At 47.5% G+C, this 115343-nt stretch carries 113 protein-coding genes, 3 pseudogenes and 1 riboswitch (2 of these 117 running past the window's edge); of the genes and pseudogenes, 88 read left to right on the forward strand and 28 right to left on the reverse strand.

The window, feature by feature from the left end; translation table 11 throughout:
* Positions 1-1439, reverse strand: the 5' portion of a protein-coding gene (locus C7R92_RS27890; protein WP_244195851.1) for an ATP-binding protein. 190 nt of this gene lie to the left of the window's left edge; only the first 1439 of its 1629 coding nucleotides appear in the window; the start codon lies at positions 1437-1439; the stop codon falls past the left edge of the window.
* A gap of 265 nt (positions 1440-1704) precedes the next feature.
* Between C7R92_RS27890 and C7R92_RS27895 the strand changes: the two genes are divergently transcribed.
* From C7R92_RS27895 to C7R92_RS27920, 6 genes are all read left to right on the forward strand, one after another.
* A complete protein-coding gene (locus C7R92_RS27895) occupies positions 1705-1917 on the forward strand; it encodes a hypothetical protein (RefSeq protein ID WP_106836403.1) in 213 nt (70 codons plus the stop codon).
* Positions 1918-2461: 544 nt separating this feature from the next.
* Positions 2462-3448 (forward strand): cytochrome aa3 quinol oxidase subunit II, encoded by a 987-nt coding sequence (gene qoxA / locus C7R92_RS27900; protein ID WP_106836404.1) that lies wholly within the window; start codon positions 2462-2464, stop codon positions 3446-3448.
* A gap of 23 nt (positions 3449-3471) precedes the next feature.
* Positions 3472-5442 (forward strand): cbb3-type cytochrome c oxidase subunit I, encoded by a 1971-nt coding sequence (locus C7R92_RS27905; protein WP_106836405.1) that lies wholly within the window; start codon positions 3472-3474, stop codon positions 5440-5442.
* A 2-nt stretch (positions 5443-5444) separates the two neighbouring features.
* A complete protein-coding gene (gene cyoC, locus C7R92_RS27910) occupies positions 5445-6053 on the forward strand; it encodes a cytochrome o ubiquinol oxidase subunit III (RefSeq protein ID WP_069846385.1) in 609 nt (202 codons plus the stop codon).
* Between the two features lies 1 nt (position 6054).
* Positions 6055-6372: a cytochrome o ubiquinol oxidase subunit IV gene (gene cyoD / locus C7R92_RS27915; RefSeq protein WP_069846383.1), complete on the forward strand. Its 318-nt coding sequence runs from the start codon at positions 6055-6057 to the stop codon at positions 6370-6372.
* Between the two features lie 228 nt (positions 6373-6600).
* Positions 6601-7131 carry a GNAT family N-acetyltransferase gene (locus tag C7R92_RS27920; RefSeq protein ID WP_106836406.1) on the forward strand — a complete coding sequence of 177 codons (531 nt, stop codon included), beginning with the start codon at positions 6601-6603 and terminating at the stop codon, positions 7129-7131.
* Positions 7132-7192: 61 nt separating this feature from the next.
* Here C7R92_RS27920 and C7R92_RS27925 read toward each other — a convergent pair whose 3' ends face one another.
* Positions 7193-7723: a hypothetical protein gene (locus tag C7R92_RS27925; protein WP_106836407.1), complete on the reverse strand. Its 531-nt coding sequence runs from the start codon at positions 7721-7723 to the stop codon at positions 7193-7195.
* 50 nt (positions 7724-7773) lie between these two features.
* Positions 7774-8652, reverse strand: coding sequence for a YpjP family protein (locus C7R92_RS27930; protein ID WP_106836408.1), 879 nt, complete (start codon positions 8650-8652; stop codon positions 7774-7776).
* A 190-nt stretch (positions 8653-8842) separates the two neighbouring features.
* Here C7R92_RS27930 and C7R92_RS27935 point away from each other — a divergent pair, with 190 nt between their 5' ends.
* From C7R92_RS27935 to C7R92_RS27990, 12 genes are all read left to right on the forward strand, one after another.
* Positions 8843-9412 (forward strand): FAD-dependent oxidoreductase, encoded by a 570-nt coding sequence (locus C7R92_RS27935; RefSeq protein WP_007722324.1) that lies wholly within the window; start codon positions 8843-8845, stop codon positions 9410-9412.
* A 230-nt stretch (positions 9413-9642) separates the two neighbouring features.
* Complete coding sequence (locus C7R92_RS27940) at positions 9643-11412, forward strand: BlaR1 family beta-lactam sensor/signal transducer (RefSeq protein ID WP_106836409.1); 1770 nt, start codon at positions 9643-9645, stop codon at positions 11410-11412.
* A 42-nt stretch (positions 11413-11454) separates the two neighbouring features.
* On the forward strand, positions 11455-11853 hold the full coding sequence (gene blaI / locus C7R92_RS27945) for a penicillinase repressor BlaI (RefSeq protein ID WP_069846370.1): 399 nt from the start codon (positions 11455-11457) through the stop codon (positions 11851-11853).
* 239 nt (positions 11854-12092) lie between these two features.
* Positions 12093-13007, forward strand: a complete 915-nt coding sequence (gene blaBBI / locus C7R92_RS27950) for a BBI family class A beta-lactamase (protein ID WP_106836410.1) — start codon at positions 12093-12095, stop codon at positions 13005-13007.
* A gap of 27 nt (positions 13008-13034) precedes the next feature.
* On the forward strand, positions 13035-13718 hold the full coding sequence (locus C7R92_RS27955; RefSeq protein WP_106836411.1) for an FHA domain-containing protein: 684 nt from the start codon (positions 13035-13037) through the stop codon (positions 13716-13718).
* A 14-nt stretch (positions 13719-13732) separates the two neighbouring features.
* Positions 13733-14569 (forward strand): subclass B1 metallo-beta-lactamase, encoded by an 837-nt coding sequence (gene bla / locus C7R92_RS27960; RefSeq protein WP_106836412.1) that lies wholly within the window; start codon positions 13733-13735, stop codon positions 14567-14569.
* Positions 14570-14685: 116 nt separating this feature from the next.
* Complete coding sequence (locus C7R92_RS27965) at positions 14686-15339, forward strand: hypothetical protein (protein WP_069846359.1); 654 nt, start codon at positions 14686-14688, stop codon at positions 15337-15339.
* A gap of 111 nt (positions 15340-15450) precedes the next feature.
* A complete protein-coding gene (locus tag C7R92_RS27970; RefSeq protein WP_106836413.1) occupies positions 15451-16968 on the forward strand; it encodes an MDR family MFS transporter in 1518 nt (505 codons plus the stop codon).
* Positions 16969-16980: 12 nt separating this feature from the next.
* The gene (locus C7R92_RS27975; protein ID WP_106836414.1) at positions 16981-17508 is read left to right on the forward strand and encodes a PadR family transcriptional regulator; all 528 of its coding nucleotides are present in this window, start codon (positions 16981-16983) and stop codon (positions 17506-17508) included.
* A 96-nt stretch (positions 17509-17604) separates the two neighbouring features.
* The gene (locus C7R92_RS27980; RefSeq protein WP_017247427.1) at positions 17605-17895 is read left to right on the forward strand and encodes a DUF3817 domain-containing protein; all 291 of its coding nucleotides are present in this window, start codon (positions 17605-17607) and stop codon (positions 17893-17895) included.
* Positions 17896-17991: 96 nt separating this feature from the next.
* Positions 17992-18189, forward strand: coding sequence for a hypothetical protein (locus C7R92_RS27985; protein ID WP_238144675.1), 198 nt, complete (start codon positions 17992-17994; stop codon positions 18187-18189).
* A gap of 36 nt (positions 18190-18225) precedes the next feature.
* A complete protein-coding gene (locus C7R92_RS27990; protein WP_106836415.1) occupies positions 18226-19152 on the forward strand; it encodes an ADP-ribosylglycohydrolase family protein in 927 nt (308 codons plus the stop codon).
* Positions 19153-19218: 66 nt separating this feature from the next.
* Here the strand turns inward: C7R92_RS27990 and C7R92_RS27995 are convergent, their stop codons facing one another.
* Complete coding sequence (locus C7R92_RS27995; RefSeq protein WP_106836416.1) at positions 19219-19737, reverse strand: DUF3231 family protein; 519 nt, start codon at positions 19735-19737, stop codon at positions 19219-19221.
* Positions 19738-19876: 139 nt separating this feature from the next.
* Positions 19877-20233: a DUF2512 family protein gene (locus C7R92_RS28000; RefSeq protein ID WP_106836417.1), complete on the reverse strand. Its 357-nt coding sequence runs from the start codon at positions 20231-20233 to the stop codon at positions 19877-19879.
* 286 nt (positions 20234-20519) lie between these two features.
* Here C7R92_RS28000 and C7R92_RS28005 point away from each other — a divergent pair, with 286 nt between their 5' ends.
* On the forward strand, positions 20520-21038 hold the full coding sequence (locus tag C7R92_RS28005) for a DUF2179 domain-containing protein (protein WP_007715966.1): 519 nt from the start codon (positions 20520-20522) through the stop codon (positions 21036-21038).
* A gap of 78 nt (positions 21039-21116) precedes the next feature.
* On the opposite strand, the gene C7R92_RS28010 is transcribed toward C7R92_RS28005, so the two are convergent.
* Positions 21117-22103, reverse strand: coding sequence for a hypothetical protein (locus tag C7R92_RS28010; protein ID WP_106836418.1), 987 nt, complete (start codon positions 22101-22103; stop codon positions 21117-21119).
* The gene (locus C7R92_RS28015) at positions 22093-22671 is read right to left on the reverse strand and encodes a sigma-70 family RNA polymerase sigma factor (RefSeq protein ID WP_106836419.1); all 579 of its coding nucleotides are present in this window, start codon (positions 22669-22671) and stop codon (positions 22093-22095) included. The genes C7R92_RS28010 and C7R92_RS28015 overlap by 11 nt, the downstream gene beginning before the upstream one ends.
* A gap of 188 nt (positions 22672-22859) precedes the next feature.
* On the opposite strand from C7R92_RS28015, the gene C7R92_RS28020 reads away from it, so the two are divergent.
* From C7R92_RS28020 to C7R92_RS28045, 6 genes are all read left to right on the forward strand, one after another.
* Entirely contained in the window at positions 22860-23588 is a 729-nt protein-coding gene (locus tag C7R92_RS28020) for an amino acid ABC transporter ATP-binding protein (RefSeq protein ID WP_017247419.1), read from the forward strand.
* A gap of 33 nt (positions 23589-23621) precedes the next feature.
* Complete coding sequence (locus tag C7R92_RS28025; protein WP_106836420.1) at positions 23622-24473, forward strand: transporter substrate-binding domain-containing protein; 852 nt, start codon at positions 23622-23624, stop codon at positions 24471-24473.
* A gap of 96 nt (positions 24474-24569) precedes the next feature.
* Positions 24570-25223 carry an amino acid ABC transporter permease gene (locus tag C7R92_RS28030; protein WP_017247417.1) on the forward strand — a complete coding sequence of 218 codons (654 nt, stop codon included), beginning with the start codon at positions 24570-24572 and terminating at the stop codon, positions 25221-25223.
* Positions 25224-25238: 15 nt separating this feature from the next.
* On the forward strand, positions 25239-25889 hold the full coding sequence (locus C7R92_RS28035) for an amino acid ABC transporter permease (protein ID WP_106836421.1): 651 nt from the start codon (positions 25239-25241) through the stop codon (positions 25887-25889).
* 76 nt (positions 25890-25965) lie between these two features.
* A complete protein-coding gene (locus C7R92_RS28040; RefSeq protein WP_106836422.1) occupies positions 25966-27234 on the forward strand; it encodes a sensor histidine kinase in 1269 nt (422 codons plus the stop codon).
* A 3-nt stretch (positions 27235-27237) separates the two neighbouring features.
* Entirely contained in the window at positions 27238-28155 is a 918-nt protein-coding gene (locus C7R92_RS28045; protein WP_106836423.1) for a response regulator, read from the forward strand.
* A gap of 54 nt (positions 28156-28209) precedes the next feature.
* Here C7R92_RS28045 and C7R92_RS28050 read toward each other — a convergent pair whose 3' ends face one another.
* The 4 genes from C7R92_RS28050 to C7R92_RS28065 are packed head-to-tail and all read right to left on the reverse strand — an operon-like array spanning position 28210 to position 31634.
* Positions 28210-28935, reverse strand: coding sequence for an ABC transporter ATP-binding protein (locus tag C7R92_RS28050; protein WP_106836424.1), 726 nt, complete (start codon positions 28933-28935; stop codon positions 28210-28212).
* A 4-nt stretch (positions 28936-28939) separates the two neighbouring features.
* A complete protein-coding gene (locus tag C7R92_RS28055; protein WP_017247412.1) occupies positions 28940-29746 on the reverse strand; it encodes an ABC transporter permease in 807 nt (268 codons plus the stop codon).
* A 17-nt stretch (positions 29747-29763) separates the two neighbouring features.
* Positions 29764-30345 (reverse strand): nitrous oxide reductase accessory protein NosL, encoded by a 582-nt coding sequence (locus tag C7R92_RS28060; protein WP_106836425.1) that lies wholly within the window; start codon positions 30343-30345, stop codon positions 29764-29766.
* The gene (locus C7R92_RS28065) at positions 30342-31634 is read right to left on the reverse strand and encodes a right-handed parallel beta-helix repeat-containing protein (protein ID WP_106836501.1); all 1293 of its coding nucleotides are present in this window, start codon (positions 31632-31634) and stop codon (positions 30342-30344) included. The genes C7R92_RS28060 and C7R92_RS28065 overlap by 4 nt, the downstream gene beginning before the upstream one ends.
* A gap of 361 nt (positions 31635-31995) precedes the next feature.
* Between C7R92_RS28065 and C7R92_RS28070 the strand changes: the two genes are divergently transcribed.
* Both C7R92_RS28070 and C7R92_RS28075 read left to right on the forward strand, forming a co-directional pair.
* Positions 31996-32307, forward strand: coding sequence for a hypothetical protein (locus tag C7R92_RS28070; protein WP_017247409.1), 312 nt, complete (start codon positions 31996-31998; stop codon positions 32305-32307).
* A gap of 73 nt (positions 32308-32380) precedes the next feature.
* Positions 32381-33955 carry an FMN-binding glutamate synthase family protein gene (locus C7R92_RS28075; RefSeq protein ID WP_106836426.1) on the forward strand — a complete coding sequence of 525 codons (1575 nt, stop codon included), beginning with the start codon at positions 32381-32383 and terminating at the stop codon, positions 33953-33955.
* A 180-nt stretch (positions 33956-34135) separates the two neighbouring features.
* Here the strand turns inward: C7R92_RS28075 and C7R92_RS28080 are convergent, their stop codons facing one another.
* Together C7R92_RS28080 and C7R92_RS28085 are read right to left on the reverse strand one after the other, a co-directional pair.
* Positions 34136-34666, reverse strand: coding sequence for a peroxiredoxin (locus C7R92_RS28080; protein ID WP_017247407.1), 531 nt, complete (start codon positions 34664-34666; stop codon positions 34136-34138).
* Positions 34667-34741: 75 nt separating this feature from the next.
* Positions 34742-35626: a hypothetical protein gene (locus C7R92_RS28085; RefSeq protein ID WP_106836427.1), complete on the reverse strand. Its 885-nt coding sequence runs from the start codon at positions 35624-35626 to the stop codon at positions 34742-34744.
* 280 nt (positions 35627-35906) lie between these two features.
* On the opposite strand from C7R92_RS28085, the gene C7R92_RS28090 reads away from it, so the two are divergent.
* The 6 genes from C7R92_RS28090 (at position 35907) to C7R92_RS28115 (ending at position 42980) form a co-directional block, all read left to right on the forward strand.
* Complete coding sequence (locus tag C7R92_RS28090) at positions 35907-37997, forward strand: TerD family protein (protein WP_106836502.1); 2091 nt, start codon at positions 35907-35909, stop codon at positions 37995-37997.
* 213 nt (positions 37998-38210) lie between these two features.
* Positions 38211-39059 (forward strand): HesA/MoeB/ThiF family protein, encoded by an 849-nt coding sequence (locus C7R92_RS28095; RefSeq protein WP_106836428.1) that lies wholly within the window; start codon positions 38211-38213, stop codon positions 39057-39059.
* A gap of 30 nt (positions 39060-39089) precedes the next feature.
* Positions 39090-39950 carry a HesA/MoeB/ThiF family protein gene (locus tag C7R92_RS28100; protein ID WP_106836429.1) on the forward strand — a complete coding sequence of 287 codons (861 nt, stop codon included), beginning with the start codon at positions 39090-39092 and terminating at the stop codon, positions 39948-39950.
* Between the two features lie 8 nt (positions 39951-39958).
* On the forward strand, positions 39959-40408 hold the full coding sequence (locus C7R92_RS28105; RefSeq protein ID WP_017247402.1) for a DUF441 domain-containing protein: 450 nt from the start codon (positions 39959-39961) through the stop codon (positions 40406-40408).
* Between the two features lie 36 nt (positions 40409-40444).
* Positions 40445-41548, forward strand: a complete 1104-nt coding sequence (locus C7R92_RS28110; RefSeq protein WP_106836430.1) for an alpha/beta hydrolase — start codon at positions 40445-40447, stop codon at positions 41546-41548.
* Positions 41549-41561: 13 nt separating this feature from the next.
* Entirely contained in the window at positions 41562-42980 is a 1419-nt protein-coding gene (locus C7R92_RS28115) for a LeuA family protein (RefSeq protein ID WP_106836431.1), read from the forward strand.
* Positions 42981-43074: 94 nt separating this feature from the next.
* Here the strand turns inward: C7R92_RS28115 and C7R92_RS28120 are convergent, their stop codons facing one another.
* The gene (locus C7R92_RS28120) at positions 43075-43767 is read right to left on the reverse strand and encodes a M15 family metallopeptidase (protein ID WP_106836432.1); all 693 of its coding nucleotides are present in this window, start codon (positions 43765-43767) and stop codon (positions 43075-43077) included.
* Positions 43768-43950: 183 nt separating this feature from the next.
* Positions 43951-44166: riboswitch (cobalamin riboswitch) on the forward strand.
* A 163-nt stretch (positions 44167-44329) separates the two neighbouring features.
* Here C7R92_RS28120 and cobO point away from each other — a divergent pair.
* The 20 genes from cobO to C7R92_RS28220 are packed head-to-tail and all read left to right on the forward strand — an operon-like array spanning position 44330 to position 63382.
* Positions 44330-44878, forward strand: a complete 549-nt coding sequence (gene cobO / locus C7R92_RS28125) for a cob(I)yrinic acid a,c-diamide adenosyltransferase (protein ID WP_017247397.1) — start codon at positions 44330-44332, stop codon at positions 44876-44878.
* Complete coding sequence (cobD, locus tag C7R92_RS28130) at positions 44875-45990, forward strand: threonine-phosphate decarboxylase CobD (protein WP_106836433.1); 1116 nt, start codon at positions 44875-44877, stop codon at positions 45988-45990. The genes cobO and cobD overlap by 4 nt, the downstream gene beginning before the upstream one ends.
* A complete protein-coding gene (cobU, locus tag C7R92_RS28135) occupies positions 45987-46526 on the forward strand; it encodes a bifunctional adenosylcobinamide kinase/adenosylcobinamide-phosphate guanylyltransferase (protein ID WP_106836434.1) in 540 nt (179 codons plus the stop codon). Before cobD ends, cobU begins: the two co-directional genes overlap by 4 nt.
* Complete coding sequence (cobS, locus tag C7R92_RS28140) at positions 46523-47263, forward strand: adenosylcobinamide-GDP ribazoletransferase (protein WP_106836435.1); 741 nt, start codon at positions 46523-46525, stop codon at positions 47261-47263. Before cobU ends, cobS begins: the two co-directional genes overlap by 4 nt.
* A complete protein-coding gene (locus C7R92_RS28145; protein WP_106836436.1) occupies positions 47260-47892 on the forward strand; it encodes a histidine phosphatase family protein in 633 nt (210 codons plus the stop codon). Before cobS ends, C7R92_RS28145 begins: the two co-directional genes overlap by 4 nt.
* Positions 47889-48839: an adenosylcobinamide-phosphate synthase CbiB gene (gene cbiB / locus C7R92_RS28150; protein ID WP_106836437.1), complete on the forward strand. Its 951-nt coding sequence runs from the start codon at positions 47889-47891 to the stop codon at positions 48837-48839. The genes C7R92_RS28145 and cbiB overlap by 4 nt, the downstream gene beginning before the upstream one ends.
* Before the next feature lie 27 nt (positions 48840-48866).
* Positions 48867-50627, forward strand: a complete 1761-nt coding sequence (gene cobJ, locus C7R92_RS28155; RefSeq protein WP_069846304.1) for a precorrin-3B C(17)-methyltransferase — start codon at positions 48867-48869, stop codon at positions 50625-50627.
* Positions 50628-50664: 37 nt separating this feature from the next.
* The gene (locus tag C7R92_RS28160) at positions 50665-51609 is read left to right on the forward strand and encodes a sirohydrochlorin chelatase (RefSeq protein ID WP_106836438.1); all 945 of its coding nucleotides are present in this window, start codon (positions 50665-50667) and stop codon (positions 51607-51609) included.
* A gap of 12 nt (positions 51610-51621) precedes the next feature.
* The gene (gene cobK / locus C7R92_RS28165; RefSeq protein ID WP_017247389.1) at positions 51622-52395 is read left to right on the forward strand and encodes a precorrin-6A reductase; all 774 of its coding nucleotides are present in this window, start codon (positions 51622-51624) and stop codon (positions 52393-52395) included.
* A 2-nt stretch (positions 52396-52397) separates the two neighbouring features.
* Positions 52398-53048, forward strand: a complete 651-nt coding sequence (locus C7R92_RS28170; RefSeq protein WP_017247388.1) for a precorrin-8X methylmutase — start codon at positions 52398-52400, stop codon at positions 53046-53048.
* A gap of 4 nt (positions 53049-53052) precedes the next feature.
* Positions 53053-54189 (forward strand): cobalt-precorrin-5B (C(1))-methyltransferase, encoded by a 1137-nt coding sequence (locus tag C7R92_RS28175; RefSeq protein ID WP_017247387.1) that lies wholly within the window; start codon positions 53053-53055, stop codon positions 54187-54189.
* On the forward strand, positions 54152-55381 hold the full coding sequence (cbiE, locus tag C7R92_RS28180; protein WP_106836439.1) for a precorrin-6y C5,15-methyltransferase (decarboxylating) subunit CbiE: 1230 nt from the start codon (positions 54152-54154) through the stop codon (positions 55379-55381). Before C7R92_RS28175 ends, cbiE begins: the two co-directional genes overlap by 38 nt.
* On the forward strand, positions 55378-56088 hold the full coding sequence (gene cobI, locus C7R92_RS28185) for a precorrin-2 C(20)-methyltransferase (protein WP_017247385.1): 711 nt from the start codon (positions 55378-55380) through the stop codon (positions 56086-56088). Before cbiE ends, cobI begins: the two co-directional genes overlap by 4 nt.
* The gene (gene cobM / locus C7R92_RS28190) at positions 56088-56867 is read left to right on the forward strand and encodes a precorrin-4 C(11)-methyltransferase (RefSeq protein ID WP_106836440.1); all 780 of its coding nucleotides are present in this window, start codon (positions 56088-56090) and stop codon (positions 56865-56867) included. The genes cobI and cobM overlap by 1 nt, the downstream gene beginning before the upstream one ends.
* Positions 56867-58012 (forward strand): cobalt-precorrin 5A hydrolase, encoded by a 1146-nt coding sequence (locus C7R92_RS28195; RefSeq protein ID WP_106836441.1) that lies wholly within the window; start codon positions 56867-56869, stop codon positions 58010-58012. Before cobM ends, C7R92_RS28195 begins: the two co-directional genes overlap by 1 nt.
* The gene (locus C7R92_RS28200; RefSeq protein WP_106836442.1) at positions 58009-59385 is read left to right on the forward strand and encodes a cobyrinic acid a,c-diamide synthase CobB; all 1377 of its coding nucleotides are present in this window, start codon (positions 58009-58011) and stop codon (positions 59383-59385) included. The genes C7R92_RS28195 and C7R92_RS28200 overlap by 4 nt, the downstream gene beginning before the upstream one ends.
* Entirely contained in the window at positions 59378-60895 is a 1518-nt protein-coding gene (locus C7R92_RS28205) for a cobyric acid synthase (RefSeq protein ID WP_069846285.1), read from the forward strand. Before C7R92_RS28200 ends, C7R92_RS28205 begins: the two co-directional genes overlap by 8 nt.
* Positions 60895-61935 (forward strand): nicotinate-nucleotide--dimethylbenzimidazole phosphoribosyltransferase, encoded by a 1041-nt coding sequence (gene cobT / locus C7R92_RS28210; RefSeq protein ID WP_106836443.1) that lies wholly within the window; start codon positions 60895-60897, stop codon positions 61933-61935. Before C7R92_RS28205 ends, cobT begins: the two co-directional genes overlap by 1 nt.
* On the forward strand, positions 61932-62717 hold the full coding sequence (gene cobA / locus C7R92_RS28215; RefSeq protein WP_106836444.1) for a uroporphyrinogen-III C-methyltransferase: 786 nt from the start codon (positions 61932-61934) through the stop codon (positions 62715-62717). Before cobT ends, cobA begins: the two co-directional genes overlap by 4 nt.
* 23 nt (positions 62718-62740) lie before the next feature.
* Complete coding sequence (locus C7R92_RS28220) at positions 62741-63382, forward strand: precorrin-2 dehydrogenase/sirohydrochlorin ferrochelatase family protein (protein ID WP_106836445.1); 642 nt, start codon at positions 62741-62743, stop codon at positions 63380-63382.
* Positions 63383-63423: 41 nt separating this feature from the next.
* Here C7R92_RS28220 and C7R92_RS28225 read toward each other — a convergent pair whose 3' ends face one another.
* Positions 63424-64203: a GNAT family N-acetyltransferase gene (locus C7R92_RS28225; protein WP_106836446.1), complete on the reverse strand. Its 780-nt coding sequence runs from the start codon at positions 64201-64203 to the stop codon at positions 63424-63426.
* 90 nt (positions 64204-64293) lie between these two features.
* Here C7R92_RS28225 and C7R92_RS28230 point away from each other — a divergent pair, with 90 nt between their 5' ends.
* Positions 64294-64989 carry a hypothetical protein gene (locus tag C7R92_RS28230; protein WP_106836447.1) on the forward strand — a complete coding sequence of 232 codons (696 nt, stop codon included), beginning with the start codon at positions 64294-64296 and terminating at the stop codon, positions 64987-64989.
* Positions 64973-65533, forward strand: coding sequence for a peroxiredoxin family protein (locus C7R92_RS28235; RefSeq protein ID WP_106836448.1), 561 nt, complete (start codon positions 64973-64975; stop codon positions 65531-65533). The genes C7R92_RS28230 and C7R92_RS28235 overlap by 17 nt, the downstream gene beginning before the upstream one ends.
* 48 nt (positions 65534-65581) lie before the next feature.
* Here C7R92_RS28235 and C7R92_RS28240 read toward each other — a convergent pair whose 3' ends face one another.
* Together C7R92_RS28240 and C7R92_RS28245 are read right to left on the reverse strand one after the other, a co-directional pair.
* The gene (locus C7R92_RS28240; RefSeq protein ID WP_017247374.1) at positions 65582-66814 is read right to left on the reverse strand and encodes a cation:proton antiporter; all 1233 of its coding nucleotides are present in this window, start codon (positions 66812-66814) and stop codon (positions 65582-65584) included.
* 2 nt (positions 66815-66816) lie between these two features.
* Positions 66817-67314 (reverse strand): cation:proton antiporter regulatory subunit, encoded by a 498-nt coding sequence (locus C7R92_RS28245; protein WP_106836449.1) that lies wholly within the window; start codon positions 67312-67314, stop codon positions 66817-66819.
* Positions 67315-67639: 325 nt separating this feature from the next.
* On the opposite strand from C7R92_RS28245, the gene C7R92_RS28250 reads away from it, so the two are divergent.
* On the forward strand, positions 67640-67894 hold the full coding sequence (locus C7R92_RS28250; protein ID WP_017247372.1) for a hypothetical protein: 255 nt from the start codon (positions 67640-67642) through the stop codon (positions 67892-67894).
* Positions 67895-67943: 49 nt separating this feature from the next.
* On the opposite strand, the gene C7R92_RS28255 is transcribed toward C7R92_RS28250, so the two are convergent.
* Positions 67944-69236 carry a dicarboxylate/amino acid:cation symporter gene (locus C7R92_RS28255; RefSeq protein WP_106836450.1) on the reverse strand — a complete coding sequence of 431 codons (1293 nt, stop codon included), beginning with the start codon at positions 69234-69236 and terminating at the stop codon, positions 67944-67946.
* Positions 69237-69484: 248 nt separating this feature from the next.
* Between C7R92_RS28255 and C7R92_RS28260 the strand changes: the two genes are divergently transcribed.
* From C7R92_RS28260 to C7R92_RS28270, 3 genes are all read left to right on the forward strand, one after another.
* Positions 69485-70222: a copper amine oxidase N-terminal domain-containing protein gene (locus tag C7R92_RS28260; RefSeq protein ID WP_106836451.1), complete on the forward strand. Its 738-nt coding sequence runs from the start codon at positions 69485-69487 to the stop codon at positions 70220-70222.
* A gap of 212 nt (positions 70223-70434) precedes the next feature.
* Positions 70435-71121 carry a response regulator transcription factor gene (locus tag C7R92_RS28265; protein WP_017247369.1) on the forward strand — a complete coding sequence of 229 codons (687 nt, stop codon included), beginning with the start codon at positions 70435-70437 and terminating at the stop codon, positions 71119-71121.
* The gene (locus tag C7R92_RS28270; protein WP_106836452.1) at positions 71090-72544 is read left to right on the forward strand and encodes a HAMP domain-containing sensor histidine kinase; all 1455 of its coding nucleotides are present in this window, start codon (positions 71090-71092) and stop codon (positions 72542-72544) included. The genes C7R92_RS28265 and C7R92_RS28270 overlap by 32 nt, the downstream gene beginning before the upstream one ends.
* A gap of 5 nt (positions 72545-72549) precedes the next feature.
* On the opposite strand, the gene C7R92_RS28275 is transcribed toward C7R92_RS28270, so the two are convergent.
* Entirely contained in the window at positions 72550-73599 is a 1050-nt protein-coding gene (locus C7R92_RS28275) for a DctP family TRAP transporter solute-binding subunit (RefSeq protein WP_106836453.1), read from the reverse strand.
* Positions 73600-73696: 97 nt separating this feature from the next.
* Here C7R92_RS28275 and C7R92_RS28280 point away from each other — a divergent pair, with 97 nt between their 5' ends.
* The 7 genes from C7R92_RS28280 (at position 73697) to C7R92_RS28310 (ending at position 80916) form a co-directional block, all read left to right on the forward strand.
* A complete protein-coding gene (locus C7R92_RS28280; RefSeq protein ID WP_106836503.1) occupies positions 73697-75268 on the forward strand; it encodes an ATP-binding protein in 1572 nt (523 codons plus the stop codon).
* Positions 75255-76016 (forward strand): response regulator, encoded by a 762-nt coding sequence (locus C7R92_RS28285; protein ID WP_106836454.1) that lies wholly within the window; start codon positions 75255-75257, stop codon positions 76014-76016. The genes C7R92_RS28280 and C7R92_RS28285 overlap by 14 nt, the downstream gene beginning before the upstream one ends.
* Positions 76003-77370, forward strand: coding sequence for a sigma-54 interaction domain-containing protein (locus C7R92_RS28290; protein ID WP_106836455.1), 1368 nt, complete (start codon positions 76003-76005; stop codon positions 77368-77370). Before C7R92_RS28285 ends, C7R92_RS28290 begins: the two co-directional genes overlap by 14 nt.
* A gap of 49 nt (positions 77371-77419) precedes the next feature.
* Complete coding sequence (locus C7R92_RS28295; RefSeq protein ID WP_106836456.1) at positions 77420-78349, forward strand: S66 peptidase family protein; 930 nt, start codon at positions 77420-77422, stop codon at positions 78347-78349.
* Between the two features lie 210 nt (positions 78350-78559).
* Positions 78560-78931 carry a DUF4280 domain-containing protein gene (locus tag C7R92_RS28300; protein WP_106836457.1) on the forward strand — a complete coding sequence of 124 codons (372 nt, stop codon included), beginning with the start codon at positions 78560-78562 and terminating at the stop codon, positions 78929-78931.
* Positions 78932-78969: 38 nt separating this feature from the next.
* Positions 78970-79479 (forward strand): hypothetical protein, encoded by a 510-nt coding sequence (locus C7R92_RS28305; protein ID WP_244195853.1) that lies wholly within the window; start codon positions 78970-78972, stop codon positions 79477-79479.
* Positions 79480-79983: 504 nt separating this feature from the next.
* Positions 79984-80916, forward strand: a complete 933-nt coding sequence (locus C7R92_RS28310) for an ankyrin repeat domain-containing protein (RefSeq protein WP_106836458.1) — start codon at positions 79984-79986, stop codon at positions 80914-80916.
* A gap of 9 nt (positions 80917-80925) precedes the next feature.
* On the opposite strand, the pseudogene C7R92_RS28315 reads toward C7R92_RS28310, so the two are convergent.
* The 3 genes and pseudogenes from C7R92_RS28315 to C7R92_RS28320 all read right to left on the reverse strand — a co-directional run.
* A pseudogene (locus C7R92_RS28315) lies at positions 80926-81468 on the reverse strand (serine hydrolase domain-containing protein); the annotation flags it as partial.
* Positions 81469-81693: 225 nt separating this feature from the next.
* Complete coding sequence (locus C7R92_RS32470; protein ID WP_167403238.1) at positions 81694-81846, reverse strand: hypothetical protein; 153 nt, start codon at positions 81844-81846, stop codon at positions 81694-81696.
* A 74-nt stretch (positions 81847-81920) separates the two neighbouring features.
* Positions 81921-83921, reverse strand: a complete 2001-nt coding sequence (locus C7R92_RS28320; protein ID WP_106836459.1) for a serine hydrolase domain-containing protein — start codon at positions 83919-83921, stop codon at positions 81921-81923.
* 272 nt (positions 83922-84193) lie between these two features.
* Between C7R92_RS28320 and C7R92_RS28325 the strand changes: the two genes are divergently transcribed.
* From C7R92_RS28325 to C7R92_RS28360, 7 genes and pseudogenes are all read left to right on the forward strand, one after another.
* Positions 84194-84781 carry a sensor domain-containing protein gene (locus C7R92_RS28325; protein WP_106836460.1) on the forward strand — a complete coding sequence of 196 codons (588 nt, stop codon included), beginning with the start codon at positions 84194-84196 and terminating at the stop codon, positions 84779-84781.
* Positions 84782-84785: 4 nt separating this feature from the next.
* The gene (locus C7R92_RS28330) at positions 84786-86594 is read left to right on the forward strand and encodes a helix-turn-helix transcriptional regulator (RefSeq protein ID WP_106836461.1); all 1809 of its coding nucleotides are present in this window, start codon (positions 84786-84788) and stop codon (positions 86592-86594) included.
* A gap of 209 nt (positions 86595-86803) precedes the next feature.
* Positions 86804-89524: an S-layer homology domain-containing protein gene (locus C7R92_RS28335; RefSeq protein ID WP_106836462.1), complete on the forward strand. Its 2721-nt coding sequence runs from the start codon at positions 86804-86806 to the stop codon at positions 89522-89524.
* An 89-nt stretch (positions 89525-89613) separates the two neighbouring features.
* Positions 89614-89979, forward strand: a pseudogene (locus C7R92_RS28345) (Imm3 family immunity protein).
* A 137-nt stretch (positions 89980-90116) separates the two neighbouring features.
* Complete coding sequence (locus tag C7R92_RS28350) at positions 90117-90740, forward strand: hypothetical protein (RefSeq protein WP_106836465.1); 624 nt, start codon at positions 90117-90119, stop codon at positions 90738-90740.
* A gap of 434 nt (positions 90741-91174) precedes the next feature.
* Positions 91175-91756, forward strand: a complete 582-nt coding sequence (locus tag C7R92_RS28355) for a hypothetical protein (protein WP_106836466.1) — start codon at positions 91175-91177, stop codon at positions 91754-91756.
* 17 nt (positions 91757-91773) lie between these two features.
* The gene (locus tag C7R92_RS28360; protein ID WP_244195854.1) at positions 91774-92670 is read left to right on the forward strand and encodes a nucleotidyl transferase AbiEii/AbiGii toxin family protein; all 897 of its coding nucleotides are present in this window, start codon (positions 91774-91776) and stop codon (positions 92668-92670) included.
* A 185-nt stretch (positions 92671-92855) separates the two neighbouring features.
* Here C7R92_RS28360 and C7R92_RS28365 read toward each other — a convergent pair whose 3' ends face one another.
* Together C7R92_RS28365 and C7R92_RS28370 are read right to left on the reverse strand one after the other, a co-directional pair.
* Positions 92856-93287 carry a DUF1259 domain-containing protein gene (locus C7R92_RS28365; protein WP_106836468.1) on the reverse strand — a complete coding sequence of 144 codons (432 nt, stop codon included), beginning with the start codon at positions 93285-93287 and terminating at the stop codon, positions 92856-92858.
* Positions 93288-93316: 29 nt separating this feature from the next.
* A pseudogene (locus tag C7R92_RS28370) lies at positions 93317-93612 on the reverse strand (DUF1259 domain-containing protein); the annotation flags it as partial.
* A gap of 254 nt (positions 93613-93866) precedes the next feature.
* Here C7R92_RS28370 and C7R92_RS28375 point away from each other — a divergent pair.
* From C7R92_RS28375 to C7R92_RS28390, 4 genes are all read left to right on the forward strand, one after another.
* Complete coding sequence (locus C7R92_RS28375; protein WP_106836469.1) at positions 93867-94283, forward strand: hypothetical protein; 417 nt, start codon at positions 93867-93869, stop codon at positions 94281-94283.
* Between the two features lie 188 nt (positions 94284-94471).
* Entirely contained in the window at positions 94472-94924 is a 453-nt protein-coding gene (locus C7R92_RS28380; protein WP_017247348.1) for a Dps family protein, read from the forward strand.
* Positions 94925-95116: 192 nt separating this feature from the next.
* Complete coding sequence (gene coaA, locus C7R92_RS28385; RefSeq protein WP_244195855.1) at positions 95117-96055, forward strand: type I pantothenate kinase; 939 nt, start codon at positions 95117-95119, stop codon at positions 96053-96055.
* A gap of 24 nt (positions 96056-96079) precedes the next feature.
* Positions 96080-96532, forward strand: coding sequence for a 2-thiouracil desulfurase family protein (locus C7R92_RS28390; RefSeq protein ID WP_106836471.1), 453 nt, complete (start codon positions 96080-96082; stop codon positions 96530-96532).
* A 44-nt stretch (positions 96533-96576) separates the two neighbouring features.
* Here C7R92_RS28390 and C7R92_RS28395 read toward each other — a convergent pair whose 3' ends face one another.
* Together C7R92_RS28395 and C7R92_RS28400 are read right to left on the reverse strand one after the other, a co-directional pair.
* On the reverse strand, positions 96577-98100 hold the full coding sequence (locus C7R92_RS28395; protein ID WP_069846189.1) for a glycine betaine uptake BCCT transporter: 1524 nt from the start codon (positions 98098-98100) through the stop codon (positions 96577-96579).
* 94 nt (positions 98101-98194) lie between these two features.
* A complete protein-coding gene (locus tag C7R92_RS28400) occupies positions 98195-99067 on the reverse strand; it encodes a LysR family transcriptional regulator (protein ID WP_106836472.1) in 873 nt (290 codons plus the stop codon).
* Positions 99068-99235: 168 nt separating this feature from the next.
* On the opposite strand from C7R92_RS28400, the gene C7R92_RS28405 reads away from it, so the two are divergent.
* The 3 genes from C7R92_RS28405 to C7R92_RS28415 all read left to right on the forward strand — a co-directional run bounded on the left by C7R92_RS28405 (position 99236) and on the right by C7R92_RS28415 (position 101948).
* Positions 99236-100516, forward strand: a complete 1281-nt coding sequence (locus tag C7R92_RS28405) for an NCS2 family permease (RefSeq protein ID WP_412678979.1) — start codon at positions 99236-99238, stop codon at positions 100514-100516.
* 77 nt (positions 100517-100593) lie between these two features.
* The gene (locus tag C7R92_RS28410) at positions 100594-101502 is read left to right on the forward strand and encodes a competence protein CoiA (protein ID WP_106836474.1); all 909 of its coding nucleotides are present in this window, start codon (positions 100594-100596) and stop codon (positions 101500-101502) included.
* Between the two features lie 56 nt (positions 101503-101558).
* A complete protein-coding gene (locus C7R92_RS28415) occupies positions 101559-101948 on the forward strand; it encodes a VOC family protein (RefSeq protein WP_106836475.1) in 390 nt (129 codons plus the stop codon).
* A gap of 60 nt (positions 101949-102008) precedes the next feature.
* Here the strand turns inward: C7R92_RS28415 and C7R92_RS28420 are convergent, their stop codons facing one another.
* Positions 102009-103079, reverse strand: coding sequence for a hypothetical protein (locus C7R92_RS28420; protein WP_106836476.1), 1071 nt, complete (start codon positions 103077-103079; stop codon positions 102009-102011).
* 301 nt (positions 103080-103380) lie between these two features.
* Here C7R92_RS28420 and C7R92_RS28425 point away from each other — a divergent pair, with 301 nt between their 5' ends.
* From C7R92_RS28425 to C7R92_RS28460, 8 genes are all read left to right on the forward strand, one after another.
* The gene (locus tag C7R92_RS28425; protein WP_106836504.1) at positions 103381-103794 is read left to right on the forward strand and encodes a nuclear transport factor 2 family protein; all 414 of its coding nucleotides are present in this window, start codon (positions 103381-103383) and stop codon (positions 103792-103794) included.
* 37 nt (positions 103795-103831) lie between these two features.
* The gene (locus C7R92_RS28430) at positions 103832-104245 is read left to right on the forward strand and encodes a nuclear transport factor 2 family protein (protein ID WP_106836477.1); all 414 of its coding nucleotides are present in this window, start codon (positions 103832-103834) and stop codon (positions 104243-104245) included.
* A gap of 52 nt (positions 104246-104297) precedes the next feature.
* Complete coding sequence (locus tag C7R92_RS28435; protein ID WP_106836478.1) at positions 104298-105182, forward strand: alpha/beta fold hydrolase; 885 nt, start codon at positions 104298-104300, stop codon at positions 105180-105182.
* Positions 105183-105366: 184 nt separating this feature from the next.
* On the forward strand, positions 105367-106959 hold the full coding sequence (locus C7R92_RS28440; RefSeq protein WP_106836479.1) for an acetolactate synthase large subunit: 1593 nt from the start codon (positions 105367-105369) through the stop codon (positions 106957-106959).
* 101 nt (positions 106960-107060) lie between these two features.
* Positions 107061-107543 (forward strand): DinB family protein, encoded by a 483-nt coding sequence (locus tag C7R92_RS28445; RefSeq protein WP_106836480.1) that lies wholly within the window; start codon positions 107061-107063, stop codon positions 107541-107543.
* A gap of 16 nt (positions 107544-107559) precedes the next feature.
* Positions 107560-108156, forward strand: coding sequence for a TetR/AcrR family transcriptional regulator (locus C7R92_RS28450; RefSeq protein WP_106836481.1), 597 nt, complete (start codon positions 107560-107562; stop codon positions 108154-108156).
* Positions 108157-108499: 343 nt separating this feature from the next.
* Positions 108500-109180: a queuosine precursor transporter gene (locus C7R92_RS28455; protein WP_017247334.1), complete on the forward strand. Its 681-nt coding sequence runs from the start codon at positions 108500-108502 to the stop codon at positions 109178-109180.
* Between the two features lie 171 nt (positions 109181-109351).
* The gene (locus C7R92_RS28460) at positions 109352-114817 is read left to right on the forward strand and encodes a chitobiase/beta-hexosaminidase C-terminal domain-containing protein (protein WP_106836482.1); all 5466 of its coding nucleotides are present in this window, start codon (positions 109352-109354) and stop codon (positions 114815-114817) included.
* A 59-nt stretch (positions 114818-114876) separates the two neighbouring features.
* Here the strand turns inward: C7R92_RS28460 and trpS are convergent, their stop codons facing one another.
* A protein-coding gene (trpS, locus tag C7R92_RS28465) for a tryptophan--tRNA ligase (RefSeq protein ID WP_106836483.1) crosses the window boundary here: on the reverse strand, positions 114877-115343 show its final stretch. It continues 520 nt past the right edge of the window; only the last 467 of its 987 coding nucleotides appear in the window; the start codon falls outside the window, past its right edge; its stop codon occupies positions 114877-114879.

Raw genomic sequence — 115343 nt, forward strand, 5'->3', positions numbered from 1 at the left:
AAGATGCGGGGCTCCAATTCTTTTGATACCCCATGTCCATTGTCTTCGATGTCAAAAATAATATCGCCACCTAAATCAGTAAAGGATACGTGGACCATTGCGTCAGAGCCTTTGTATTCGAGGGCAGCTTCCATCGCGTTGTCGATCAAATTGCCGAGAATAGTGACCAATACCTTTGTATCCAAGCTGTCAGGTACATTTCCCAAATAGCTGTCCTGATCAATTTCGAGTAGTACCTTCAGCTCTTTGGAGCGATTGATTTTCCCTAGCAGACAAGCTGCGATGAAGGGCTCTTTGACTGAACTCATAATAAAGGCGAGAATATCTTGCCGTTCCTTTACTTCATCGGTGATGAGTTCGGTTGCTTTGTCGTACTCCTTTAGCTTGAGGAGACCGTAAATGGTGTTCAAACGATTTAAATATTCGTGATTTTGTGCACGCATATTGTCCGAAAAGGAACTGATTTTCGTAATTTCTTCGGTGAGTTGCTCGATCTCAGACTCTGGACGAAATGTGAAGACCACGCCTCTGATTTCATTATTGCTCAAAATAGGAGAGTAGTCGGTTATAAAAATTTCATGCCCCAGCAAAATTTTGTAGTTCATTTCTTGTGTATTTCGATTGACAGAATGAATGATGTCGCTTAATTGCGGGCTAGCGATCGATTTGCCTACGGTCAAATCTTCTTGGAGGAGGGAACGTGCGCGTTTATTCATCGAGACGACACGCCCTTGCATATCGACTGCTACCGTAGCATCGCGAATCGATTCAAGAATAGCTGCTTTTTCCGTAAACAAAAATGAGATTTCTTCTGGCTCCAGACCAAAGATCAATCGCTTGACTCGTCGGGCAATGATAATCGCGCCAATAATTCCGATAACCAGCAGCACCAGGGATAAGGCAACGACCCTTTCCTTGTATTCCGCGACCTTTTTCTCTACATCACTCATCACATAGCCGACAGAGGAGACACCGATTGTTTCCCCTTGCTTGTTGACGATCGGTGTTTTTGCTTTGATGGCTGGACCTGAAATGCCTGTCCCCCGATAAATGACCGAGCGATTTTCTAAGAATACGGGGTCATTGCTGGTTCCCATCGGTAATCCAATCTGCTTTGGGTCGTAGTGAGAGTACCGAATACCGTCCTTGTTTCCAATCACGACATAGCTGGCGCCCGTTTCCATCCGAATGGTTTCGGCTATCGGTTGAATGGTCTTGGAAGGGTCATCCGTTTCAAAAGCTGCAATAATGCGTTCGTCCATGGCAGATAGCTTGGCGACCGTCATGGCTTGCTGTCCAATATATCGATCCAAAATGTCATCTAATATGAAGGAAAATAAGGCAGTTCCTATTCCCATACTGATCAGGACAACGATGGAAATGAGCAGAACCATTTGAGTCAAGAGGCTGATGCGGGCTTTTTTGGGTGTATGAACCATGGGCAAACCACCTTCGATGACAGTTCAAGATGTTAGGAATGTTGAAACCGTTTTCTTTATTTATTATAACAATAACGCTTTCACATTTGTGACACAAAGTAAAAATGTAAAAATACGATAAACAATAGGTTTATGAAAAAAGTTTTGACAATTTTTTTATAAAAAATTGAACAAAATATGAACAACAAGTGAATATTATGTTACAATAAGAGTATCAAACAAAAACGGTCACGCAAAAAATCTATGATGATAGGGGTTTTGTGTTATGAATAACGATCGAAAAGCAGCGGATGTATTAAGATGGATGGCATGGACAGCACTATTTGCCGGTGCTATTATTATGGCTTTCACTGCAAGCGATTTCAGATCGCAGAACTTGCCGTTGATGGTGTCGATCGGATTTTTGATCGCTGGCATGAATATTTTCATTATGAGCACGGTGTTTCGCTTAATGACACTAAAAAGAACGGACGCCTAACAAGATAAAAATAGTCCCGTAGAGAACCTCTCCATTTCTTCATTATAAAGAGAGGTTTTTTATTTATATGGAATTTTACCGCCAGCCAAATGCGCTGGCGTTTTTTTGATTTTTTTATTAAAAGTGAAAAGAAAACTTGACATACAGGATTGGGTGAGATGACCAAAAATGGGTGTTGGACTTCATTAGAGGAGAATCCTAACAAGAATATGATCAACTCGTGACTGCTATGTGAACACTTTGTAACAGAAAAGCTACGAAATATTGAACGTCGTTAAAAACGGGTACAAAAGCTCGCCGACTCTGATAGTATGTATATGCGGTTAATAGTGAAGTTCACTTGTGTTAAAAAACCTCTATTGTAAGGAACTCTCGAAAAGTGTGAATGCACGTTAAAGAAAGAAGGTTTTCCAAAACCTCGTTCGAGACCTCTCCATAGAGAGTGACTGCACTATCGACATATGTGAGGCGAAGTTCACCTGAAAAGAACTGCGCTCTCAAAGTATTACATGCTCGTTGTTTGTGACTAGGAGGGATTAGGAGAATGAGCGGAGGAAAAATGCTGAGACATATCCAGTTTTGGATCTTGGCAGTGTTGGGCACCGTTCTGCTTACAGGCTGTGGTAGCGAATACCTCGTCTTGAATCCAAAAGGACCTGTAGCAGAAACGCAGTACAATCTCATTATTATTTCCACGATATTGGTCGCTGTCATTATCGTTCCGGTTCTTGCGCTTACCGCTTTCATTGTATACCGCTATCGGGATACACCGGGCAATAAAGCAAGTTATAAGCCGGAGTGGGCACACAGTACAACCCTAGAGGTAATTTGGTGGATTATTCCTATTATTATCGTTGCATTGCTGGGTTACTTTACTGTCCGTGATATTTATGTGTTAAAAGAGAACCCGAATAAAGAAGTTGCCCCTATGACCATTCAGGTTACGGCTTTGGACTGGAAATGGATGTTTACGTATCCAGAACAAAATATCGCAACTGTTAACCATTTGGAGATTCCAGCAGGTGTACCGATTCGCTTCCAGGTATCTGCTGATGCACCGATGAACTCTTTCTGGGTTCCAGAATTGGGTGGACAGATTTATGCGATGGCGGGAATGGCTACCGAGCTGTATTTGCAAGCAGATGAACCAGGTACATTCGCTGGATTTAGCTCCAACTTCTCTGGTGAAGGCTTCGCCAAAATGCAGTTCGATGTAGTGGCAAAACCAAAAGACGAGTTCGATAACTGGGTCAAAGAAGTAAAAGGTACGACTCCAGCTATGACGAAGGCAGATTATGAAGAACTCCGCAAGCCTGGCGTGACAGATAAGGTTACGTATTCTGCATTCCCAGAAGGTATGTTTGAAGAGATCGTTGCCAAATATGGCCATGGTCACGATATGGACTATGTGATGGAGAAACCCCCTGCGCCTGCAGGTGACAAGTCTTCTAATGAGACTTCAAAAAATACGCAGCAACAGACTGAATCGCACAACATGCCTGGAATGAATCATTCCAGTATGAACCACTAGGCGAGAGGGAGGAGGAATACCACGTGTGGGAGAACATTAAGGATTTTGCATCCACGTTCTTTGTAACAGGTGACCCGCTGATTTACGGTGCGGACGTATCGATTGTACTATCCATGGTTGCGATCGTATTCGTTCTGACTAAGTATAAAAAATGGGGTTGGCTATGGCGTGAGTGGTTGACTACGGTTGACCATAAGCGTATTGGTATTATGTATTTGATCGCATCGCTTCTGATGCTGTTCCGCGGTGGGGTTGACGCCCTGCTGATGCGTTTGCAACTGGCATTCCCGAACGTAGAGTTCCTGAACTCGGATCACTATAATGCCATCTTTACGACTCATGGTACGATCATGATTTTGTTCATGGCGATGCCGATGATGTTTGCCTTGTTCAACATGGTAGTACCGCTTCAGCTCGGTGCTCGAGATGTAGCGTATCCGTTCTTGAACGCACTCAGCTTCTGGCTGTTTATGCTCGGTGCGATGCTGTTCAACATTTCGTTCGTAATCGGGGGCTCCCCGGACGCTGGTTGGTTGTCTTACCCGCCACTGTCACAAAATGAATTCAGCCCTGGACCCGGTCAGAACTTCTATATTTGGGGGATTCAGATCTCCGGTATCGGTAGTTTGGCGACAGGGATTAACTTTATCGTAACGATTCTCAAAATGCGTGCACCTGGCATGAAGCTGTACAAAATGCCATTGTTTAGCTGGTCCGTATTGTCCAGCTGCATTATGATTATCTTCGCTTTCCCAATCTTGACTGTAACACTCGCATTGCTGTTCCTTGACCGTTTCGCAGGTGCCCATTTCTTCACGATGGACGGCGGCGGTAACCCGATGATGTACCTTAACCTCATTTGGATGTGGGGTCACCCAGAGGTATACATCGTAGTAGTACCAGCATTCGGTATTTTCTCTGAGATTGTAGCAACCTTTGCTCGTAAAACGATCTTTGGTTACAAATCCATGGTATGGGCAATGATGGTAATTGCGATTGCATCGTTCTTCACATGGGCGCACCACTTCTTCACAATGGGTACAAGTGCTAGTGTTATCGCGTTCTTTGCGATATCCACGATGATTATTGGTATCCCGACCGGGGTTAAGGTGTTTAACTGGCTGTTTACGATGTATCGCGGTAGGATATCCTTCCAACAGCCTATGCTGTGGACCATTGCGTTCATCCCGTGCTTCGTTATTGGTGGAGCGACAGGGGTAATGCTCGCGGTAGCCCCAGCAGACTATCAGTATCACAACAGTTACTTCTTGGTTGCCCACTTCCACCAAGTATTGATCGGTGGGGTAGTATTCGGTTACTTGGCTGGTATTTACTACTGGTGGCCAAAACTGTTCGGCTTCAAGCTCGACGAGAAGCTGGGCAAATGGGGCTTCTGGTTCTGGAATATTGGTTTCTACGTGTGCTTTATGCCGCAATACGCGCTCGGTTTCATGGGTATGACTCGCCGTTACTACACGTACGGTTGGGACCGTGGCTGGGCAGATATGAACCTCGTATCCACTGTTGGGGCATTCATGATGGGTATCGGTTTCATCTTCCAAGTATGGCAAATCGCTTACAGCATCAAGCATGGTGAGCGCGACACAACAGGCGACCCATGGAATGGTCGTACGCTGGAGTGGTCGATTCCATCACCAGCTCCGTTTTACAACTTTGCTGTTGTACCAGAGGTAAAAGAAGCCGATGATTGGTGGGCTACAAAACAAGCCAAAGCAAATGGCACCTATAAAGAACAACCGGCGAAACTTGAGCCGATTCATATGCCGAAGAACTCTGGAATTCCGTTTATCATGGCGAACTTCTGGTTCTTGGTAGGTTTTGGTTTCACGTTTGGTTGGGTTTGGATGGCCGTCATTGGATTCATTGGAGTATTCGCATGCATGTGGGCACGCTCCTTCCAATACGACACGGATTATTACGTACCGGTGGAGGAAGTGCGTCGCACTGAGGCTTCACTGGGGAGGGTGGTGTAACGATGGCGCAGCATCATGACCATGGTCACGGCCACGACCACGACCATCATGAAGAGCATGAACAATTAAAGGTTCTTGGTTTTTGGATTTTCGTTGTTACAGACTGCGTGCTGTTCGGTACATTGTTTGCAACATATGCGGTAATGATGAATAGCTTTGCTGGCGGACCAACTGGACAGGAATTGTTCCAGCTGCCAGGTGTTATTGCTTCAACCTTTATCTTGTTGACAAGTAGCTTTACCAGCGGTCTCGCTGTTCTGGCGATGAACAAAGGCAACGTTAAGCAGCTGATTGCTTGGCTGGCTGTAACTGGTCTTTTGGGATTGTCTTTCGTAGTGTTGGAAGTCACTGAGTTTATGCACTTGATGAGCGAAGGCGCAACCATGGCGACTAGCGGCTACTGGTCCGCTTTCTACACACTGGTTGGTACGCACGGATTGCACGTAACGCTTGGTCTGTTCTGGATGACTGCGTTGATCATGCAGCTGAAGCGTCGTGGAATCTCTGCGGTTACTCGCCGCAAAATTACCAACTTTAGCTTGTACTGGCACTTCCTTGACGTTGTGTGGATCTTCCTCTTCACAGTCGTCTACTTGATGGGGGTGATGTAAGGTGGCACAACATCAAAACCATGGCGGACATCATAGTCACGGATCGATGAAAGAGTACGTAATCGGTTTTATCCTGTCGATCGTGCTCACCATTATCCCACTCGTGCTGGTCATGAACTCGATTTTGAGTAAAACGGCGACCATGATCGCGATCTTGGTAATGGCGGTCTTGCAGTTCGTAATTCAGTTGGTCTTCTTCATGCACATCCGCGAAGGAGAAAAACCGCGCTACAACGTACAGACATTGATTCTTGGACTTGTGATTGTATTTACAATCGTTGCAGGTTCCCTCTGGATCATGTTGTTTAACAAATATTAATCAGTTAAGAGCGTGGCACAAGCGATTCGATGCTTGTGCCGCGTTTTTTTGTTTATGATTTGTAGCTGTCGTGGAGGGAAGAAGCGCATATCCAGTCTACGCTTCTTCCTACGCGGCTTTTAGTCAACCGATGGAAGTAATTCAAGAAGGTAGAAAATTGTTTAGCTGGTATCACTCTCTTCTTGCAGCTATAATAGAAAGAATTTTACGGCAAGGGGAGTGAAGGTGATGGCTGGGCAACTGTATGTAACGAAGCCTTGTGCAGAACTTCAAGCAGAGTATATTTCCTTTTACGAAGAGTGGAAAGAAAGTGGAGAGCCTATCGTACCGTGGGTGGTGGATCGGGAGCCCTATGATTTTCCTGCGTATCTGGAATTTCTGGAGAGTGAGAGCAGCGAGGAAAATCTTTCGGATGGCTATGTTCCCCATTCGACGTATTGGCTCATGAACGAGGAGCGGCGCATAGTGGGGGCGGTGAACATTCGGCATCGACTCAACGAGCGTTTACGAAAATACAGCGGGCACATCGGATACGGAATCCGGCCTTCCGAGAGACGCAAAGGATATGCGACGGAAATTTTAGCGCAAGCCCTAAACATCACGAACGAGCTGGGGATAAACGAAGTATTGGTGATTTGTGATTATGATAATGTAGGATCGGAAAAAACGATTCGGAAGAACGGGGGCGTCTTTGAGTCGGAATGTACAGACGAGGATGGATTGGTCATTCGCCGCTTCTGGATTACACGACCTTCGTAAAAGAAGAGGGCTATCTCATTGTCAGTTTACACGACGTTTGAGATAGCCCTTTCCCTATTTATTAATCTACCTCATATGCAATCAACTTGCGAACCCATTGCTCCATCTCGTCAAGAATATAGTCTGGGGGTGGAGTTTTGCCGTCCTTTTTTGGTAGGACGAGCCATTGTAATGGTTTGGGGACATGGCAGATCTTCCTAAGCAGTTCTCTTCCGTGATTGTCAATAATGATATCACGTAAAAAGATTAGCACTCTATTGTCTATCGCATGGATGAGCTTACCTTCATATTCTATATCAGAGATAGTAACGGAAGGGTGACCATGCCGCTCAATTCCGCCTAGTACTTCAACCCATACAAAATCATATGACTGGGAGAGTTCAGCTTCTAGGAGATCGGGATCTTTAACGAGTACCTGTTCTGTGGAAGAAAAGGGACGACTTAAAAAAATATCTGGGTCCATCTCCATATAGTCTAATACGACCTTACAAGATGCAGCTTGTTTGTTTTCATAGGTGTATAAAATCTCTTCAATTTTTTCGATATTTAATTTTTTTCCAATCACGAAGCCTATTTGCAGATCGATTGTCACTCACTCCTTCATGAAGAAGAGAAAATCGTGTTAACTCGATTTCCTGTCCATTAATCCTCTCCCCAATGTTCTGGGAATTGATTACTTTTCGTAATTTTAGTTTGGCCATGATGCCACTCGAAATTATCATCCTTTTTATGCCAATGGAAGTCAATGCTTCTACCTTTGTCCACTCTTTTCATATGAAATCTCAATAAGTGTTTATTTGTCCTCTTGTGAATAATATTGAAAACCTTTTCTCCTTGGTTAATGCCATTTAACTCATTTTTATCTTCTGGGCCGTCATAATCAATATCTCCATTATATTGTTCGTGCAAGGCTTCAACCTCCGCCCATATCTCAGGCTCTATTCTTTCTTCAAATTCGTCATAGGCCATTCTTTTTATTTTCTTCCCCATTTTTTTCTTAACCGCTTCTTTAAGAGCCAGTCTTAGGAGAATAGGTAATATAGTAGCTTGAACTTTATCTTCGCTTTTAATGCTTGAGTTACTTTGCAACAGCAGGACTTCTGTTATTTCGGGCAATACCGAATGATTTTCAGCTATTTGGTCTTTTACATCACGAATTAAATTGTTCAGCTCTTTTTCATCATCTTGACTGTTGGAAAAATACTCCTCCAAATCCCTTTTCACATCATCTTCAAGTGAAGTCTTTTCTAAGAATGCTTCTTGAAGATTCCTCTCGGATTTCATACCTTTTAGAACAAGGTCCAGGTTGTCGAAAGTATCGGTAAGTGATTTTTCAAGATCATCTTTGTCTACTGACATGACTTCACTTGAAAATTCGTATTGAAGCATTTCATTCACGGATGATTTGGTTAATACATCAGTCTCTGCAGCAAAACTAGATGTTAGAACAGTGCTGAATAGCATCATTGAGGCAAGAGAGGTTAAAAACAACTTTTTTCCTTTTTTGATAAAATCAATCATTTTAATCCTCCTATTTCAAATATTTACCAATTAATAAGATAATATAAATTTATGATTATATCAATTGCTTTTTGAATATTTTGTTCGAAGCTAAAAATCACTGGATAAACTAGTTAAAAGATATTGTCATATTTCTCATACTTAGTATATAATTATGTTGTGAAAGTTATTTTGGAAGGGAGAGATTTCTTTGTTTGATATCGTAATTATTGGAGCAGGCCCGGCAGGAGGAAGTGCAGCGTTGTTTGCTGCAAAAGCAGGTAAGAAGACGTTACTGATTGATAATGACAAAAGCATGACCAAGCGCGCGTGGATGGAAAATCACTACGGCATCATGGAAATCTCAGGCCCAGACCTCATTGAGATCGGTAAAAAGCAAGCAGCGAAATTCGGTGCGGAGCTGGTAGCCGACCAAGTAAGCAACATTACCAAAACAGAGCAAGGCTTACTCGTAGAGACAGCGGAAAAAGGCAGCTTCGAGGCTAAGCATGTGATTCTTGCAACGGGAGCGCTCGTGACTTTGGCAGAAGCGATTGGGGTAAAAACCAAAGAAGGTACAGAGCCACGGATTAAAACCGTTGTCGATGTCGATGCACAAGGAAAGACGAACATCGAAGGAATATGGGCAGCAGGTACGTGCGCGGGAGTAAGCGTACATACGATTATTACATCTGGTGATGGCGCCAAGGTTGCAATCAATGTCATCAGCGAACTGAATGGCGAGCGTTACGTCGATCACGATGTTTTGAAAACAAACTAAATCAGGTTCAAAAACACCTTCTTACCATTTTTGAAGAAGGTGTTTTCTTTTTTCTTCCAATCGACGATAGCTTGTATCGTGATCTCGTTTTTGACATAATGAAGCTAATTGTGCTAATCGACGTGAAGAATCCTGTCAGGTTGAAGAGCGTTCCTGTTGCTCTGGAAAATTGATACGGATTCTATTTTTATCTAGATTGCCCTATGTAAGAAGGGAGGGAGACAGGTAGCATGTTCGTCAATCATGTGGTGATTAGCTTGATCGTTTCTTCCTGTACGATCGCACTTATTTTCTTGATTCGAAAAGTATTTCGCTCACAGATGTCGGCTAGATGGCAGTACAATTTGTGGTTTCTCTTGCTGGTCGCTTTGACGCCAGTTTTTATCCCGAATTACTTTTTTGATTTTGGAAATGTTTTTGTTTCAGGGATGAATCAGCGCAATGAAGCTGGCAGCTCGCTGCTCGCTGCGAAAGCTCCTGTGTTTGAAAATGCGAATTGGGTACAGGATTTAACGTTGTCCGTAAATCGCTATACACCCGACTCCTTTCCTACGATTCTCGTCGGCATATGGGGAGTCGGCATGATCATTTGTGCTTCGATCACGTTATCAGCCTGGTTAAAAATCCAGCAGATCAAGCGGACAGCATCTGTGATCACCAATCAAGAAATCATTGAGTTGTTTGAACAATGCAAGAAGGATGTAAAAATAACGCGGAACATCGTGTTAGCAGAATCCAAGCACGTCAAATCTCCGATGACGTTTGGCGTTTTTACGACGTATGTTGTTCTGCCCAGTCATTTTGATGAATGGCTGTCGATCAATGAAATGAAGTATATCTTTTTGCATGAGCTCATGCACAAAAAAAACAATGATATCGTCATGAACTACGTGACTGTCGTGTATCAGCTTTTGTATTGGTTCCATCCATTGGTCTGGCTGGCTTTTCGGGAAATGAGAGTAGACCGTGAAATTGCTTGTGATGTAGCTGTATTGAACTTTTTAGACAAGCGAAATTATCCGGAATATGGTCATACCATCATTAAGTTTTTGGATAAAGAAAGTCGAGCCGGAAATGTCGTTTTGGCCAATCAGTTAAACGGTTCCAAGAAAGCAGTGAAAAAACGAATCGAGAAAATTGCATCCCATAATGCCGAATCAAAGCTGTTGCAGTTGAAAAGTACGTTCATTTTTTCCATGATGGGCATCTTGGTTGCCAGTCAGGTTCTTGTTGGTTCCGCTTTAGCTGACGATCGCAGTCGCTATCATTTTCAAGATGATCGAACGATTTACGAGGATTTAGACAACTATTTCCGTGGTTATGAAGGTAGTTTTGTCTTATATGATTGGAAAGCCGACCAGTATCGGATTTACAACAAGGCAGGAAGTACACAACGAATTTCACCGAACTCCACCTACAAGATTTTTCTCACCTTGTTTGGATTGGAGACCGATGTGATTTCGAGGGAAAGCTCCCTGTTAAAATGGGATGGAATCCGTTATCCGTATGAGCAGTGGAATCACGATCAAGATCTATTTACCGCGATGCGATACTCCACGAACTGGTACTTTAAAGAGTTGGATAAGAGCATTTCTCCGGATACATTGCAAGCTTTTCTGGAACAATTGAACTACGGAAATTACAATACATCTGGTGGAATCGGCGAATATTGGATAGAATCTTCCTTGAAGATTTCACCGGTGGAGCAGGTACAATTATTAAAAGCGTTCTATACGAACCAGTTTGGTTTTCAAGAAAACAATATCCAGACGGTGAAAGATTCCATCCGGTTATCGGAAAAGGCGGGTTCGATTCTTTCCGGGAAAACAGGTACGGGCGCCGTCAATCAAAAAGATGTGAACGGTTGGTTTGTTGGATATGTAGAGAACGAGGAAGGCACCTACTTCTTTGCTACAAATATACAAAGCGAAGATGACGCGAATGGATCTGCAGCAGCAGAAATCACCTTGTCTATTTTGAAAGCGAAAGGTCTTTTCTAGCCTTTGTTGTTTCAGTCATGAATATCGAAAGGGGGAGACTTCATGTCTACATCCATGCCAAGTATTTCAGAAGCGGAATGGCGAGTGATGAATGTGCTATGGGAAAGGTCACCGCTGACAGCCAACGAAATTATTTCCTCCTTGGAAGGTCAAACGGATTGGAACCCAAAAACAGTACGTACTCTTTTGAATCGTTTGGTTCAAAAAAATGCCGTTGGAGTCAATCAAAACCTAAGAGTCTATACGTTTTATCCGTTGTACTCACAAAATGAATGCCAGCACGCCGAGGCACAGTCCTTTCTGGAGCGGATTTACAGCGGAGCGCTAAAATCGATGCTGGTACAGTTCATCCAGAAGGAATCCTTATCGGACGAGGAGATTCAGGAGCTGCGTTCCATATTGGATGCGAAACAAACATCGACTGATCCTCCTAAAAAATAAAGCACGCCCTTTCAAGCTGACTTGGAGAAACCATTTACGGTTATCAGTTTTCTTGAAAGGGCGTCTTTTTTATTTTTTAGAAAGAATGGATGTAGCTCTGTTCCTTAGCAAGAAAAAGGAGATTGACACTAGTGGATTACGCGTGTAATATAATCGTGAAATCAGTTGATTACAAACGTAATACAGTATTACAAAAGTAATCTATCGTTGTTATCTTCCTAGAAAGAGGTACGTCATCCATGAAAATTCACCAATCTAAACGGATCGGATTCACAGTGAAAACGATTATTCTCACACTTCTTACGCTCACTGGTTGCTCTTCTCCAGAAGCACCTGTCGTTAAAACGGAAACGCCAGCATCTGCAATGGATCAAAAGTTCGCTGCGCTGGAAACCAAGTTTGATGCGAGGCTCGGCGTATATGCGATCGACACCGAAACCGATGTGGTAGTTGCTTATCGCGAAGATGAACGATTCGCTTTTGCCTCTACGTACAAGGCTTTAGCCGCAGGTGCAGTCTTGCATCAGAAACCGTTGGAAGAGCTCGACAAAGTCATCACCTACACGAAGGACGATCTCGTTACTTATTCACCCATCACAGAAAAACACGTAGCGACCGGGATGACTCTTCGTGAGGTTGCAGACGCCGCGGTTCGCTATAGTGACAACACGGCGGGAAATCTGTTGTTCAAAGAATTGGGTGGACCGAAAGGCTTTGAATCAGCCCTTAGACAGATTGGCGATAGTGTGACGACGTCCGAGCGTTATGAGACGGAATTGAATGAGGCTAAACCAGAAGATATTCGCGATACAAGCACACCGAAAGCACTTGCAACGAACCTGAGAGCCTATACGGTAGGGGATGTGCTGTCGTCGGACAAGCAGACGATTCTTATCGAGTGGCTGAAAGGCAACACGACGGGAGACAAGCTGATTCGGGCGGGCGTCCCTAAAGACTGGAAGGTCGGAGATAAGACGGGAGCCGCAAGCTACGGAACACGAAACGATATCGGTATCATATGGCCACCGAATAAAAAGCCCATTGTCATTGCAGTGCTGTCTAGCAGAGATAAGCAGGACGCCACTTATGATGATACGCTCATTGCTGAAGCTACCAAGGTTGCTGTTGAAGCACTGACGGCTGTAAAACCGTAATAGATCAACAAGTGAGGTGATCACCAGATGATAGACAACGGTGCATACTTACTCGTAAAAAAAGGGGACCCCACCCCATTTACCACACGCAAATATCTCACCAAGGATCGCTGTACAATCGGGCGGAGGGGAACTGGTTTTCAACTGGACATTACATTTTCCAGTCCGTACATTTCGAGAATGCATGCAGCCTTTCAAAGGCTCGGGAATGATTACAAGATTATCGATCTGGAAAGCAAGCATGGCACAGAGGTAAACGGGACTCCCCTTCATTATTCCTCTCATATTCTGCGCCACGGGGATCAAATAAGCTTGTCAAAAGGGGTAGCAGAGCTCGTCTTTTTACGAGAGGCCAATAGACTGGATGATACAGTGGAGCTCCCTTTCACGCAGTCAAAGAACACGTCGCTTTTGCCAGGATTGGAGTTTCATTTGGAGAGAAGAGAAGTTCGTCTCGATGGGGCTAGACTGCATTTGATCGGAAAAGATATGGATTTGCTGAAGCTTCTCTACCAAAAGGCGAACAGCGCCGTTAGTTTTGAAGAAATCATGCTGACAGTATGGCCAGAGCGAATGCTGCATGAGGGCAACGTCCCGGATGTCGGACGAGTGGAAGTCAATGCGCTCGTCTATCGATTAAGGAAAAAGCTTCGGCGCTACGGGCAGCAAATCACGACGATTCCGCGGTATGGATATCGCTTAGATGTTTGAAAGGTGAGATTCATTTGAAGATTCATAAAGGATGGATAGGGAAAGCTGTATGTAGTTTGTTCCTGACAGTCGCCGTTGCTCTGACACCGTTTTCTCATCAAACGATTGCCCAATCTGAAACAGCATCTCCCACTCAGATTACCAATCCAGGGAAAAGCATTGTGTTATCAAAATTAAATGACAAATTATGGTTACATACAACCTATAATGAATGGAATGGCACAACCTATGACCACAATGGCTTAATCGTTTCTACGTCCAATGGGATCGTCCTGATTGATACAGCATGGGGGGACACCCAAAAAACGGAAGAGCTATTACAGCTGATTAAGAAGCATTGGAAGAAAGACGTTGTGTTGGCGCTGATTACACATGCACATGATGACAGCATTTCAGGTATCCGTGCGTTACTCCATCAAAAAATAGATGTACGCAGTACACGTTTGACGGCAAAATTAGCCAAAGAATATGGATATCCTTCGCCCAATCCGACACTCGATGAAAAGCCCGTAATAAAGGTAGGCGACACGATCTTAGAAGCCTATTATCCTGGGGAAGGGCATTCGAGTGATAACATTACCGTTTGGCTTCCCCAATCCAAAATATTATTTGGTGGATGCTTCGTCAAAGCATTAGATGCCAAGGATCTCGGAAATCTTTCAGATGCCAATGTAGAACAATGGGATGACTCCGTTCAGAAGGTAATCGAAAAGTATCCACAGGTCGAAACCGTTGTACCTGGACATGGAAACACGGGAGGCAAAAATTTGCTTGATCACACCATTGAGCTAATCAAACAACATTCCCAGAAGCAAGCAGCTAAAACAAACTCCTTCTCAAGATCAACATGAGAAGGAGTTTGTTTATGTAAGGTGTTTTCTTTTTTCTTCCAATCGTCTAAACTTTTGATATAGGCCAGAAGTCATTGCTCTATTACCACAATGATTCAGTCATAGGAGTCCTCATTATGAAAAAAATCGTAGGTATTGCCTTGATGGTCGCTTTACTAGGCTTCAACGCCTATTTGTGGCCGACCCTGATTCACGCGGTAAAAACAGATGGACGAACCGATGTGAAAACAGCATCTGTCTCGCAAAAAGCAGGTACGGCAAAGCCCGCTATGGATTTGGCGAATCAAGGTCCGCGCGCCGAAAACGTTTCTGCCTATCCGGTTGAAAAGCCTGTGGCTGTGTCAGCACCTGTACCAGCACCAGCGCAGAAACAAAGCGAAGGAAAGCCAAAAACAAAAGCGGTAGCAGCTGCTAAAACGAACACACCGAAGAAGAAAACACAAAAGACGAAAACCGCAACAAAACCAGTCAAAAAACAGACGGCACGTCCTCCGGTAAATAAGGTGCCAACGTATCCGGCCTGGGATGATAACGGTCTCTATGTCGTAGACGATGGAGGACCAGGAAGCAATTGGGTGAGGCTGTCGGATGGTTCTTTACTGCGTAAGAGCGATGGGACACGGACATTTAACTTGCCCTATGATAAGAATCCATTCACTGGAGAGATTAAGCCGACAGTGGAACCGATGTCAGAAGCGGCGTATAAAATGTGGAAGGGCAATCAAGCCCAGCAGCCATCGCCATTCAGCCCGTCACCGTTCGGGCGATAATGAGTCGCGAAAAATTGCTCCGAGAAAAGGAGCAGTTTTTTTCGATAAGTAGTCAAATTTGAATATAATAATGTATAGTACTTTGATTTGACCACTCAGGAGGGTGAGGCAATGATTGCAAGGGAAAGTAAAGTGAATAGGGTGTTGGCGGGGCTTCTGCTTGGTCTCCTGATGGCTTCCATGGACAATACGATTGTCGCGACGGCGATGGCTACGATTGTCGGTGAGATGGGCGGCATGGATAAGTTTGTTTGGGTGACATCAGCGTACATGGTCGCTACGATGGCGGGGATGCCGATTTTCGGTAAACTCTCCGATATGTATGGGCGAAAACGTTTTTACGTATTTGGTCTCATTGTATTTTTGTTAGGGTCCATTTTATGCGGGACGGCAAACAGCATCGTTGAGTTGAGCATTTATCGGGCGATTCAAGGGATTGGCGGCGGAGCGCTGATGCCTATTGCCTTCACGATTATTTTTGACGTATTCCCGCCGGAGAAGCGTGGAAAGATGACGGGACTTTTCGGAGCTGTATTCGGTACGTCCAGCGTATTTGGACCTTTGCTGGGGGCGTATATTACCGAATATGTCAGCTGGCATTGGATCTTTTACATCAATGTACCGATTGGTGCTGTGTCCCTCTGGTTGATCTCGATGTATTACAAGGAGTCGCTGGAATATCGCAAGCAGAGCATTGACTGGTGGGGAGCGATTACGCTGGTCGGGGCTGTAGTGAGTCTGATGTTTGCACTGGAGCTGGGTGGCAATCAATACGCGTGGGATTCGATGCAGATTATTGGATTGTTCTGTTCCTTTTTCTTGTTGTTTGTGATTTTTCTATTTGTCGAGAAGCGGGCATCTGATCCGATTATTTCGTTCTCCATGTTCAAGAAGCGGTTATTTGCCACGACAAATGCGATTGCACTGTTGTATGGAGCTGCTTTCATTATCGCTACGGTGTATCTGCCGATTTTTATCCAAGGGGTATATGGCGGGTCAGCGACGAATGCCGGATTACTGTTGACACCGATGATGCTCGGTTCGGTTGCTGGAAGCCAGCTAGGCGGATTTTTGACAACGAAGACCAGCTTCCGCAATATTATGCTTCTGTCCGCAGTCTTTTTCATACCAGGTATTTTCCTTTTGAGTACACTGACGCCTGATATTCCTCGTTCAATCGTTACGCTTTATATGGTGATTGCAGGGTTTGGTGTGGGCTTTTCTTTCTCCACCTTGGGAATTTCAGCGATTCATGGCTTTGATATGCGTCAAAGAGGATCGGCCAGTTCGACGAACTCTTTTTCCCGTTCATTGGGGATGACATTGGGGATCACCGTGTTTGGTATCTTGCAACGCAACTCGTTTGAAAACGGCATGTTCTCTGCCTTCGGGGGACAAGAGATGACGAATGCCATTACGGATCCGCGAGCGATTTTGACACCAGAAGCACGCGAATCCATTCCGGGTCCTGTTTTGGATCAAATGATCGATATTCTCGCGTCATCGATTGCGAACACGTTTACGTGGGCGCTCGTTCCTGCTGTTCTTGCTCTCGTGTGCATTTTGCTAATGGGAAATGATCGGGCGCTGGCGAAATCGCCTTCCGAACCGAAACCGGAACGCGGGTAGAGGAGAATCGTCATGAGTCTAAAATTGCTTGTTCTGGGATTGCTGATGGAAGGGGAGAAGCATCCCTACGAGGTTCAGCAGCAGGTGAAGGCCAGGGGAATGGATTGTTACATGAAATACGCCAAAGGCTCCCTCTACTATGCCTTCGACCAACTGGAAAAGAGCGGGATGATTGAGGTCAAAGAAGTCATTCGTGAGACTAACCGCCCAGATAAGACGCTGTATGGGATCACGGAAAAAGGCGAAGAGCAATTTCAACAGCTTCTCTTGGAAGAACTGCAAAAACCGATGCAGCTGACCCATCCGATCTACGCGGCTCTTACTTTTGCTTCGTACGGTGATCCACAGAAAATGGATGAGGCCTTGGAAGTGAACATCCAGGAGGTAAGACGGTTAGCTGGATTATTGGAATCGATCCAGGAGGAAAAAAGAGAGAGGCTTAGCTGGGGAGCACGAACGATTCTGATCGGTGCCATTGAGCATTTGCACGCAGAGATGCGCTGGATGGAACGTATCCGGGAAGAAGCTTGGGGCCGTTGATTTTGAATATATTATGAACATTGGACTATTTTCATCATTATGATAGTTTTTCGTTTATAATAGTGGTAATTTCAATGGCAAGGATGGTACCCGCACATGATGAAATCTGCCCTCGGACGTTTCCGTCTCATCGGCCTGATCGAAGGTATCTCGTATTTGGTACTTCTCGGAATTGCTATGCCGCTTAAGTATTTTTGGGATTATCCAGCGGCAGTAAAAATTGCCGGCTCGCTTCATGGATTGTTTTTTGTCCTGTATATTTTGGCGTTGGCACATGTTACAATGACCAATAAGTGGTCCTTTTTGAAAGTGATCGGGGCATTTATTGCTTCATTACTGCCATTCGGCAACTTTGTTCTGGATGCACGCCTGAAAAAAGAGCAGTAAGTATACACATTACACATTATGTAAGGAACTAGAAGGCGGGTCATTGTACCCGTCTTTCGTACATATTCAAAAGAGAAAAAAATGGAGGGGATCTGTGTGGAGACCAGAATTTTAGCAGGAATTCTTTTGTGGGACGAAGAGGAACAGTACGTTCTTGAAACCGTGATGGAGGACCGTTTCAAGCTGGTTCTGCCGCAGATTATCACGCTTGCAAGCACAGAAGAAAAGGTAGCGACGGATGAATTGAACGAACAATACTTCGGTCAAAATGTCATTGCCAGATGCTTTGTTTGATATGAACAGATAATTCAGAAAAAGGTGTGGATAGGTGTGGAGCTGCGTGATCGCTATGCTGGAAGTTTGCTAGGGTTGGCCGTTGGAGATGCACTCGGCACAACTTTAGAATTTCGCAAACCGGGTACCTTCGAGCCGCTTACAGAAATGATCGGGGGAGGACCATTCGATTTAAAGGCGGGGGAATGGACGGATGATACGTCGATGGCCCTGTGCCTGGCTGAGAGCTTGATTACGAAAAATGGCTTCGATCCGGTTGATCAGATGAACCGATACATAGCTTGGTTTCGAGATGGGTATATGAGCTGCAAGGATCATTGCTTCGATATCGGGAATATCACCAAAGAAGCGCTGTGGCGTTTTGAGCAGACCAAAAATCCATTCAGCGGATCTGACCATCCGATGTCGGCAGGGAATGGCTCCATTATGAGGCTAGCACCAGTCGCACTCTATTATGCCAATCAACCGGAGCTCGCCATCGATTACTGCGCGCAAAGTTCTCGCACAACACACGCAACGGCAAAGGCAGTAGACGGCTGTCGTTTTTTCGGGGCATTGCTCCTGGGGGCTCTACAGGGTATTTCCAAAGAGGAGTTGCTTGCTGATTCGTTCTCTCCTGTAGCCGATCTATGGGAAAAGCAACCGCTTGATCCTGATATCGCCCGTGTCGCGAATGGCTCCTACAAAGAGAAAACTAAAAAAGAGATCAAAGGATCTGGATATGTCGTCGATTCGCTTGAAGCGGCGCTTTGGGCATTTCATTCCAGTCGTTCTTTTGAAGAAGGCCTGTTCCTAGCGGTAAACCTTGGTGATGATGCGGATACGACGGGAGCTGTCTACGGTCAATTGGCAGGTGCTTATTACGGAGTAGAAGGCTTGCCTCAACGGATGCTTGCGCTGTTGGCCAAGCGGGAGTTGATGGAGGAGTTCGCGCGGAAATTGTACGAGCACGCTAACCACTAACCGGCAAAATTGAAAATAGGTGAAAAACGATAAGCACTACCAATCAGGCAGTGCTTATCCTCAAGTTTAGGCATGGACAAGTTCTGGCGCTTGCATATGAAGTGGCGGCGGAACCAACCAGCCTTTTTCTTTTAAAATGCGGAGCAATCTGAGGCCAAATTGGGCTTTTGCAACATGGTACTGACCAAAAAGCATTCCGATATCTTCTCGAATGGATTGAGCCATTATTTGACTGCAAGTAAGCAATCCGGCTGCAATGTCCCTTGATACACCTGCTGCGATTTCAGGGTCACTGATACGAGCACCGGCAGGAATGCTCTCTAAATCAGCTACAGGGCGATCTGGCGGTGCAGGAGGTAATCCAATGCCATTTACTTTGAGTAATTCATCCAGTTGTTCCACTTCTTGTTTCATGCTTCGCGTAATGTCTTCGAGGAAGCTTTTCAGATCATGATCACCAGTATGGTTGAGCGCTGTTTGATAACCAGCAATCAATCCTTTTGTTGTTGCCAGATACATCCATACTCCAAAAACCTCGCCATAATGCATCGGTTCATTCTGAGGATTGCCTGATAAAATACCCATTAACGTCCTCCCAGTACTCAGTAGAGTTTTGATATCCATTCGGGTTCTCCTAACTTTGTGATGTAACCCAAAGATAAGGTTAGCAAAAGGGACGAGATATAACCCTTTTAGGAAATTACATATAAAGGGGAATGACGAGTTATTTTCCAGGTTCCTTATTAATACGATTGTTGTCGTAAATCCCCAAAAAGCGATGGTACACAAGTTCTGCTACACCTAAAAGGGCTACCGTAATCATTAACTCTCCAAAGCTTAGTGGCCAATCCATCCATCTGGCAACGAACCATAAATAAAAACCAGCGATTACTGCATCTGCAATTGTAGCCGTAATATTGTTGGTAGCACGTAATATTAATTGATCTCCAATCAGATAAGCGATGACAGTCAAGCCGAGTGCCGTTAAAATAGCGGAAGCCCAGGTTGCATTGGCAAACCACCATAAACAAATGGCAACAATCATACCGGTAACAGCTGCTTTCATTAAAAAGCGAGACATGTATTCACCCTCCTCTACTTACAGTCTGAAACAAAGAGATTTTCAGCCAGCGTTCCTATGGAAAAATAAGTGTTCTCGATGCTTACTGTTTTACAAAACAACAAGGTTTATGCGGATGCTGTTTGGCCTAATCAAACACCCTTATCATAGAAAGGGTGTTTGAATTTATAGGAAAAAATTCTTTGATAGCCGAATTTTACCGCTGTTATAAAAATACCTTCAATTATATGATTATCACGATTACAAAATCATCATAATACCCGGTCTGGGTGGGGGTAGGAGAGCAATGGGCTTGGCGTTTGTTTTGATCATCATCGGGATCAACATTTTGTACGTTTCGTTTTTTACGCTGCGACTACTGATGGTGATCAAGGGCTATCGGGTGTTGGCATCCCTATTAGCGATGGTGGAAGTATTCGTGTATTTGAAAGGGTTGGAGATTGTTCTGGACAACCTGGACAATCCGATCAATCTCGCAGCCTACTGTATCGGTTGGGGAATGGGTGTATTCATCGGCAGCAAGATCGAGGAGTATTTGGCCTTGGGCTATGTCACGCTGCAAGTAGTTGTGGATTCCGTTGACTTGGAGGTTCCTGTGAAGCTGCGTGAACACGGCTTTGGCGTTACTTCCTGGGTAGCAGAGGGACGCGACGGACATCGTCTCATGATGCAAGTGTTGACGAAGCGCAGCAACGAGAAAAAACTGTGGAATCTTATTCATGAGATTGCACCAAAAGCATTCGTAATCTCTTTTGAGCCGAAACATTTGAAGGGCGGCTTCTGGGTGAACCGCCTACGGGGATAATCCCTTGTGACGAAAACAAAAAAGCAGCCAGCCCTCTTTTGCAGATACAAAGCAAGAAAGGGCTGGCTTTTCGTATGGTTACTGCTGGCTTGCTTTAGCAGCCTGGAGCAGCATTTCTTTGGAAACTGTTGGCGAATCGGTAGCTACACGATACATAATCGGTTGCTCTCCATCTTGATCCAACCAAGACAGCTCTTGATACTGACCAGATTCACTAAACAAGAACTGATCGTTTTTTGTGTAATGCGCTTTTTTTCCGCTAACAGTTACTGCGTCGTATTTCGTTGTTTCTGGCGTGCTCAATTGTACATCTAGCTGTTCCTTCGGGAATTTCTCTACCGTGACAAAGATGCGTTCTTTTTGCTTGTTCTCATACAGGCTCGTATACGCTTCGATAGGTGAAGTCGCTTGTGGAACGACTTTCCATACGACACTTTTACCTGTTTCCTTGCTTTCTTCTTGAAGTTCATGCAGCCACTGCTGTCCTTCTTGACCCATCATGACACCGTAGGGGGTGCCTTGTTTGCCCTCAAGGAATGAAAAGCTGTCAGGAAGCTCGTGTGGCAAGGCATGTGAGAGAGAAGCTTCTTCACTGAGGACGGCAGTCCATGCTTTCCAATCTTTCACGATATCCGGCTTTTCTATGCCGATCGTGGGGTTTTGTTGAAAGAGAGGGTGCTTCTCTTTTTCCAGCGCTGCGAAATAGACGAGGGCGGTTTCGCCTGTTGCCAGTTTGTTCTCTACGTTTGCCAATCCCAGCCGTATTTCTTCAGGGGTTATTTGCGTCAATGTAAAATCCTTATGAGCTTGAACTTCCATACGGACAGAGCCTTCATCAATTTTGTACAACAAGCTGTGTGTCGCATAACCAAAACCAGTGAGCAGGGCGAACGCTGCTGCAACATGCACCAGCTTTGGACGAAAGCGCATCCCTTTGTGCAAACGCCACTTGCCAGCCAACTCCATTTTGGCTACTCGTTCGATTTTGCTGTCCAATGCAGGATCAATGTGTAGCTTCCCTGCTGCGTATTCATACTCATTTCTCACCTTTTTTTCAATGAACATGAAAAGATGCCTCCTCATGATTGATTCGATGCTCAAAATGCTCTCTCAATTTTTTCATCGCCAAGTGGTGTCTCGATTTTACCGTTCCGAGCGGGATTTGTAGAATCGCTGCAATTTCCTCCAAGGAACAGTTTTGATAGTAACGCAGTACGACGATTTCCTTGAGCTTGAAGGATAATTTCTCTACGGCGGGAATGACCTCCAGCTCATCACTGATTGCCCCCAGCTTATCCTCCATACCCGCGACAGGTGCTTCGTAGCCTTTTTCCTTAACCCGCTCCAACAGGCGGAATCTTCGCCAAATGCTTCGATTCCAGTTGCGAACCTGCCGCACAATCAATCCGTTGAACCATGGGATAAAGGGTTGCTCCACATCGTACCTGTCGATGCTTCGAATCAACTCTACGTACACTTCACTCATCATGTCGTCTACATCTTGTTTGTGCGGCGCCAGAAAATAGATCAGGTTGTAGGCGTACGTGCGAGTTGCTCGATAGACTTCTTGAAAAGCTTCTTCCTCTCCTCGGCGCATCCGGATGAGCCAAGGCTTTACGTTTTCCTCTTTCATAGGCCGGCCTCCATTCAGGTGTTACATGATATATTGGCTCCCATTCAACTGGTAGGTTCACTTTATTTTTTTATTGCTCGTTATTAGAAAATTATAAACAGAAAAACTTTTCTTTGTCTTTTTCAGTAGTTTTGGGTAGTTCGACATTAGTATACAAAATAAGACATAGAGCAAGGGGGGATTTAAGGTTGATCAGTTTTCATCAAGTAAATAAACACTACGGAAGTTTTCATGTCCTCAAAAACATCAACCTGCATATCAACCAGGGAGAAGTCGTCGTGGTCATTGGCCCGTCAGGATCGGGTAAAAGCACGATGGTTCGTTGCATCAACAGATTGGAAACGGTTACAAGCGGAGAACTGGTGGTAGACGGGGTGAAAGTGAACGATAAAAACACCGATATCAACAAGCTGCGTCGGGACATCGGTATGGTGTTCCAGCACTTCAATCTATACCCGCACAAGACCGTACTGCAAAACATTACGCTGGCACCAACTAAGGTTCTGGGCGTATCGCAGAAAGAAGCCGAAGAAACGGCTCTCTACTATTTGGAAAAGGTAGGGATTCCGGAAAAGGCGGAAATGTTCCCAACGCAACTATCTGGCGGTCAACAGCAACGCGTGGCGATCGCACGCGGACTGGCTTTGCGACCAAAAATCATGTTGTTTGACGAACCGACCTCTGCGCTTGATCCCGAGACGATCGGCGAAGTGCTCGACGTCATGAAGAAGCTGGCAAAGGAAGGCATGACGATGGTGGTCGTGACGCATGAAATGGGCTTTGCCCGCGAGGTGGCAGATCGCATCGTGTTTATGGATCAAGGCACGATTCTCGAAGATTCTACACCAGAAGAGTTTTTCGCAAGTCCGCGTGAAGAGCGTGCGCGTTTGTTCTTGAGTCGGATTTTGAATCACTAAATATATAAAACGATAGAGAAAAGGGGTATTCAGATGAAAGCAAACAAGCTTTGGAAAAAAGTAGCAGGTATGGGTCTCGTTCTGATGCTGAGTGCAACTGCGTTGGCAGGCTGTGGTGGAGGTAGTAAAACAGAAGGCGGCGCACAAGGCACACCAGCCGCAGCAGGTGCGGGAACATTGGCAAAAATCAAAGAAAGAGACAAATTAGTAGTCGGAGTTAAGTACGACCTGAACCTGTTTGGGTTGAAAGACCCGGCAACCGGAAATGTAGAAGGCTTCGATATCGATATTGTAAAAGCAATTGCGAAGAAAGTACTCGGGGACGAAAACAAAATCGAGTTGAAGGAAGTAACCTCCAAAACGCGTATCCCGATGCTGAAAAACGGAGAAATTGACGCGATCATCGCAACGATGACCATTACAGAAGACCGTAAAAAAGAAGTAGACTTCTCTGACGTGTACTTCCTGGCAGGTCAATCTTTCTTGGTGAAAAAGGACAGCTCCATCAACGGTCTGAAAGACATGCAAAAAGGCATGAAAATCGTGACCGCGAAAGGCTCTACTTCTGCGAAAAACATCAGAGCGAGTGCTCCTGATGTAGAAGTACTTGAATTTGAAAACTACGCGGAAGCCTTCACAGCACTCAAAGCTGGTCAAGGTGACGCGCTGACAACTGATAACGCTCTCCTGTACGGCATGGCGAAGCAAGATCCAAACTACCGTGTAACAGAAGAGACCTTCACGGAAGAGCCATACGGTATTGCAATCAGCAAAGGTGACGCTGAATTCGTGAAAACCGTGAACGATTTGCTAAAAGAAATGAAAGAAAACGGCGAATACGACAAGATTTATGAAAAATGGATCGGAACAAAACCTAAAAAATAATGCGGTTCGACTCCATAAAGAATGAGCGGTTTACTCTGCCGCTCATTCCCTTATATTCCTAACAGAATTTTGCACACAAGGGGGATCGCATAAGAGATGATCGATTTTTCTATCTTGTTTGATCACATGGATATGTATCTCGAAGGCTTTTGGAACACCTTGCAGGCGAGCCTGCTTGCTCTCGTCGGGAGCTTTGCACTGGGGACGCTCTTTGCGATCTTTCGGATTTCTCCGATTCGACCACTCAAGTGGATCGCTACGGTTTACGTCGAGTTTGTACGTAATATCCCGCTGATTCTCGTCGTTTTCCTCTTTTTTGTGGGCTTGCCGGCAATCGGTATCGTACTGGAGCCCTTTATTGCAGGTACGCTTGGCTTGACGGTGTATACGGCAGCATTTATCGCGGAGACGATCCGCGCAGGCATTTTGGCGATTCCAAAAGGACAGACAGAAGCCGCTCGTTCCTCGGGATTGACGTACGGACAAACGATGCGCTATATCATTTTGCCGCAAGCGATCAAGGTCGTGATCCCGCCGATGGGCAACCAGTTTATCAATCTCGTTAAAAACTCCTCGGTATTAGGTGTGATTGCAGGTCTTGACCTGATGTATTTTGGAGACCTGATCGCGGCTGATACGTTTGTTACCTTTGATGTGTACATTTTTGTAGCTGTTTTCTATTTGATTCTGACCCTTCCGTTGAGCGCGTTCGTCAGTTATTTGGAGCGACGCTTGGCTGGAAGCCGCTAAGAAGGAGGGGACATCATGGACTTTATCGGAGCCTATACGCCCAGTCATTTGACCTTCCTGCTCGAAGGCTTTTGGGTCACCTTGCAGGTCGCTTTCTTGTCTATTGTCTTCAGTTTTTCCATTGCGATTGTCGTAGGGGTTTTGCGTTACGCAAAAATTCCTGGAGTTTCACAAGTTCTCGGGACAATCGTAGAGCTGATTCGCAATTTGCCGCTCTTGTTGATTATTTTCTTTACGTATTTTGCTCTCCCGGAAGTGGGAATCAAGATGGACAAGTTTTGGGCCGCTGTTCTGGCGTTGGTTATTTTCGAAGCAGCAATGCTGTCGGAAATCGTGCGAAGCGGTTTAAATTCGGTCGAAAAAGGACAAATTGAAGCTGCACGTTCTTCTGGACTGAGTTATGTCCAGACACTGTGGCATGTTGTCCTGCCACAGGCTCTCAGAAGAATGGTCCCGCCGATTGTGAGCCAATTTATTTCGCTCTTGAAGGATACGTCGCTGGCCGTCGTAATCGCTTTGCCAGAGCTGATGAACCATGCGCAAATCATCAACGGACGCAATGTCAATTACGTCATCCCGACCTTCCTGATGGTGGCAGTGATGTACTTTGTGGTCAACTACGCGTTGTCAGTCGTCTCCAAGCGACTGGAAAACAAGCACGCTTAATCGTTCTATCTTTGCAGATCTCCGATTCTTAGTAAAATAAGAATAGGAGATCTTTTTCCGTAAGAAAGGAGCAGCTATGCGAGAACGCCTTTTGATCCTGTTTATTATCATGCTGGCAACTGCTTTTTTTGGAGAGATGAAGGTAAACCCCGTAGGCGGGTCATTTCGTTTTTCCTTGGGCATCGCTGCTTTCTTTTTCGGGTTGCTGTGGTTTTCGTCCGTACCTGTATTGTTGACGGGATTTTTTACAGGGACGTTTATCTTCGGATTTCGCGTCGGAATGGATGTCTTTTTTGCATACCGTCCGTACATGGAGAGTGTGGCTGCCCATCTTCCCTCAGCCTTTTACTATTTCACTTTTACCGTCCTGTTTTATTTGCTCCGAGCACGTAGCTATCGTGAGTTCCCCCTGTGGCTGGGGTTGATAGGTGCATCCATTGATTTCGTCTCCAATGTGGTAGAGATCCAGGTGCGACAGTATTTCACTGATTTTCCGCCGATCACTTGGCAGAGCTTTTTGATGCTTCTCTTCTTTGGAGTCTTGCGCAGCTTTTTTGCTGTCGGCTTGTACAACAGTTTTTCGATCAGGCAGTTGCGGGCAGTGGGAGAGGTGCGTCAGCAGGAGCTGGAGCGTCTGCGGATGATTAATACGGAGCTGTATGAAGAAGCCTTTTACTTGCGCAAATCGATGACGCATTTGGAAGAAATCACGCGCGAGAGCTACCAGCTCTACAGACGTCTGCTCACCTCGGATCATGCGGAATCCCCGACAGCTTTGGCGATTGCCGAGAATGTGCACGAGGTGAAAAAAGATTCGCAGCGGATGCTGGCGGGCATTTCCAAGCTGATTAATCAGGAGGGGCTAGCACCACAGCTGCCGATCAAAGAGCTGTGTGAGTTGGTTGCCCGCGCGAATCAGAAATACGCAGAGATGTTGGGAAAAGATATACGAATGGAGTGGAGTTGTAACATCAACCTGTCGACCAGCCAAATCTATGCACTGCTCTCCGTGCTAAACAACCTGGTAGCCAATGCGGTAGAAGCGATTCCCACGTCGGGACGGATTGAGCTGAATGCGAAGCTGATTCATCGTCATCTGGTGTTCAGTGTACTTGACAGCGGTCCGGGAATTCCGCTAGAAGAGCAGGAATGGGTGTTTCAGCCCGGGTATACGACCAAATACGATGAACAGGGAAATGCATCTACCGGAATTGGTCTGACGCATGCCCGTGGAATTGTCCAAAGCCTGCAAGGAAGCTTGCGTATTTTACCGGATCAGAAGCAAATGACGCACTTAGAAGTACAAATTCCGACCGACCAATTACTCGGAAAGGAGGGAGTGTAAGCCATGATACGTTTCTTTTTAATTGAAGATGATGCTGTAGTGCGCCGCATGCTCGAACGGATTATTCAAGACAGCGGGTTGGGCGAAATTGTAGGGCAAGCCAGCGACGGTAGTCACGTATCGATTGATCAACTGTATGGGGTCGATGTCATTTTGATCGACTTGCTAATGCCGGGGCTCGATGGCATCCAAACGATCAAAAAGTTGCAGGCAGATGGCTTCGCGGGCCGCTTCATCATGGTGTCACAGGTGGAAAACAAAGAAATGATCGGGGAGGCTTATTTGCAAGGGATTGATACCTTTATTCAAAAACCGATCAACCGCTTGGAAGTCATGGCTGTGCTGAAGCGGGTATCGGATTACTTGTCGCTGGAAGCATCTCTGCAAACTATCCGCAAATCATTGCAAATCCTGGATGTCAAAGCAAAAGAACCGCATACCAGCGGCTTGAAAAGCCAGTCTTCCGATCAGGAAAACCTGGCACAAAAAGCGAGAAAATTGCTGTTGCAGCTAGGGATCGCGAGTGAAGCCGGGGCTCCCGATCTACTATTGATCATGGAATGGCTCGTACAGGATGAGCGACAGGGAGACAAGCTGCACGAATTGCAGCTCAAGGAACTGTATACACAAATTCTGCTGAAGGTGCATGCCAGTCTGGATGAGCATGGGATTACTAAAGAGGTGCGTGCCATGGAGCAACGGATTCGCCGGATGGTCCTGCAAGCCTTTACGCATCTTTCCTCATTAGGGTTGACCGACTATGCCAACCCGACCTTTGAACACTTTGCACCACGACTGTTTGACTTTCAAGAAATTCGCCAGCGGATGCAAGAGCTGGAGGCGGGCGAAAAAACGACGAAGTGCCGGATTAGCGTGAAAAAGTTTTTATCTGTTTTTTATATGGAAGCAAAGACGCTATAAATAAAAAAACGCGGGAGCCGATCATAACGATCAAATCTCTCGCGTTTTTCTTATTTATGCCTTTGCCTGATGAACAAGCTCGGAAAAGGCACCATACAAACCAATTGCTCCATACTGCTGTTGGTACTCCTCTATCGACCCATCACGCACGATTTTTCCGTTCATCAGAAAAATCGCCCGATCTGCTACCGCATCTGCTACCTGCAACTGGTGAGTCGTAAAGAGAACGGATTGACCCGCGAGCTTTACTTCCCGCACGAGATCGACGAAGGCATCCATCCAATACGGATCGAGTCCATTGGTCGGTTCATCGAGGACGACGAGTGCAGGCTTTGCCAATATCGCTTGGGCAAACAAGAGGCGCTGCTGCATTCCTTTGGAGAACTGAGACACCCGTTTGTTTCTCACATCATGCAGTCCCACCATTTTCAGCAGTCGATCCGCCTCTTCTGGGGTACGATTGCGCAGGGAAGCGTAAAATTCGAGCGTTTCTTTCGCGGTAAGTCCGGCAGAAAACGTAAAGTGATCCGGCATATAACCGATTTCTTGAAGATACTCCACACGATTATCGTTCCAGTTCAACCCGTTTAGCTGAATGGTTCCCGAAGAAGGCGGGAGAATACCGACCAGCATCCGCAGGATCGTACTTTTCCCTGCACCGTTACCGCCGCATAAGGCGACGACCTGACCGGGTGCAATGTTCATACTGAATGGGTGGACGATTGTTTTCCCATTGATTTCCTTGGTAACCTGGTCGATGGTAAGTCCTGACATATTCATCTCATTACCTTCTTTCCCATACCCGGATGGCTATGAACAAGGTCGCACTGATCCAGAGTAGACTGAGTGCGACAAAGATGAGATCACCAAGCGGAGAATCAGCCCAGTACACCCATTTGTAGTATTCAGGTCCAAAGATCGAGCCACCGCCTAATCTGGCAACGGAAAAGATGCGTACAAACTCCGCTGGGTTGAGAAATGTTGCGAGCTGAAGCAGAGGCTTGATCCATGTATAAGGGACGAAGCTGAGCACCGAGATGAGTAGAGTAGGCCATGCCAGAATATAGAAGAACCAGATGCTGACCCCCATTGTCAAAGCCTGCCAACGGTTTTTACTGATGGCGCCAATCAGCATGGCAATTCCCAAAAATAACAGAATGAGACAGATGGAAAAGGCAAGCAAAAACAAGAGAGTCGAAAATGCAAAGCTTTTTCCTAACAGCATGCCAGCTACACCAGACAACCCATACCCGAAGCTGACGATCGCGACTAATACGAGTGCTTGTCCCAAGTATTTCCCCACCAAGAAGGAGAAGGTTGTCATGGCGTAGGTAGAGAGGAGCTGCCAGCTACCCTCTTCTTTTTCCGCCGTCAAAGAAAAAGAAGAGAGAAGCATCGTCATTAGTGGCAGCAAATACAAAATCAGATTCAGCATGGTACCTGTCGTATACGTATAACCCTTCATGTAGGACTGCGATTGGATGATCAAGAGTCCCAAACTAAACAGGGAGAACAGAGCCATAAACGAGTAGGACCATGGATTGCGAAAGCCTACCTTCACTTCTCGTTTGGCAATCAGATTGATGTGCAAAGACTCCACTCCCTCTGTTAGTTGTGTGTGGTTGGGGTAGTACTGTTGCTTCCGTGATCAGCTGGTTTGCTTTCGTGACCGCCATTATGTTGACCTTCGGAAGACTGACCGTCTTTGTTCATGTGCTTGCTCATGCCGTTTTCCCAGCTATGATTTTTCAATTCCTCTGCACTCATGACAATGCCTTTCTTTTGCTCTTGAACAAAGCTGTCTGCAGCAGACTTCTCTTTGAAGGAATAGATGCCATACGTCATTGGCGTTTTGAAATCTTTGTCGTAAGCGTAGGTAGCTTGCTCTGCTTTTGTCCATTCTGCTGTGTAGTAATCGCGGACAAATTGTACAGCCACGTTATCGGTTCCATTTTCTTTCGTCCAGTTGTGTAGGCAGCCGAGATCATCGAACTTCAGGGCTTTTCCATCTTTTAAGACGATTTCAGTAGCATTGTGATCGTTAGGGACATGCATTTTGCAAAGGTCGCATTTGTCTACGCCTTCCGCGATATCTACTGGTTTTGGCTCTTCGCTTCCGCAGCCGACCATAAGCAGGCTGATACCGATAATTGCTCCGACTGTTGTGCACCATTTTTTCATTTTGTTCATGATTTTTTCACTCCTATATAAATGATAGAACAGCTTCCTATTAACAAAATAAGTCCAAGAATGCCAGCACCCCAACCGCTCGTTTCCCCGGATTCAATGAGCATGGTGTCCGAGGGTTGCATTAAAGGAGATGCGTCCTTGATTGCTGAGCCGGCCCCACTTGTAAACAAGCCTTCCAGAAACACGAATCCCGGGGCTTGGAAAAACAACTGGTAGGCAGGAACCGCATCGGTCAAACCCAGATAAAAAGGATTCATCTCGTACGGCAAATCACTGCGGGAATCTCCGTTCACATCAAGTCCTTGCAAATTGTCCCAGTAGTTTTTATTTAAGTTGTTGTTCTGACTATCCTGAGCTTGTGCTTGGATGACGTTGGAGACAAATTGGTTATCGGTTAATACGTTTTCAGAAGAGGACAAAAACTGCATGCCGATAAAGTTGAGACTGAGTAAATTGTTTTTAACCGTAATTCCGGATGATTGCTCTAAATACAGTCCAACGCGGTTCCCCTCAATCGTGTTGTTTGCAACCAGCGTATCCTGTACGGTAATGAGAAGAATTCCTTGCGAACCGGGATTTTTTTGCTGTTTCAAAAATTGATTCCCGGTAACCGTCAATTTGCGAGACTCCATAAGCTGGGAGCCCGTCACATTTTCCATTCCAATGTTGTTGATGACCGTCGTATCAGAGGTGCCCATGAAGTGATAGCCGTACCGCGAATTCGTCACCAGATTTTGTTCCAGATGGTTTCGATCGCTATTTTCGACGTAAAAGCCATCCTCGACATTCGTCACCTGATTTTTAATGAAACGGTTATGATGCGATTCACGCACGTCAATTCCGTTTCCTCGTTTCGCTTTTTCCGTTTGCTTTGGTTTTACTTCAGGCTGTGCTCCGTGATTATGTCCAGTACTGGTCGTTGGACTGCCATCGCCTTTGATTTTTCCGATGACTTGAACGTTGTGCAGCGTGTTGTAGTCTGCTTGCCGTAATTGAATGCCGATCCCTTTCGTTTCAACGATGACATTCTCCAGAAAGTTTTGATCGCCACGGATGACAAGAGCGGCTACGTCACTGTTGATTCGCTTGTCCACGATATGGATTCCTTGCACACTCACATTGTCGCTTTCAATCGTGAGCGTTGCCTCCTCCTCGGTCGGGTTGATGATCTTCACTGGATCATTGGCCACCAATTGAATCGGCTTGGTAATGCGGATAGGACCTTTGTACAATCCATACGGGATGGTAACAGTATCGTTAGGACGTGCTTGATCAATCATCGCCTGCAAGGAGTCAGAATCTGCAGGCGTCGCCTTGGCTGTGATAGGCAGCTGTAGGGCAACGATACAAATGACGGAGACGAAAAGTAGCGGGAGAGATAATTTTCGATTGTTCCATCGCAATGACAGGGTGCATCCTCCCCTATTCCACTAGAGAGCTCTCTCGTTTATTGCCGGATAGTCGGCTGCTAGCTACATTTAGGATAACAGCCTCTTTTCATTTTCGTATGACTCAACCGGGCTATAAAACGTGTCAAAAAACGCAACGATTTTTAAAAAATGGAAGGTTGCGAGCGGCTTGCACCTGAGGTGGCATTGTGAAATCAAAGCGGTCATACTAAAGGGAAGAGGCGAAAAGGAGAGACGATAAATGGATACAAACATAGAGAAAGCACTGCGCACGACACTGGAATATTGGGATCGGATGAAAAAGAGCCACGAGGACGATGCGGAGGACGATGCGAATCAGTTTGAGGCTTCGTTTTACCGCATGATGGAGCAAATCCGCGAGTGGTACGATCAACTGGAGACGAAGCCTGATACGATAGAGGATGCACTGCTTCTGCCGGACATGGCAGAGGTTGCGGAGCAGTTACCTGTAGAAATCATGCTGAATTTTGAAACGGAGCTGGAATTAATCGTAGATGGGCAAATACGGGAGGATGATGAGAAATACGATTAAAAACAGAGAACTTGTTGCATCCTATCCTTGACATGATTTACTAGAATATTGTGTTTGGGGAGGGTAAGCACAAGTGGTACCTACTCTGTTGTGCGTCATTATCTTCATCATTCTTTTACCACCCATTGTATTTTTCGGTTACATGTATGCCTTGTCTAAACAGCCAAAGCACTCCATTATTCGGTCCCATCCATTTTTGGGGTGGATGCGTTATTTGCTGGAAAAGCTCGGGCCAGAGCTTCGCCAGTATTGGTTTGACGATGATACAGACGGTAGACCGTTTTCCAGAGCCGACTTCGTGGGCCTCATGTATGCGTCAAAATACCGGACGGACCTGATCTCGTTCGGAAGTAAACGTGATTATGAGAAGCCCGGCTTCTATTTGTCCAATGCGATGTTCCCGAAGCTGACGAGTGAACTGCGTATTGATAATGAAAAAGTCGTCCCCGGCAGAAAATACGAGATTACCCACGAAGGGCTGTTCACGAGAAGGGAAAAATTTATCGAGGAACAAGAGGTAAAGCCGTGGTTGCTACATGATGAGGACGTCATTGTCGTGGGAGAAAACAGAAGGCAGCCTTGGCGGCTGAAAGGGATGTTTGGTGCTTCGGCTACCTCCTTTGGAGCAGTGGGAGAGAACTATATCATGTCCACAGGGTATGGGGCACGTATGGCAGGCGGCTCTTGGATCAATACAGGAGAGGGTGGCGTCGCAGAAGTTCACCTCTCGACAGGCGCGGATATCATTTCGCAAATCGGGCCGGGGATGTTCGGCTTCCGTGATGACAAGGGCAAGTTTTCGATCGAAGAATTCAAGAACAAGGCTAACATTTCTAACATCAAGGCATTTGAGCTGAAGTTCCATCAAGGGGCCAAAATACGCGGAGGTCACCTCGAGGGCTCCAAGGTCACGGAAAAAGTCGCGGCAGCAAGGCTGGTACCAGTGGGACAAACGGTCAATTCACCGAACCGCTTCGAGTTTCTCACCAATCCTGAGGAAGCCTTGCGATTCATCGGCAGTTTGCAGGAGGCGGGGGGCAAGCCTGTCGGTGTGAAAATCGTCGTCGGCGATCCGAAGCGATTGGAGCCGTTTTTTGAGAAGATGGTGGAGCTGTCGATTTATCCGGATTTCATCACGGTAGATGGCTCTGAGGGCGGGTCGGGTGCGATGTATAAGGCAATGGCAGATGGCATGGGCTTGCCGCTTTTCGCCGCGCTCATCATTCTCGATGATACGATGAGGAAGTTCGGCGTACGGGACCGCATCAGAATTTTTGCTTCCGGCAAGCTCGTTACTCCTGACAAAGTAGCTATCGCTATGGCATTGGGAGCGGATTGCGTCAACTCCGCGCGCGGCTTCATGATTGCAACTGGCTGCATCATGGCGATGCAATGTCATACGGGTAAATGTCCCACAGGGGTCACTACGACGGATTCCAAGTACCAGGAGGCGTTGGTTCCGGCAGAAAAGCAGTGGCGTGTCATGAACTATATTTTGCAGTTGAGGGAAGGCTTGTTCTCGCTGGCAGCAGCATGTGGCTTGGAGAGTCCGACTGAGCTGAGAAGAGAGCATGTCGTGTTTACCAATGAAAGCGGGGAGACCATGCGTGTCGTTGACTTGTTTCCGTACCCGGTCGTGACCAGATAAGTATTTACAAAGAAGATAAATAATGGTAAGGTGAATCAATCAGGCTATAGTACACCTTCCTTCTAAACCAACTAGCGATTAGGGGTACTGCTTTCCTGATTTTTTTATGCCTATAATTAAAATGGAAAGGCCGTATGATCCTGTGTAAGCGATCATGTGGCCTTTGTTTATGTCTATCGACTAGGAGATCGTGTTTTGCCCCGGCTTCCAGTCCATTGGGCACAATCCGCCTGATTGCAGAGCTTCGATCACACGGAGCGTCTCATCTACGCTTCTGCCAACCTTGGAGTTGGAAATGACTGCGTATTGCAGGATACCTTCTGGATCGATGATGAAACTGCCGCGCAGCGGAGCTTTGGTTGCTTCGTCCAGCACACCGTATGCAATGGTCGCTTCTTTGCTGTAATCGGAAGCGAGCGGGAAGGAGAGCGGCCCGATGCCTTCACTCGATCTCATCCATGCTTTGTGTGTATGTATGCTGTCGCCGCTAATGCCAAGCACCTCGACATTTAAATCCGCGAACTCCTTGATCCGGCGGTTGAGGCTGAGGATTTCCGTCGGGCATACTTTCGAAAAGTCAAAAGGGTAAAAGAACAAAAGAAGCCATTTTCCACGATAATCTACCAAGCTCTTTGGCAGGGGAAATCCGTTGTCAAACGTTACGGTGTCCATCGTAAAATCAGGTGCAGGAAGTCCAATACGCGCTGTCATAGATCGATCTCCTCGTTTCTGATACCGTATGTCGGGTACTGGTATCAAAGTATCACGAAAGATCGAGACAATCAATTAGTTCTGAATATCAGAAGTATGGTGGAGGTTTTTTGCATTGTTCTTTTGTTGAAGGAAGAAAACGATTGGAAAGAAGGCAACCAAGAAACAACAGGCGGCGAGAATCGGAAATACGGATATTTCCAAAACAGCACGACCGAGATAGGTTTGCCAGCCGATTGCACCTAAACCGAGCAAGTAGGCGATACCTGCGAGATGGATGAAGCCAGTACGAGCAGTGGACACATGCTTTTTACGTTCAGCTAACCAAGCGACAAAAGGTACTGCTTGCAGAGCATGAAAGCCAATACCATGGAGCCAAATGATATTCCCTTGTTGCCCGACCACTCGACCATCATTGAATGAAATCCAGAGGCCTGCCGCAAACGATAGCATAACCGCAATCATTGCATAGCGGATGCCAACTGCCAGCTCTGGGTGTAGGGAATAAGCTTTTCTGCGGAAAAACTGAATGGCAATGAATACATAAAAGAGGACCAAGAGAAGAGCCACAAGAGTAAAAATGGAACCGACAGCGACGTCAAAGGATGTGCCATTTTTGACGAACCTCGGGTCTACGCCGCGGAAGTTTTGTACGGTTTCCGCTCCGTACGAATAGAAAGCAAGCAGGATATAAGACCAGCGAAAGAAAGCTCTACTTCGCGTGCCCAGGGCAGATAACGGAATGATGGCAGCTGTCGACAATAAAAATATTCCGAGTGCGGCATTAAAGGAAAACGCTTTCGAGACATCGCCATTAGGAGCGACGGGTCCTCCGTAAAGCATGACCCAGAGTGCGCATATGGCAGCCAGTAAGAAGCCAAGCAAGCCGCTATACACTAACCATTTCTCTCCTTGAAAGAAAGGGGGGGCTGTATGATTTTTCATAACAGATTGATTCATGAATCGAGTTCTCCCTCCTGTAAAGTTTTGGTACTCTGCTACTCACTTTACAGGGATGAAGAATAGGGAATAACAGGCAACGGATTGAAATCGAATTAGGTCCGGGGACGGATTTATTTCTCGTTCCTCCCGGAAAGCTTTACCATCTGGCAAAATTGAAGTAAGATGGTGAAAAATTACAAAAAGGAATAAAAAATCAGGCTATTGTACACCTTCCTTCTGAGCTAAAGGTTTGGTTCACCATTAGGGGTACTGCTTTCCTGATTTTTTCGTGATGCCAATGAAAAATCAAATCTACCTTCGCCGGAAAAATAAAATCATCGTACATCAGGGGCAGCAGCATGAACTGCCTACCTCTTATTTAGCTGCGGCTTTACGTAATATTGAGAGCTTGGGCTATACCTTTTCACTGGAATTGCTAGAAAGAATCCGGACGCTGTCGGAAGGAGAGTTTTTTGCGCTCTATTCGGACGTGGTAGCTGTGCTCAAGGTAAAGATCGGGGCATCCCGACAGTACAAGCCGATGTATCCGAATTTTCCTAAGCAAGTCATGGAGGCCAGCGAGGGTGAGCTGTTTGTAAATGCGATCATTCACTATTTGACGTTGGACCTTCCTGTGCACGAAGTGAAAAAACGTTTGCCTTTGCTGCGAGAATCTCGCCTGAAGTTGATACATCTGGGCACAGACGAAGAGCTACTACAGGTAGGAATGAACTTGCTCCGCTCCAATAGCTCGCTCTCTGCTACTGACAGGGAAGACTTGGAGGGCTTGATTCAGGCCTATGAAGGAATCGCAGAAGCTCTCCCAGCCGAGATTCCCCAAAAGGAAAACGTGGCGATTGCTGCTAGCCTGTTACTCAAATATGACAAGCTTCCTGCTACTTTTTTTGCCCACTATTGCAAGACAGCGACAGATGTACTACGTCTTGCAGTGGCGCTGTCTGACGGGGATGTGAGCTTGGCGGAGCCTGCGAAATTTCGCAAGTTTAAGCGCGGCGAAAGAAGACTGCTCCTCGGCCTGCTGGAAGCCAGCTCGAATATCGTAGAAGACATGAATCGTTACAAAAACAGATGGATTCGTCTCGGGGAAATCTTGCATCCGTTTGAATATAAGGATCGCTATCCGAAAGCGGCAGAAGCATTCGATATTTTGCGCAACAATCACAAGGTCGAGACGTTCAATAGCCAAGTAGAGCAGGCGTTGGTTCGTGCGGATGTGAATATGGCGATAAAGCTGCTCGAACAGCGTCCAGGGGAATTTGCCCGTCGTCTGGATCATTTGTTGCGTTTGACGGAGCAGGGGAGTTCAGTCCTTTCTGCCTTCGAGAAAATTGCGCACGGTGTATCGACTCCAGTTCTTTTGCAAGTCATGAATCACTTCGACAAACGGGATAGCTACGGGGAATGGCGGACCTTTTTTCCGAAAGGGCAAGTGGCGAAAGTACAGGCAATTGAAAACCGAGTGCCAGGACTGCAAGAGGACATTAGACAGAAGGCAGCGGATATTTGCCGGACATCGTTGTTGAACCGTTTTGCCCAATTGCCCTCGCTGGGTAACGTCTATATCGACCCGCGGCTACAGGAGCATCTCGTTCCGTTTTCGATGCGATCCGCCAGCAAAGCACTACGCACGATTGCACGCGGCTCCCGGTTATCGATCCCGGATGGAGGGACGATTCGCTTTTTCCTGTGGTGGAAGGAAGGGATCGTCAACGATGTTCCTACAGGCAGAGTCGATATCGATTTGTCTGCCGTGCTCTATAACGAGGCTTGGAAGTACATGGAGCATATTTCCTATACCAATCTGCGTTCCGACAAGTATCAAGCGTGCCATAGCGGGGATATTGTGGAGGCTCCCAAAGGCGCGTGCGAATTCATCGACATCGACATTGATTCTGTCATCCGCTATGGCGGTCGATATGTCGTCATGAACCTGTATTCGTTTACGAGTCAGCCTTATTGCGATTTGCCCGAATGCTTCGCAGGCTGGATGATTCGTTCGGCGCCACAGACAGGGGAGATTTTCGAGCCGCAGACGGTACAGGACAAGGTTGATCTCGCCGCCAATACGCGGATTTGTATCCCGGTCATTCTGGATCTCGTGGAGAGAAAAGTGATTTGGACGGATATCGCTCTGAATTCAGATCCGAGGTTTGCCAACAATGTGGAGTCCAATGCGGGAGGGGTGGAGCTGATGGGAAGAGCGCTCACCTCGTTGGTGAAGCCTACCCTGCATGAGTTGTTCATGCTTCATGCGCAGGCGAGGGGGACGCTGACTGATCAAGCAGAAGAGGCAGATACGGTATTTTCTTTGGAAGAGGGAATTACGCCGTTTGATACGGAGATCATCATGGCGGATTTCTTGCAGTAAGGTTAGGGGATGTAAGGCTTGGGTTCGGTATTGTACCGGACTCAAGCCTTTTCAGTTTGTCTATTCTAGCTAAAAATTTTTCTCCTTTGTTCATGAAAATTTCAAATAAAACCCAATTAATAGTCAGAACGAGCTATTTTTTTGCTAGTAACTGGAACTCTATAATGGCAAATGTAAATGGTCAATTGAAATTGGAAAGAGGAGGAAAAAGAAGTGGAAGCGGATTCGTTTTATTGGGAAATGGTCAAGAAAAATATTGGGGTGTATACCGCTGAGGAACAAAAACGCTTAAAGGAAGGAAAGATCATCATATTTGGACTCGGCGGGGTTGGGGGGATGGAAGCGATTCTTTGCGCCCGCATGGGGATCGGGCAGGTCACTGGAGTAGACCCGGATGAATTCGAAGTTTCTAACATCAATCGTCAAATGCTGGCAACGGTACATTCATTGGGTAAATCAAAAGCGGCGACGGCTGAAGAAGTTCTTCAGTCCATCAACCCATACATATCTGTTCGATGCGTCCAAGCAAATGTTGATGAAGACAATGTGCTTGAACTGATGAAAGGGCATGATCTGGTGATTGAAGCAGTGGACGATATACCCTCCCGCGTCATCATCCACCGGACCGCTCGTGAGCTGGGCATACCAAGCGTGGGCATGTCAGGGAGCCCCCCAACCCGCGGGTTTGTCTCTTCCTTTTTTCCAGACGGCATCTCGTACGAAACAGCATTGAACATTCCAGGAGCAGGGGAAAAGTTGACCAATGAAGCGTTACGCCAAGAGATTGCTGACATAAAAAAAGCCAGGGCCTGGCACTCTGTCAAAGAAGGAGCTCCAAAGGAATGGGCAGAGGATTTTTGTGAGGGAAAGGCTGGCTGGATTATTACACCAGTTCGTGCCCATCTCATAGCGCTTTTCAGCTTTCATGAAGCTGTGCAAATCTTGACGGGCAGAGAACCGTTGGCACGTGCACCCAAAGGAGTTCTCATTAATCTAGATACGGACACACCGGTAAAAGTGACAACTCCCCCTGATGGAACGTGGAACTATGCAACACTATAACGATTTTGAAAGAACAAAGGAGATGATCGCATGTCATTGATAGAAAATAGGGAATTATATAACAATAGTTTTACCCGCAATTTCGGAATCATTACGAGTGAGGAGCAAGCCAAACTGCGAAATGCTAGGGTAACGGTGGTAGGTGCAGGCGGCGTGGGAGGAATCACATTGATTCAACTCGCCCGGATGGGTGTAGGGAAGCTTCATGTCATCGATCAAGACTCGTTTGAAGAAAGTAATCTCAATCGCCAAATGCTCAGCTTTGTCAGCAAAATCAACTCTCCCAAGGCGGAAGTAGCGAAGGAAATACTTCACGATATCAATCCAGAGCTGGAAGTAAAGGTAACAAGGGAGTTTGTTACCGAAGAAAATGCACATGATCTGCTGGGTGATACAGATGTGATTGTAGATGCTACGGATAATCTGGTTGCACGGGTAATCATCCATAGAACAGCAGCCGATATGGGTATTCCCTCCATCTGGATTGCGGTAACACCACCTTTCCGCGGAGGAGTCATGTGCATGACACCCGACTCCTTGCCCTATGAGGTCGTCATGAGACACCCTTCCTATCAACAGCCTCTCACGCCAGAGATGCGTGAAAAAATTAATCAGATCAAAGACGAGCGTGCAAAGTATTCCGTATCGCAAGGCGCCTTGCCTGAATGGGCAGATGCCTATGTAAAGAGAGAGGCTCCATGGGCAGTGCTTGCTCCGGTAGCGAATATCGTCGGAGTATTGGCTAGCTTTGAGGCATTCAAACTAATCATTCAGAGACCAGACCTATTGCCAGCCGTTGCTCCCAATCTAGTCAAAGTCAATTTAGCTTCCGTCCAAATGGTACAGGTGGAAGCCCCGGCAGAGGGAAGCTGGGATAACACGCTACTATAAAGACTCCTATGTTGCATACCACCATTATCTTACTGGTAATCGCCCTCTTGTCATTAGTGGCAAAGGATCTGGTTCTCGTCTACGCTTCCCTCTTGCTGCTCGGATTATCTTTGCTAAAAGCAGTGCCTGTCATGGATGCAATCCAAAAACCAATTTTCCATGTGGGTCTGTTTTGTCTAATGGTATTCTTGTTGATTCCGATTGCCAAAGGAAAATATGATTTCATCTCCCTTGGCAAGGAAATGGTCAGTTGGAAAGCAACGATAGCCATTTTAGCAGGTTTTATCATCTCTTATGTCGGGGGAAAAGGCTTAAGTATTTTGCCAGATCAACCGGTTGTTTTCATAGGCGTAACACTTGGAACACTTTTGGCAGTGCTACTGACTAATGGGCTGCCTGCAGGCTTAATCATTGCAGCAGGATGCATTGCGTTGCTGTCAAGAATCTTCAATTTCTAGCACCCTCTAAATCTACTTTGAAAGAAGTGCCAAACTATGAATCTCAATCATCAAATGAAAAATCATTTTCTTATGCTAGTCCTATCTTTAGGGCTGCTTGTTCAAGGGTGTTCAATTCCTGATTCCCCCAATCAAAATAGTACAACACAAGCTCAATCTGTAGTGGAATCAACCAGTGAAATCGTAACGGAAGAACTGAAAGTGCCAAGCATCGATCAGGACGTCTCCTTATATGTGAGGCATATGAGTGCCAAAAACAAGGAAAAGTTCACCAATAATGAGGTTGTATTGTTTCTTGAACCGTTTAGCGTACCTACCGCCCAAGCATTTGATGTTCCGGGATACTCCTGGATGGAGGAATACGCAAAGCAGGGTTACGACACATGGGCGATGGACTTCCGAGGGTTTGGGCATTCTACCCGACCAGTTGAAATGGATCAACCACCTGTAAAGAATGCTCCTGTCGTCCGTGCCACTGAGGCGGTAAAAGATCTGGAGGCTGTCGTCCAGCACATAAAGAAAACGCGACAAGTAGATAAAATCAGTATCGTAGGATGGTCTTGGGGTGGAGTTGTTGCGGGGATGTACGCGACTGAACATTCCGATGATATTGAAAAACTCGTGCTTTATGGTGTTATGCATGGTTTTTCTTTGCCTTTGATGGCAACTCCATTTGAAGCAAAAGGGAAGCCAGGTGAAATCAATCCCCAATTACCAGCGTACCAGGTTGTCCAGTTTGACAAGGCCATGCACCATTGGCACATGATGCTAGATAAACGTGATCTGGTTTCTGGTGAGGCAATGAATGCTGTATCCAAGGTCTTCGTAAATTCTGATCCTAACAGCAGCAAGCAACCTGAACAATCCATCCGCCGTCCAATGGGACCTTTGGTAGATCTGTATTACATCTGGACGGACAGACCCATTTTTGATGCAGCGAAAATTACAACGCCAGTGTTGATCATTCGAGGAGATCTGGACTTTTTTGCCGATAAGTCCCTCTTCCATAAGCTAACCAATGCATCTGCAAAACAAGAAGTGGTTATCAAAGATGCAACACATTGGGTGTTGTATGAAAAAAATCGTGATCAACTCTTGCGCGAAACAGACGAATTCCTGAAAAAGGAAGTAAACCCGTAAGGATGTGCTGGAAATGAAGCCGTTTCAAATTTTGGATGCAACACTGCGAGAAGGAGAGCAGCAATCAGGCGTGCGCTTCACATGCGAAGACAAGATTCGCATCCTGCATCTCTTGGAAAGCTATCAGATAGACCTCATAGAAGTGGGCCATCCTGGAATTTCTGCCCTGGATGAAGAAATCTGCCGAAAAGTGGCTCAATCGGCAAGACGAGCGCAAATATTAATGCATGCGAGAGCTACTGTTGAAGAAGTACATGCAGTAAAGCGCGCCAAAGCAGACTGGGTGGGGATTTGGGCTTCCATTAATGATGTGTCTATCCAAACCAAATTCAGTCATCACCAGGAAAGCTATATACAAGAGAAAGTCCAACAAGCTGTTATCGAAGCAAAAAAGCTTGGCTTACAGGTTAGATTCACGATTGAAGACGCTTCACGGACAGAGTGGGAAAAGATATCCAGCTTAGGTCATGTTGCTTTGCAGGCAGGCGCAGATCGCATTAGTTTGGCAGATACTGTCGGGATATGGGAGCCTGATACATGCAAAAAAATTGTAACTCGTGCCATTGAGGAATTTGGATGCGAAATTGAAGTTCATCTGCATAATGATCTTGGTCTTGCTCAAGCGAATGCGTTGGCGGCTATTGATGCAGGCGCTTCTGTCATTGATGCGACAATTTTAGGAATCGGCGAAAGAGCTGGTATTACTGACTTGATCCAGCTTACTGTTGCGTTGCAAAAGCTTCGAAATGATCATCGTTATTCTTTGGATAGAATTCCCGAGCTTGTACAAGTGATACGTCTGACGACAGGGTATAGACCGGACGAACTGCGCCCAATCGCTGGGCAAAATGCCTTTACGCATACATCGGCTTACCATGTTCAAGCCGTAAAGAGGAATTCCAAAGCGTATGAGCCATTTCCTCCCGAAACAATTGGAAGAACACGGCTTCTCGAAGAAAAGCGTCCTCCAATAGGAAGCCCAAAGCTGCCTGTTTCTTTACAGGTAGGAAAGCCGTTTCCAAAAGGTGCTTCAGAGCTACAGTATCATCGTGATGGTCCAGGGATACGCTGGGTTATGATGGATTCGCGTGTTGATGAGCGAGCCTCATTCTATGTGATCCAAAGGATATTTGGATTATGCGATTTGTCCGGTATTCCTGAAAAACATGTAGACAGACATGCGCATCATTGTGACAGTGCCTTCCTCTTTTGGGGAGATGCATCTGATGGCACTGGTCTGGTGTGTCATGTTCAACTCGGTGAAGAAGAGAAGACTGTTGAGAGTCCTGCAGCTATTTTTATCCCAGCAGGCGTCGAGCATTCCTATCACTATGTGTCAGGGCACGGAACTTATACAAATATTGTATTGTCACCTGAATACAACAAAAGCCTTTTGGTTTCAGCAGCATCTTCTGAAATACCAGTGACCTAAGAGGTACAGGAATTTGTTGAGTTTGAAGAGTGGGCGGCCATCTGGGCATGAGTACGGTATCGACCGGGCTCATGCCTTGCTTGATTATTTGTGGTTACATCGACAAAACCCCGCCATAGATCGGCTCTTGCTGCGTTTTTTGTCCCCAAGTGCGCGTTCCGTATTCGAAATGCCACCATTCTTTCGGATAGTTGACGAATCCGGCAGCCGTCATCAAATGATAAAGCAGTCGGCGATTGTCTCGAATCTCGATGTCCTTTTGCTTAGACTGTGCCAACTCTTCATAATAGCGAGTGGAAGCCAGTTCACTGAAATCATCGAAGTCTGTCCCCATCTCCAGCCAGCCATCAGGCCCTGCGATAGTCAGATCCACTGCACCGCCGGATAGGTGAGGGGACGGTTTGGAGAGGTCTGTTGTTGGATAAGCGACGAATTTGCTCAATTCTTCCGTGAGGGCGGGTCCTTCCTGCCAGCCTTGTAATAGCAAGGCTTCGCGGAAACGATCATACAAGGATGCCTGTACCTCAAATGAGCGCCAGCCGTCCAACACGACGAGCTTGTAGCCAACAGGCAGTTGCGCGGCTGCCATGGCGAGCTTGCGTGCTGCCCCTTCTCGCAAAAAGGCTTCTGGCTGTGTTCCGGCATAGCCCTCGTGGTAGTAGGCTGGATAGACTGTGATTTGAGCTGAAAGGGAAGAGAGGGGAATCATCGGTTCGCCGCATTCCTTGATCGGCAGTGGGCTAGGCAGGACCATGTCTGGTATTTTTGGAATCGGAGGAAATAGCATGACTGCACACCACTTTCGATTGTTTTGCCAATAGGGTAACGAAAAACATCAGGCATGTAAACGGTCATTATCTTAAATTTTCTGCTAATAGTCACCAGCGACGAATCGGCAGCTTTTGCTTGAATCCTCGGTAGCTTTTGCTATTATTAAAGCAAGTGCTTGTCAACGGAACGAACGACATTTATATATGGAAGAGAAACAGGTCCTTGTTTTTGCGAAACCGATTCGCAGGAGCAAGGTTAAAAGGGAAGTTTGGTGAAAAGCCAACGCGGTCCCGCCACTGTAAGAGAGTAGCTGTTCTTCAAGGCATCATGCCATCCACTGCCCATCCGGGAGCGGGAAGGAGAAGAAAAGCGATAATCCTCGAGCCAGGAGACCTGCCTGTTTTTATGTTTACACTATTTCCTTCGGGTCAAAGGAAGAGGTGAGGATTGTTGCTTTTCAGCTATCCGCGCTTTGTTTTTCCTTACGTACTGGGGGAAACAGGGCGCTTTTTTTATGCTTCGGAAAGTATTTGGAGGAAACAGCGGAGTAAAATACGTCACTTTTTGAGGTGGTCATGATGGAGAAAAACGATAAGAAGCGAGGATTGACCCTCGTTTACACAGGAGACGGCAAAGGAAAAACGACAGCGGCAGTCGGGTTGGCTGTGCGGGCGACAGGGCGCGGGAAAAAGGTGCTGATGGTTCAATTCATCAAGTCGCCGGAGCGTACATACGGAGAAAAGATTATTTTCGATAAATTGGGCATTGAAATTGTGCAAATGGGCGTCGGCTTCACATGGACGAAAACACCGGAGGAGCATCGTCAGGCATTGAAAGAAGCTTGGGCGTTTGCGAGCGAAAAGCTTTCTTCCGGAGCGTACGATGTCGTCATTTTGGATGAGCTAAATAATGCATTGGCGATTGACCGCTTCCCGATTGATGATGTGTTGCCATTGTCCGATGTGTTGGAAGCGATTCAAAATAGGCCAAGTCATATTCACCTCGTGATTACGGGACGGGCAGCAAAGCAGGAGATTTTGGATATCGCAGATTTGGTGACAGAGATGAAGCCAATCAAGCATTACTACGATGAAGGGATTCCAGCTGTGCTAGGGGTAGAGTTTTGACAAGCGCAGGTGTAATAGAGACGTACGGTCATGGCGGAGACTTGCTGACCGCAGCGCAGCGCTTTGGTCGAGAGCCCGGGCAGTTTCTGGATTACAGTGCCAATATTAATCCGCTGGGGATGCCAGCAAGCGTTCGTGAGATGCTGCTGGCTTCGCTGGCTGCTGTAGCGCATTACCCAGACCCTGGACATCGTGTGTTTCGGCGTGCGCTGGCGAAGCGGCTGCAAGTGCCGGAGGAATGGTTGCTGCCTGCCAATGGTGCCGCGGAGGCGATGGCACTGGCCATTCTCGGTCTTTCGCCGGAAACGGTTGGTGTGGTATATCCTTGCTTTTCGGAATACGCGCAACTTTCCGAGCAGTATGGTGCCCGTGTCATTGGCTGCTTCGGGAAGGAAGCGAACGGGTACAAGCCCGATCCCATAGAGCTGCACACTCTTTTTACGCAGTCTGATCTCGTATTTGTCGGGTCACCAAACAATCCGACGGGAATCCTGTATCAACCGGATGAGCTTCGCCAAATGGCGGAATGGACGAGTAAGACCAACACGTGGCTCATCGTGGATGAGGCTTTCCTTGATTTTGTGGAGGAAGATCGGCAATATACATTGGCGACGCAGCTCGAGCGCTTTCCCCGTGTGATCTTGATGCGCTCGATGACGAAAATGTACGCGATCCCGGGATTGCGCCTGGGTTATGCGATTGCGCATCCGGATGTCATTGCGAGGATGCGCCAGAAGCAAGTGAGCTGGAGCGTGAATGCACTGGCCCTTTTAGCTGGAGAACTGTGCTTGCAGGAGCAGGCATATGAGGAACAGACGCGCAGGCTCATAAAAGCAGAACGTGCGTATTTGATCGATTGCATCAGCGATGAGTTGGGCTGGCAGGTATGGCCGGGGGAGGCAAACTTTTTGCTGCTGCGCTCGCCAGAAGGATTGCCAGCGGAACAATTGCAGGCACGGCTCGGCAAAAAAGGCGTTCTGATCCGCAACTGTGCGATGTATCCTGGTTTGACGGCACATGATGTAAGAATCGCAGTGCGTGGACGAGAGGAAAATGAAAGACTTCTGGCAGCGCTCCGCGAGGTCCATGCGGAAGGAAGTGAACAGCGATGAGCTTGGTGCTGGTAACAGGCGGTGTCCGTTCAGGAAAAAGCCGCTACGCGGAAGAGCTTGCGATGATGTTGGGCAGTCGAGTCCTGTACGTGGCGACAGGCAAGGCCTGGGATGATGAAATGAAGCAGAGAATCGAGCTGCATCAGGCACGTCGTCCGCTGGAATGGGGCTGTGTGGAGGTAGGAGAGCGATTAACCGATTACCACGCATTCAGTGAGCAGTATGATGTGGTTTTAATCGATTGTCTGTCCACCTGGGTGAGTAATCGATTGATGAGCGTAGATGAGTCTGAATGGAGAAGTCCTTCACACACGCAAGCCCTGCTGCAGGAGGCAGAGGCATGGCTGTCTCTCGTTCACAATTCCTCGCAAAAAGTTATTGCCGTCACAAGCGAGGTCGGATTGGGCGGTGTAGCCTTGAGTCGTTTGGGCAGATGGTTCGCGGATGTGCTGGGCGATGTCAACCAGAGAAGTGCGCGACAAGCGGACGCCGTCTACGCGGTTTTGTCTGGGATACCGTGGAGGATCAAAGGATGAATGCATTTTTACACGCGATCTCGTTTTTCACGCGTATCCCGGTTCCGTGGCTTCGTCCTTCAGAGGAGGCGTGGAGAAAAAGCGTCAACTGGTATCCCGCAGTTGGTTTGGTCATCGGTTTAGTGCTATGGGGTGTATATCAGGCAGGACTGGTGCTGTTTAGTCCATTGATCGCCGCTATTTTGACGCTGGTCGCATGGGTCTACGTGACCGGTGGTCTTCATATGGATGGGTGGATGGATCTCGCGGACGGTCTTGGCAGCAGCAGACCGAGAGAGCAAATCCTTACGATTATGAAGGATAGCCGCGTAGGAGCGATGGGCGTTCTTGCTGCGATTATGCTGTTGCTGATCAAGGCGGGTGCAGTCGCAGAGCTCGCACATCCGGGATGGGGCAGCTTTTTGATCGTAGCACCAGTAGCAGCGCGGACACATGTGCTTTTGGCGATTAAGCTCTGGCCGTATCTTTCGGCAGATAAAGGGATCGGAAAAGGCATCAGTGCTGGGCTTTCCGTTTCCTCTATCATTGTGAGCTACATCATCGTGTTTGCCGCAGGTTGGTATCTTGGGGGCTTGCAGGTCATCACAGCCATTTTCCTGTCACTGTTGTTCGCTCTATTGTTTTCATGCTCGGTTTCAAAAAAATTGGGTGGACTAAATGGAGACTGCTACGGGGCTGTTATCGAAAGCAGTGAAGCAGTCGTTCTCTTGGTGTTAGTCGGGAGCTGGTGGTTATGAAGCTAGTTTGGATACGTCACGGGGAGACAGACAGCAATCGTGAGCATCGATATTTGGGGCATAGTGACGTTCCTTTGAATGAACACGGGTATCTGCACGCGAGTGAGTTGGCAAAGGAATTACCTGTGCTGATCGGGCAACCTGCTGTGATCTATTCCAGTGATCTGCTCAGATGCATCCAGACTGCCGAACCGCTCGCAGCTGCTTGGGGGCTATCGGTTAATCCAGAGCCAGCATTGCGAGAGTTGTCTTTTGGTGAGTGGGAGCTGATGACCTACGATGAGCTGATGCAGTCGGACCCTGTGCGAGCTACAGGCTGGTACGACGATCCTTTTCGAAATCGACCTCCACAAGGGGAGAGTCTGGAAGAGCTTGGGATGCGCGTGGATGGTTGGCTACGGTTCTTGTTGGAGAGAGCGGGCAAGGAGGAGGCATCCGATACAGTCGTCATCGTCACACATGGCGGCGTGATCCGCTGGTTCCAGGCCGCGTGGCTCGAAAACAATCCTGACCGATATTGGCAGGTCGATGGCATTAAGCATGGGGAGGCTCTGGTAGCGGAATGCTTGGATGCGGAAGGACAGAGCTGGATGCGACAACCCCTGAAGAGTAAGAGAGGGACAACATGACAGAAGTATGGATTTTATGCGCGGCCTACTTGATTGATCGAGTCGTAGGAGACCCCCGGAGCCTGCTGCATCCAGTGATCATCATGGGCTGGTGGATTACACGATTGGAGCGGGTTATTCGTTCTCTCGTCAAAGAGGAGTCGCATTTGAAGCTGGCAGGAGTCCTGTTCCCGCTCGTGATCGTAGGCGGCAGCTACGCTGTTGTTTGGCTGCTTTTGTGGGGAGTCACGTTCATCCATCCGGTGCTTGCCTGGATCTTGGGTGCTTGGTTGATATCCACGACGATTGCAACAAAAGGCTTGGCTGATGCCGGGATGGAGATTGCCCGTCATCTTGTGGCTGGGGATATGGAAGCGGCGAGACGGTCCTTGTCCATGGTAGTTGGTCGGGATACAGAGCGGTTAGATGAACCGGAAGTATGTCGGGGAGCGGTAGAAACCGTGGCAGAAAACATCGTCGATGCGATCGTCTCTCCGCTGATTTTCGCAGCGATTGGGGGAGCGCCGTTGGCAATGGCGTATCGTGCCGCCAACACTCTCGACTCCATGGTTGGCTATAAAAACGAGAAGTATAGGAATCTCGGCTGGGCATCCGCCCGCTTTGACGATGTACTGAACTACATACCCGCCCGTTTGACAGCTTTATTGCTCGTTGCCGCAAGCTGGCTGCAGCGATTGGATTGGAAGCAGTGCTGGGCAATGATCAGAAGAGATGCACACTTGCATCCGAGTCCTAACAGTGGATTGCCAGAAGCCGGAGTCGCTGGGGCATTAGGCGTGCAGCTCGGGGGACTGAATTATTACCAAGGTGTTGCATCGAATCGGGCAAAAATGGGAGATGCGAAACGACCATTGCAGGCAAGTGATATTGTCGCGACGATTCGTTTGATGTATCTCGTTTCGCTCTTATGTCTGCTCGTTAGCGTGATGATATCGATTTTATTATAAATAGGAAGCGAAAAGGGGAGGGGCCTTATGAGCGGCAAGTTGTTTGTGATCGGATTTGGTCCAGGAAGTTTTGAGCATATCACCAAGCGGGCGCGGGAAGCTCTGCAGGAGTCCGATATCATTATCGGCTATTCCACTTACGTAGATTTGATCCGCGGACTTTTGACGAATCAGCAAATCGTCAGCACAGGGATGACGGAAGAAGTGACGCGTGCACGGGAAGCTGTGCGTCAGGCGGAAGAGGAAGGCAAAAAAGTAGCGGTCATTTCCAGTGGAGACTCAGGTGTTTACGGGATGGCAGGTCTCGTATACGAGGTGTTGGTGGAAAAAGGCTGGACAGAAGCAACCGGTGTACCAATCGAAATCGTACCGGGCATCTCGGCGATCAATTCCTGTGGGGCAATCCTCGGGGCGCCTATCATGCACGACGCATGCACGATCAGTCTGAGTGATCACTTGACGCCGTGGGAACTGATTGCCAAACGGATTGACGCAGCAGGGATGGCTGACTTTGTTATTGCGTTGTACAACCCGCGCAGCGGACGACGTACCCGCCAGATTGTGGAAGCGCAACGCATTCTTTTGCAGTACCGCTCACCAGATACGCCGGTTGGTATCGTGAAAAGTGCTTATCGCGAACGCGAAACGGTTGTCGTGACGACGCTGGCGCAAATGCTGGAGCATGATATCGGCATGTTGACCACCGTGATTATTGGAAATACATCGACGTTTGTATACGACGGCAAAATGATTACGCCGCGCGGCTACCAGCGCAAATATACGCTGTCTGCCGATGAGCAGCCACTGAAGCCGCATCAGCGTCTGCGTGTAGAAAATGAGCCGTGGTCGCTCGAGGCCTCCGAGGAGAGCAGCCTTGCGTCAGCTCCGGAAGCACCAGTGACACCGAAGGCAGAAAGACCAGTAGCCGTTACCGAGGACAGAGTAACTGCTACAGAACCAGCAAATTATGCTGCAACAAGCACGGCCGTACTGGAAGCGCCGCCTGCAACAGAGGTAGAGGCACCAAAAGCTCCTTTCGCATGGGCGATGGAGGCGTTGACTGCTATCAATGCGGCGAAAGGCATTGAAACCAAGCCCGCTTCCGGCCAAGTCCATCGTCCGGTATCTACCTTTACGCCAGAGATGATTTTCGAATGCGCGATAAGTCCTGGTGTCGCCAACAAAAAAATCACGCCGCTGCAAATGATGGCGATTGCCGAAGTGGCTGGAGAAAAAGGCGAGATCGAATACACCCCACACCACCAGATGATTTTGCGCGTGCCGACGGCCAACCCTGCCAGCATCACTAGCCGCTTGCGAGAGCTTGGACTGATTCTCAGCCCGATCGGAGACGTTTTGCAGGTAAAAGCTTGCGATTTCTGCGACGGTGAGAAAAAAGACAGTATTCCTTATGCCGACGAGTTGCACCAAAAGCTGGGTGGAAAAGAAATGCCGAAGGAACTGAAGATCGGATTCAACGGCTGCGGGATGGCGTGCTACGGCGCGGTTCAAGAGGACATCGGGATCGTATTCCGCAAAGGAAAGTTCGATTTATTCCTGGGAGCAAAAACGGTGGGACGCAATGCACACTCCGGTATTCCAGTAGCAGAAGGCATCGAAAAAGAAGAGATTGTTCCACTCGTGGAGCGAATCGTGAACCGATTCAAAAAAGAAGCATTTCCGAATGAGCGTTTCCACAAGTTTTTCCAACGTGTAGGTGAGCTGGAGGGCTACGCATGGTACGAGCCAGCAAAAGCTGAGATCGAGAATGCTGCCTGCGGAGATTAATGCAAGAACACTGAATAAAAAACGAGGGGGATATAAAATGGACGCAGTATTATTTGTAGGTCATGGAAGCAAGGACCCGGAAGGTAATGAAGAGATTCGCCAGTTTGTGGCGACACTAACGCCTGACTTGGATGTTCCGATAATCGAGACGTGCTTTCTGGAGTTTGCCCGTCCTGACATGCTGCAAGGATTGAATACATGCGTGGCACGGGGGGCAACCCGCGTGGCGGTGATTCCAATCATTCTGTTCTCTGCCGGACATGCAAAAATTCATATTCCAGCTGCCATCGACGAGGCAAAGGAGCTGCACCCACACGTTCAGTTCATCTACGGACGCCCGATCGGCATTCACGACGAAGTGATCAATATTTTGACCGCGCGTATGGAAGGGGCAGGCTTTGCCTCCGGGGAAGACCATGATGACCTGGCTGTACTCGTAATCGGACGCGGTAGCAGCGATGCAGATGCTAACAGCGATATTTACAAAATGTCCCGACTGTTCTGGGAGCGCTACAAAGCCAAGTGGGTAGAGACTGCCTTCATGGGCGTGACGTATCCGCTGTACGACGAGGGCGTTGAGCGTTGCCTGAAGTTGGGTGCGAAGCGCATTGTTCTCTTGCCGTACTTCTTGTTCACGGGTGTGTTGATCAAACGGATGAGCGATCAACTGGAGAAGTTCCGTGAGCAATATCCAGAAGCCCAGTTCGAAATGGCCGAGTATTTTGGCTTCCATCCGTTGTTGAAAGAAGTGCTCAAGGATCGTGTGGTGGAAGCGTTGCAAGGGGAAGTGAAGCTGAACTGTGATACCTGTCAGTACAGGCTGGCAGCGATGGAGCACATCGACCATCACCATCACCACCACGATGACGAGCATGGACATCATCACCACCATGGTCACCATCATCATCATCATCACGACCATGACCACGACCATGATCACGACCACGATCATGACCACAAGCACGACCACGTTACCAAGTAGGAGGGAGACAGCATGATTCTGGTACTGGCTGGAACGAGCGACGCGCGCGAGTTGGCTTTGCAAATCAAGGACAAGGGCTACGAGCTGTTGACGACGGTCGTCACTGACAATGCTGCGAAAAGCATGGAGGAGGCGGGCGTGCCTGTCCAGGTCGGACGCCTGACCGCCGAAGATATTCAGCAGCTGATTCAAGAGAGAGCCGTACAATGCGTGGTCGACGCGAGTCATCCCTTCGCAGAGGAAGCCTCCAAAAACGCCATGGCAGGAGCACAGGGCGCGGGAGTCCCCTACATTCGCTACGAGCGTGAAAGCCTCTCCTCACCGGGCAGCGAGAAGCTGATTGTAGTAGAAGACTACGTCCAAGCGGCTGAGCTGGCGGCAGAAAAGCGTGGCATCATCATGCTGACGACAGGAAGCAAGACGCTGAAAACGTTCACGGATCGTCTGTTGGGCCTGCCGGATACTACGGTGGTCGCCCGAATGCTGCCGCGTCTTGACAATATGCAGAAATGCGAAGAGCTCGGTGTCGAGCAAAAAAACATCGTCGCGATGCAAGGTCCTTTTTCCAAGGAGCTGAACAAAGCGCTCTACGATCATTATGGTGTTACGCTGATGATCACCAAGGAGAGTGGCAAGGTAGGCGCTTTTGACGAAAAGGTGGAAGCGGCACTGGAAATGGGCATCGAAACAATCGTCATCGGTCGTCCGAAGATCGATTATGGAACGAAGTTTTCAGATTACGCAAGCGTGCTGGGCGAACTTAAACAAGCGACTGGAGGAAACTAACCATGGATTTCAAAACGGAATTTAAACCAATGACCGTACAACCGCAAGAGATTGAGGAATTGAGCTTTCAAATCATTACAGATGAGCTGGGCGAGCATTCTTTTACGGAAGAACAATATCCGGTAGTACAACGCGTCATCCACGCATCCGCAGACTTTGACCTTGGACGCAGCCTTGTTTTCCACCCGAACGCAGTAAAATCGGGAATCGAAGCAATCCGCAGCGGCAAAATCGTCGTAGCAGACGTACAAATGGTGCAAGTCGGCATCAGCAAAAACCGCATTGAAAAATTCGGCGGAGAAGTAAAGGTGTACATCTCTGACCGCGATGTGATGGAAGAGGCGAAGCGTCTGAATACGACCCGCGCGATCATTTCCATGCGCAAAGCGATCAAGGAAGCAGATGGCGGAATCTTTTGCATCGGAAACGCACCTACAGCACTCCTGGAGCTGATCCGTATGGTAAAGGAAGGCGAAGCAAAGCCAGGACTCGTCATCGGGATGCCAGTTGGCTTCGTATCTGCGGCAGAATCCAAGGAAGAGCTGGCGAAGCTCGATATCCCATTCATCACGAACATGGGACGTAAAGGCGGAAGCCCAGTAACCGTAGCAGCATTGAATGCCATTTCGATTATGGCGGAACGGTTGGGCTAAGCAGATGGCAGCCAAAGCAGCAACGGACGAAAAAGAGGCAAAACCCCTCCGCCACGGATATACGACTGGATCATGTGCAACGGCGACGACCAAGGCTGCTTTGATCGCGCTGATTACTCAGGAAGAGCAAAGCCAAGCGACGATTCGCCTGCCAATCGGCGAGGACGTCACCTTTCAGATGGAGAGCTGTGAATTTTCATTGGAGAGGGCGACAGTAGGCACGATCAAGGATGGAGGAGACGACCCTGACGCGACACACGGTGCCCTTATCCTTTCTACCGTAGAATGGTCGGATGAGCCCGGCATTATTTTGGATGGCGGACTCGGTGTGGGACGGGTGACCAAGCCAGGTTTGCCCGTTCCGATTGGCGAGGCAGCGATCAATCCCGTCCCGCGCAAAATGATCAGGGAAACCGCGCAGGCTGTTCTGGATGAGTACGGGACGAAGCGCGGGATCAAAATCGTCATCTCCGTGCCTGCGGGCGAGGAAATCGCCAAAAAAACATTGAATGGACGACTCGGCATACTCGGCGGCATCTCCATTTTGGGGACGCGTGGAATCGTGGTGCCGTTTTCCACTTCTGCCTACAAGGCAAGCGTAGCGCAAGCGGTCAACGTCGCCAAGGAAGCCGGCTGCGATCATATTGTGCTGTCGACGGGTGGAAAGAGTGAATCCTACGGGGTCGCTACTTATCCAGAGCTGTCGGAAGAAGCATTCGTGGAAATGGGCGATTTCGTCGGCTTTTCCCTCAAGCAGTGCAAAAACAAAAAGATGCGCAAAGTGACCTTGGTCGGGATGATGGGCAAGTTTTCCAAGGTAGCGCAGGGCGTCATGATGGTTCATTCCAAAAGCGCACCCGTCGACTTCGGCTTCCTCGCCCAAATGGCGGCAGATGCGGGAGCTTCGCAGGAGCGTATTGACGAAATTTTGGGAGCCAACACCGCTTCACAGGTAGGCGATATGATGGTGGACACGCCCGCCTTTTTCGAGATCATGTGCGAAAACTGCTGTCGCGCTGCACTAAAGGAAGTGGGCGGCGGCATCGAGGTTGAAACCATCATCATCACAATGAAAGGGTCCCTGTTGGGAAGGGTGACGATCAATGACACAGGCGATGAAAGTAATTGGAATCGGGGATGATGGACAGCAGAGCCTGCTGCCGTTGTACCGGACTTGGATAGAAGAAAGTGAACTGTTGGTTGGAGGAGAGCGACACCTCAGCTTTTTCCCGGAGTATACAGGGGAAAAGCGTGTGCTGAAGGGCGGTCTGACTGCCATGGTGGAGGAGCTGCGCACAGAAACGCGCAAGACGGTCATTCTGGCGTCAGGTGACCCGCTCTTTTACGGCATCGGCAGCTTGCTTGCCAAAAAACTGAACGTGGAGATTTACCCGCACCTCAGCTCCATTCAGCTCGCTTTTGCCAAAATGGGAGAAGTATGGCAGGATGCGACACTTGCCAGTGTACACGGGCGCAGTATCAAAGGTCTGGCACAGCGGATCGACGGAAAGGAAAAGGTCGCACTGTTGACGGATCGGGAGAACTCGCCAGCAGCGATTGCCAAGTACCTCCTTTCGTTTCAGATGACTGAGTACGATGCGTTTGTGGCGGAGAATCTGGGCAGTGCCGAAGAGCGGACGGGCTGGTATTCCCTTGAGGAAATGGCGGACGGTGTCTTCTCTGATCTGAATGTCGTGATTTTGAAAAAACGCCGTCCAAGCCCAGTATGGCCGTTCGGAATCGCAGACGAGGAGTTCTCTCAGCGCAAGCCGGACAAGGGACTCATTACGAAAAAAGAAGTGCGTATATTAAGCATTGCCCAGCTGCAATTGCATGCCAAAAGCATTGTCTGGGACATCGGCACCTGCACAGGCTCTGTCGCCATTGAAGCGGCACGAATTGCGCGTGAGGGTGAAGTGTACGGCGTAGAGAAGAACGCGGACGATCTGGAAAACTGCCGCCAGAACATGGCGAAGTTTCGCACGGATTTGACAGTGATCAATGCACGCGCCCCACATGGCCTCGATCAATTTCCAGACCCGGACGCTGTATTCATCGGGGGTAGCGGTGGAGAATTGCGTGAGCTGTTGAATATCTGCTGCACACGAATGCGCCCGAATGGCCGGATTGTGGTGAACGCAGCGACCATTGAGACATTGTACGAAGCGACACAAGCATTCGCGCAGGAAGGATTCGAGACATCGGTGACACTGGCGCAGCTATCGCGCAGCAAGCCGATTTTGTCCCTGACGCGCTTTGAAGCATTGAATCCGATCTACATCATTACGGCTTGGGCCAAGCAGGCAGAAGAACAAGGAGGAGACATCAAGTGACTAAGATCGGAACATTGTACGGACTGGGCGTAGGTCCCGGCGACCCTGAATTGATTACCGTCAAGGCATTTCGTCTATTGCAGCAATCGCCAGTGATTGCGTACCCGAAAAAACGGATGGGCAGCAAAAGCTACGCACATCAAATTGCGGAGCTGTATGTGCAGTCCCCAGACAAGGAAATGCTCGGACTCGTATTCCCGATGACGCGGGACAAAGAAATTTTGGAGCGCGAGTGGAACAACACGGTGGAGATCGTCTGGGAGCGTTTGTCTGAAGGCAAGGACGTCGCTTTTGTAACGGAAGGCGATCCGATGTTTTACAGCACGTTTATCCACATGATGCGCGTCATGCATGAGGAGCATCCGGAAGTGCCAGTCGTGTCGGTGCCAGGTGTGTCTTCGTTTTTGGGAGCAGCTTCCCGCTTCAATCTGCCACTGGCGGATGGCGACGAGCAGATCGGAATCATCCCGGCAACAGAAGACAAGGAAGCCATGCGCAAAGCGCTTGAGAACCACGATACCGTCGTGTTCCTGAAGGTAGCAAAAGTACTGCCAATGATCATTGGCTTGCTGAAAGAAATGGGGCTGGCTGAAAAGGCAGCGGTAGCAACCAAGGTTACTTCCTCCGAGGAAATGGTTTGGACCGATATGCGTGAACTGGAGCGGGCAGAGCTTAGCTATCTTACACTGATGGTGGTGAAAAAGTAATGAAACTGTACATAGTAGGAGCGGGTCCCGGCGACCCTGATTTGATTACGGTAAAAGGCTTGAAGCTGCTGCAAAAGGCAGACGTCATTATGTATACAGACTCTCTCGTGAATGAGGAATTGGTAGCAATGGGCAACCCCGAAGCAGAAGTACTGCAAAGCTCGGGTATGGCATTGGAAGAAATGGTAGAGCAGTTGGTAGACCGGATTAGCAGTGGAAAAACAGTCGTACGCTTGCATACGGGCGATCCATCGATTTATGGCGCCATCATGGAACAAATCGCACTGTTAAAGGAAAAAGGCATCGAGGTAGAAATCGTACCGGGTGTGAGCTCCGTATTTGCGGCAGCGGCAGCAGTAGGAGCCGAGCTGACGATTCCTGATCTGACGCAGACGATCATCCTCACCCGCGCGGAAGGTCGCACACCAGTGCCTGATAGAGAAAAACTGCGTGCACTCGCTGAGCATCATTGCACGTTGGCTCTATACCTTAGCGCGACTTTGACGAAAAAAGTAGTCCGCGAGCTGGTCGAAGCTGGCTGGAGCGAGGACACACCTGTCGCAGTCGTACAACGTGCAAGCTGGCCGGATCAATTGATCGTTCGCACGACGTTGAAAAACTTGGACGAAGACATGGGGAAAAACGGTATTCGCAAACACGCAATGATTTTGGCTGGCTGGGCATTGGACCCGAACATCCACGACAAGAGCGAGCAGTACCGTTCCAAGCTGTACGACAAAACCTTTACACACGGGTTCAGAAAAGGTGTGAAGGAATAATGAAGATCATCGAACTGATCGAGGGAGAAATCCCTGTCATCGAGCAGCGCGGAGACTATGCGATCGTCGCCATCACCAAGCACGGAGTAGAGATGGCGCGTGATTTGGCACAAAAATTTCCTGGAACAGATCTGTACTACATGAGCAAGTTCGAGCGGGGAGACGAGGAAGCGCGCGGCATCCAGCTTTTTTCAAACAGCGTGCGGATGCTGTTTCCAGCTCTCTGGCCTGCTTATAAAGGTTTAATCATCATTATTTCTCTGGGTGCGGTTATTCGGATGATCGCACCTTTGCTTGAAGATAAAAAGAAAGACCCGGGTGTCGTCGTCGTCGATGACCGTGGGGAGAATGTCATCAGTGTGCTGTCCGGTCATTTGGGCGGTGCCAATGAGCTGGCTCGCGAGGTAGCGGCAGTCATGGGTGCTCGTCCGATTATCACGACAGCATCTGACGTACAAAAGACGATTCCGGTCGATCTATTCGGTAGACGTTTTGGCTGGGAGTGGGATTCCGCTGAAAAGCTGACCCCTGTCAGTGCTTCTGTCGTAAATGAGGAGCGCGTAGCTGTCATCAATGAATCCGGTGAACGCGACTGGTGGATGCATGACACACCGATGCCGCCATCCATCAAGGAATACGCGACAATCGCTGAGGCAAAAGCCGATCAGCCGCAAGCTGCTCTAGTCGTTTCTCATCGCTTGCTCACACCGGAGGAACAATCGATTTTGGACAACGGTGTCCTTTATCGTCCGAAGGTCATCGTGCTCGGGATGGGCTGCAACCGTGGAACCTCCGCAGAGGAGATCGAGGCAGTCATCAAGGAAACGCTGGATGAACTGCAATTTTCAATCAAAAGTGTCAAAGCATTGGCGACCATCGAGCTGAAAAAGGATGAAGCGGGTCTCATCGCCGTCTGCGAAAAATACGGCTGGCCATTCGTCTGGTATTCGCCTGAAGAGTTGAATCAGGTAGAAATCAGCGATCCGTCTGATACCGTCTTCAAATTCACCGGAGCGTACGGAGTGAGCGAGCCCGCCGTGAAGCTGTATACTGGCGCAGACGAACTCGTTTTGACCAAGAAGAAGTCGGGCAACACCACCATTTCGGTCGGATTGATGCCCCATCATGAGGAGGAGCGCGCATGACGGATAGCCGCCGTATTGTGATTGCCGGAACAGGCAGTGGAGCGGGTAAGACAACCGTTACCATCGGACTGATGGCTGCTCTGAAAAGAAAAGGGCATACCGTACAGGGCTTCAAGTGCGGACCTGACTACATCGATCCCACGTATCATACGGCTGTAACGGGGAGAGCTTCGCGCAATCTGGACAGCTTTATGCTGGAGCACGAGATCGTGAAAGAGATTTTTGTCCGTGGCAGCGAGGGTGCAGACATCTCGATTATCGAGGGCGTTATGGGCATGTACGATGGCAAGGAAGCGACCAGCGATAAAGGCAGCACGGCCGAAATCAGCATCCTGACTGGCTCCCCGGTTTTGTTGGTGGTCAATTGTCAGAGCATGGCTCGCAGTGCGGCTGCGATTGTCAAAGGCTTTCAACTGCTCAATCCACAGGCGAGAATCGTCGGTGTCATCGCGAACAAGGTCGGCAGTGAAGGCCATCACAAAATCGTGAAGGCAGCGATCGAGCAGGAGTGCGGGATTCCGGTCGTGGGCTACCTGAAACGGGAGAACGAGCTGGAAATACCGGAACGTCATCTCGGATTGGTGCCATCTGTTGAGCGTGGAGAGCTGACACCGCTGTTTGAAAAGCTGGCTGATCTGATTGCGGAGACAGTCGATTTGGAGCAAATCTGGGAGCTGGCAAAGGCAGAGCCGCTGCAAGCAGAACCTACGTTGTTTGCTCCGCGAAAAGCATCTGCCGATGTCACCATTGCTGTAGCGAAGGACCCTGCTTTTCATTTTTATTATCCGGAAAATTTGGAGCTGCTCGAAGCATATGGCGCGAAGCTCGCGTTCTTTTCTCCACTGGCCGGAGAGGGAGTGCCTGAGGACGCGGATGGCTTGTACATTGGGGGAGGCTTCCCGGAGGAATTTGCGGCAGAGCTATCGCAAAATGAAGTGGTGAAACTATCGATCCGATCTGCGATCACAAAAGGCTTGCCTACCTTGGCTGAGTGCGGCGGCTACATGTTTTTGACAGAGGCAATCGTGACGACCGAGGGCGACAGCTATCCGATGGTGGGGCTCATCCCAGGCAAGGTGACCATGCAGAAAAAGCTCGCAGCGCTTGGCTATCGGGAAGTGCGCGGCAAGGAAGGCAATTTCTTGCTCGGCACCGAAGAACAGGCAAAAGGGCATGAATTCCATTACTCGACGTATGCTTCGGATCAACAATTACCAACAGCCTACGAAACAAAAGGACTTCGCGGTACGAAGCCGGAGGGCTATGCCCAGGGGAATCTGGTCGCAGGCTATACTCACTTGCATTTCGGCTCCAATCCCGAACTGGTTGAGCGTTGGTTGAATCGTTGCGCGGAGGTGGCCGCTCGTGCCTAAAACCCTCCCGTTGATGGTGCAAGGCACTAGCTCGGATGCAGGAAAAAGTGCGATTGCTACAGCGCTGTGCCGGATTTTTGCACAAGATGGCTACAAGACAGCTCCGTTCAAATCGCAAAATATGGCGTTGAATTCCTACGTGACGTTGGATGGAAAAGAAATCGGCCGGGCACAGGGCGTTCAGGCAGAAGCAGCAGGAATTCTGGCGACGACCGACATGAATCCCATTTTGATCAAGCCGACCCGAGACTCCGAATCGCAAATTGTCGTTAACGGCGAGCCATATGGCAATATGAAAGCTTTTGCCTATCGCACGGAATTTTATCACGAGGGCTTGCGGATCATTGAGGAAGCGTATCAACGACTCGCCAGCTCCTATGAGCGGGTCGTCATTGAAGGAGCTGGCAGTCCGGCAGAGGTTAATCTGAATGACCGCGAGCTCGTCAATATGCGGGTCGCTCGTCTCACGAACGCGCCCGTCATTTTGGTGGCAGACATTGAGCGTGGGGGTGTGTTTGCCAGCTTGGTCGGTACCCTCCAGCTGCTCGAACCCGAAGATCGGGACCGCGTGATTGGCGTCATCATTAATCGTTTTCGCGGTGATTTGACACTTTTGCAGCCGGGGCTGGACTGGTTCGAGGAATACACAGGCAAGCCTGTCCTTGGTGTCGTGCCATTTATTCCAGACTTGTGGATCGATGCGGAGGATTCGCTGATTTTGCACCGTTATCAAGGTCAGCGTGAGACACCGCGAGAGATTGACATTGCGGTTTTGCGCTACCCGCGAATTTCCAACTTTACAGACGTGGACCCATTTTTTGTAGAGCCGGATTGCCGGATGCGCTTTGTGACACGTTTGGAAGAGCTGGGTGAACCCGACCTGATTGTCTTACCGGGCAGCAAGAATACACTTGAGGATTTGCAATTTCTGCGAGAGACAGGTCTTGCCGCGGCGGTCAAAGACCTTCATCATAAAGGGAAGACGTATATCGTCGGTTTGTGCGGCGGCTATCAAATGCTGGGAGATTCTATTCACGATCCTGCTGGGGTCGAGTCTCCATTGCAGCAGCTTGATGGGCTGGGTCTCATCCCGATGATCACGACGATGGAGCAGAAGAAAACGACAGTTTTGTCCCGCGGTGAAGCAGTATTTGCGAAGGAAAAACTGACGGTGGAAGGCTACGAGATTCACATGGGGCAATCTGCTTATTCGAGCAATGAGTTTCCTTTTATCCAGATGGAGGGGCGTACGGAGGGCTATTGTCAGGAGGAGCGTCAGATGATCGGCACGTATTTTCATGGGCTGTTTCACAATGACCACTTCCGCACTCTGTTGCTGAATACCATCCGTGAGAAAAAAGGTCTCCCACCCATCACGGATCGCCCATCCTTTGTCGCTCTACGAGAGCAGGGGTACGATCTGTTGGCGGATACCGTTCGTCGCCATGTGAAGTTGGATACGATCGAAGAGTACATGAAGGCTTTTCAAGAAAAAGAGGTGCAGGTGTAATGTCAGTCATTTATCCGGCGATTGAGCCACGAAATCAGGAAGCAAGTGAGCAAACGAGACAGCATGTGGATCAGTTGACCAAGCCGCTTGGCAGCCTTGGTCGCTTGGAGCAATTGGCTATTGAGCTGGCTGGGATGACAGGTGAGACGATGCCTGTTGTGACACCGCCGGGCGTGCTTGTTTTTGCGGCCGATCACGGTGTGGCACGGGAAGGTGTCTCTGCCTATCCGCAGGAAGTGACAGCGCAAATGGTGCTGAATATGGTTCATGGCGGAGCTGGAGTCAACGTCTTCGCCAGACAAATCGGAGCCATCCAAAAAATCGTAGATGTCGGTGTAGCGGTCGAGGTCGAAGCACCGGGTGTTTACAACAAGCGAATCAGAGCAGGCTCGGGCAATATGCTGAAAGAAGCAGCGATGACAGCAGACGAAGCGCAGCGCTCCATTGCAGTTGGCCTTGAAATGGCAGAAGCGATTATCGGGGAAGGCGCCAAAGTCCTGATCGTCGGTGAAGTGGGGATTGGCAACACGACAGCTAGCAGCGCGATTCTGTCAGCCTTAACTGGAGCTGATCCTGAGCAAATCGTCGGACGAGGAACAGGACTGGATGACGCAGGCTGGCAGCGTAAAAAGGCAGTTGTTCGTGACGTGCTTGCGCTGCATCGCCCGGATGCAACCAATCCATTGGACGTTTTGGCAAAAGTCGGCGGACTGGAAATCGGAGCAATGGCAGGGGCGATCATGGGAGCAGCTTCTCGCCGTGTCCCTGTGCTGCTGGACGGCTTTATCGCTACGGTAGCGGCTTTGCTGGCTGTTCGCATGGAGCCACTCGTTGCTGATTACTTGATCGCGGGTCACCGTTCTGAGGAGCCGGGGCATGACTTTGTCCTGCAAGCATTAGGCAAGGAGCCATTGCTCAGCCTGAATTTGCGACTGGGCGAAGGAAGCGGAGCAACATTGGCGTTTCCAATCGTGGAAGCAGCGACACGGATGGTTCGTGAGATGGCGACATTTGCATCAGCAGGAGTAAGTGACCGATGAGCGGCGCGGGCAAAGTCTATCTCGTAGGAGCTGGCCCTGGTGATCCAAAGCTGATTACTGTAAAAGGAATGGAATGCCTGCAAAAGGCAGAGGTGGTTGTGTATGATCGTCTGGCAAATCCAGCTCTGCTGGAGTATGCGCCACAGACGGCAGAACGCATCTACTGCGGCAAGCTGCCGGATCATCACACGATGAGACAGGAATCCCTTAACGAGCTGTTAGCGGAAAAGGCGCTGGAAGGAAAAATTGTCGTTCGGTTAAAAGGTGGCGATCCTTGCGTGTTTGGTCGTGCGGGAGAAGAAGCGCAGCATTTGGCTGAGCGAGGAATTGCCTTTGAAATCGTCCCGGGAGTAACAGCTGGAATTGCAGCCTCGGCGTACGCGGGTATTCCGGTAACACACCGCGATCACGGCTCTTCATTTGCTGTCGTGACGGGACATTTGCGAGAAGACAAGCCGGAGTTGGCTGTAGAAAAATGGCGTGCTCTCGCGAATGGCATCGACACCGTTGCCTTTTACATGGGGGTAGCCAATCTGCCGTTGATCCGCACCCAGTTAATCAAGCATGGACGCGATCCGCATACGCCAGTAGCTGTCATCTCTTGGGGAACACTCCCGCAGCAAGCGGTGGTCACGGGTACCTTGGCTGATATTGAGGAACGTTTGGCCCAAAACAGTCACATCACGAATCCAGCTATCATTTTGGTCGGTGATGTCGTGAAGATGCGTGAGAAAATCAACTGGTTTGAAGCTACGCTTGGAATGGAGCAAGTGCAACAATAGGAAGCCGAGGGGAGGGAACGCTGGTGACGCACTATGCCATGATGGTCAATCTAGAAAACAAGCGTTGCTTGGTGGTCGGTGGCGGGCAGGTAGCCGAGCGGAAAATCGGCAGTCTGCTTGCTGCTGGTGCGGATGTCACCGTTGTGAGTCCCTCCTGTACGGCAACCATCCTTGAATGGGCACACGCTAAGAAGCTGATGGTAGCACTGCGACCCTTTACCCCACAGGACGTAGAGGAGGCAGTGCTCATTATCGCGGCGACGAGTGATCCCGCCGTCAATCTGGCTGTATACGAAGCGTGCCGTCCGCAGCAGTGGATCAATATCGTTGATCGCCCAGACCTCTGTTCTTTTACCGTTCCATCCGTCGTAGCACGTGGAGACTTGCAGATTGCTATCTCTACGGGTGGGAACAACCCAGGTCTGGCAAAGAAAATGCGCCGTCAGCTCGAAGAGTGGGTGGGACCAGAATACGAGGACTACACGCTTTTTCTCGGCAGCATGAGAAGACAAGTACTCTCGCTGGCGGTGAGCGAAGCGGACAAACGGGCAATCTTGGCAGAGCTTTTGGACGACCGATTTTTACAATGGACCAAAAACGGCGAAACCGACCGAAGGGATCGGGAGGCAGAAGCGCTGCTTAACAAAAGACTAGATCAACGCTGAAAATAGGATGGCTCTCACTAAGCTACTTGGTGGGAGCTTTTTTAGTTCTTTAGCCAGATCATTTCCAAATGCCTCACGACCTCTTGAAAGCCGAGCTTGCTATACATTTCTTGCGGCGTATCATCTGCATAGGTCGTCAAGTACATATGGGTGGCGCCGAGTTTTTTGGCGTCCTGCATCATGACCCGGATGATTTCCGTGCCGAATCCTCTACGCTGCCAGTCATCCAGTATAAAAAATTCCTCCATTCGAACGAGCTCCTTGTAAAGATGCCATTCACATGCACCGACCGGCTCCTGATCGACAAAGCATACATACGGTATGATCTCGCCGTTTTCATAAATCTCTTTTTTCCGGTTCGCTTTTCGGACAGCAAAATCAGGATTGATCGTGACGGAATCACTAGTAGTAAGACAGCGAATGCCTGCTTCCATGACTTCGATTGAATCCCCACGTAAAACGGAGCATTGTGGATTCGGCGCCAGTTTATCGGCAACATCCAGCGGTGTAAGCATGTACAGCATCGTATTTACTTCAAACCCAAGCTGAGTGGCAAAAGACACGAACTCTTCTGAAAAAGGTAACGACGGGTGTAGTTCCAGCTTCAAGTGGCCGAGCTGCTGGTCTTTGGCATGTCTTAGCTCTTGCTCAATGTAAGCTCGTAGCCAGTCTTGCGTGGGAATCGACATAATTTCTGTATAATTATGGCTATACATGTCTGGGACCGATTCATCGCGATATACGCGCACTTGTGGATGCTCTGTTCGCGTAGAAAAAGCAAGGGCATAGCGCTCCTGCAAAGTAAAAATATTCGTGAGCATTCCTTTATTCCCCATTTCCTGATATGGTGATAATTGTTTGGATACTTGTCTTCCTTAGAGTAAGACATTTTCTAGAAGGAGGAAACGAAAATGTCCGATGCTTTTCAAATGGGTCCCTTTTTGTTGAAAATGAGCATGCTGGCGGTCATTGTTTCGCTTTCGCTCGGCTTTGTGGCCATTTCCGCTCAGCTTACACATAACCGAAAAATGAAATCAGCCATTATTGAGCTGTTGAGTAATGCGCTGGTGCTGGCATTTCTCGTTTGGAAGTTCAGCTACGTCCTGTTTCATTTTTCAAAAGTGGTGGAAAATCCCTCGTCCATTCTTTATTTTTCAGGGGGAGAAAACGGAGCCATGCTGGCAGTCATGGCAGTTGTCATCTACCTCACCAAGACGGTACGCAAAAAAGCGATTCCTGTTCATTTCGTCGCCTTGGGAATGGCGACAGGTTTTCTTGCTGCAACTAGTGTTTACCAGCTGCTCACGGTCGTGTTAGAACAGAGCAGCATGTGGTATCACGTACAACAGGTCGCGATATGCGCCTTCTTTCTTTGGTGGCTGCATCGGGCAAAGGAAGGACTCATTCATCTTGTGGCTTGGCTTGCACCCGTGATGTGGTTTGCCATTAGCCAAGTCTATGTGCACTTTTTTGTTCCGAATCGAGAATCTATGTTTGCAGGACTTTCCGGCTATCAGCTCATGTACTATGCATTCGCACTCTTGCTGCTCTTTTTGTCCAGACGAGTGAAGCCGATAGGGGGAACGACCGATGAAGAAATATCATAATGCATGGGCGATCGTCGTACTCTTGGGGCTATTGGGATGGGGCATTTTTGATGCGGAATTCTTGAACAGGCAGGAGCCCATCGCTTCATCTGGAGAGCATGGCAACGGGCAGATTGGGATTGAAAAAGGAAATACCGCTCCGGATTTTGAACTGCAGCAGGTAGGTGGCGGTACGGTCAAGCTGTCCGATTTACGGGGGAAAAAAGTTATTCTCAATCTGTGGGCGACGTGGTGTCCTCCTTGCCGTGCAGAAATGCCGGACATGCAGCGTTACTACGAAGAGAATAAGGAACAAGGCGTAGTTATTCTCGGGGTCAATTTGACTGATACGGAGACGAGCCCGGAAGCGGTAGCGGATTTTGTGAAGCTGTATGGCATTACCTTTCCAATCTTGCTCGATCCCGAGAAAGAAGTGGCGAATGTGTACAAAGCCATTTCGATTCCGACCAGCTACATCATTGATTCGAACGGCGTGGTCCAGAATAAATACATCGGCCCGATGAGTGAAGAAATAATGGAGAACATGTTGTCTGCGATCAAATAGAAAAACCGACAGCAGGCATATCTGCTGTCGGTAGTCATGTCTCTCCTATTATCCAGCGTCTGCTTTGTTATCTGGTTCTTTGAGTGGTGCCTTTCGATCCAGACGAAACACAGCATTGAGCAACTTGTAAATGTGCTTGGATTCCTTGGTCAACAATGGACCTAAAATGGCGAGAATCAAAACGTAAAGAGCCGCAAATGGCTGCAAAATTTCCATGAGTGCGCCCGCTTTTCCGAGATTAGCCATGATAATGGAGAACTCACCGCGAGAGACGATGGTTAGTCCAATATTGGTAGAAGCCTTGGGAGACAATCCGGCACTGCGTCCAGCCAAAAGTCCGGCTACGACGTTACCGAAAAGGGTGATGGCGACTGCCGCAATGGACAACCATACGGCTCCACCCAGCTCCAATGGATCAATTGTCAAACCGAAGCTGAAGAAGAACATGGCTCCGAAGAAGTCACGAAACGGCAAGATGAGATGCTCGATGCGCTTCATGTGTTGTGTTTCTGCCAAGACGAGACCTACGAGTAAAGCTCCGATGGCTTCGGCAACATGGATCGTTTCGGAAAAACCCGCAATCAGAAACAGAGCGGCAAACACCGTAATCATAAACACTTCGTTTGATTTGATGTTCAATGCCCGATTCAGGAAAGGTACGAGTTTGCGGCCTACGATAATGAGGAGGAGCATGTAGCCGAGTGCAATCAATGCGGATGAGAGTACGCCAGCAAGAGAGGTTGCACCGCTTAGCACCAAGCCGGACACGATCGAGATATAGACGGCCAAGAATATGTCTTCGAACATGATGATCCCCAAGATCATCTCTGTTTCGCGATTTGCTGTACGTTTGAGATCCACCAGTACTTTTGCCACAATGGCACTGGAGGAAATAGTGGTAATACCGGCGATAATCAATACCTCTTTGAGAGGGAAGCCAGCGGCCCAACCAAATACGAGGCCGAGGGTAAAGTTAATCACGATGTAGATCGTACCGCCTACGGCAATGGATCGACCAGCCTTGATCAGACGACCTACCGAAAATTCCAGTCCGAGGTAAAACAACAGGAAGAGTACGCCAAGTCTGCCCATAAATTCGATGAGCGGGGCGCTTTCAATAAAGCGGAGATCAAACAAGCCGATGTCGGGAGCGTGTGGACCCACGATCATCCCGACGAGAATGTAGAAGGGTACGATGGAGAATTTTAACTTCATGGAGAGGAACCCCGCAATTGCTATGAGTGCGAGGGCAAGACCGACTTCAAAAACGATGTGCTCCAATATCACTCACCTCCGTTGCTGAGAATAGTCTTGAGAGCCTTCACCTGCTTCCGTTCACCTGCAACGACCAACGTAGATCCTGTACAAAGGACATACTCGGGGCCGGGATTAATCGTTTGTTTATGGTCTTTTTCGATAACAGCGATGATGGTAGCGCCTGTTTCTTGACGAATGTTGAGTTCCCCAATCGTCTTGCCAATGGCAGGAGCGTTCGATTCAATTTTGTACCATTCGATCATGAGTTTGTCTAACGCAACCTCGACTGTTTCCAGTGCAGATGGTTTGTACGTCAAGCCGCCTACGATGGCAGCAATTTGTCTCGCCTCATCATCGTCAAGGGTAACCATGGATATTGTTTCGTCCATATCATCACGCTCAAAGTGATACATTTCCCGGCGGCCGTCATCGTGAATGACGATAACCAGCTTGTCGCCACTTCTGGTTTCGACCTGGTACTTCCTACCGATTCCTGGTAAATCGGATTCTCGAATAGAGAACATATAAGATCCTCCTTTGCGCAAAACACTGTATTGGCATAGATAGCTGCTCTTTTTTTCAGTGAGCAACAAGTCGTCAATAATTATTTGGAATTATATCCATTCCGGTGATATTTTAGTAATAATCCCCCCTGTTATGCGGATTATTGTCGACATTCATACCTACATCCACTATTATACACGAAATGACGTCATTTTCCTTTAAAATGAAACAATTTCATTAAAAAATGACACACTTATAAACAGACAGGAATATTAACTTTCCTCTAAAACAAGATCACTCCTCATGAGTGAGCTTCGATAGAGGTTATTTTAAGGATGATGAAACATGGCGAACAAACAGTATCGATTAACAGAAGCTGAATGGGTCTTTATTCAAGACATGCGGTCCATGGATATGGATGAGCTATTAGACATCGTGATCGCATTGCGCAATGAGGTAAAGGAACTGGAGAAAAAGGCGGAGCTGATTAGAGAGCGCGAGAAAGAGGGCTGGCAGGAGGAGTATCAGGCAGCACAGAAGCGAATTAATCACCTGCGCCAATTCGAGGTTGAGCTTCGTAAGACATGGCCAAATGACTAAAGCAAAAAGAGGTTCTCTCTGAAGTAGGAGAACCTCTTTTTTATATGGACTAGGCCGTGATCGGTTTTGCTTCTGAATCGTTGTCCGACTCGATGGCGGTTTCGTCTGTTTGTTGGACGCGTCCCGGATGGAACTCATTTTCATGCTTGGCTATGACCACGGTAGCTACGCCATTTCCGATCAGATTCGTAATGGCACGAGCCTCTGACATGAAGCGGTCAACGCCGAGCAAGAGGGCAATGCCTTCGACCGGAATGACAGGGAAGGCTGCCAAGGTAGCGGCGAGTGTAATGAAACCAGAACCTGTTACACCGGCAGCCCCTTTTGACGTAATCATCAGGATTCCTAAAAGAGTGACCTGTTCCCAGAAGCTGAGCTCGATGCCATATGCCTGGGCGATAAAAATGGCAGCCATAGATAAATAGATGGAGGTACCATCCAGGTTAAACGAGTAGCCCGTCGGCACGACCAGACCGACAACGGATTTGGAGCAGCCGTACTTCTCCAGCCGATCCATCATTCTCGGAAGAGCAGACTCTGAGGAGGAGGTGCCAAGCACGAGCAGGATTTCCTCTCGAATGTATTTGATAAACGCGAAGATGCTGAATTTGTAGTAGCGCGCGATCCCGCCCAGTATGAGAATAATGAACAAAAACATCGTGATGTAGACAGCCGTCATCAAAAGGCCCAGTCTGGTCAGCGAACCGATGCCGAATTTGCCAATCGTGTACGCCATTGCGCCAAATGCAGCTAGCGGAGAAACCTTCATGATCATGTTGACGACACCAAAAAATCCGTGTGCCAGCTTATCAAACAGCTTGATGACAGGCTGGGACGCTTGCCCCATGGCAGCGAGTGAGAGACCAAACAGGACAGCGAAGAACAGAATAGGCAACAGCTCGCCTTTTGCCATAGCCCCGACGACATTTTCGGGGATGATCCCCGTAATAAAATCAATAAAACCGTTGTTACTCTGAGCAGCAGCCTCCGTGTACTTGGAGACGTCCCCGCTGGTCAGACCCGTTTTGTCAAAGCCTACCCCAGGCTTGATCAGGTTGACAACCAACAGTCCGATCGCCAATGCGATTGTGGTAACGATTTCAAAATAGAGCAGTGCTTTTCCGCCGATCTTTCCGACCTTTTTCATGTCTCCCATACTGGCGATTCCATTTACGACAGTGAAGAAGACAATCGGTGGGATGACCATTTTGATCAGTTTGACAAAAATATCGGCCAACACCTTCAGCTCTGCGCCAAATTTGGGTGCAAAATGACCAACTAAGATACCGAGAATGATGGCAATTACAACCTGTACGGTCAGATTTTTAAAGTTGATCCGCATGAAATTCGTTCCTCCTCCAGGTTTTGAAAACGCTTTATTCCTCTTTTTCGCATTGTATAAATTGGCTGGAAAATTGAAAATAATGCGGTCATATTGGTTGTTTTGGTCCTTTTGGTCACAGAAATCCCCTCAAATTGGAAAGGAAAAAATCAATTGTTGACATACTCTCGACACGAACAATAGGTAAAGTAGGAAATGTACATAGTGACACGAAAGAAATAGACAACCGGGAGAATGGAGGATTTTCTATGTTCAAGAAGCAATATCTGGCGATTGCCTCAGCGTTGATTCTGACTACCACGCTTATTCCGACGAGCTCTCAAGCAGCGACTGGAACGAAGAATCTGCAAGCTAAGTACAACAACATTAAAGTTATTTATAACGGCGCAGCTGTTCCAACTACAATCGAACCATTCATCGTAAACGGAACCACGTACATTCCACTTCGCATGATGGCTGGCGTATTCAACAAGGATGTAGCATGGGATGGCACGAAGTACACCGTTACGGTAAAAGACATGCCTAACTCCCAACACGCAAACGAGTTGGCTGCACGTGATGCTCAAATCAGAAGCATGCAAGGCACAATTGACAGCCTGAACAAACAGATTACTGATTTGAAAAACAGCAAGAGCAACAGAGATGATGACGATGATGTCCAAGATGACCTGGACGACCTGGAAGATCAACTCGACAAGGACTACGATGACTTCAAAGATATCGAGTGGAAGTTCACGCTGAAGGGCGATGAAGATGATATCGATGTAGAAATTGAGGTTGACCTGGATGAGTTCCAAGACGAGTACGATGATATGGATGATTCCGATTTCGAAGACCTCGTTGAAAGTGTAGTAAAAGACATTTGGGATGAGTTCGATGATGCTGACATTGATGGCGAAATCGTTGACGAGGATGGCGACAACCTGCACGATTTCTCTGCTGATGCCAGCGATGACGAAATCTTTTTCGAAGATGAAAAAATCTAATTAATTTCTTTATAGTGGGGACGTTTCTCACAAAAAAAGCCTTGCTCCTTTACATGGGATGCAAGGCTTTTTTCCTATTTTCCAAAAACATCAAAGGCAAATTTTAATACAAGGTTGTAAACTGATAGAATAGAAGTACGTAGAGTATAGAGGACCATGCGAGAATTCGCGAATAGGAATGATTATATGTCTGTAAATCAGGTAGGGAAGATATGAAAAGTATTTTATTGGTAGAAGATGAACTAGTGATATCGCGCGTGCTGAAGGCTTACTTGCAAAAGGCAGGGCATGAGGTCTGGCAAGCGAATGACGGGATCGAGGCCGTGCAGCTTTTTGATGAAAAAAAGCCGGATTTGGTTCTATTGGATGTCATGCTCCCTGAACGCAATGGTTGGGAAATCCTCCAGTATATTCGCGAAAAGAGCTCCTGTCCGGTCATTATCATGACTGCGCTCGGCCAGACAGACCAAAAGCTCAAGGGACTGAATCAAGGAGCAGATGACTACATAACGAAGCCTTTTGTCGCGGACGAAGTAGTGGCGCGAGTAAATGCGGTGCTGCGGCGCTCTGTTATTTTGGTGAAAGATCAAGAGACCCGACTATTTGGAAGCTTGAAAATAAACTTTCAGTCCCATCACGTGACGTTGCATGGTCTCGAACTGACGTTTCACCCGCGAGATCTGTCCTTGCTGCTTTTTCTGGCACAAAATCCGAATCAGACCTTTACCCGTGAGCAATTGATTGAACAAGTATGGGGAATAGACTACGGGGGAAGTGACCGTGCCGTAGACCTGGCGATCAAGCGAGTCAGAAAGACTCTGGAGAATTGGCCGGTTCATGAGGGTGAGATCAAGACGCAAAGAGGGGTTGGGTATCAATTCTGTGTTTATAAAAAATAATGAGCCTGTATCGCTGCTGCGTTATTGGACCACACGCTATCTGCTCACCCTCGTGATCGGGTTGCTCATCATTGGGGCTGTCTCTGCTTATTGGATCAAGTACGCTGCGATTGAAAAGCAGATCGAGGTCACGCGATTGTTTGCAGAGGAAGTAGCTGATCGAGTCGTCGATGATGTTGGAAATATTCTGGTGGGGGAAAAACTTCATCAGGTATTAGATAATCGGCGTAAGTTTATGGGTGTTGATCGCAACCTGATTTTGTTCATTGAAGATGTAAAAGGAGAGGTCGTTTACAGTCGACCAACCAAGCTTCCCCCTCCCTTGCAGCAGGCAGCACCTGAGTTGTTGGAGCAGGCAGATAGGTGGGATAAAGTGAGGCATCCGTCAGGTGAGACACTGTATGTAGTGAGGAAAAATTTGGAATACAATGATCAAGTCATTGGCAAGGTGATCTTGCTTTTCCCAGAAACAGATATCAAAGTAGGTAAAGAAGAAATCCAATATTTGGTCATCATGCTGGGCAGTTTGGGTGTGCTTGGCTGGGCGGTTATTTATTTTCATGCGCGGAAGCTGTCTGAGCCGATTCAAAATGTGGTGATGTCCGCTCGCCAGATCGTAGAAGGAAACTACGACGTCTTGATCAATAAAACGATCAAGGAAAAGGAAATTCACGAGCTGGTGCATACGTTTGCGGAAATGGCCGACCGTCTTCGGCAGCTGGAAAGTATGCGAACAGAGCTTTTGGCTGGAGTAACACACGAGCTGAAAACCCCCGTTACGTCGATTAGTGGATTAATCCAGGCAATTAACGACGAGGTGGTTTCCGGTGAGGAGCAGAAGGAGTTTTTGGAAATCTGCTTGAAGGAAACGAAGCGCCTGCAAAAAATGGTAGAGGATTTGCTAGACTTCAATTCATTTGCCGTAGGAGCGATCACCGTTTGTCAGGAAGAGCAAAACGTGAACAAGCTGATCCGCGAGATCGCCTCACAATGGCGGATTGTCCACGACCTCGGTCACGTCACGTTTACCGTTGAGGTTCTGGAAAAGCAGACGATGATCTATGTCGATCCGGGCCGTGTACAGCAAATCTTGATTAACCTTTTGAACAACGCAAAACAGGCTGTTGGTGAGAATGGGAGCATAGCGCTCACTCTCTACGAGACGGACACGGATTTACGAATCGACGTCAAAGACGATGGGCCGGGAATACCCGCAAAGGAACAGCCTCTTGTGTTCGAGCGTTTCTTTCGGGGAAGCAATAAAAAAGACAAAGTACGTGGGCTCGGTTTGGGGCTGTCCTATTCTCGCATGATGGCGAAAGCTCTTGGCGGAGATCTCCTCCTCGCAAAAAGCACGTCAGAGGGATCAGTTTTTACGCTGATTTTGCCCATGCGCAAGGAGCAGAGCGAGGAGATTGACTGAGAGCTTCACCTGCGTTGGTGGAGCTCTCTGATTTTCTGCATCAATGGTTCTCCGATACTCGGAGCGAACTGATCGTAGACTGGCTGTAACGCTGTGATCCAGGCCGCACGTTCTTTTGCTGTCTGTATGTGGATGTGCATTCCCCCATTTTCTTGGAGCAAGCGCAGCTGTTTGTCATTCATCGAAACAGCCAATTGATTATTGTAAGCTGTCGCTTCTTGCATCGCTTCCGATATGGCCTGCTGAATATCGGCGGGGAGATTGTTCCAAAACGTTTTATTAATCACGACGGCGTAGCCCAGATAGCTGTGATTGCTGATGGTCATGTGCTTTTGTACTTGGTAAAGCCGCTTGGTGTACACATTGGAGATTGTATTTTCTTCGCCGTCTACTTTTCCGGCAGCTAGCATGCTGTATAATTCATTGAAGGAAGAGCCTACAGGGATTGCCTGAAGCGTGCGAAACTGAGCTTCGATCACGTTGCCTGGAATGATACGCAAACGTTGGCCGACAAAATCGGAAGGCATGACCAACGGACGATTGGCTGTCACTTGCTTAAAGCCGCTTCCCCAGAAGGCCAGTCCTTTCATATCAGAATCTTCAAGCTTGTCGAATAGTATTTGGCCGATTTCCCCATTGAATACCGTTTCGACATCCTCTTGCGATCGAAACAGATAAGGCAGATCAAGGACAGCCCACTCGGGAATCGTGTTTGACAGATAGGAGAATGCAGGGGCGATCATCTGGATTTCGCCGTTTTGCAGTGCAGCCATCTCAGTTTTCTCGGTGTGGAGGATACTGTTGGGAAAGACCTGTACCTCAACACGTCCGTTTGTCTTTTCCTTCACTAGCTGGGAAAAGCGTTCGATAGTCAGACCCTTTGGCGTGTTTTCCGCAATCACATGGCTAAACTTGATGATAATTTGATTGGACAGCCCCACCTGTTCTTCGTCGTATCCTCTGTTTTCCATCAGGAAATCTGATCTGAAGCCTATAATGACAGCGCTCACAAGTCCGAGCAGGACAATGAATGTACTGGTTACCAACGATTTCATTTTCATACACCTGCTTACGTTTAATGAATTTGAGTATAAACCCAATGGAAAGGAAAGAACGAACCTGTTTGAACGATTAACAATCAAATGGAAGATAATGCTACTCTCCGTAGGAATCGTTCTTTTTTCCTTGATCATCGGAAACTTGATCATGGCCGGAGGGATTATTCGGATTACGGAAACCCAACTGGGACAACGGCTGATGACCACAGCGCGCACGGTTGCGACGATTCCCAATGTACAAAAAAGCATTCAGGAACCAGACGGGTGGAAGGTCATCCAACCGACAGCAAACAGCCTGCGCGTCGTCAATGATGTGACGTATATCGTCGTACTGAATAGGGAGCGTGTCCGTTACTCAGACCCAATAGATGAGCGGATTGGTACCGTGTTTATGGACCCTGCGGTTGATGAGGCCTATGCCGAGCACTCCTATTTTCAAAAAGTCAAAGGAGAGATGGGAACGGCTCTGCGGGCCTACGTGCCGATCATGGATGACCAGCATCAGCAGGTGGGTGTTGTCTTGGTCGGACGTGTGATGCCGGATGTTTGGGGGATCTTGTACAGTGAGCGAAACAATATCGCGCTGACCTTTTTCTTCTCCTTATTGTTCGGGGTGTGGGGCTCTTATCAGTTGGCCCGTCACATGAAAAAGCAGATGCTCGACCTAGAGCCGGACGAAATCGCACGAATCCTGGTAGAGCGAACCGCGACCTTCCATGCCATGCACGAGGGAGTTATCGCCATCGACAATCGGGAGCGAATCACGATCTTTAACGACAGAGCGAAGCAAATTTTTGGCATAGAAGGAGAGGTGCTGGGCAAACACATACGGTCTGTCCTGCACGACACCAGATTACCAGAAGTGCTGGAGCTACGCCAGAATTTTACCAACACAGAAATTCACGTCGGCAATACACTGCTCTGGTCCAACCGTTTTCTGATCAAGGTCGAGGAAAAGATCGTCGGCGCCATTGCGATTTTTCAGGACAGAACAGAGGTGGCGAGAATGGCGGAGGAGCTGACAGGCGTAAAAGAATTCGTCGGTGCACTGCGGGTACAAAATCACGAGCACATGAACCATTTGCATACCATCGCAGGTTTGCTCCAGCTCCATCAGCATGAAAAGGCACTCGCGTATTTGTTCGAGGTCAACGAGCAGCAGGAGGAGCTTACCTCCTTTTTAACGACGCGGATCATGGATGAGAATTTATCTGGGCTCTTGATTGGCAAAGTAAGTCGCGGAAGAGAGCTGGGCATCCGTGTCGTCATTGATCGCAGGAGTCATCTGGAATGCTTTCCACCGTACATGGATCATCATAATTTCGTGCTCATTTTGGGGAATCTGATCGAGAATGCCTTTGATTCACTGGAGCGAATCGAACGCGAGGATAAGGAGATCATGATCAGTATCGAGCAAGACGAAGAGATTTGCTCTATTCTGGTGGAGGACAATGGAATCGGCATGGACGAAGAGACGCGCCAACGTATGCTGGAACGGGGATATTCTACGAAAGAACGAGCGCACCGTGGACTTGGTCTGCATCTGGTGCAGCAATTGGTCAATAAAGGGGGAGGCGAGCTGGTATGCCATTCGGCACGAGGAGAAGGGGCCAGCTTTCTCATTACGTTTCCGATGGGGGAGGTGGAGAGTTTTGGAGAAGGATAACGATAACATTCGCGTACTGATTATGGAAGACGATCCGATGGTACAGGAAATTAACAAGCAGTTCATAGAGCGCGTCCCGGGCTTTGTTGTGGTCGGAATTGCAGCCAACGGGGCAGATGGACTCAAGCTAGTGAAGGAGCTCACTCCTGACTTGGTGATCATTGATATTTTCATGCCGATCCAGGACGGGGTGAAGGCGCTGATGGAGTTGCGCGCCGCCAAACATGCTGTGGACGTCATCGTTGTGACAGCTGCAAAGGACAAGACCACGATTCAGTCCATGCTGCGCAATGGGGCGATGGACTATATTATCAAGCCGTTTCAGTTTGAACGGATCAAGCAGTCGCTGGACAACTATCGAGAGTTTCGCCGACGGATTGATTGGGAGGGCACCGCATCCCAGGATGAGGTCGACCAGCTGTTATTCCGCAAAAGTCCAGAAAAAGAACAAGCCGATACGAATCCAGGCAGGGCAGTGCTGCCGAAGGGACTGCACGCTGTCACCATGGAGCAAATCATGCGTCAAATCGAGAAAGAAAGTCAGCCACTATCGGCAGACGATGTGGCCGAACGCGTAGGGATCGCGAGAGTGACGGCCAGAAGGTATTTGGACTATCTGGAGAAGAGCGGGAGTGTCAGAATGGATGTCAGCTATGGTGGGGTAGGCAGACCGACGAATCGCTATGTACGTGTCACTCCACAAGATGCGGGGGGCACGGGAGGTAGAGAGCGCCATGATCGATTATGAAGCCCTGATAGGCTCGCTGTTTGATATCGTGCACGTAACAGACGCAGAAGGCAGGACTTTGTATGGCTCGGAACGATATGAAGAATTTTTCGGAATCGATCCCAGGGAGATGATGGGCAAGCGTATCGAGGAGTTTCATCACCTCGGCTATTTTGCTCCAACGATTACGATGCGGGTCATTCGCGACAAGAAAAAGGTACACACGATTCAAACCACCCGCAAAAATCACAAGCTTTTTGTGGAAGGCACACCGATTTGGGATCAGGACGGGAATTTTAGCGGAGTGATCCATACGTTCATTGATATCACGAGCCAGGAGCAACTCCAGCAGGAATTACATGAAGTCAAGTACGTCAGCACGGTCTTGCAGAGTGAAATGACGAAGGAGAACAACAGACAAAAAGGAGAGACGAGCTTGATCTACCGCAGTCAGTCCATGGAGCAGGTCGCGATGATGGCCAAAAAACTGTCGCAGGTAGAATCATCCATGATCCTGTTAGGAGAATCAGGTGTCGGAAAAGGCGTGCTGGCAAAATACATCCACGAGTGCAGTCCGCGGGTGGACAAGCCTTTCGTGCATATCAACTGCGGAGCCATTCCTGAGACATTACTGGAGTCAGAGCTGTTTGGCTATGAAAAGGGTGCTTTTACAGGAGCGTTCAAAGATGGTAAGGCAGGTTTAATTGAGAAGGCAAACGGAGGCACGCTGTTTTTGGACGAGATCGGGGAAATGTCACTCTCCTTGCAAGTGAAGCTGCTGAATGTGTTGCAAGATAAAACCATTACGCCCGTAGGCAGCTCTGTTTCGCGAAAAGTAGATGTAAAGCTGATCACAGCCACGAATAAAAACCTGCGGCAAATGGTCAAGGAAGGCAAGTTTCGCGAGGATTTGTACTATCGCATTCACGTGGTACCATTGGAAATTCCACCGCTGCGCGAAAGGCAGGAAGAGATACCCGTGCTTGTTCATTTCTTTCTCAATGTCTTTTCGCAAAAGTACTGTTTGGAAAGACAACTCGCAGATACCTGCTATCGCATCCTCAGTGAATACGATTGGCCTGGCAATGTGAGGGAGTTGGAAAATGTGGTGGAACGGCTCGTCGTCACGTCTCACGATGTCCTCATTACGCCCGCGCAAATTCCGCGTTATATTCATAACCAAGAGACTAGTGTGAACAAAGGGATCAAGGTCGATCGTGTAATGCAGATGCAGGATGCCATGGATGAGGTGGAACGCCAGCTCGTGCACCGGGCGTATGAGCAGCATAAGACGACGACAAAGGTAGCGGAAGCGCTCGGAATCAGTCAGCCGTCTGCAAGTCGCAAGCTGCGAAAATGGCTATGCACCATGTGACACAGATGTACGATAATGGGGAGAGAACCCGGAGGAGGAGACTGGACAGATGAACAAAGGGAAAGCATTGCGAGCGGGAGATACAATCGGAGTAGTGGCAACCTCTAGTCCTGCTACAGAAGAAGTACTGAACAAAGCAATGGCAGAGCTGCAAGGTTTGGGATACAAGGTGAAAATATCGGATACGTGCCGAGAAGCGTACGGTGGGTATTTGGCGGGAACCCCTGAGCAACGGGCAGCTGAGCTGAATGCCATGTTCGTCGACGTGGAAGTGGACGGGATCATGTGCATGCGCGGCGGTTACGGCTCCCCGCAAATACTGTCCTTGCTCGATTATGACCTCATCGCCCAAAACCCGAAGCTGTTTATCGGCTACAGCGACATTACGGCGCTGCATACCGTCTTCGGACAGCGTGCGAATCTGGCTACCCTTCACGGACCGATGGCAACCTCAGACATCGCACATGGACTGGATGACTGGTCCAAGCAATATTTGCTGCGTGCCATGACTCGCCCGGAGCCATTGGGAGCGATCATTAATCCGCCGGGGGAAGAAATCGTCTGTCTTGTCGAAGGTCAGGCAGCTGGACCCGTAGTCGGCGGGAATCTCGCCCTCGTCTCTGCTTTAATGGGGACGCCTTACCAGCTCGATACGAGAGGCAAGCTGTTGTTCCTCGAGGATATCGACGAAGAGCCGTACCGGATTGACCGCATGCTGACACAGCTTGCTCAAGGCGGCTTGTTTGATGATTGTGCGGGCGTCGTCATCGGGACATGGACCGATTGTGAGCCGAAAAAGCGCGAAGGCTTCTCTGTCTGGGATGTGTTTCAAAATATCGTCGTGCCGTACGGAAAACCGACCATCTGGAACATTCAGATCGGACATGGCGCATGCAACATTGCTCTCCCTCTGGGCGTAGAGGCCAGTCTCGATGCGACAAACGGTGAACTGGTCATCGAAGAGAGTGTAACCATATAACGAGAATGCTTTTTCTTTCAGGAAGGCTTCCCCAACCATTGCAGAGTTGGTGGAGGCCTTTTTGGGTTATTTAGAAAAATAAGGAAACGGGACGTTTGACCCATAAATTACTTTCCAGTTTATCCCGATTATTAGATGGAATGTAAAAATAAGACGGAATATGGAAGTTGCTTGCAGAGGATTTTTTTGGAAAGGGGGATAGGTCTAAAGATGCTAGCGTTACTTCAAGTACTTGCAATGGGGTTGTTCAGCCCCGAGTACTCATATGTCGTGCGGGGAGCGACCCTCAAGTGTAGCAAGGGAACCGACCCCGGCATATTGAATTTGCCCTTGTGCCATGGCGTTTATAGCCTAGATAAGCCTGTCATGAATGTTGCCGATCATGTCCCTGGTGTGAACATCGGATGCTTTGGGTTTTGCACAGCGGCAGGAGGAGGACTGTGTGTGCCACAGACGACCTCGAAATGGACAGATGGAAAGCACGATGTGCTCATCGACAACGAGCATGCCTTGCTGAGCAAGTCGCAGCTAGTCTGCAATCTGTCAGGCATCATCACGATTGAAACAGACGGTCAGGATTGACGCTTCCCATTGCTTGCTAGAGAAGGAGGGGAGAGAACATGCAGCGTACAAGCGGGGTCATGACCTATCAGGATATAAAATTCGTTTGGCCATATGGACCGATCCGGCTAGATCAGCTGGAGTTCGTCCATCAGACAGGCACGCATGCCAGGCTCACGATCACAGGAATTGTCCCGGAAGAAAAAGAGGACGAGATCATCAATCGTGCCGGCACCCACGATCCCATCGAGCTGTACAAGGTGGAAGGCGGGCAAATACTGCCCATTTTCATGGGACGGCTGGATCATGTGGAGATCGAGGTCGTACGGGACATTCACTACGTCACGATAAAGGCCGTGTCGCATACATATGCTTTGGACATGAGCCTGAAAACACGTTCGTTTCAACAGGTGAATCGGTTGTACCGGGATGTCGTAGACGAGATCATGTCCATCTATCACGGCGTCTCGGTGCGGTCGGCGGTGCGGAAATCCTGGAAGAAACGGCGCTGCAACTGCCGCGACCTAAGACCTGAAAACAATCGCTTAGACTGCCGCTGTTGTAAATAAACTAGCAAACCCGTTGGCGCATTGAGGTCGATATCCAGCACCGTGGTTTATCTACGATCGCCTGTTCCGTTTTTATAGACAGTTTCTTCGAAGAATTGAGTATTAACGTTGGTGGCTTTTGACCAATGCCACCGTTGTCTTTCAACTTATTAAGTAAATTCCATCCCATATTCAAACCATCTGTTCTCCTGCTCGATAATGGAAGACGTTTTCTCAACATACCACTCGGGTTGCGGTTCTTCAGGGGGGATCTCGGGCAGTCGATAGATCATGTCAATGATAGCCCCTTTCCAAGAGGCTATCTACCTTTTTGATTTAAGGAGAATGCGTTGGATTTTATGCACTGAGGAAAAAATTGTACTTACAATAAAAGAGGTCTAAATGTAGCTCAATGATATCACTGATAACGGCTTAGAGTGCATCAGTTGAGAATCGTATTTGGTGAGTCAATCTGTATAGGTTATGGTATAATCTACCTGCTACTTTATCGGGAGGGCAGAAAACATGTCAATTAAATTGAAACGAAGTTTACTTTTAGGATCAGTTGCTGTAGTTTGCTTATCCATATGGGCTATTGTTATACAGAACATTACAGGGACAAAATCGTTATCATCAAATTCAAATTCGAATGCTCAGAACCAAAATACCGCAGCGGATAAAGCACCTAATCTGAAAAAGGAAATCAATCCAAACCCTGACGTTCCAACTCAAGACGGAACCCCAAGCTTAAGTAAAGCTAAAGATGAAGTATCTAATCAAGTGGCCAAGTCCGGAAAAGATAAATCTAATCAACCTGAAGTATCGATGAACCTCAATTATGATCAAGTAATTAGACTTACAAAGGGTGATAAGATAGTTGCCATTGCAGATGATCAACTGGCTTCAGAAGAAGCAAGGAAGGCAAGACAAGAAATAGACGATTCTTGGAGTCGGTTTGACGCCTTAACTTTTAATGCTTCAGCTCTGGATAATAAGATAGACAAGGTGAAGCTATATTTGAAAGCTGGAATGGACCCAAATGCATACATAGAAGGGGAGGTAGGAAGGAAGAGTCGTCCCATTCATGCCGCAGCTAGTAATGGCCATTTGGAAATGGCTAAACTCCTCCTTGAACATGGAGCAAATCCAAATCACCTGGAAGGAAAATACTCAGTGATCACTTTGGCAATTGACAACTATGACATGTTGGACGTGTTACTAAAGTCAGGTGCTGAGCCTGATTTAAATTATCAGAACCATCGATCACCACTAATGCGAGTAGTACAGGATGATAGCGTAGACCTAGCAGAGTTGTTATTAGAGCACGGAGCAAATCCGAATCTTTCGACTCCTTACCACCCAGATTATCCATCCACCTTTATGACTCCGTTGGAGGAAGCAAGAAGGAGGGGAAATCAAGAAATGATTGCTTTGCTTGAGGCATACGTCCGCAACTAGAACTTGCGAGATGTCCTGCTCGGTGTATTGTGGACCGAGAAAGGTAGTGATGTCAGGCATATCGAAGCCGCTTGAGTAGGTAAGCATGTCGTACATGGTGAGCGGTTTTCCGGTCGTATTGGGAACCTTTAGCCCGCCGAGATATGCCTCTACATTATGATGCAGGTCTATTTTGCCCGCATCGACTTGCTGCAAGACGGCCATGGCGGTAAAGGTTTTCGTTACAGAGCCAATTTGGAACACCGTGTCTTTAGCAACAGGGGTATTCTTTTCCTTGTCAGCGAAGCCGTAGCCTTTGTTCACGATAACCTTGCCATCTTGGACGACAACAAAGTTGGAACCATTCACATTGAATTTTTTCATTTTCTCTGCAAACAGTGGATCGGCAAACGCTTCTACTTCTTTGGCATCCAGCGGTCCTTTTATCGTGGTGGCAGCAATGGATGCAGTCTGATTTATTTCCATTGCACCGAGCGGCTGCGTACATACGGCAATCAAGGTCGGGGAGAGAAGAAAAACCGTGAGACTCATTTTTTGAAAAACATTTTTCATGCGAGATTCCCCTTTTGATTTATGCTTTTATGCTAATACGTTTTGGGGCATCGACTCCGAGAGTGAGCGCTTGAGCACAGTATGGCAAAGCTAGCGCCATATTCGGTAGTTACTTTGTGTCATATGACATTTTTGCACTCGCTCACGGCATGCTCAACGGATTACGGAGCAAATGAAAAAGGCTGCCGAGTTTCTCGACAGCCTTAAAGTGGGGGAGAATAGCTATTAATCTTTCAACTCTGTAATTACTTTTGAAGCACGTTTTTCATCTGGGGTAGGGAACATTTGATATTGATGCTGAAGCTCGATTTCCTTCTCATTCAAGTCACTTGAATCTCTTTGCTCAGCTTGTCCCCTGTGTTTATCGCTATTTTCCACGACCAGTCACCTCCCTCAAAGGAGTAGGGTATACAACAAGTTCCTACTTTATCCCAAAAAGAGGAAAAGGATGCTTATCGTTTAATCGGCAATGAATAGTAACCAAATGCTAAGTCAAGCAAGGCACTGGCTTCTTGACGCTTCAGTAAATCTTGTGCGCGGAATGTGAAAGAGCCATCTGCGTTTACCTTCGTGTCAGGATCGACGATGCCTTGTGAAACAAGAGCAGTGATCGCATCTTTTGCCCAGGCGTCGGCTGTGTCTTGCAGTGTCACTTTGCTGGTTGCCACAGGTTCAAGCTGCTTCAAATTTTGGATCATGGCAGCAGCGACTTGTCTTGTGATTGGTGCCGATGGGTTCAAATTAGGGATGCCCGCGGCCAATTGCTCTCTAAGCCCGTCTTCACTCCCGGCCATTACGTACTGGCCTTGTGCTTTGATCAGGGCGTCAGCAAATTCGCCTTGTGTCATGGTCCCTGTAGGGTCAAATTTATTTCCTGTTGTCGCTCCCATAATGGAAAAGGCGCTGAGGTTGTTGATATGGGTTTTATAGCTGCTGGTGTTAGGGACGTCTGAGTAGGGCTTTTTCATTTCCATTTTTTGCGAATCGGCAGCAAGGCTAACGCCTTTTGGCGTTGTATGATAGAAGTATTTGATGTTACCGTTTTTGTCTTCCTTGAACGCGACTTTTTCGCCTTCCTCATCTACAAATAGCAATGGGTGAATCATTCGCAGCTTTTGTTTTCCGGTTGCCTCACCCTCAAGCACGAGTGATCCATTCTCATAGGTAATTGAAGTGCGTGTCCAATAGGCACGCGTATTTTGATACAGGCCGAAATATTTTTGCGCATCTGCTTCACTCAAGGGCAAGTAATCAGGCTCTGGATCTGCTTTTGCTTTTGCTTTTTCGGGGAAATAATGATCCATGAATTCTTTGTAAATATCAGCGCTAACCATTGAATCATTGTTGTAGGACATGAAAAAGCCGGTTTTTTGTTCCGGGATCAATACCATTAGGGAAGAATGGCCTGGCATGTTTCCGCCCTTCAAAACAACGTGCTGACCATTTGCATACTGTGGAAAATAGTTTTCAAAGCCTACGGTTGTGATCGGGATGTCCTTATCCGCGAAAATCTGGTGCGTATGCATCAATTCCATACTTTTTTCGCTGACAATTTCCTTGCCGTCAAATTTTCCGTTTTGCAGTTGCATGATCATGTACTTTGCCATGTCTTCTGCTGTTGATAGAATACTTCCCTGCGGACCATCCGTTGGAGCGTGTCCTTCTGCCGGACGTGGCTCGCCATTAGGACCGTAATGGGCAGCCATTCTCTTCAAGAGCTCAGGCTTGAAACGTACACTGGTCGAGGTCATTCCGAGAGGCTTGAACACTTTTTCATCCATATACTGGGCAAAGGGGATTCCACTTGCTTTTTCCACGGCATAGCCAGCGAGTAAGAATCCTGTATTATCATACGTATAGGCTTCGCCAGGTGGTCGGATGACGGTCGGCATGTGCTTTGAAAGGAATTCATCCATAGAGATGTCCTGCCCGATGTATTGTGGACCGGTAAAGGTAGTTTCGTCAGGCAATTCGAAGCCGGTTGTGTAGGTGAGCAAGTCGTACATGGTGACCGGTTTTCCTGTCTTATTCGGAATTTTTAGCCCACCGAGATATTCCTCTATATTGCCATGTAGGTCAATTTTACCCGCATCGACTTGCTGCATGGCAGCCAAGGCGGTAAAAGTTTTCGATACTGAGGCAATTTGGAACACCGTATCTTTATCAACAGGGATTTTCTTTTCCTTGTCAGCAAAGCCGTAGCCTTTGTTCACGATGACTTTGCCATCACGGACGACAACAAAGCTGGAACCAGCCACATTAAATTCTTTCATTTTATTTGCAAACAATGGATCGGCAAACGCTTCTATTTCTTTGGCATCCAGGGGTCCTTGGGCAGCAATGGAAGCAGTCTGAGTGGATTCCACAGCACCGAGCGGTTGCGTGCATGCGGCAATCAAGGTCGTGGAGAGAAGAAAAACGACGAGACTCATTTTTTGTATCATTTTTTTCATGTGCGATTCTCCTTATTGTTTTGACAACATGTTTTGACGCACCGACTCTGAGAGTGAGCGTTTGAGCACAGTATGGCAAAGCTCGCGTCATACTCGGTAGTTACTTTCTGTCATCACTTTTCCGACTGACAAAATGATTTTGATGAAATGACATGGCTTTGCCTGTCATATGACATTTTGATACTGGTTCATGTGACGTGCAGTGGATTATGGTAATGGCAGACCGTCATCAGTGTGTCGGAAAAGATATAGATAGGAGAGAATTAGCTTAAATGAAAAGAGCGATCATGCGTAACGTTCAAAATGTTATCTTTTTGCTGTATACATTTGTCTCGGGGGTATTTTATCTGTGTTTTTACATGGTCAGTATCGTCCTTGGCTTGGGCTTGTCATTTACCGTAGTGGGAATTCCATTGCTTACCAATGTGTTGCGTACAACCCAAATCTTTGTCCAGCATGAACGTATTCAGACGAAAATTTATACCGATATTTCGATAGAACCTTTAGCAACGAGACAAAGAGCTGAGGGAAATCAATGGAAGCAGGCAAAGGCGGAATTAATGGATGTGAGAAACTGGATATCCGTTTATTGGCTGATGAAAAAATTTGTCATAGGCTGTATCTCCCTGGTGATCGGAGTGCTCATCTACATTGCACCCATATGTTTTGTTGTCACACCGTTGCTCTATCCTTATTTAGAGTTAACTTTTTTCGAGATCCGGGTGGATTCAGATCTGATGGCATTGCAAATTATGAGTTTAGGATTCATACTCATGATCGGGTGCTCCATGATTGGGAATGGACTGGTACAATTAATTGGTGGGTATACCCGCTTGATGTTCAAAGCAATTAGGAGATGATGGTTTGTTAGATATCGTAAAACAATGGGCCTGGTATGACTGGGTGATGCTTTTTTTACGTCTGCTCATTTGCTTTTCACTCACCGTTACGACTATACAATTGGGAGATTCTCTTACTCTGCCCGTATGGATTGTCATTTCGTGGGAAATCATGGTTTTTTCCGTCCCGTGGATTTGTTTACTGCTGAACTATCGTTACTACCTGATTGCAGAAATGCTCATGTTTGGCGGATTATCGATTTATCTCACGTCTATGTTTCCGGAGGCGTACCTTACTTTTTTGATGCCAGCTTTTTTGATTGCCGCCAATAGTGCGGAGAAATCGTATCGCTGGTCGGCTCCTATTACGATTGTTTTCATCCCACTGCTGATTATGTTTTTTTCGCGGAAAATTGAATTGCTCGAGATAATCCCGCAAGTAGGGCTTGCTTATGTGGTGGGGTTTGCCTTTCATTTGCTTATCGTCAATCATCGGCAAAATGAAATTATTCGCAAGCAAAACAGTGTGCTGGAGCAGTACCTCACCCAAATTGAGAGAGTGACGCTGCTGGAGGAGCGGGACCGGCTTTCCAAGGATCTGCATGATACGATGGGGCATTCCTATGTCTCGATTATCATGGGGCTGGAAACCTTGCGTCAGGATGTGGTGTCGCAGGAAGGGACGCAAAAGCTCGACTCCCTCTTGAAGCTTGCGCGAAACGGCATGAAGGAAGTGAGAGGGTACTTGCATCAGATGGGGTCACCGCAAGAGACGCTTCCCTTGGTTCATTCGCTGAGGCAGCTTGCGGAGGAGTTTCAGACACATGCAAAGGTGAATGTGCGGTTTCGTGCGATCGGAGAAGAGTATCCTGTTGGTAAGCAGGTGAAAATGACCTTATTTCGCTGCTTGCAGGAATCTTTGACGAATGCGGTCCGCCACGGGCAGGCTACGGACATCGTCGTTTCCTTGCATTTTGAGCAGCAACAGACGAGGTTGGAAGTACAGGATAACGGTCACGGGGTGGAAAACTGGAAGGATGGCTTCGGGATCACGACAATGAAAGAGAGGGCCGCTCAATTGCAAGGAAGAGTATCCGTATACTCAGAGCGGGGAGAAGGAACGCTCATTACTTGTTTTGTGCCGAGGCTGATGGAGAGCGCCGATGAAATCATTCGTTTGTTTATCGTAGATGATCACTCGTTTATTCGGGATAGCTTGCGCACCATACTCGAGGGACAGCGGGACCTGCGGGTAGTCGGGACGGCCGAGGATGGGGCGAAGGCTGTGGAACTGTGCGAGGAGCTAGAACCAGACCTAGTGTTGATGGACTTGGAAATGCCGAATATGGACGGGATCACTGCGACAAAACGAATCAAGGAAAAATGGCCCGGTATTCGTGTCCTTGTCCTATCTACGTTTCAGGATACGGAAAAAGCCAAGGAAATCATGCGCAGTGGTGCAGACGGCTATCTCTTGAAATCGATTGAATCACGCGAGCTTGCGGAAACGATTCGCCTGGTCCATCGCGGCGGAACGATGATTGCACAGGACCTGTTTCATAAAATGCTGGATGAACAGCCAGAAACCGAACAGGAAGATTTGCTTGTTGCACCGAAAATAAGCGAAAAAGACGAGAATGTTTATGGGTTAACGAAGCGGGAGCAGGAGATTTTGCAGATGCTTTCCCAAGGCATGCGCTATAAAACGATCGCTTCCAAGCTGTATTTGTCAGACGGGACAGTGCGTAACTATGCATCTGCCTTGTATGACAAGCTCGGTGTGCGAAATCGGGATGAAGCGGTACAAAAAGGGCAAAAGGAAGGACTTCTGTAACGTATGACAGCCAGGGAGAGTAGCCCTGGCTTTTTGCTTTTCCTGAGCTGGAGTACCGTGCCACGAACACCATCAACGTATTCTGCCTAAATTAGGTAGTTTATTGTAAATATTTCTTGTTCTGTTAATATAAAGCGTGGTGCAAATTATGGAAATCGAAAGAGACAGCGCAAGAAGACTATCAAGGAGAGTACTGGTGGAGGAAAACAATGAAACGATGGATGGCAGCATTGTTAAGCCTTGTGTTAATCCTGACGGCTCAATTTAATACGGTTCAAGCCAAAGGGAACGACACAAGAGACGTTTACGAACAGCAATATACACGTATCGGGGAGGATTACCACATCCTGAACGATAATGTGCTACTGTCGAAAACAGATGGAACCGCATGGACTTGGTACATCTATGGACATCCTCTGAGTGCTTCAGATCCATTCTATGAAGCCAAGCTGATGCAAATTCCGGGCTTGCAGGATGTCAAAGAGATGACAGTCAAAAGGAAGTCGGCCCGGGGTAACTATATTGTTAACTATGCGGCGCTAAAAAAAGACGGTACGGTGTGGTATTGGGACGCCGCCCACGTCACTACCCTTGAAACGAGTTCTGCAAGTGCTCCGAAGCAAATCAAAGACTTGAAAAATGTAACGTCACTAGTCGCCCATTATACGGGTGCCTACAAAGTCTTGTTCGTCTTAAAATCAGACGGTTCCGTATGGAGTTTGGGAAGTGAAATAGGTACCACTAAGGGTGGCTCACCTACTACAGTCCGAACAAAGCTACTAGATGATGTCGTATCCATAAAAATGGCGAACGGCATCGTATTCGCTGTGAAAAAGGACGGTACGGTTTGGAGATGGAAGGCAAATTCGTATCTGCCGAATAACCGCTCGAAAAACACAAGTCCGGAGCAAATGAACGGATTTGCTGATATCGTCAAGATAGAGCCGGGCATTTCTACTAGCTATGCCTATATGAAAGATGGCACAGTCTTGTCTTGGTCAACCGCTGACACGAAAAAATATCCTTTGTATTTGCATGCAGCAAAAGACGCGCGAACGATGGTCCAATTGGATTCCATTCGAGATCGGAATATCGACGAAGCTTATGCCCTCCGAGAGGACGATCAGCTTTGGTCAGTGGACAACAACCATAAAGTTTTCCCAGAGCTTACAGACATCGCTTCTATACACCATAGCGACTTTTCCCCACCCAAAAGGTATTACTATGTAGTAAAAAAGGATCAGACTTTGTGGGCTTGGGCAGATTCGATTGCTTTGCCGAAGCTAGTTGTTTTCACGGGAGAAACGGCAACTAGCAATCGCCCAGTGAAAACAGACAAACCAACAGCCGAACGCCCTAGGACAGCAGACAAACCAACGGGCAATCACCCTGGAACAACAGCTCAGCCTGTGATACGAACTACGCCGGAAATGAGTCTCTATCCGTATATCACGATGCTGCAACCTGGGAACAAACAGTTCATTGCGGTAAATAATTTGCTTCCCGGGACAAAAATGACGTACACCATTGACGATCCGAGTATAGGAACCTTATCGAATGTGAATGGCACACAGGTCGTAAAAGCGAACAAACCCGGGCAGACCATTGTACGGGCAACTGCAAGCAGAGCTGGTTCTCCGGACGTGACCGCTTTCTTTTTGTTGTATGTCGTCGACAGTAACACGTTGTCCGAGACGTATTACACTGCCGTCCGATCAGTACCTGTCGCTGACAGACAGCGTCCGTTTATTGTGGAGGGACTGACCCAAGCAGGAGAGCTTGTGATTACAGCCGCAAGCAGCGAAAAGCCAAAGCTTGTTGACGGCCAACTCGTCATTACTTCTGACTTGATTGACCGCGTAGCTGACAATGCGCGAAAGGCTAAGACTGCGGTGGAGCAGACGCTATCGGAAAACAACATTGCTCTTGCTAGAGAGTTGGTCGTGAATGGGGAAATTTTGTCGTTGCCTGACCAAAATGGTTTTACAGTCAAGCTTTACAAGGATAGCTTCACGAATCGTAAGGATGTCGACTATCTTACCATCCATGCGGGGGATGCGAAACTGACGTTTAACCTTGCGACTGTAAATCGCCTGTTCCATTCGCTCCCGGTTATCGTTATTCGCTTGGTCGAAAACAATAACGGCGGATATCACGTACAATTTTTAGATGAACAAGGGCAGGAGCTTTCGAACGTATCAAGCAACATCCGGCTCATTCTGCCTGCAAATCAGGCGGACGCGACAAATAATAGCGTGTTCTATTCGAATGGGAAAAGCACGCAGCCTATCGGTGGAAAGTTCAATCCGTACAATAACGGTATGGAAGCTGAAATAAATCGTTCCGGAACGTATTTCGTGGACGATAATACCAAAACGTTCCCTGATGTTGACAACCGGGATCCTGAGCTACAGCAAGCCGTACAATTTCTGGGATCGAAAGGAATCGTAACCGGGAAAGAAGATGGCAACTTTGAGCCTGATTCACCGCTTACCCGTGCTGAGTTCACGGCGATGCTGGTAAGAGCTTTTTACGCTTTGGACGAAACGGCGACGGAGAGCTTTTCAGACGTGAATCCGCCACAATGGCATGTTCCATTTATCGCTTCATCTGAAAAAAAGGATATCGTGAAAGGTTATCCAGATGGCACGTTTAGGCCGGATCATACCATATCCCGGGAAGAAATGGCTGCGATTGGCGCAAGATCATTACATGAAAAGAAGAATTACTATTACCCTTCGAATACAGAGGACTACTTGAATCAATTCACAGACCAACACACGATTTCCGAATGGGCGAAACCAACGATGGCTTTGGCTGTGAAACAGCGCTTGATCGATGTTCCTGCTAATAAACAGATTAGAGCTGGCGAGGCTGTCACTCGCGGGGAAGCTGCCCGAATGCTATATCGATTATATTTGCAGCTTTGATACTGTTCATAAATTGCGAAAGGCTTATTCCAACTTGAATGATGAGGGGGAATGAGTCTTTTTGCATGAGAATAGATGGAGGATTTTATATGTATTGGGAGTACGAGGAGTTGTTTGAGGCATTCAATGAAATGTACCAAGGATATAGAGCAGAAATCATGAGGAGTACTGAAGCGCTATCTAGGACCCTTGGTGAATTTTAAACAACGATGAACCTTGGTATCTTTGAAAAATCCATAGTAATGATTGCATATGGAGAGATATTATTAACCCATTCGGAGGTATTTCACAAATCCAAAGAGTATCTTTTAAAAGAATTGGATCGTTTGGATATGCAACAACTAAAGGAAAAACTGTCACTGGAACAATTCGATGATGTTATGACAAGAAAAGCCTTGTTATTAGAAAAAATTGAACAGAAGCCAATTGCATATCATTTAGATACGATAGTTTAAGTGGAAATTTTCAAACCAATCCCCTAAGAAATTTGACAGCTATTTACATATAGTTGTATAGTAAACTACCAAATGTATGTAACACTCCTATACATAAACAATTCTTCTATCAAAACTCCACGAGGAGGAATGACACGATGGAAATGTCTATTACAAGAGGACTCTCAGAATTAAAATTACTCGATAAAAGAATCCAAAAAGGAATCAATGAAACGACTTTCATGTCTTCCGCAATTGGACCTAAGCCTGTAACTGGTTATACGTCAACAGAGCTGTATGTGGAAACGACAGAGCGAAACTACCAATCCGTTGTTGATCTAATAAAAAGAAGACAAAAAATTAAGTCGCTGATCGTCGAGTCCAACGCAAAGACGATGGTAACGATTAGTGGCAAGAGAATGACAGTGGCAGAAGCAATCGAGCGAAAAACATCCATTCAATATGAGAAATCACTGCTGGAGAAAATGAGAAGAGATTACAACCACGCCGTCACGCAGGTTGAAGAGAAAAATGAAGAAGTACAGCTGCGATTGGAAAGGCTGCTCGAAGCGAACTTTGGCAAAGACTCCAAGGTGAAGGATACGGAAATGGAAGCGATCTCCAAACCGTTTAAAGAGCAAAATGAAGCGAAGCTCGTAGACCCCTTGAAGTTGAAAGAGAAAATGGATACGCTTAGTAAAGAAATCGATGAGTTTGAGTGTGAAGTCGATTTTATCTTAAGTGAATCCAATACGATGACCAAAATCAATCTTGTGGATTAACAGTGTGGTCTGCTAGTCATTTGAATAACTGATAAACGAGAGTCCCTTGCCTAGTGGGTTAACTAGGCCATCCTACAAATTATTTGGCGAATACGAGGATGAAAGCTCAAAGATGAACGTTCAGATTTCAAAACTTACGGGTCAAAGCTCTTTAGGCTCAAAGGTTAGGGTTCAAGATGTAAGAATCGATGAAATCTTGGGGCATTGGTCCATAAAAGTACACTCTCTGGACTTTTCAGTAACCACCAAGCTAAATGGTTAGCAACTAGGACTCATTCGAGGTAGAGATATGTTGAGAGAAGATCCTCAGCGTATCTCTACTTTTTTATTTTATAAACAAAACGGTTAAGAAATAGAAATGATATGTCGATACAAATAGGAAGAAAAGGAAATAAATTGATTGTGCAATACAAGGAAAGTCAGGGAGTGAAGCAATGGAATTTGAGTTTCATGTTACCTTTAACGATCTACAGCTTGATGAAAAGGAAGCTTTTATCGATCTCTGCCAATCGGAACAAGTAAAGCCGGTCATGATCGTCTTGGATCAGGGAAATTACATCAATCAACCGATGATAACAGGAGTAATCAAACGACCTGATTTTCATGAAGTGAATAAAGAGATGGAAAAGATTGCAGCTACGTTTCAAAACAACGGTTTTACCATCGTCCGAAAAAAAGTAGAGATTTCTCCAAAGGAAGAAACGTATTTTCACCAGCCCATCATAAACTCGAAGCCTTACTTCGAATGGCATGGCAAAGTACAGGTCGATGATGTCGCCGCGTTACGAAATTTATGTGAGGGTCATGGTGGACATATTTCGAGAAACTCTTTGAATGCGAATGGAAAAGTGAGATTTATCACCGTCCGAGAATATGAGAGCCCGAAACAGTTTTACGATCGAGTAGAAAAGATACATACCATTTTGCAAGCAAATCAGATCGGGCTAATCAAAGAACAATATGAACTATGTATTTATGACAGCCGCGAAGAACTGGACAGCGGCTGGATTTCCTAATTTTTAGATGGAGGATCATGATGATTACGTATGATGATGTAGCAGAGTTGGAATATGAAGCGAGAGAGCTCGTTGTTTTGGAAGCACTGTTGAGAAGAATTGCTCTAGTGAATATGCCCTTTGTATTAAAAGGCAGCCTTCTAACCAGACAATATTTGGACAACCGCCAGATTCGGGACGCGGATGATATCGACTTATTGTATGCGGGGAAAATCAGGGACGTCGAACATGCCCATGAAGTATTTACACAATGGATGATTCAAGTAACCGAAATGGATCTGAACGATGGCGTCGTGTTTAGAAGTTTTCGAAAGAATGCATTTTGGAGATATATCGACTACGCTATGGCAGATGATTTTCCGACGATCAATACGGATATTGCCTATTATTTCAAAGGTCAACCAAGGGAAGCGGATGACTATAATGAGCTGAATCTGGATATTTCGTTTCACTTGGAAATGGATGCAGACCCGGTTCCGCTCGAGTACCAACCTGTCTTTGGAGAAAGCTTTCTTGTTCCGTACACTGTGCCCCTGTCTATCCAGGTTGCTTGGAAGCTGCATCAAACAATCGTCAGGCCGAGGTTTAAAGACTTGTACGATTTGAAATTTTTACTCTCCCATCCGGCCTATGACAACGATGCGCTCAAGGAAACATTACAGGCACTCGTGAACGAATGCAGTATCGATCCATCTATTAAGAAAACGGATATGAAAAAGGTGCTTGTTGATGATTTACAGCCCATATACGATTCATTATCCTACGATTACGAACTGAGAAAATATGCTGGTAGCATGGATCGTGGCCTTTATTTTACACAGTTTGTCAGTGATTTGCGTAAAAAGATGGATTTTGCAGGGATTAATGGGTATGCGTTTGAAAATTTGCCAAGCCCAACACCGAAAAAATTGTAACAGGATAGTAAGTAAAAAAGGCTTGTTCCATCTGACGTCGTAGAAGGAATGAGCCTTTTTTAATAAATATCAGAGATGAATAGACCGACCCTTACTAAATGAAACAGCGGCTACCTAAGACCTGAAAAGAAAATCTGATAGTACTACCACGTCTTTAGCTGCCACTGTTTGCTGTTATTGGTTGATTAACCCAAAAAAGCAATAGAACGCTTCACTTTCCTTGCGAATGCAATGGGATTATCAATTGACTCCCAATGAATATACATAAGACGCGGGTTTTCAAAGAGCCAGTGATTATGGACTGCTGTTACCTTTATCCCGTTTTTGCGAAGGTTTGACAGCAAACGGTTTACCTGGTTTTGGAAGAGAGCCGTTTCTCCTAAACATAGGGCACGTCCTGAACTGTTTAAGGATTCGAACGAGAACAGTTGATAACGGACCAATGGGGATGTGGTTCTTCTGTCTAATATGGACGCATTGAATATTCTATTTCTGGAGACGAAACAAACAGGACCTCTCGTAATTTCATGCTCTGTTCCACCTAAAATGGCTGAAAATCGGTTACACAGTCTTCTAAACTGGGGACTTGCCTTTGCTTTTGCCTTTACTTTGCCCATATCCGTCATCCTTTCGATTATGATGAAACAATCCCACGTTTGCGGAGATTCGACATCAAACGGTTCACCTGATTTTGGTGAACGGCAGTCTCACCCAAACAAAGGGTACGACCCGACTTATCAAGGGATTCAAACGAAAACATTTGAGCTCGAACTAAAGGGGAAAGCGTTCGTCTTCCCAAGATTGTTTCTCGAAGATTTGTAAGCAGCATGACAAAACAAACCGCCCATTTTCAACTTCCGACTCGCCCCCTAATATTCTTCCAAATCGGGTACAGAGCCTTTTGAATTGTGGGCTAACCTTCGCTTTTGCTTTATTTGCCATAGTAATCCTCCTTTTGTCAATCTAGAAATATCTTATGATTGACAGAAAAAAGGGAATGAGTAATCTGTGGCTTTTTTACATGAAAAAGATACAGATTTCATTCTAGGTTCTAGTTATTTTCCCATAGCACACTTCTGAAGATTTTCTCGTAGAGGAGTTTATCGAATAAATATCATGACGATGCAGTATTGTTTCGGAGTGAGACAATCATCGTTGATTACGTAAAACTTGAATATTGAATGGAGGTGACCAGCATGTACAAAGAATTAGATGTTTTCATAACAGGCTGCCAAAATACTGTTGATTATTGGTATGACTATGGCTGCATAATAGCGTCTGACATGCTAGCGAAGTTTAGCCAAAAGGATTGGGAAGACCTGTCCAGTCATGTGCTGATGAAACCGTTAGAATGGCAGCGAAAACTCGCGTACTGTATGGACAGTTCCTGTAACGAGCATGAACTGAACATTCTACTATCGTTGCTGGATACGGATGATGAGGAACTCTTCGTGATCTGTGTAGATACGTTGAGAAGCTATACGACTCTAGAAGCGAAACAAATGATACGTGACAATCCTGCCATGCTCGTTCGCGTAAATGAATTGCTTCCCAGAGCTGGCGTTGCGACTAGGGGAGTATTAGAGGATTTTCTTGTGAAAATACATGGCTAAGTTAGCTTCATTTATTGAGCTGCTAAATCGCAATAGGATGGAGAAGTGACTAATGAACAATAATAGATTTTCGCGGTCTGCTTCGTCCGGCCTGTAGAAAAGATGGACTGACATGAAAAGAATAGGAACCTTCGATCCACCACATACTACAAACGCTATATCTATACCATGAGAGGTGGAGCGTCCGGATGAGTATGACAATGAGTCGGCCCGTGACCGACGTACTTAATAAACAGGTTGCCAACTGGTCTGTGCTGTATATGAAGCTGCATCATTATCACTGGTTTGTCAAAGGCCCGAATTTTTTTACCTTGCATGAAAAATTTGAGGAGCTATACAACGAGGCAGCCAAAAATGTAGATGAGCTAGCGGAGCGGCTGTTAACGGTTGGGGGCAAGCCTGTTTCGACGTTGAAGGACTGTTTGGAGCAGGCTTCCATTAAGGAAGCGACAGGTGGAGAGTCTGCGGATCAAATGGTTGAAGCGGTCGTGAGTGATTTTACACTCCTGATTAAGGAGCTCCAAGAGGGCATTACGGCCGCGGAAGCAGGGGACGATGAAGCGACTGGGGATATGTTCTTGGGGATCATGGACAGCTTGCAAAAGCATGTATGGATGCTGCAAGCCCACTTGGGAAAATAAGGATAAATTCTTTTGCAAGCAAAGCTGATGCCATGGGGTATCGGCTTTTTTTCTATGTGCTCATGAAGGTAAAAGTGCAGGGCTAGTCTGATTTGGGACAACCCCCTTGTTCCCAAGAAAGACATGCTGGTGTAAACTAACCTTGTGTGAAATAGAGAAAGCACTTTCATGATGGAAAGGATGTACATTCCCATGGCATCACCCTATGTTACATTTAATCGCGAGCAGTGGAGTGCTCTGCGGGCTTCCACGCCGTTGACCATATCTGATAACGAGCTTTCCCTTTTGCAGGGCTTGAACGAGAAAATGTCCATGACAGAAGTCTCCGACATTTACTTGCCGTTGTCCCGTCTGCTGAATTTGTATGTCGGGGGCACGCAGGAGCTGTACCAGGCGACTCACACTTTTTTAGGGAACCAGGATGGTAAGGTTCCATTCATTATCGGTATTGCAGGTAGTGTGGCTGTAGGCAAAAGCACAACAGCTCGAATTTTGCAGACGCTGCTGTCTCGCTGGCCGAATCATCCGAAGGTAGATTTGGTAACGACAGATGGATTCCTGTATCCGAACAAGGTTCTAGAAGATAGAGGAATCATGAAGCGCAAGGGATTCCCGGAGAGCTATGATTTGCGGCGCTTTATCAATTTTTTATCCGATGTAAAATCGGGTTTGCCTGAAGTGAAAGCACCAGTATATTCCCACCTTGTGTATGACATCGTGCCAGATGAATGGCAGACCGTCAGACAGCCCGACATTTTGATTGTCGAAGGCTTGAATGTGCTGCAACCGCCTAGAGGTGAAGAAAACGATGCTCGTATTTCCGAGGTCATTGTTTCTGATTTCTTTGACTTCACGATCTACGTGCACGCGGAAGAGAAGCACATCCTGAAATGGTATGTAGAGCGGTTCAAGCTGTTGCGTCAGACCGCGTTCTCCGACCCATCCTCGTATTTCAAGCGTTACGCGAGTCTGTCTGACGAGGAGGCGACTGAGGTAGCCACCGGTATTTGGACGGAGATTAACGGAGCCAACCTGCGCCAAAACATTTTGCCGACGCGTGTTCGCGCTCAATTGATTTTGGACAAGGGGCAGGATCATATGATACAAAGCGTGAAGCTGCGCAAGCTGTAGATAAAAAGGTGGGAGACGGTTGTCATGAAAGTGATTAGTGCTTGTTTGATCGGCTGTGAATGCCGTTACGATCAGAAGTCATGCTTAGACCAAGAGCTGGAGCAATTGCTCCGGGAAGGAAAGGCAATCCCCGTCTGTCCTGAACAGCTGGGAGGCTTGCCAACACCACGACCGCCAGCAGAAATCATCGGGGGTACGGGAGAAGATGTTCTGGATGGCAAAGCACGCATTATAGATAACACTGGCCAAGACGTCACCGAGGAATTTTTGATGGGGGCGAACCAAGCGCTGAAGCTGGCGAAAACGGTTGGAGCCACATCTGCCATCTTAAAAGAAAACAGTCCGTCCTGTGGAAGCTCCTTCGTTTACGATGGCAGCTTTTCCGGGAAAAAAGTGCCGGGTGTCGGGCTGACGGCGGCGCTGTTTCGCAGAAATGGGATTGAGGTAATCTCTGAATCAATCGTATCCAATGAATAAAAAGGGGGACGCGATGGAAGCGTCCCTCTTTTTGTAACTACGTTTTACAACTCCTTTAACAACCTCTCCATCTTCTTCTGCTGTTCTTTCCGTTTTTTCTTCGCAATGCGGTCTTCTTCTTGCAGTGCCAGTACAAGGGAATAGCACATCAGGACCATGATGACGGTAAAAGGCAGCGCTGCCACAATGGAGGCTGTTTGCAGGCCTTCTAAGCCGCCGCTTAACAACAGAACGATTGCGATAGCGGACTGGAGGATGCCCCAGGTGATTTTTACCCGATTCGACGGGTCCAGGTTGCCATCAGAAGACAGCATACCGAGCACGAAAATAGCTGAATCCGCCGATGTGATAAAAAAGGTGATGATCAACAGAACCGCAACGACAGCGAGAATGTATCCCATAGGCAACTGCTCCAGTGCGAGGAATAGCGCAGTCGAGATGTCACGTTGTACCGCTGCCCCTATAGGCGCTTGATCAAAAATTTCGAGGTGAAGCGCAGTCCCGCCAAACACCGAAAACCAGATGAAGCTCAACAAACTCGGAACGAGCATCACGCAAATGACGAACTCCTTGATCGTACGACCTTTGGAGACGCGTGCAATAAACATACCGACGAACGGCGCCCAGGCAATCCACCATGACCAGTAAAACAGCGTCCAGTTGGCTACCCAGGTCCCTTGTGTAAAAGGGGTCAGCCGTAAGCTCATCGAGATGAGATTGTTCAAATAACTGCCTAGCGTGCTGGTGAAGGCGTCAAAAATAAACGAGGTTGGTCCCAATACGAGTGTCAGCAGGAGGAGTAGCAAGGCCAATACCAGATTCGTATTGCTCAAATACTTGATTCCCCGATCCAGTCCTGTCGTAGCCGAGAGCAGAAATAGCACTGTAATAATGGAAATGATCACGATTTGCACGGTGGTGTTGGACGGCAATCCAAAGAGGTGAGACAACCCTCCGTTTATTTGCAGAGTTCCGAGACCAAGTGAAGTGGCGACACCGAATGCCGTGGCGATGACAGCCAGAATGTCGATGCCTTTTCCGAGCGGTCCGTGTATGCGCTCACCGAGCAGCGGGCCAAAGGTGGAGGAGATCAAGCCCTTCGCTCCTTTGCGAAATTGAAAATACGCGAGAGCGAGAGCGATGAGAGCGTAGATCCCCCAAGGATGCAGGCCCCAGTGAAAAAATGCATAACGCAGAGCGGTTTGTGCGGCTTCGGTCGTTTGTCCAGTCACACCTGCTGGTGGAGAGAAGTAATGAGAGACGGGCTCCGCCACTCCCCAAAAGACAAGACCAATTCCCATCCCAGCAGAAAACAACATAGCAAACCAGGTGGGGAGCGAATATTCCGGCTCGTCATCGTCGCTCCCCAAAGGGATTTGTCCGTATCTGCTAAAGGCAAGGAAGATGCAAAAGATCAGAAAACCGAAAGTCACGATTAAATAAAACCAGCCAAAGTTCGTCGTAGTCACTTTCAGTACATGGGAAGCCGCAGAGGCGAAAAGCTCAGGAGAAATCGCGCCGAACAGCACAATGACAAATACAATGACCAAGGATATCAGGAAAGTCATCTTTATCCTCCCGGGAATCTACAAGAAATGGTAATAGTTTATCATCCCGCGGGATTTCCAAGATTATTCCGGATGTGACCGCCCCTGAATGGAGTTACGATGAAAACGTCTCGATAAACCGATTCGCCGCTTTGGACAGATGGCGTCCAGACTGCCAGACGACAGCAGCGGAGGAATAAATGGAAGTTCCGGAGAGTCGAATCCCGCGAATTTGTTCGCTCTGATGAGTTTCCCATGCCGAGATAGGGACGATGGAGGAACCGACCGAGGAGGCGACCATGCTGACGATGAGAGAGATGTCCGGGCACTCGCAGATCACGTGCGGTTCCACGCCTAGACGGGAGAATTCCTTGATAATCAAGTCGTAGATGCCCAATCCTGGTGTGCTCGGCATGATGAGTGGAAGCTCGGCGATCTCGCGCATTTCGATTTCCTTGCGATCAGCATAGGGGGAGGTGGCAGGAACAATGAGCACAAAATCCTCTTCCTCCAACGGAATCATGGTGCAGTTGTTCAAGGAGTGGGGGATGCGTACGATAGCGACTTCTATGCTTCTGCGCTCCAGCCACTGATTGAGGAGCTGCGTATCGCCTTTCCAGATTTTATACGTAATGAGCGGATATTTTTGCTGAAACACACGAATTTGTTCTGGCAGGCGGTAGGCCGAAAGTGCACTGACACCGATGGATAACGTCCCCCGAATGCCTTCGCCTGTTTCTTTGACCTCGGAGAGAGCTTCCTCCATTTGATGAACGATATTGAGCGCCTGCTTATAGAGGGTGACGCCTGCTTCTGTCAGGACCATTTGCTTGCCCGAGCGTTCAATGAGCATGACCCCGAGCTCTTCCTCCATTTGTTTCAGCTGCTGACTCAAAGGCGGCTGGGCCATGTTCAGTCTTTTAGCCGCCCCCGTTATCTGACCTTCCTCTGCTATGGCGATAAAGTAACGTAGTTGCCGAATATCCACACGCAATGCCTTCTTTCCTTAGGAGAATGGTTCCATATGAAAACGATATGAAAATTAGATTTTATGGATATTTTTCATATTGATGAAGCTATGATAGCATGTTTTCTGTGAATCTTCACTTCATGGAAAAGACATAAAGGAAAGAAGGGGAAGTCCGTGCGTACGTGGATGGAAAAGCTATTTCACTTGCGCGCTTACGACACGACGTTTCAAAGGGAACTCATCGCCGGATTCATTGGCTTTGTCACCATTGTCTACATTGTTGCCGTAAACGCTTCGATTTTAAATGATGCTGGAATACCGATGGAAGCAGGCATTCTGGCGACTGTATTGACGGCATTTATCGGGTCACTTCTTATGGCCTTTTGGGCAAATGCTCCTATTATTTTGGTTCCCGGTATGGGGATCAACGCCCTGTTTACGTATACGTTATGCCAATCGATGGGCCTCACTTGGCAGGAAGCATTGGCTGCTGTTTTTGTTTCTGGTCTGATTTTTACTGTGATTGTCTTTACCAAGGCCGCAACGATATTGTCCAATGCGATTCCCTCTTCGCTAAAAGAAGCGATTACCGTAGGGATTGGGTTGTTCTTGACCTTCATCGGTCTGCAAAAAGGCGGGCTGATCGTCATGAACCCGTCTACATTTGTTGCGCTGGGTGACTTGTCCAGCCCGCATGTGATCGTCACGCTGATTACTTTGATTGTTACGTTGATTTTGTTTGCTCGCAATGTGCCAGGCAACTTCTTGATCGGAATTGCGGCTGGTACAGGACTTGGCTTTTTGTTCGGGATTGTCGAGCCAGGAGGGGGAGGAACGTTTTCGTTCGCGGATTACGGAAGCGTATTTGCGGGTTTTTCCTTTTCTGCTATTTGGGCGTTGCCATTTTGGATCGCGACCTTCTCATTGGCGATGGTCATCGTTTTTGAAAATATTGGTTTGATTCATGGGCATACCTCGATGCTTGGACAGCCGCAGAAGTTCGGCCGTTCGCTGCAAGCCAATGCGTTGTCGGCTGCCATCTCTGGCATTTTGGGATCCAGTCCGACAGTTTCGACGGTGGAGACCGCGGCAGGAATCGCAGCAGGAGGACGGACGGGACTGACCGCACTTGTAACAGGCACCTTGTTTCTGCTCTCACTCGGTTTGCTGCCTGTCATTAAAATGATTCCGGATGGAGCCATTGCGCCAGTGCTCATCATCATCGGCGCACTGATGCTGCAAAATGTACAGAATATCAATTTAAAGGACTTCTCGGAAGGCTTCCCTGCCTTTTTGATCATCGCGATTATCCCGTTGTCCTACAGCATTGTAGATGGAATCGCGTTTGGATTCGTAGCGTATCCGCTCATGAAGCTCGCATTGGGCAAACGTCGCGAAGTACCTGCGCTGATGTACGTCATCGCTGGACTGTTTTTGCTGAATCTGATGCTGCCGATATTCGCATAGAGCTTAGAACCCTGATTACAGTCGGGGTTTTTTTGTCCTCATTTTGAGTGATAGGGTAGGGAGAGGAGGAGTGAAAAGTGAAGGACTGTATACATATGGATGGTTTTCTTGTTGTCCCCGCGAATTTTTCAAAGGAATTGCTTAGAGGCTGGTCAGGAACAAAGATATTCTGTCAACATTGTGGTACTCCTGTATATTATCGTCATGGGCAACGGGTAACTCCTCACTTTGCTCATGAAGCAAAAAGTTACTGTGATTCTAGTGAACCAGAGACACCGGAGCATCAGGAGGGAAAGAGGGTGCTAAAAACATGGGTGGAACATGTATACCCTCAAAACGCAACTCATCAAGAATTTTATATAAATGAGATTAAACAAAAAGCAGATATCATAACGATTTTTCCAGATGGACATAAACTATGTATTGAGTACCAATGTTCGCCCGTCTCTGAAAACATACTGAGGAAAAGAATAGAAGGATATGAGAAAGCTAATATATCTCAGGTATGGATATTTGGTGAAAAACTATTCAAAACAAGACGGACTAATCGTTTTCGACTGCATGGATGGGAAAAAATAATTTGGGAACGTCAAGGAGTGCTGTATCGATTTAAGTCATTAGTCACACATCCTGCCATTAGCTTTATGAACATAGCGACCATTAAAGGGAAAAAGTACATCGTTTTCTGCAAGGACAAGTTTGATGGGGATATCCAGAAACTAAAGCTGTTACCCGATGGTAGAATTACAATGAAGGATGGTTCTCCTGCGCAAGAACACAAGCAGGAAAACATGATGCACGTTTTTTCACCAACAAAACGTTTTCAGGCTATCCGTAGGAATGCTGAACAACTAAAACTTCGCCGAGAAGCAGATTTTCTTCTCAATCCTTTAAGAAATTTTGCGATCGCAAGAATTGGTGATCATCTCTCCCATCCATTGTTTAATCAGAAAATTACGGGCGATGTCATCAGCTTCGTTATTTGAAAAACACGTGGTTCGATATACGCTTGAATAAGAAATTGTTTTAAGGAGGCTTTTCCATGATCCATGAGATGACGTTTCAATTGCGTACTGCTGATTTCGCCAAAGGACAAGCCTGGTACCAGAGCTTTTTGCAAAGAGAGCCGGATTTTGTTCCACATGAAGGATTTGCTGAGTGGGAGATCCTGCCTGGGTGTTGGCTGCAGCTGGCAGAGGGGACGCCAGCGGAAGGAAGCGGTCCCGTGCGATTTGCTGTGGTCGATATCGAGATGGAAAGAGAAAGACTGATCAAAGAGCTGCAAGTCGAACCGTTTGAAATTTTTCAACGGGAAGAGGTACCGGTCAAGTGGGGGACGTTTGCCGATCCGTGGGGGAATCGTCTTGGATTGTTCGAGTATCTGGATGCGGCTGAAAAAGAGGAGAAGCAAAAAAGACTTGCCAAGCTGTAGGGAAAAGTCCCTTTGCCTATGGAGAGGCAAAGGGACTTTTTGTGGAGAGATGTGGATTGATTATCGTTTTACAAACGTAAACGCTTGTTTTACTTGGTCCAGAGACATCATCAGAGGGATGAATTTCTTCCCTTCTTTGCTTGCTGGGTCAAATACTGTGTCTTGTGGCAAGCTTGCTACATATACCGTGTTGGTTGCTTGGTTACGTGCAATTTCGTAGCCGACTGGTGGCTCGTCCGGGTTGTTCAATTTCTTCCAGTCATTCAGGTCAAACGCGGTGATAACCACAACAGGTGTACGATCTTCGGCTTTCTCAGCATTGAAGATGAAGCGGGTTACACTCTTTGCTTCTGGCAAGTATTCGTCTGCATTTGGGCCAGTTTTTTCTTCAACTAAGATGTTGCCGTTCCAAGATTTTGGTCCTTTAAAAGCGAAGGCAGAGTCTTGGCTTTTGAAAGTATCATGATAGACTTCGAGTGGTTTTACAGCTGGTTCGAAGTTGGCACTCATCAATTCCCATTTGGTTTGGTTCCACTTCCATTTGGATTTGAGGTAGCCGCGAACATCTGCATTGTAATCACCAGTCAGACGCTCTGTGCCTTCCAGTACGTAGAGACCATTTTTGTTGAGATCGATTGGTTTCAGTTCTACGAAGTCCGCTCCGATTACACCTGCTTTGTTTTTATCCAGACCCGGCAGGCCGAGTTCTTTCGCTTTTCCATCCTTAATGTTGTAGATGTGATTGGTTGTGTAGCCACCGCTTCCGCCAGTGCTTGCAGTAACCATGATCTCGCCTTTTTTATCGTAAGTGAAATCTTGAACGGAGAGCTTCGGCTCGTAGCCGTCGTCCTTCACGTCGATGTTAAAAGATTTCTTCGTTTTGCCATCTGTTACTTTAATAGTGAGGTCCTTCTCGTATGGGCTGTTTTTCTCTTTTTTCCCGTACAGAACGACTGTGTCTGCGGTCTTGTCACCCGTTACGTCTGCTGTTTTTTTCGTAATCTCTTGCAAGCCTTTTGGTGTAGCTGTTGTGTTGCTTGCATCTGCTGTAATTGCATACCCTCCAGTGAAAAGTACGGAAGTAAGTACAGTTCCTGTTACGAGTTTGTTCAAGTGTTTCAAGTGTTTCATGTGATGAATCTCCTCCCCAGTCTTGCTGACTGATCATGTTGTAATGTGTAGTGTGCTGTATCGTGTGCTTGTCCTTGCTACACGTTCATTATGTACGATAGTGTGGATGCATTGGTTACAGACTATCGACATAAATCCTACAAATCAGTAACAGGTAAATGTTAGTGGGCTAGGAGGTTGCTCGCTTCTAGGATTAATGACCAAGAAAATATATTTGATTTTAGACAGACCTGTCTGTATACTAAGTCCAAGGAGAGCGGATGCTCCTCCACCAATTCAACAAACGAAGGGAAGATCGACCATGAGCAAAGACATTCGACCACCGTTTACAAAGGAGTCTGCATTGGCAAAAGTGCAGTTTGCTGAGGATGCCTGGAATTCTCGCAATCCGGAGAGGGTATCTTTGGGATACTCCGTTGATTCCAATTGGCATAATCGCACAGAATTCTTTACCGGCCGAGAGGCTATCAAGACGTTTTTGACAAATAAGTGGGCTAGAGAGCTGGACTACAAACTTAAGAAGGAACTTTGGTGCTACACGGACAATCGGATTGCAGTGCGTTTTGAGTACGAATATCGTGATGCAAATACAGGTCAGTGGATACGATGCCATGGAAATGAATACTGGGAGTTTGCCGAGGATGGCCTCATGAAGAGACGGGATATGACTGGGAATGATTTTCCTATCAAAGAGGCGGATCGTAAATTCAAATAATGGTTTGAACTATAAAAAAGAAAAAGGATGATAAAAAATGAGTAAAGACATTCGACCACCGTTCACACTTGAATCCGCGTTGGCAAAAGTAAAATTTGCCGAAGATGCTTGGAATTCTCGCGATCCGGAACGCGTGTCACTAGGGTATACCGTTGACTCCAACTGGCGCAACCGCACAGAGTTTTTTACAGGTCGCGAGAATATTAAAGCTTTTTTGACGAAGAAATGGGCAAGGGAGCAGGACTATAAACTCATGAAAGAGCTTTGGTGCTACACGGACAACCGGATTGCGGTTCGTTTTGAGTATGAGTACCGTGATGCAGAAACTGGTCAATGGATGAGATGCCATGGGAATGAGCTTTGGGAGTATGACGAAGAGGGTCTTATGAGAAGACGGGATATGAGTGGAAATGATTATCCGATAAACGAAAATGATCGGCGTTACAAATAATCCTCGGGAAATAGCAACGTGTTCCTAAACCACCGGAAATGAGGTGAAAACGATGACAGTATATTACAAAACAGAAATTGTGGACGGTCTCGCCATTTTTTATCGGGAGGCTGGGAATCAAGAGAATCCGACCATTTTGTTGCTCCATGGGTTTCCATCTTCTTCTCACATGTATCGCAACTTAATTGCCGAGCTCTCTAATGAATACCATATCATTGCACCTGACTATCCTGGATTCGGTAACAGTGAACAGCCTTCTATGGCCGACTTTGCCTATACCTTCGACCATTTGGCCGATGTTATGGACGCATTTGTCGAGCAGCTCCAATTGAAGAAATACAGCATTTATGTCCACGATTATGGGGCACCAGTCGGATTCAGATTGGCTGTCAAACATCCAGAACGAGTCCAAGCCATTATCTCTCAAAACGGAAATGCATACGAAGAAGGCTTGCTATCTTCGTGGGCTCCCGCACGGACGTATTGGGAAAATCCGGCTGATGAGGCCTCTATCAACAATGTTTTAGGTCTACTGAAACCTGAGTTCACAAAACAGCAGTATGTAAACGGGACACGTAACCCGGAAAAAATCAGCCCAGACAGTTGGAATTTGGACCAATATGTGTTGGCTCGACCTGGGAATAGCGAGATCCAGCTTGCCCTGCTCTATGATTATCAAAACAATTTGAAACAATATCCGAGTTGGCATGAGTATTTCCGGACCTACCAGCCTCCGACATTGGTTGCTTGGGGAAAAAATGATATGTTCTTTGGTCCGGATGGGGCGTTGGCTTACCAAAAGGACTTAAAAGATGTTGATGTTCATCTTCTCAATACGGGTCATTTTCCTTTGGAAGAGGATTTGGAAATCAGCGTAGCGTTAATTAAGCGATTTTTAGGTGAGCGAATAAAGAAATTGGAAAACGGCGTGCAATAACACCTGAACGGTGACCCGTGGGATGGCCCCTTTGAAAAACTGGCTCTCTTGCGGGTCCGTTCAAAGATGTTTATAGATCATGAATGACACGTATACTCCAGTTGGATCAACAAATGAATAATATTGGACTTTGCATACGAAAAATAGATGTAATCCACCAAAAGATTAATAATGGAGGAGCCATATGAAAGCGAGCGACCTTGTGGTGCAATGTCTGGAGGCTGAGGGAGTTGAGTACATTTTCGGCATCCCGGGTGAAGAGACTATTGATCTTATCGACTCCTTATCGCGGTCATCGATTCAATTTGTAGTTACGCGGCACGAACAAGGGGCAGCCTTTATGGCAGATGTGTATGGTCGACTCACGGGAAAACCCGGCGTGTGTCTCGCTACGTTGGGGCCTGGCGCGACGAATCTGATTACAGGTGTGGCTAATGCTCACTTGGACCGCTCGCCATTGATTGCCATTACCGGTCAGACAGATCGTAGCCAGCTGCACAAAGAATCACATCAAAATATAGATACGATACAATTATACAAAGGAATTACAAAATACAATCAGCAGATTGCATCCGCGCACACAATTCCAGAGATCATCCGTAAGGCGTTCGCTCTGGCAACAACCGACAGTTTTGGTGCTGTGCATCTGCAGCTGCCTGTAGATGTTGCTCGGGATACGGTAGTCGGCTCACCACTTCCCATTGGAAGAAAAGCAAAAGTTTGTACCGACAAGTCATCGCTGCACACAGCCGCACAGTTAATCATGGAGGCAAAGAGACCAATCATCCTTGTAGGCAACGGTGCGGTTCGTAGTCGAGCATGGAAAGAAATTCGACAATTAGTAGAGAAAGCGAATTTGCCATTGGTCAATACTTTTATGGCTAAAGGTTTTCTGCCTTTCGACCACCCGCTGAATCTGTTCACAGTCGGCGGTAGTTTCGATCCTGATGGTTTGCTTCCTCTGCATGAAGCAGATTTGGTAATCCCTATTGGATTTGATTTTGTTGAATTTGATTCGAAATTCTGGAACGAGGATAAATCGCGTAAAGTACTGAGTATTAATACCACCTACGCTGAAACGGATGCTCATTTTCCCGTTGAATTGGACCTTGTGGGTGATTTGCGAGAAACGATTAAGGCATTATCGAATCTGTTAAATCGGAGACCCGAACCTGTAGACTATGAGCAGATTCGTGTACGTAGAATGAAGAAGTTGCGGGCCATCCCATCAGAACAGGAACTGCCTCACAAGGTGATGTGGACCTTAAGCAAAAAGCTGCCGAAGGAAAGCATCGTGATTTCTGATGTCGGCTTGCATAAGATTTGGGTATCATTCTGGTACCAGCCAAAACTTCCAGGGCAAACGATTATTTTCAACGGTCTTGCATCAATGGGAGCATCGCTGCCTGGAGCTTTGGCAAGTTGCTTGGTCAAGCCAAACTGTCCTGTGGTTATCATAACGGGAGACGGTGGCTTTCTAATGAATGCTCAGGAGCTCGAGACCGCAAAGCGCTTGGGTCTGAGCTTTACTATCATCATCTTTAATGACCAGCGGTATAGCTTAATAGAGAAGCACCAGTGCAATGCCAATCTAGCGGTTACACAGATTTCTATTACCAATCCGGATTTTAACCTTTTTGCCCAAAGCTTTGGAGTTGCGTACAGACGTGTTACAAATACAGAGGAGTTTCCTCAAGCTCTTACAGAGGCAGTAGATAGTGGAGAACTGAATTTAATGGAGATCGTTATAAGGAACCCAATTAGAGAGACAAAATAACGTTATTCGCAGAAAAAAAGCCGAAAAATTAAATTTGAAATTATATATACTTGTCTGTATAGTAATGGCGAGGAGACAGAAGGGTGAGGGGGGACCAAATAATGAGTGACTTCATTTTAGAACAATTAGGATTTGCTCGACGTCAAACGATTAATTATGTGAGAGAAATGAATGACCGCGATGCTGAAATCATTCCTGTTGAGTTGAAAAATAGCATAAAATGGAATGTAGGGCACATATATGTCGTTCAAGAAAAATTCGCTTTTCAACTTTCTGGAAAAGAAGTTCAAATGCCCTCAAATTTCAAGACTTTATTTGACCCAGGAACTCAGCCTTCTAACTGGGATCTTAAACCTCCAGCATTGTCAGAGCTGATTGAACTATTGACGGCGCAAATGCTAAGGATCGAATTGACACTTTCGAACAATTTGAAAGAAGCGGTAGAGCCTTCATATAAATCATCTACTGGACTTTCTTTCACAACAGTTGAGCAATTACTTGGCTTTTCCCTATATCATGAGGCAATGCACTTTGCAACGATCAAAAATATTGGGAAATTAATCGCCAACCTTCGCGTTCATTAATAGAGGAGGAGAAGGCATGAGACAAAGAAAAAAAGAGCAAATACTGGATGTTGCCTCATCCTTGTTTTATAAACAAGGAATTACTGCTACGGGGGTCGATCAAGTTGTAGCAGAATCCGGAGTAGCCAAAATGACGCTGTATAACAACTTTCCTACTAAAGAGCATTTGGTGATAGCTTATCTTGAGACAAGAGATTCCCTTTGGAGAAACTGGTTCGAAACTACAGTTTATAAGAAGGAAGTTACCCCGTCGGAGCGTTTGGTTGCTCTATTTGATACATTAGAAGAGTGGTTCTTGCAACCTGACTTTCGTGGGTGTTCCTTCATAAATACGGCTGCAGAATTTAATGAACCTACTCATTCGTTTCATCAAGTATCTTTAAGGCATAAATCATTATTAAAAAATTTTATCAAAAAACTTGTTCAAGAAGCTGGAGTACAGGAGGAAGAAGAACTAACCAATGCGTTGTATCTTTTAATAGAAGGCAGCATTGTTACTGCAATGATCGAGGGAAATCACGAAGCAGTTCATCATGCTCGCAAAACGGCTCAGAAGCTCGTAAGTATCTTTCTAAAAGAAGCTTCAAGTGGCGTGGAAGAGGGTATTCATTAAAAATCGGCGGACATCGATTTTTATTAATGCCATATCCGTAAATGGTAGTTTTTACATTAAGCTCAGGATGAAATCGACTAGAGGCCTATGCATTGTGATACTGGCCTCTAATAGTACCCAATGATAAGACCATCGCCCTTAGTGATGGCTTTTTTGTTTGCGCCTTGTCTTTACGTGCCGTCGACGAACCGTGATTAAAACGCTCTAAGAAAAGACATCGTAGGAAAACTATCTCTGGCTTTTCATTGTTGATAAAATAAAAGAATGCAAGTAAAATGATTGAATGCTCAAAACGGGCCGCGGTTCGTAAACTCCCGCGTTATCAAAACTAGGAGGAAATCATATGTTTAATTTTTGGATCGGAGTGCTTTTTGCTCTGGTGAACTTCGGGCTGTTCCTGCTCTGCTACCGACTGTTCGGCAGAATGGGACTGTACGCGTGGATCGGGATGGCTACCGTACTAGCCAACATCCAGGTGGTCAAAACAATCGAGATGTTCGGCTTGGTCATGACGCTCGGCAATACGATTTATGCTTCTATTTATTTGGTAAGCGATCTATTGAACGAGAAGTATGGGGAAAGAGAAGCGAAAAAAGCCGTATGGTTCGGCTTCTTTACCTTAATTGCGGCAACGATCATCATGCAGCTCGTGCTGGTATTTGAACCACAGGAAACAGATATTGCCCAAGGTTCCTTAGAGACGATTTTTGGCTTGATGCCAAGAGTGGCATTGGGTAGCTTGTGTGCGTATTTTGTCAGCCAATTTGTCGACGTGAAAATCTATTCGTGGCTGAAGAAAAAATGTCCAGGCCGTAATCAGCTCTGGATTCGCAATAATGGAAGCACGCTCTTCAGTCAATTGCTCGACTCCGTCACCTTTTGTACGATTGCCTTTTTGGGAGAATTCCCGATGGACGTATGGTGGCAAATTCTGTTGACTACCTACCTGATCAAGTTTGTCGTATCGGCAGCTTCGACGCCGGTTCTTTATATCGCACGCAGTATGAAAGTGGACGAAAGCTAATTGACAAAAACAAAGAAAAACCGCCAAGGACGATGGAGCTTGGCGGTTTTTGTTTTTACAAGTTTAGAAGGATTATACAAACTTTACATCAAATTTACATAAGGTTCAGGTTATACGTTTACCATTTCATAGTAGATACTTCCGAATGATGTGAGGAGGAATGATGCAAGAATGTTGAAAAAAAGAGGAAGTGCTTCCAGATGGCCGAAGCTGGCGCTAATAGCCGCGGTCATGATGGGAACTGTTTTACCGACCGGGTGGATGCCACAGGCAAAAGCCGCGCGGGCTGATCATGTGGTGATCAGTGAGGTGTATGGGGGTGGGGGAAATTCTGGCGCCCATTACAAGAACGATTTCATTGAGCTATACAACCCGACAGACACGGCTGTTTCGCTTGTAGGGTGGTCTGTTCAGTATGCTGCTGCTACTGGACCCAGCTGGAACAAGACCGATTTGACAGGAAGCATAGCTCCCTATGGGTTTTATTTGATTCAGCAAGCAGCAGGAACGGGCGGTGTAGCAGACCTCCCTGCTCCTGAGGTTACGGGAACGCTTGCAATGGCTGGAGCACAAGGAAAGGTCGCATTGGTTAGCCATGCTACGCCTTTAACCGGGGCGGATGTATCCTCTCAACCAGGTGTTGTAGATATGGTCGGATACGGAGGAGCAAATGCATATGAGGGCAACTTTCCTGCACCAGCTACTTCAAATTCGACCAGCGCCCAACGCATAAGTGACGCCAGCGGTATCGTACCGAACGGAGGAAATGGCTGGGATACCAATAACAACGGTAACGATTTTATCACTGGAGCACCTACCCCGAAAAACGCACAAAGCCCAGTAGAACCGCCGCTACCAACAGATGTAACCGAAAAGCTGAACGCTACAGAACTTATTTTTGATCATACTGATCCTATCCAAGCAACAATTCGCGGCTATGTCGGTCAAGGGCGGACTATAAAGGTTTATGCGAGTCAGCCTACAGGAACAGGTAGCGACACTCCTTTGGCACAACAAGATTCGGATGCTTCCGGGTTAATCGAGCTGACTTTTACCAATCCCGATCCAAATGCGCAGGGAGTCTATCTGACTGCAACGGAAGGGAGTAAGAAAGAGAGCACGAGCATCGAGCTGAGGCCAGCGGTAGCCAGCACAGCTTTGCTCCAGGGAAAAGTCAGCCTGCAAGCCGTGAATGGTGTGGGCGAGCTGCGAGGAGAAGCTGGAGCGGCAGCAGGGAATGCGATACTGCGCGCATACGATCCGCAAAAACAACCGCTTTTGCTTAGTAATAAAGAAACAGGAATCGCACAGGCAAACGGGTCATTTTCCTTTACGATTCCAAACATCGATCAGCTGGATCATATTCTCGTAACGCAGCAAATAGCTGGGGAATATGGCAAGTCGTTTGAGAGCCCGGAAGTCAACATCACCAAGTCAGCTTTGGGTTCGACGACGATTGCTGAAGCAAGAAACACCCCTGTAGGAACGAACGTGATTGTCGTCGGAACGGTAACGGCGATGTTTGAGGCGGGCGGACAAAACAACGTCTATTTCCAAGACGATACGGCGGGACTCGTCCTTCGTGCGCCAGGATTGACTGGCAAAATTGAAGTAGGTGACAAGATTCGCGCTACCGGAAAAATGAATGACTATAATGGGCTGGCACAGCTCGAAGCAGCTACTAGCAACGTGGAAATCGTGCAGAAGCAGGCTGGCGTGCCTAACCCGCAACTGGTGACTTCTACTGATTTTGCGGCTGCTACAGGAGAGGCTTTGGAAGGTAAGCTGGTGACGGTAAAAGTAGTCACCGTCAAATCAGTAACGAGCGGCAATTATACGCTGGAGGATCAGTACGGCAAGTTTGTGTCTCGTCCTGCTGCCACTCTTCCGCTTCCAGTGAACAAGAGCTATGCCGCTATTACAGGCGTGGTCAACTACGATCGCAATGAATACAAGCTGGTTCCGCGCACTGCCGCTGATCTCGTAGAGGACGAGAATAAAGTCCCTATGGTTACAGCGAGCCCAGCAGGTCCTATGGTGACACAGGGAACAAAAGTCACGCTTTCAACGACGATGGCTGACGCTACGATCTTCTATACGATAGATGGTTCAACGCCGAGCAGAGGAAGCATCAAGTATACGGGACCGATCCAGATTGATGCGGATACGACCGTTTCAGCCATAGCCGTCAAGGATGGTTACACAGACAGCAATGTAGCGACCTTCCGCTACATGATTCAAAAAGAAAACATTCGCATTCATGACATTCAAGGAACGTCGCACCGATCATCGATGGCCGATGGAACAGTGAATAATGTTCCGGGAATCGTAACGGCTATCGTCAGAAGCGGCAGCAATGTACAAGGCTTTTATATGCAAGACCCGCAACCGGACGCAGATCCATTTACCTCGGAAGGTATTTATGTTTACGAGCCAAAAGCAGCGGTCAGCCCGGGCGATGAAGTAACCGTTAGCGGAACCGTCAAGGAATACGTGCCATCGAACAGAGCGGGTACAGACCTCACGCAGACGCAAATTGATGCGACCAACGTTGTGATCGGCGCTAGAAAGGCACTCCCAGACCCACTCATCCTGGGCAAGGACAACTATGAATATCCGAAAGGAATCATTGACAACGATAGTCTCGGTAAATTCGATCCAGACCAAGACGGCATCGACTTCTGGGAAAGTCTCGAAGGCATGCTGGTGCAGATTGACAATCCAATCGTAGTTGGCGAAACCAAGACATTTACCAATCCACGTGCAACGGAATTTGTCGTCATCGATAATCAAGCCCATCCGAGTCAGCCACGTACACCAGCCGGTGGAGTGGTGCTAGCGGCAAATGATTTTCACCCTGAGCGTATCACGGTATCGGACAAACTCGAATCGATTGCCGGAGAGGTAAAAGTCGGCGACAAATTTGACGGCCCACTGGTAGGCATCATTGACTACAGCTTTGCGAATTACAAGCTGTTCCATACAAAACCATTTACGGTACAGGCAAGCCATTACGAGCAGCCAGTGACGAGTATTTCCCCAAAGGAAGACAAGCTGACAATCGCTTCGTACAACATCGAGAATTTTTCGGCTAATACCGATTCTGCCAAAATCAATCGCATCGCAGAGACGATTGTGGACAACATGAAGGGACCGGATATCATCGGTGTGGTGGAAATACAGGACAATAATGGCCCAACGGACAATGGGCAAACAGATGCTACGCAGTCTGCGGACGCGTTGATCAAAGCAATTGAAAGCAAAAACGGCCCGACTTACCGATACACCGATATTGCGCCACAGAACAATCAAGATGGTGGACAGCCAGGAGGAAACATCCGTGTTGGTTTCTTCTACAATCCAGAACGGGTACAGCTGGCAGAAGGAACGCCAGGAAGTGCGACAGATGCGGTGCAAATCGAGAAAAGAGATGGCGTGGCGCATCTTTCTCTCAATCCAGGGCGGGTAGATCCGACAAACGAGGCGTTTGCTTCGAGCCGTAAGCCACTGGCTGCGGAATTCGTTTTCCAAGGCGAGCCTGTCATTGTCATCGCCAACCATTTCAACTCCAAGGGTGGAGATCAAGCGCTGTTTGGAAAAGATCAGCCGCCACAGCTGGTGAGTGAAGTACAACGCATGAAAATTGCCCGTGTGTTAAACAACTTTGTAAAAGAAATCCATGCGGCGGAACCGAAAGCAAATGTTGTGGTGCTGGGTGATCTCAACGATTTCCCGTTTTCGAATCCAGTGCAGGAATTGGCAGATGGCGTTTTGACCAATATGGTGGAGACACTGCCAAAGGGTGAGCAGTATACGTACGTGTACCAAGGGAACTCCCAGGTCTTGGATCAAATTTTGGTCAGCAACCATTTGGAGGACGACACGAAGGTTGATATCGTTCACATCAACGCTGGCTTGACTGAGAGAGAGGGACGCGTGAGTGATCATAATCCTGTCCTTGTACAGCTGGACTTGAAGGATCGTGGCACGCCGGAAAGAACAGCACAAGAAGTGGCAGAAAGCATCACGCAGCTCACACAGCCAGCAGCAGGTGAGACGCGCTTGAAGCTGCCAGAAGTACCTTCAGGCTTTACCATCGCGATCAAGTCGTCTAGTGATCCAGCGATCCTTGCGCAGGACGGCAAAATTACGCCGCCAAATCGCCAGACGAATGTAGACCTGATTTTGGAGGTCACACGAACATCCGACCAATCGACAGCAGTGACGAAAGCATTGACCGTGCAGGTTCCAGCTAAGCCGGACTCACCACCGCCAGACAGAACACCGACACCGGACTCGCAGCGAGATTTGAATAAGCAAGCAGCTCAGGTCATCTCCGCAAGTAACGAGGAGAACGCCATTTTAGGACAGGTGGATCAAGTACTCAGCCATCTGGAAAAACTTCTAGATGCCCAGCAGTGGACGCCGACTGAGAAATGGGAGACAGTCACTGATACGATCGCGACTGTACTCGAGGCAGTGGCTGAGCAGGCCGAGCGAGGAACCATCAGCGAAGAGGCACTCCAAGATGTGACGAAGAGCTTTTTGGACAAAGCATTTAACCCGCTCACAGAAGAGGGCATCGAGGATGAAGAGATTGCCCGTCTGGCACTTGCCTCCTTGACGAGCTTGGCGAAAACAGCGCTGGAGCCGCTCGATGAAAAGGATATTTCCAAAGAGGTAGCCAAGCATGTCCGTACACTGGCAGAAAAGCTTTTGAAAAAGCTTGGCACTGTCGTCATTGAAGATGGGGATGAGATCAAGGCAGATGACGAACAAGTAGATGAACTTTTGGACATACTCGGGGAATTTATGAAAGCAATCGAGTCCGTGAAAGAAAAAATCGGCTTTGTTCCGGTGTTGTTCATTCAGGTGGAAGAAAGTGATGACGATGCGAGCGACACGCGTTCTCGCAAGGAAGAATCTGATCCGACGGTGACGCTGGAACAGAAGCTGGTTGAACAATTGAAGAAAAAAGAGGTAGGCATCCGTGTAACATTGGACAGCGAAGCATGGGTAGAGGTGTCGGGTGCATACTTTGCTGCTGAGCGTGCACGAGAGTTTGCCCTCTCTCTGACAAAAGCAAATGAAAACGGCTGGAAGGGCGTGCCGAACCCGGGTGAAGCTTATCAATTGCAAGCGTGGAGCAAGGGTAAAAAGCTGACAAGCCTCGGAAAAACAGGCTTTACACTCGGGCTAGCAATCGCTGAAGATGCAAGCGAAAAGCTCCAAGCCTACTCGTACCGAAGTAATATGTGGAGGCCAGCTATAGGACTGAAAGGAAAACCAGTCAAAGTGGTAAAAGAAGGCGATGTAGGGATCTTTACAGTAGTGACGGCTTCTTCTTATGTAGTCGGTGAGACTGCCCTGAAAAGGATCGAGATCAAACCGAAGTCTCTCAAACTAGCACAGGGTGAGGAAGCACAGCTCGAGGTTACAGCTATTCTCGGGAACGATGCAGAAGAAGACGTTACGGATGCAAAAGGAATCGAGTTCAAATCGAGCAAGCCCGATCAGGTAGAGGTGGATGAAACAGGTCGGATTCTCGTTTTGGAGGATGCCAAACCAAAGACGAGAGTAACCATCACGATCAGCTATGCTGGCAAGACAGCCAATGTAACCGTTACGGTTAAGTAGCAAGAGAAAAAACGGGTTGGGAGATAGCTTCCCAGCCCGTTTTTTGTTGTGGAAATGGATTAGATACGTGCCATCCCCATCACTTTTTCAACTTTGTACAGCATCTCGTTCGCGACCTTATTCGCTTTGTTTGCCCCGGCAGTCAGGATATCATCCAGCTCAGAGGAGTGGAACAGCTGCTCGAAGCGTTCTTGAATCGGACGCAATGTTTCTACGACAACTTCTGCCAGCTCGGTTTTGAATGCGCCGTAACCCTTACCCTCGTACATCGCTTCGATCTCATCCAGAGTTTTTCCGGAGCAGAGGGAGTAGATGGTCATGAGGTTAGAGACAGCAGGCTTTTCTGCTTTGTCATAACGCACAACGCTGTCGGAATCCGTTTGCGCGCGCTTGATTTTTTTCGTGATGGTGTCTGCATCATCCAGCATGGAGATGAAGGCGCCTTGGTTTGGATCGGATTTACTCATTTTCTTGGTGCCTTCAGCAAGGGACATGATTCGTGCGCCAGTCTCCGGCAGGCGAACTT

It is taken from the genome of Brevibacillus porteri, assembly GCF_003013475.1.
GTDB classification, from domain to species: Bacteria; Bacillota; Bacilli; order Brevibacillales; family Brevibacillaceae; genus Brevibacillus; species Brevibacillus porteri.

Coding starts and splice junctions, on each gene's coding strand:
- C7R92_RS27895 (WP_106836403.1), top strand. CDS start 1,705: ATGAATAACGATCGAAAAGCAGCGGATGTATTAAGATGGATGGCATGG.
- qoxA (WP_106836404.1), top strand. CDS start 2,462: ATGAGCGGAGGAAAAATGCTGAGACATATCCAGTTTTGGATCTTGGCA.
- cyoC (WP_069846385.1), top strand. CDS start 5,445: ATGGCGCAGCATCATGACCATGGTCACGGCCACGACCACGACCATCAT.
- C7R92_RS27920 (WP_106836406.1), top strand. CDS start 6,601: ATGGCTGGGCAACTGTATGTAACGAAGCCTTGTGCAGAACTTCAAGCA.
- C7R92_RS27930 (WP_106836408.1), bottom strand. CDS start 8,652: ATGATTGATTTTATCAAAAAAGGAAAAAAGTTGTTTTTAACCTCTCTT.
- C7R92_RS27940 (WP_106836409.1), top strand. CDS start 9,643: ATGTTCGTCAATCATGTGGTGATTAGCTTGATCGTTTCTTCCTGTACG.
- blaI (WP_069846370.1), top strand. CDS start 11,455: ATGTCTACATCCATGCCAAGTATTTCAGAAGCGGAATGGCGAGTGATG.
- blaBBI (WP_106836410.1), top strand. CDS start 12,093: ATGAAAATTCACCAATCTAAACGGATCGGATTCACAGTGAAAACGATT.
- C7R92_RS27955 (WP_106836411.1), top strand. CDS start 13,035: ATGATAGACAACGGTGCATACTTACTCGTAAAAAAAGGGGACCCCACC.
- C7R92_RS27965 (WP_069846359.1), top strand. CDS start 14,686: ATGAAAAAAATCGTAGGTATTGCCTTGATGGTCGCTTTACTAGGCTTC.
- C7R92_RS27970 (WP_106836413.1), top strand. CDS start 15,451: ATGATTGCAAGGGAAAGTAAAGTGAATAGGGTGTTGGCGGGGCTTCTG.
- C7R92_RS27975 (WP_106836414.1), top strand. CDS start 16,981: ATGAGTCTAAAATTGCTTGTTCTGGGATTGCTGATGGAAGGGGAGAAG.
- C7R92_RS27980 (WP_017247427.1), top strand. CDS start 17,605: ATGATGAAATCTGCCCTCGGACGTTTCCGTCTCATCGGCCTGATCGAA.
- C7R92_RS27995 (WP_106836416.1), bottom strand. CDS start 19,737: ATGGGTATTTTATCAGGCAATCCTCAGAATGAACCGATGCATTATGGC.
- C7R92_RS28000 (WP_106836417.1), bottom strand. CDS start 20,233: ATGTCTCGCTTTTTAATGAAAGCAGCTGTTACCGGTATGATTGTTGCC.
- C7R92_RS28005 (WP_007715966.1), top strand. CDS start 20,520: ATGGGCTTGGCGTTTGTTTTGATCATCATCGGGATCAACATTTTGTAC.
- C7R92_RS28010 (WP_106836418.1), bottom strand. CDS start 22,103: ATGTTCATTGAAAAAAAGGTGAGAAATGAGTATGAATACGCAGCAGGG.
- C7R92_RS28015 (WP_106836419.1), bottom strand. CDS start 22,671: ATGAAAGAGGAAAACGTAAAGCCTTGGCTCATCCGGATGCGCCGAGGA.
- C7R92_RS28025 (WP_106836420.1), top strand. CDS start 23,622: ATGAAAGCAAACAAGCTTTGGAAAAAAGTAGCAGGTATGGGTCTCGTT.
- C7R92_RS28030 (WP_017247417.1), top strand. CDS start 24,570: ATGATCGATTTTTCTATCTTGTTTGATCACATGGATATGTATCTCGAA.
- C7R92_RS28035 (WP_106836421.1), top strand. CDS start 25,239: ATGGACTTTATCGGAGCCTATACGCCCAGTCATTTGACCTTCCTGCTC.
- C7R92_RS28040 (WP_106836422.1), top strand. CDS start 25,966: ATGCGAGAACGCCTTTTGATCCTGTTTATTATCATGCTGGCAACTGCT.
- C7R92_RS28045 (WP_106836423.1), top strand. CDS start 27,238: ATGATACGTTTCTTTTTAATTGAAGATGATGCTGTAGTGCGCCGCATG.
- C7R92_RS28050 (WP_106836424.1), bottom strand. CDS start 28,935: ATGAATATGTCAGGACTTACCATCGACCAGGTTACCAAGGAAATCAAT.
- C7R92_RS28060 (WP_106836425.1), bottom strand. CDS start 30,345: ATGAACAAAATGAAAAAATGGTGCACAACAGTCGGAGCAATTATCGGT.
- C7R92_RS28070 (WP_017247409.1), top strand. CDS start 31,996: ATGGATACAAACATAGAGAAAGCACTGCGCACGACACTGGAATATTGG.
- C7R92_RS28080 (WP_017247407.1), bottom strand. CDS start 34,666: ATGACAGCGCGTATTGGACTTCCTGCACCTGATTTTACGATGGACACC.
- C7R92_RS28085 (WP_106836427.1), bottom strand. CDS start 35,626: ATGAATCAATCTGTTATGAAAAATCATACAGCCCCCCCTTTCTTTCAA.
- C7R92_RS28090 (WP_106836502.1), top strand. CDS start 35,907: ATGAAAAATCAAATCTACCTTCGCCGGAAAAATAAAATCATCGTACAT.
- C7R92_RS28100 (WP_106836429.1), top strand. CDS start 39,090: ATGTCATTGATAGAAAATAGGGAATTATATAACAATAGTTTTACCCGC.
- C7R92_RS28105 (WP_017247402.1), top strand. CDS start 39,959: ATGTTGCATACCACCATTATCTTACTGGTAATCGCCCTCTTGTCATTA.
- C7R92_RS28110 (WP_106836430.1), top strand. CDS start 40,445: ATGAATCTCAATCATCAAATGAAAAATCATTTTCTTATGCTAGTCCTA.
- C7R92_RS28115 (WP_106836431.1), top strand. CDS start 41,562: ATGAAGCCGTTTCAAATTTTGGATGCAACACTGCGAGAAGGAGAGCAG.
- C7R92_RS28120 (WP_106836432.1), bottom strand. CDS start 43,767: ATGCTATTTCCTCCGATTCCAAAAATACCAGACATGGTCCTGCCTAGC.
- cobO (WP_017247397.1), top strand. CDS start 44,330: ATGGAGAAAAACGATAAGAAGCGAGGATTGACCCTCGTTTACACAGGA.
- cobU (WP_106836434.1), top strand. CDS start 45,987: ATGAGCTTGGTGCTGGTAACAGGCGGTGTCCGTTCAGGAAAAAGCCGC.
- cobS (WP_106836435.1), top strand. CDS start 46,523: ATGAATGCATTTTTACACGCGATCTCGTTTTTCACGCGTATCCCGGTT.
- C7R92_RS28145 (WP_106836436.1), top strand. CDS start 47,260: ATGAAGCTAGTTTGGATACGTCACGGGGAGACAGACAGCAATCGTGAG.
- cbiB (WP_106836437.1), top strand. CDS start 47,889: ATGACAGAAGTATGGATTTTATGCGCGGCCTACTTGATTGATCGAGTC.
- cobJ (WP_069846304.1), top strand. CDS start 48,867: ATGAGCGGCAAGTTGTTTGTGATCGGATTTGGTCCAGGAAGTTTTGAG.
- C7R92_RS28160 (WP_106836438.1), top strand. CDS start 50,665: ATGGACGCAGTATTATTTGTAGGTCATGGAAGCAAGGACCCGGAAGGT.
- cobK (WP_017247389.1), top strand. CDS start 51,622: ATGATTCTGGTACTGGCTGGAACGAGCGACGCGCGCGAGTTGGCTTTG.
- C7R92_RS28170 (WP_017247388.1), top strand. CDS start 52,398: ATGGATTTCAAAACGGAATTTAAACCAATGACCGTACAACCGCAAGAG.
- C7R92_RS28175 (WP_017247387.1), top strand. CDS start 53,053: ATGGCAGCCAAAGCAGCAACGGACGAAAAAGAGGCAAAACCCCTCCGC.
- cbiE (WP_106836439.1), top strand. CDS start 54,152: ATGACACAGGCGATGAAAGTAATTGGAATCGGGGATGATGGACAGCAG.
- cobM (WP_106836440.1), top strand. CDS start 56,088: ATGAAACTGTACATAGTAGGAGCGGGTCCCGGCGACCCTGATTTGATT.
- C7R92_RS28195 (WP_106836441.1), top strand. CDS start 56,867: ATGAAGATCATCGAACTGATCGAGGGAGAAATCCCTGTCATCGAGCAG.
- C7R92_RS28200 (WP_106836442.1), top strand. CDS start 58,009: ATGACGGATAGCCGCCGTATTGTGATTGCCGGAACAGGCAGTGGAGCG.
- cobT (WP_106836443.1), top strand. CDS start 60,895: ATGTCAGTCATTTATCCGGCGATTGAGCCACGAAATCAGGAAGCAAGT.
- cobA (WP_106836444.1), top strand. CDS start 61,932: ATGAGCGGCGCGGGCAAAGTCTATCTCGTAGGAGCTGGCCCTGGTGAT.
- C7R92_RS28225 (WP_106836446.1), bottom strand. CDS start 64,203: ATGCTCACGAATATTTTTACTTTGCAGGAGCGCTATGCCCTTGCTTTT.
- C7R92_RS28230 (WP_106836447.1), top strand. CDS start 64,294: ATGTCCGATGCTTTTCAAATGGGTCCCTTTTTGTTGAAAATGAGCATG.
- C7R92_RS28235 (WP_106836448.1), top strand. CDS start 64,973: ATGAAGAAATATCATAATGCATGGGCGATCGTCGTACTCTTGGGGCTA.
- C7R92_RS28245 (WP_106836449.1), bottom strand. CDS start 67,314: ATGTTCTCTATTCGAGAATCCGATTTACCAGGAATCGGTAGGAAGTAC.
- C7R92_RS28250 (WP_017247372.1), top strand. CDS start 67,640: ATGGCGAACAAACAGTATCGATTAACAGAAGCTGAATGGGTCTTTATT.
- C7R92_RS28255 (WP_106836450.1), bottom strand. CDS start 69,236: ATGCGGATCAACTTTAAAAATCTGACCGTACAGGTTGTAATTGCCATC.
- C7R92_RS28260 (WP_106836451.1), top strand. CDS start 69,485: ATGTTCAAGAAGCAATATCTGGCGATTGCCTCAGCGTTGATTCTGACT.
- C7R92_RS28265 (WP_017247369.1), top strand. CDS start 70,435: ATGAAAAGTATTTTATTGGTAGAAGATGAACTAGTGATATCGCGCGTG.
- C7R92_RS28275 (WP_106836453.1), bottom strand. CDS start 73,599: ATGAAATCGTTGGTAACCAGTACATTCATTGTCCTGCTCGGACTTGTG.
- C7R92_RS28280 (WP_106836503.1), top strand. CDS start 73,697: ATGCTACTCTCCGTAGGAATCGTTCTTTTTTCCTTGATCATCGGAAAC.
- C7R92_RS28290 (WP_106836455.1), top strand. CDS start 76,003: ATGATCGATTATGAAGCCCTGATAGGCTCGCTGTTTGATATCGTGCAC.
- C7R92_RS28295 (WP_106836456.1), top strand. CDS start 77,420: ATGAACAAAGGGAAAGCATTGCGAGCGGGAGATACAATCGGAGTAGTG.
- C7R92_RS28300 (WP_106836457.1), top strand. CDS start 78,560: ATGCTAGCGTTACTTCAAGTACTTGCAATGGGGTTGTTCAGCCCCGAG.
- C7R92_RS28305 (WP_244195853.1), top strand. CDS start 78,970: ATGCAGCGTACAAGCGGGGTCATGACCTATCAGGATATAAAATTCGTT.
- C7R92_RS28310 (WP_106836458.1), top strand. CDS start 79,984: ATGTCAATTAAATTGAAACGAAGTTTACTTTTAGGATCAGTTGCTGTA.
- C7R92_RS28320 (WP_106836459.1), bottom strand. CDS start 83,921: ATGAAAAAAATGATACAAAAAATGAGTCTCGTCGTTTTTCTTCTCTCC.
- C7R92_RS28325 (WP_106836460.1), top strand. CDS start 84,194: ATGAAAAGAGCGATCATGCGTAACGTTCAAAATGTTATCTTTTTGCTG.
- C7R92_RS28335 (WP_106836462.1), top strand. CDS start 86,804: ATGAAACGATGGATGGCAGCATTGTTAAGCCTTGTGTTAATCCTGACG.
- C7R92_RS28350 (WP_106836465.1), top strand. CDS start 90,117: ATGGAAATGTCTATTACAAGAGGACTCTCAGAATTAAAATTACTCGAT.
- C7R92_RS28355 (WP_106836466.1), top strand. CDS start 91,175: ATGGAATTTGAGTTTCATGTTACCTTTAACGATCTACAGCTTGATGAA.
- C7R92_RS28360 (WP_244195854.1), top strand. CDS start 91,774: ATGATGATTACGTATGATGATGTAGCAGAGTTGGAATATGAAGCGAGA.
- C7R92_RS28365 (WP_106836468.1), bottom strand. CDS start 93,287: ATGGGCAAAGTAAAGGCAAAAGCAAAGGCAAGTCCCCAGTTTAGAAGA.
- C7R92_RS28375 (WP_106836469.1), top strand. CDS start 93,867: ATGTACAAAGAATTAGATGTTTTCATAACAGGCTGCCAAAATACTGTT.
- C7R92_RS28380 (WP_017247348.1), top strand. CDS start 94,472: ATGAGTATGACAATGAGTCGGCCCGTGACCGACGTACTTAATAAACAG.
- coaA (WP_244195855.1), top strand. CDS start 95,117: ATGGCATCACCCTATGTTACATTTAATCGCGAGCAGTGGAGTGCTCTG.
- C7R92_RS28390 (WP_106836471.1), top strand. CDS start 96,080: ATGAAAGTGATTAGTGCTTGTTTGATCGGCTGTGAATGCCGTTACGAT.
- C7R92_RS28395 (WP_069846189.1), bottom strand. CDS start 98,100: ATGACTTTCCTGATATCCTTGGTCATTGTATTTGTCATTGTGCTGTTC.
- C7R92_RS28405 (WP_412678979.1), top strand. CDS start 99,236: ATGGAAAAGCTATTTCACTTGCGCGCTTACGACACGACGTTTCAAAGG.
- C7R92_RS28415 (WP_106836475.1), top strand. CDS start 101,559: ATGATCCATGAGATGACGTTTCAATTGCGTACTGCTGATTTCGCCAAA.
- C7R92_RS28420 (WP_106836476.1), bottom strand. CDS start 103,079: ATGAAACACTTGAAACACTTGAACAAACTCGTAACAGGAACTGTACTT.
- C7R92_RS28425 (WP_106836504.1), top strand. CDS start 103,381: ATGAGCAAAGACATTCGACCACCGTTTACAAAGGAGTCTGCATTGGCA.
- C7R92_RS28430 (WP_106836477.1), top strand. CDS start 103,832: ATGAGTAAAGACATTCGACCACCGTTCACACTTGAATCCGCGTTGGCA.
- C7R92_RS28435 (WP_106836478.1), top strand. CDS start 104,298: ATGACAGTATATTACAAAACAGAAATTGTGGACGGTCTCGCCATTTTT.
- C7R92_RS28440 (WP_106836479.1), top strand. CDS start 105,367: ATGAAAGCGAGCGACCTTGTGGTGCAATGTCTGGAGGCTGAGGGAGTT.
- C7R92_RS28445 (WP_106836480.1), top strand. CDS start 107,061: ATGAGTGACTTCATTTTAGAACAATTAGGATTTGCTCGACGTCAAACG.
- C7R92_RS28450 (WP_106836481.1), top strand. CDS start 107,560: ATGAGACAAAGAAAAAAAGAGCAAATACTGGATGTTGCCTCATCCTTG.
- C7R92_RS28455 (WP_017247334.1), top strand. CDS start 108,500: ATGTTTAATTTTTGGATCGGAGTGCTTTTTGCTCTGGTGAACTTCGGG.
- C7R92_RS28460 (WP_106836482.1), top strand. CDS start 109,352: ATGTTGAAAAAAAGAGGAAGTGCTTCCAGATGGCCGAAGCTGGCGCTA.